Here is a 115,343-nt window from a genome sequence, read left to right as displayed (position 1 = left end):
CAATTTATATTCAATATATGAATCGTTTAACAGGAAAGGCGGTAGTGAAAAGTATTGAAAAAAATACAGTTGTAGTAAAGGGAATTACTGTTTTATATGGGTATAGATATGTATCACCACGTTGAAAATATTTTAATCTTTAAACAGAATATGTAAAAAATGTCGTGAAATAACGGGTAACTATTTCTGATTAGTTATTTAAAATGTTTAATACATTAAATGAAACAGGCCAGTAAGATTTTGAAATGTTAGTCGAAGTAAACTTGAAAACAAATAAACAAAACAGCAAATGTAAGAGTTTAACTGAGATGAACTACAATTTGGAGAGTTGTTTATGAGTTCACAACAAAGAGAACGCTATAATAACATCTTAAAATAAGGGAGGGGTAAAATATCCCATTTTTCATAGGTAGTGCAAAAGCAGGTTTCACGAAAGTAAGCGGTACAGGAGAAGAAATCGGAGTATCTGCGTGGTATAAGTATATGTGGTACAGAGAAAACAATAGAGACGTCTTGCAACGTCATGAAGCATTTGTTGACAGGACTCATGTAGAATTGATAGAGAAATACGGTAAGGTGTATTGGAACGTGATTGACAATAGATTAACATCTGCAGAAAAGGAAGCAGCTAGAGATGCATTACTGAGAGCAGATAGATGTCTGAGAGACTACGGTTTAAAATAAACTACAAGGGGTAGAAAAAATGAGGAAATATGTGAAAGGCCAAAAGGTAGTTGCCTATACATTACTAGGATTAGCACCATGTACAGTAGTAAGAGTTGGTTGGTTCTTTATTATGGTAGAGGTAGAGGAAGAGGAAACGAAACATTTATATTCTGTTACAAAGAAGAAGCTAACTCCTATAGAGGAAGAAGCACACTACTTAGTAGAAGAGAGTATTGATGAAGACGGTGTATTCGATATAGGTAGATTGTTTGCTAAAATAGAAGCAGAAGACATGGACCTTGCAAAGAAATCATTTGAAGAAAATGAAGACTTCAAGAAATATGAAGATTTTCATAATCCATCAGAAGGGAAACTGTATGGTGGTGAGTACTATACAACAATCAAAACAGGTAAAGAGCTACTAGAACAATACTTTAATCGTGAAGAGCTAGAGTGTAATGGTACTAATTAAATTAGATGAGAAAACGTTAAAGGTAAAATCTCATTTATGATAGACATATAGACTGAAAAATTTTATATTTCATTATTGGGAGGACAACATTATGGATTTGGTAAACAAATTTTTAAACGGTTTGAAAGAAGCCTTATCAACAGCTGATCTCGAAGCACTAAATAAAGCATACGGTGCTACAAAAGAGGCTATTGATATATTAAGGACGAAATATCCAAATTGTCCAGAATCATTAATCTCTTTACTTGAAAATATCGATGGTACATATTGGCGGAAATATGGAGAAAACGAAGTTTCGGTATGTATTTTAGGTTCAGACGTTGAAGAGTATCCATATTATTTGCTTTCTACACAGGAGATGATCGAAAGTTCTAAAGAAGGAGAAGACGTCTCCTATCTTTTAGAATACCAAGATGACGAGGATGCTGTTGACCCTAAGATAAATCCAGAAGGACTTCTCCCTGGCACGTATATTCACTTTTCAGATTGTATGAACAACGGTGGAACATCAAAGCTGTATATTGATTTTAATCCTTCTGAAGAAGGGGTATGTGGTCAAATAATTCGTTTTTTACACGACCCTGATGAATATGAAGTGATTGCAAACAGTTTTGATGAGTATTTACAGGATCTTATTGATGGTAATTTTAATTTTCTAGGCGAGGAAGAATAATCTCAATAATTGGTGAAGAATTATACTTAAACTAACAGGTTCTTTATTTGAACTAGATTTAAATAACTTTATTACTGAATTTTGTCTACAAACACATTTAAAAGGTTAAAAATTAAAGAATTTTAAAGAGCCTTACTACAAAATAATTTGTAACGAGGCTCTTATTTTGAGTGTGGGATGCGAGATATTTCTAGAGATAATAATTTAGAGGAATTACAAGAGGCAAATCTAAATCATATACGCGAATTAAACAATTATTGGACAAACAGGTTAAGAGATAAGTTGGTTAAATATACTTCTTTTGAATTAGCAAAGTAGGTTTTAGTTTGATAATAATGTGATCAAGGAATAGACGAATAATAAAGGTTTTGGCACAAAACAAAGTTATTTGCAACCGCTTTTTATTGGAATCACAAGTTTTTATAGTTTAGACACCCTGCTAACATAAGAGCCTATTTGCATGTGTTACCTTTTTTTATGTACAATAGTAATAAGATATGATATAGACAGGGAGAGGAAATCCATGTCCACTAAATTAGTGAATTTACGCATTGATTTTGCTTTTAAACAGTTATTTGGAACAAAAGGAAATGAGGAAATTTTAACGGGTTTCCTAAATGCAATTTTAGAGGAATCTTTAGATGCGCCTATTACTTCGCTACAATTAGATGATCCACATCTCCATAAATCTTATGAAGATGATAAGTTATCGATTTTAGACCTATTAGCAACGCTAGATAATGGGACGCAAGTAAATATTGAAATTCAGCTTCGAAATACACATGATATGGTAAAACGATCTTTATATTACTGGAGTAAACTTTATACATCCCAAATGCAAGAAGGAATGCCATATCGTTCACTTTGGAAAACTATTACCATTAACTTACTAGACTTTATTTTATTTTCTCAGGATGATGCATTTCATACCATCGGACAATTATGGAATACTAAAATGCAGCAACTCTTAAGTGACGATATTGAAATCCATTTTGTAGAGATACCGAAATTGGTAAAACAATGGCGTGAAGAAAAAGTAAACCCATGGGAAAATACATTTGTTCGTTGGATGTTATTATTACCAGCACATGAAGATGAACATTTAACTCAAACATTGGAGGAGATTGCGATGAATCAAGATCCAATTTTACAAAAGGCAATAAATAAATGGGAAAATATGAGCCATGATTCTTCTTTTAGAACAGCGTACGAAGCTCGAGAGAAATTGCTTTTAGATGAACAAGCTAAGTTAGCACATGCAGAACAAGAGGGCATGGAAAAAGGGATTGAGCAAGGCAAGATGCAGATGATCCGAGGAATGCATGAAATTGGTGTGCCACTTGAAACTATTGCAAAAGCAAGTAAGTTGAGTGTGAAGGAAATAGAACGTATCTTAAATCTAAAATAAATATATGTGATTATACAGAACTCATGAGTAGAAAAATTAGACGTTCATTATCATATACGGTTAATGGGAAAGCATTGCTGAAGATTTCAGCAGTGCTTTTTCTATATTATTTAAGGCAATTGACCTTTTGTAAAAAAAATCAATTGCCTTTTTACGATTTAAAAATATTTTAACTTTGTAATAAAGGAACCTAAATCATAACCTGTTTTTATTATAGCTATAGCTGAAATCACAGTTAATAGATATTTAATAAATGGATTGTTGAGGCGTTCCATTATGTTTTTCATGTTATAAACCTCCATGGTATTATTTATATCATTTAATTTATTATACCTAATATAAAGATTAATAGTAAATAAAATGTAAAGAAAGACACTTAATTGAAGGAGAACTAAACAAAATAATGAATAACAAAACCTTCATTTCTATCATTCCTTCTACAAGTAATTAGGATTCAGTGTAGCGTATAGAAACAGTTCTTAGGAAGAAACTATTAGGCAATTGAAATAAACCTCTACTTTCACCATCCATATTTAGTTTAAGTATTAGATTGTCCGATTTTGTTGAAACATAATTATAATAATTCAATTGTAATATCATAAGCGACCCAATTATTATTTAGAAATACAAATTCAATGACTTGAATTCAATGTTTTGTTACGCTATAAATAGCTTGATTTGTTTTTAACTTAAACATATTAAGAGTACTTAATAATTTTTAGGAGGCTTTTTTGAATGAAGTTATGTAAGGCGAAAACCTGGTTACCATTATCTGCTGCAATGATTACAGTAGTATCAAATCCAGTAGGGACTGCGGCTTCAACGGTTTATACGGTTCAAAAGAATGATACCCTAGAAGCAATAAGTAAACAATATGAGGTGTCCGTACAATCACTAAAACAAGAAAACAATAAAGCAAATGATCAAATTAATATTGGAGAACGTTTAACAATTCCGATATCGACAACTGCAAACAAATATGTTCAAAAAAATAATTCACCAGTTTCAACTAATACATATCAAGCAATTTACCAAGTAAAAAGTGGGGATACATTAAGTTCTATATCACAACAATATAAGGTTTCAATACAGTCCCTAAAACAAAACAATAACGTAGATGAAAACCATATTTTTGTCGGTCAGCACTTAAAGATTGATACTGGTATTTCATTACAAGAAGTGGACTTAATGGCTCGATTAGTAAATGCAGAAGCAGGAGGAGAACCGCATGCAGGAAAGGTTGCAGTTGCAAAGGTAGTATTAAATCGTGCTAACGCAAATGGTTTTCCAAATACAATTACAGACGTAATTTATGAACCCATTAAAAATGGTTACGCATTTACTCCTGTTACAGACGGTAGAATTAATCAGCCTGCTACACAGGAAGCAAAAATGGCAGTAGAAGAGGCTCTCACTTCAAAAGGAACAAATTCTGATTGGCTTTATTTCTACAATCCCAAAACCTCGACTGATAAATGGATTACAACACGTCAAACCATTGCACAAATTGGAAACCATCTGTTTGCTAAATAAAATAATCATACATTAATAGGTTTTCAATGAGATAAGGAGAGGTTATTTTTGCGTGTAGTTCATTCACTATTAGGAATATTAGCAGTTATATTTTTAATTTGTGGTGTTATTATTCACGAGTATGTATTGGTGTTTTTGGTAGGGATTTGTTGCATGGTGATAGTAAGTTTTATAATTTCCAGTATACGTAATTGGAAAGAGAATAGAAAGCGTATTTCTATCGTGTATTTTACTTGTGTACTAATACTATTGCTATTAACAATATATCTTTTGTTTGTCACTTTTTATACACGTTCTGTTGAATTTTAGTACTATTATATAAGCTAACGCGGCCCAAAAATCAAAAAATGATGAATTCCTCAAAAAATAACCAGCTCGATTTATCGAGCTGGTTATTACATCCAGAAATCCTCAAAGTCTACGCTGTAACCTTTTCTTTTTAAGGCCCTAATTAGTTTTTGGCCATTTCCTAATGAAGGCTTAAATGTATTTGAACGAGAAATACGACTAATTGTATTTTGATTTACTCCACTCCATTCCTTTAATTCGGTTTGAGTAATATTATTTCTCCTTAAAAACTTACCAAACTTTGATAATGGTTTCCCCAAGCCAAACATTGTGAACACTCCTATTCTTAAATCCTCTATTAATCACATCTTTACCAAAGCCTGATTTTTTTAAACAAAAGTGTTAATAATGTACAAGCCCCACGTAATATGATGTATCAAGGTAGCCACTATGGTATATAGCAAACTTATTACCAGAGTAGATACCAAATTAACTAGCCTTTGTACTAGAAAAGTATCTACCAAGTTAACAGGCAAGATAATGCTATCAAGGTAATAGGCGTATAATCCCTATATTTTATCTAGTTTGTTCATTTTGTTTATAGGAGGGGGCATTTAAATGCTTGGTAGGAAGGAAACAATTTCTTTTCGTGAATGTATGAAGAGACACTACGAAGAGAAAGAAAAAAAAATACGTAAATACAATTCATTAAGTCCTTTCGCATTCCTTCATATGTCGGATCAGGTATTACATACTTACATTGCATTAGGAGTTATGGGAACGATTTTAATCGGAGCAGTCATATTAGAAAAATACTTGGTGCGACATGACTATATATCAGCAGCTAAATTTGTAAGTGAAGGTATTTATCATGGAACCCGAATTGGTGGAGTTTGCTTGATTGGATATGTATTTGTTCGTATCGTAATCATGTATTAAGGAGGGAAGGGAGTAATGGGGATTATAAAGGAGTGGCTTCGTATGCAAAGGTTAAGGAATCAGCTTATGGAGGTGTTCGGAAAAGCAGGTTTATATACGGAACATCAAACACGCGGGGGTAAAGTATCTATTTATCCAAAGGTACATACTGTTTCTTCCTCAGCAGAAAGTGTGAGATATGTGTTTACCATACCAAACGGTTTAGATCCACAGAAGATTGAAAAGAAGTGGTTTTGTTTCCAGCAAATATTAGGACGAAATATTACGATTGAAGGTGATGTGAAAAAATTTGTCCTACATGTATTTCGTTCAAATGCTGGACTAAAGTCGTACAATTATTGTTATAAAGAATGGAAGCCACTATTAAAAGATTACCGTTTACCTGTTGTGGTCGGCAGGGACCAATTCGGAAAAATGATTGCGTACGATATGATTGATTCCAATTCACCACACTTATTAATTGCAGGAGAAACTGGAAGCGGGAAAAGTAGTATGGTACGTGTTGTATTATCCACACTTATTCAATATATGTCTCCTGAAAAGTTACATTTGTACCTTGGTGACTTAAAAAACTCTGAATTTCATTTCTTGCGTAGAGTGAAGCATGTAAAAAAAGTTTGTATGGAAGAAATCGAAATGAAAATAATGCTTCAAAAGTTATGGAAGGAAATCAGGGAACGAAGAAAACTTATGGAAAAATATGAAGTTGATCATATTGATGCGTACAACAAATTAAATCCAAATCATCCAAAGCCATATATTTTGCTTGCTATTGATGAAGTGGCTATGCTTAAAGATGAAAAAGAGTGCATGACTACGATTGAAAAGATTTCAGCAGTCGGCCGGGCACTTGGGGTCTTTCTTATGCTTAGCATGCAGAGGCCAGATGCCAAGGTGTTAGATGGTAAATTAAAACTTAATATGACAGTAAGAATCGGCTTTAAATGTGATAGTGCAATTAATAGTAATATCATAGGTACACCTGGGTCAGAGCACTTAGGACAATCTGGACAAATGATTTTTAAACGAAATGGATTAAAGAAAGTGCAAGCTCCTTATTTGGAATTAAGTAAGGCGAAACAAATTGTTGAACCATATTGCATGTCTAAAGAGGAGAAGATACCCAAGCATTCATCGCAAGTAGAAATTCCGTTATTTGGGGTGTTAGATGATGAAGAGTAGAGATAAAGGAATTCTTAATGATTTGAAGCAATTTAGATGTATGTCCCGAGACGATATTATTGACTTGCATTTTCAAGGCTTAAAGAATGCGATAACCTGCTGTAATACCGTTATGAAAAGATTAAGAAGAGACGGCCATGTTAATGCTAACGTATTGCAACACCCATACATTTATTTTCCGCAACCCAGTTCTATCAGAAAGACGAGTCAAAAAATTCCTCATTTCCTTGGTATTGTGGACGTATACAAACAACTTGTTCATTATGAAAACCCAAAGTTATTCAAAGTGGAACCAAAGTATGGGAAGGAATATATGGAGCCGGATGCTTTTACTATATGGCGTAGGTCGCCATTCTTTGTTGAAGTTCAAAAGTCAGTGTACAGTAAAAAGCTAATGCAAGATAAGATAAATAGATATGAGTTATACTTCCATAGCCAAGAATGGCATAATGAATATTGGCAACCGAAAACTTCTAAATTCTTTCCTTCAATTCTTATCATTACTGATAAACATTATGACGTTCAATCTCATCATTTACGTATATTTCAGGCGAATTCTATAGAGAAATTTATGAATAATTTAGCGGTAAAACCATAAAACAAGATACTGCTTTCTCAATTCACATAATTTTCAAAATTAAAACCTTTGGATGTTAATATTTGTTATATAATATACTTGTCAAAGCATTACCCCTGTAGTATTTATGATAAATTTTCAAGAAAGTTTGTTTATCTCGTATATTCACCTTAAACTGAAAAGAACTTGTAGAGATTCCTACAAGTTCTTTTTGTTGCTCTTATAAACACGAAAATCCTCTTCTTTACTCCCAGTAATTTTACTTTATGAAGATTATCTCCTTGTTGAATTACTCCCACAGTTACTTTGTATAGAAGAAGGAAATTAATAAGTAAGGAGCTCAATCGAGTCCTAATTTATTAGTAGGCTATCAACATAGTCCTTGTGGTTAGAAGCATTATCACTTCATTCTTTCAATTGATACTTGCGTTAATATCCTGATTATGGTGTGTACAACAAGAAGGGTAGTCCCATTTCCGTAGGTTTAGATTAGTAACGTCTTGGTTTTGATATCCATAACAAGAACATAATTGATTTGAAACAAATGTTTCTGATACGACAATGGTTTGTTTGCCATACCATTTCGCTATCAAGTTAACAAAGAGACTAAAAATATTAAAGAGGAATTTTTTAAATAGAGGCGCTTTATCAGTAAGAGAAATATGTAATTATACATATCCCTTTTTTTTAATGTTTTTATATGCAAAATCCTTTACATATGCATTATCGATTATATTCAAAATGTCACAGGCCTTGATATCTCTGTAAAAACGTATCAAAATTTTACTTTAAGACACACGGTATATAAATTTTTGATTGGGCAAATTCCTCTTTTTTAGGAAGAGTAAAAACACCTACTATAAAAATTTTCACAACAGAGCCAGATAACGTGATAAAGTATTTATTGCTGTTCATGTAAATATAAAAAAAGAGCCTTACAAAATGATGTTTGTAATGGTTTAGCTTATACGATTTTAGGAAATTAATAGCATTTTATGCCGTTATTATTAACCTAGTTACCAAGAAATAGAGGTGAATATAGGATGACTAAACCTTTTAAAAAAAATAGTCGTTATATGGTTGGGTTGGACAGTCTAAGAGGGCTAGCTATACTAGGTGTTATTTTGTATCATATTAATTTTAATTGGTTACCTGGAGGGTTTTTAGGGGTTACAGTATTTTTTGTACTTTCAGGTTATTTAATTACAGATATTCTAGCCATGGAGTGGAAGAGAAATAAGAGAATTGATTTGAAAAAATTCTGGCTTAGTAGAGCAAGAAGATTGCTTCCAGGAATGCTTGTTATGCTCGTTATAACATTGGCATGGATTACGATTTTTCATAGCTCTTTACTTGAAAAAATGCGCGGAGATTCATTAGCGGCATTATTTTATGTTAGTAACTGGTGGTATATTTATCATAAATTATCTTACTTTGATAATTTTAATCAGATTTCTCCATTAAATCATTTTTGGTCGTTAGCAGTCGAGGAACAATTCTATGTTGTCTGGCCGTTTATTATTAGTTTAGGACTTTACTACATAAAAAAACAATCTCGTATGATTTTATTGATTTGTCTAGGAGCGTTTGCTTCAGCTTTAGCAATGGCAAATTTATATGAACCTGGAGTTGATCCGAGTAGAATATATTATGGTACAGATACGAGGGCCTTTTCCTTACTTATCGGAGCGGTACTTGCCTTAGTTTGGCCAAGCAATAGGCTTGCTAATAAAATTATCCCGAAGGCGCGTTTCATTCTTGATGTAGTGGGGGGCATAGCTCTTATTATAATTTTGGTTATGTTTTGGAAGACCAATCAATATGATCCATTTCTATACAAGGGAGGAATGGTTCTCTTATCAATTGCAACAGCATTGTTAGTGGCAAATCTAGCTCATCCAGCTAGTCGCATTGCTCAATTTTTGCGATTTAGGCCTTTACGTTGGGTAGGGGTAAGATCGTATGGCATATACCTCTGGCATTATCCAATTCTTACATTAACGACTCCAAAAGTAAATGTAGGGGATTTTTCAATAATAAGAGCAATCTTTCAATTTCTTTTAATCATATTGATTGCGCAAATTTCATGGAAGTTTATCGAAAAACCAATCCGACAAGGTGCGCTTCGGAACATTCAGTTTAAGAACTTAAGACTTCAAAATGTCACTTTAGGTGTTAAATTAGCTTTAGTTTGTTCATTATTCTTTTCGTCAATAGCAGTTTTAGGGTTATCAAATGCTAGTAAGGCTAAGGAGAATTCTCAACAAGATAAGGTGGAAACAGTACAAACAAAACCGGCGCCACATCCAGTTGCTGTTTGGGAAAATGCAGATCAAGAAACGCCACTAAATCAAGGGGAATCAAAAGAAGTAAATCCTGCAAAACCTAAAAATCCACTCACAGTTACTGCGATAGGCGATTCCGTTATGATTGATATTACTCCATATTTAAAAAATACTTTTCCTAATATTAGGATTGATGCGCAAATTGGTCGTCAGCTGTCAAAAGCGATTCCGGTAGTTGAACAGTTAAAAAATGAAGGGAATTTAGGAAACTATGTCATTATTGGATTAGGTACAAATGGAGCCTTTACTACTGAGCAACTTGTTTCATTAATAAAATTAATTGGAAACGAACGTAAAATAATATTTATTAATACGAGAGTGCCACGTCCGTGGGAATCAATTGTGAACGAGAGACTGAAAGTAACGGCATCTAAATATTCTAATGTAACTCTAATTGATTGGTATGTAGCAAGTGCTGGAAAGAAAGACTACTTTGCACCTGATGGTGTGCATTTAACCACTGTAGGTGCAGAAGCATACGCAGTACTTGTAGCTAAAGCGGTTAATCAATAATTAATTATATTTGATCAAATTCTTTTGCAAAGTTAGCTGAAATAAAAAAGATTTATATTTGGAGAAATACACTTTTGGCATTTAGCAATAATTCCTGTAATTCATAATACATTGAAAAGCGAAGTTTAGTTAAAGACTTCGCTTTTTTGTACGGGACATGAATGGTATCGATGCCTTTTACTATACATACGGTATAACGAAAATGTTGAATTTCTGTAGTTTTGAAAAATAGGTTGTCAATTTACATGTTAATAAACCTGTTCTGTAGGGTTCTTTAACGGGCTACCTATATTTTTTCTTGAAATATAATGATACCGTCAGTTATTAACAATAATAGCTAAGAAAAAACTACTTTTTTAATTCACATAATTTTCAAAAATAAATCCCGTGGATGTTAATATTTGTTATATAATATATTTGTCAAAGCATTACCCCTAAAGTTTCTACAGTCAATCTGTAAGATAGTTTGTTTGGCCCGTATATTCACCTTAAACTAAAAAGAACTTGTAGAGAGTCCTACAAGTTCTTTTTGTTTTAAGGGTTGAATGTGGATTTAAAATATAGTTGCAATTCTTTGAGGGGGAAAAGTAATGTTTATAGAAACAGAAAGATTATTAATACGAAAATTTGAGTTCAAAGATTGGCAAGCTGTTCATGAGTATACATCAGATATTAATGTAATGAAATACATACCTAAAGGGGTTTTTACTGAAAAAGGTGCAAGAAACTTTGTGAATGAAAATATTGGTGAAAACGCTAAGAACTTTCCTGTAGTATTAATTGATAAAGATATTCTGATTGGTCATATAGTTTTTCATAAATACTTTGGTGAGCATACTTATGAGATTGGTTGGGTGTTCAATCAAAAATATTTCAATAAAGGATATGCTTCTGAAGCAGCACAAGCTACATTAAAATATGGCTTTAAGGAAATGAAATTACATAGGATAATAGCTACATGTCAGCCACAAAATATCCCATCATATCGGGTGATGGAGAAGATTGGAATGAGAAGAGAAGGCTATTTCAGGAAGTGTATACCACATGGGAATGAATGGTGGGATGAATATTATTACGCTATTTTAGAAGAAGAGTAGTGTCTCAGAACGCATTATTTAAATTGAAGCTCCTATCTCTAAAGAGGCAAGTTGACTAACGTTAGTAGGATTCTTACTACCAAAGGCGGAGTCTATTTCTACTATGGCTGACGTGCAAGACCAGGGTGTCCCATTACCACTCTTGATTGCCTCTATGGATTCTTAAAATATAGAATATTATAAATATATTATAGTGAAATGTGTATAACTATAAATCATTAAATAGATTGGAGAATACTAGAATGAAAGTACAATTACTAAGAATAGGGATATTGGCTTGCTTCATGATATTCTGTTGGTCCTATGAAGATGTCTCTGCTGCATCTACGTGTGAGCCATATGGTGAAATTAAGCCGAACCAAAATCCCTCTCATCAGCACATAAATTGCCTACTAACGAACGCAGCATTAAAAGAAAATGTTCCTCCTGAAGTTGTAAAAGCTGTAGCTACACAAGAAAGTGGATGGAAACAATTTGATGGAAACGGCCAGCCAATCATAGCACAAGATGGTGGAATTGGGATTATGCAAATTACCAATCAATCTCAGTTCGATCAACAAAAGTTAAAATATGATATTAATTATAATATTGAAGCAGGTGTTAAAATTCTTCGTAGTATGTATCAGCGAACAGATCTACCTAAAGTAAAAGTTGCTGGACCAGAAATAATCGAAAACTGGTACTTCTCTGTTATGGCTTATAATGGAACAAAACCTGCAAACAGTCCTTTGTATAAAGCTACCGGTCAAAAAAATTTAAACGCTTACCAGGAAAAAGTGTTTTCTATTCTAGAACAATACAGTTTTTTAAATGATACAAAATTGGGGCAGTTTCCTTTCAGTACAGCTGATTTCGAATATGATCCTAACACGAGCACAAACATTATATTTAAAAAGAAGGAGTACACACTAACTAATCTACATCCTTCTATCTATCACCTAAAAACAGGTGATCAAGTACTTGTAACAAGAGATGGAGTAAATTTAAGATCTAAACCTACTTCCGCTTCAAATGGGAAACCATTAAGTAAAAATACGAACTTGATTATTCAAGGAAACGCAGCATATGATGAATCTGTAGATAGTAGCAATCAGTTTGTATGGTATCCAGTTAAAACTGCAGATCAAAAACTAGTAGGTTATATTTCTTCTACATATATTATGAAAAAATTATAATTTAAAATCAAACGGTGAAGATAATCACTGATAAAGATATGGTAGTGATAGGAACGGTTGAACCAAATATAGTTGTGGGTTCTGGTACAAAAAAATATTAAACTTGAACATACCGATACTGCTACTCTACAAAGGACTGTAACAGTTATGGAACAAAATGGTTGTTCAAGTGGAAGCATTTCGTTCCTAACTGTATTTTGTAAACAGTGAAATGATACAAGCGGTACAACTTGAATCTTCGTAAAGAAGCACCCCTGCGTGATATTACTTAGGAAAGTTTGGGAGGAAGTGAAGAGAGACGAGCTCCCAACGAAAGTAAAAGAAAGAATAGATATGAAATAATTAGTTACTTGTGATGGCGGATTCTCTTACATGGAGGAATCGCCGTTCTTTTTATTTACAATGAGAAACGCATGTTAGGGTGAATATTGAGGTTAATTGGAATGCCAGACTGATCGATACATTGAACGTATCAATTATTGATTTATATAAGTACCTATACATACCAGGTTAACGAAATTTTGTTCATTTGTTTTCATTAGAGGTGCATCTCGGGGAAAGAAGAAAGTGTGCAAAAGAAGTGCTAGAAAGCCGTAGCGTGTTTGAGAGAATTAAACTCGTAAGATATCTCGTAATAGATAGCATAATAGAGAATTAAATCGTTGTATATTTTAATATATTGTTATAATATTACGAAAGGGAATAAGGTAATATAAGGTAAATACGCTAATGTTATTGTATAAATATAGCGCAAACAGGGAGAATGAACATGAAAAAGTATCTAGTAGCAGGATTATTGTTGTCAAGTTTATTAGTGGGGTGTGGTCAGGAGAACGCCTCTACCAAGAAAGAAACGCCTAAGAGTGAGCAGGAAGTGAAGAAGGACCCGCAAGCCAATAAGAAGGTAGACGAAACAAAGCGTGATGAATTAAAGGACACGGAAAAGTTGGATGATAATGTGCCAAAGGATAATGAAAACAAAGCGCTTGATACGAAAAATAGTGAAGATAAAGTTGATATTGTGCAGTATCAGCTTCCATCAGATGAAAGTAGTTCTACGATGCCTGTGGATTACTTTGAAGCACTTGAACATGGTATGCCATATGAAGAAGTAGCTAAGGCGTTACACCGTAATGCGACAAGTGCAATTAAAACTAAGAAATTTGATACTGAATTAATTGAATATACTTATGAGGCGCCAGAAGCGGTGATACAAGTTCAATTTAAGGATGGTAATTTATTTGGTGCGGAATATGTTGGTCAAGATAAGGAAATGTATTCAGTTATTCCTGTTGGATGGGATGTAAAAAATAATCGTTGGGATGAAGAGAGAAACGTAGGCTTGCAATCTAGTGAGAGTAAGTCAAACAATCACAAGTCTGAAGGTAAGAATGTTGAAGCAAATGATAAGCCCGCATCTAGTACAGCAGGTGTAAAGGCAAATAAAAAGCCCGGAGAATTTACTACGAATCATAAACCTAATAATAACGAAGTTGAACAACATCATAATAAGGAACAGCAACGTGAGGAAATAGAAGAATTTAAGCCGAGTGATGCAGACATGGAACGCATTAAACGACAAGAAGACCGTTGGAATACGCCATCAGGTGGGTTTGGTGCTACATGGCAGCAAGAAATGGAAGAGATGAAAAAACAGAAATAAAACAACATAAACACCTATTATACGGATTAAGTGAATTTAAAGTAAGAAATTTATAGTTTTTATCATCACTCTGTCTATTACAAAATATTAATATTGTTGTTGATATTGTCTTATAAGAAGGAATTCATTTAAGATATTAATTGAAAATATTAATTGGGAGGATGTTAGAAATGGAATTAAATAATGGGGATGGAATTAGTATAGAAAAAAGTACAAGTATTAACATGGAAGAAATGGAGTTATTATTGCTAGCTGATCCCTCAACAGAAGTAGTTAATGGATATCTTAAAAAGGGAGATTGTTTTGTTTTAAAAAAAGGTGCTGTTACTGTAGGTATTATGATTTTAATTCCTAACCGAACTGAAACAATTGAGATTATAAATATAGCAGTTTCCGAAAAAGAGCAAGGAAAAGGATATGGGAAATACCTACTTAGATTTGCTATAGATTATGCTAAAAAAGAAAAATATAAAACTATAGAAATAGGCACAGGAAATTCTAGTTTAATGCAACTAGGCCTTTATCAAAAATGTGGTTTTAGAATAACCAGTGTGGATAAGGACTTTTTCTTACAAAACTATAATGAAGAAATATATGAAAATGGTATTCAATGTATGGATATGATTAGGTTAACGCAAAATTTATAAAAATTATTTGTACATAAAAATCGCAACCCCCATTAAATGTAGAGGGTTGCGATTTTTTTTGATGTAAAGCGTCATTATGATTTGTGGGTAGTATTAAGGAGTTTATGTATTTGAGAATTATTACAAAATCAACAAGTGTTAATAAATTGATCTGTTATGTCAACAATTTGAATATATTTCAAATTGTTTTTTATAATTCAGATAGATCTTTTTCCATTAATTTTAATAAAAAGTAAAAAATATGAAACTCATGCATTTTAGTTATGGTTAAATGTTCATTTAAATCACTAAACGATGGGATTTATTGGATAATTATAAGCGTAATTTTTTCTTTATTCAAGGATGAAAATCGTACTAAATGTAGACATAACAACTATTATATTGTTTTAATGATATAAAAATATTTAGTTTTTTTAAAAATAAATTTTCTGAATTATAAATATTATTATATATTGAGAAAGTAAAAAAATAGAAAAATATCAATTGAATCCCAAAAAATAACGTGTGAATATTATAGATATAAATTACACCTTGATATTTCGCATGAATTTCTACAAATTTAGATGTTTATTAAATTAGGAGGATTGATAGTGCCAAAAATGTAGTTTGTTGCTAATTCAGTATTTTATATGCATCCATGGGATTTTAGAACGCACAGTTATTATTTGCTAGTAAGCATTTTAATATCAAATCTTTTGGGGAAGTGATAAGTAATGGTCACAGTATTAAATAATGAAACTAAAAGTTTATTAGTTGAAAAAATTGCAAATAAAAATGCGTGTATTGGATATGTAGGCCTAGGTTATGTTGGACTACCATCAGCTCTTAAATGTTTAGAAGTAGGTTATGCGGTAAGAGGTTTTGATAAAAACTCAGCAAAAATAAGAAAACTAGAACGTGGAATAAGTTATATCAGCGATATTCAAGATACTGAAATCCAAGATGCTTTACATACAAATAGATTTTTTGTTAGTACAGAAATGAATGATATAAACGAATGTGATGTTGTAGTTATATGTGTTCCTACACCATTAGAAAGAACTAGTAAACAACCAGATTTAACATATATTCATTCAGCAGTTGATGAAATAGTTAAATACATTAAAAAAGGTACATTAATTATCTTAGAAAGTACTACTTATCCAGGTACTACAAGGGAAGAAGTTTTATACAAATTAGAACAGAAAACTAATTTTAAAATTGGTGTAGATATATTTGTAGTATACTCTCCAGAGCGAATCGATCCTGCAAATCAATCGTTTTCAATTCAAGATATTATAAAAATCGTAGGTGGAGTTACATCTAATTGTACCGATTGTGCAGCAGCCTTCTATAGTAATTTAATTAAGGATATTCATAAGGTAAGCAGTCCAGAAGTAGCAGAGACAGCTAAGTTATTAGAAAATACGTATCGTTTTATAAATATTGCTTTTATTAATGAAATGACACAAATTTGTAATGAGTTAAACATAAATATCTGGGAAGTAATTGATGCCTCAGGAACTAAGCCATTTGGATTTCAAAAATTCTATCCTGGTCCTGGCGTAGGAGGACACTGTATTCCGATTGATCCTATTTATTTTAAGTGGATTGCAAATAATAAGGATTTAGCGACAAAAATGATTGATGTGGCAAGAGAAATTAATGAAAACATGCCTAAGTATGTTCTTAATAGAGCACTACAGTTACTAGATGATAAAGATGGTAAGGATATTCTTATGGTTGGTGTTGCATATAAAAAGAATGTTAATGATGCTAGGGAATCGCCAGCTTTGGATATTATGAATGATTTAATGATAGAAGACTATAACGTGGATTATTACGATCCGTTTATAGAGGAACTCATTGTGGGCGATAACACATTGAAAAAATCTATAGATTTAAACATAAGTCAATTAGACAAATACACTTTAATTATTGTTCATACAGATCATGATTGCATTAATTTTAAATTGCTTAATGAGGTAAATTGTTTAATTTTAGACACAAGAAACATATTTAAAGATGAATCAGTATATAAAAAAAATATTATAAGTTTGTAGGTGATTACATGGTAGGGTTTATTCCTTTTTATCGACCAGAAATCAATGATGAAGATATAGATAGGGTAGTTTCTGCCCTTAAATCTGGATGGCTTTCAAAGGGGCCAAAAGTAATAGAGTTTGAAGAGAATTTAAAAGAATATCTGAATACTGAACATGTAGTAAGTTGTAATTCAGGGACTGCCGCATTACATTTAGCATTACTGTCTCTGGGAGTTGGATTAGAAGACGAAGTAATAGTTCCAAGTTTTACTTTTTGTTCAAGTGTAAACGTTATTATGCATGTAGGTGCAAAACCTGTATTTGTAGACATAGATGAAGAGGATTTATGTCTTGATCTTCAAGATGTTAAAAGAAAAATCACTAAAAAAACGAAAGCAATTATTGCAGTTCACTTTGCTGGATACCCGGCTAAATTAAAAGAACTTCAAAAATTATGTAAAGAATACGGATTGTTTTTGATAGAGGATGCAGCGCATGCATTAGGAACAAAATATGATAATACTTTAATTGGTACACATGGAGATGTCATTTGTTTTAGTTTTTATGCAACAAAAAATATAACAACAGGTGAAGGCGGAGCGTTAGTCACTAAAAATGAATCGATTGCTGAAAAAGCTAGATTATATGGTTGGCATGGTATCACGAAAAATGCATGGAATCGTTATGGTGAAGAAGGAAGCTGGCGTTATGATGTTCTATTACCTGGGTTTAAATATAACATGATGGATCTACAAGCTAGTTTGGGTATTAGTCAGTTAAAAAGAGCTGATGAAATGATTGAAAAACGCAAGAGAATAGCTGAAAGGTACCAAGAGGAATTAAAAGAGGTTCAAGAATATATAACGTTACCTAATTATACTAACGATCCAAGTGTAAAACACGCATGGCATTTATTTGTTATAAAAATTAATTCTAATTCTCCTGTTAGTAGAGATCAGGTAATTCAAGAAATGAAAAAGAGAAATATTGGGCTTAGTGTTCACTTTATTCCTGTTCATATGCACCCGTATTATGAAGAGAGATTTAACGTATATTTACCTAAAACGGAAGAGATATTTAATCAAATTATTTCATTACCACTGTATAGTGCTCTTACAGACAATGAAGTTGAACATATAATAACGTCTTTAAAAAGTCTATATCAATTAAAAATAGGGAGGTAAATATTTATGAAAATTGGAGTTATTGGTGGCAGCGGATTTATTGGTAAGCATGTTACAAAGGAGTTACTAGCAAGGGGTTATGAAGTAGTTATATTTGATAAATTTAATCCAAGTATTGATGTTCCTTTTAAGGAAATTGATATTTTAGATATTGCAACATTAAGAGAAAATCTTATTAATATCAATGGGGTAATTCATTTAGCTGCATTAGTGGGTGTTGATAATTGCCGTTTAAATGAAGAAGAGGTAGTGAGGGTGAACTTTGAAGGTACGAAAAATATTGTACAGGTTTGTAGCGAAAATGGTATAGAGAAATTATTGTTTTCTTCCAGTTCAGAGGTATATGGGGATGGCGTGAGTGTTCCGTTTAAAGAAAATGATATTAAAATGCCAAAATCAGCTTATGGAAAAGCTAAATTAATGTCCGAAGATTATTTGAAAGAATATGCTAGTGATAGTTTGAAAATCAGAGTGGTACGTTATTTTAATGTATACGGTTCACAACAAAATGATAACTTTGTAATTTCTAAGTTTTTAAAACAAGCTCATAGTGGTGAAGATATTACTATTTATGGAGATGGACAGCAAATTAGATGTTTTAGTTATATAAGTGATATTGTTAACGGAACTATACTAGCCTTTGAATATGAAGGAGAGAAATTTGCAGATTTTAATGTTGGCAATAACAAACCTATATCTATGGAAGAACTAGCAATAAAAATTAATGAATTAATGGGCAATAAAAGTAAAATTAAATTTCTTGATTTAGGTGAAGAGGGAGTCAGAAATTCTAGCATTGAAATCTTTAGAAGAATCCCTTCAATAGAGAAAGCTAAATTATTTTTAAACTATCAACCAATTATTTCATTAGATAAAGGACTAGAGATAATAATAGGGGAGAAGTATGGAAACACAGTATCTATATCCTAAGAATCCAAAGAAAATTAAGTATCCCATATATTCTTCTCTTTGGAGTATATCTGATCATGTATTTTTTTTGAAAAGTGTATATAGACCTACTGATTCTAACCTTAAAAAAAGTCTTCAAGCTTTTTATCCGGATGCAGAAATTGTATTAACTAATAGCGGTACATCTGCATTAGTAGTTGGTTTAAAGTACCTAAAAGTAGCAAAGGGAGATGAAGTGATTCTATCAAACTTTAATTGTCCTAATGTGATAGAAGCATTATTAACGGTGGGAGCAAAACCTGTATTAATTGATTTAAACACTAATCATTCAATTTCTCTTAATAAAATAAAAAAACATTTGAATGCTAATACAAAGGCAATTATTCTTACGCACTTGTATGGATGTCATGATGATTTAGAAATTATTGACTGGGCTAGAGAAAATAATATTTATATCATCGATGATGCTGCACAAGCAATGTTTTCTTATCAAAATGGAAAGCCAGTTGGTAGTTTAGGTGACATTGGTATTTTAAGTTTTGGGGGAACTAAACCAATCCCAAGTATAGGGGGAGGAGCGTTACTTCTTAATTGTACAATAAGTGAATTGTGTGACATGGATGAAGAAAAGAAGGAAGAAGTGATTTTAGATTATAAGAATCATTTAAAAACACAATTAGGTATAAGAATAAAAAAGAGTAGAGTACTGAGCTTATTTACTAATTATTGGAGGAAATTAGAGATTCTGCCCTCCTATAATAATAGTAAATTAGATTCTTTACCGGAGAAAACGGAAGTTATAAATCCAAAAAGAATGTCTATAGTACGTTCATTGTTAATTGATAAACACCTACAGAAAACAAAGAAGATTTTAGAAATAAATATATGCAACGCTAGTCTGTGTTATACAATGCTGCAGGAAATTGAAGAAAAGTATGGCGTTCAGATTATATTTTCAGCTCAGAATGTTTATTTAAACTATTTTACCATTATATTCAAAGAATCATCTGATAGGTATGAGTGTTCTGTACATTTAGCGAAAAAAGGTATACAAACTTGTTGGAACTATTTACCTCTGAGTGAAATCCCTATTTTTTCGAAGTACGCAACCGAGACAGAAAATATAGATTTTTTATGGCCAAGGGTATTATCAATACCTTTTAAATATCCTTTAGTAGACAAGGACCTTAAGTATATATGTAGTCAAATTCTAAAATATTTAGAGAATAAGAATTAAAAGGTGATTATATGGAAATCGAAATATGTACTGACGCCCAATATTGGGATGCCTGTATGGAAGAATACAATGGTTCTGTATTTCATAGTTACGAATGGGGAAAGTTAATGGAATTATTACCTGGTGTTCAATTTTTCCCAGTACTAATAGAAACACGAGATACAGTAGTTTTAACTCCTATGTATGTACAGAATGGTAGGCTTTTGGGAAGTTTAATTGGTTATGGAGGCCCAATAATAATTGGCCAAGATAAAATAGATTTTTCAGTTTATGAATCCATAATAAATAAGAAATTTGAAAATAAAATTCAAAAGCTTTTATTACCTATAACGATAAATCCTTTTCAAAGTTATAGTAAGGAAAAGTGGGATTATAAAGAAACTTATATGTTAGATCTACCAAATAAGTTTGAGGATTTATGGACATCGTGTTCTGGGAAAGCTAGGACAAGTGTTAGGTATGCACGTAAACAGAATGTTGAAATTCGACCTATAACTGTAGCGGAATTAGATGAGTTTTACCAATTATATCAAGAACATAATAACAGTATAGGAGCGAGTTATTCATTTAGTAGAGAGTTTTTTTATCATTTAGTTCTTAATTTACAAGAAAAAATCCTTTTTTTAGGGGCATTCTTAGAAGAAGAACTAATTAGTTCCAGCCTTTTTATAATGGATAAACAGGTTTTATATTACTGGATTAATATTAATAATACCAAAGGGAAAAATTCGCAATCCTCATATTTACTACTAAATGATGCGTTTGAATTAGCAATTCATAATAAATTAAAGTATGCGGATTTAGGATATTCACATAATAAAGAGATTGCTAGACCTAAGATATACTGGGGGGCAGCTTTGAAAAAATGTTTTTGTTTAAAAGAGAGGATTTAAACTATGATTATTAGTGGCCACCAACCAAGTTATTTACCTTGGTATGGTTTTTTTGAAAAAATTCATAAATCAGATGTGTTTGTATTTCATGATATAGCACAATTTGAAAAAAAAGGTTTTTTAAATAGGAACCGCATTAAAACTTCACAAGGAGCATCTTGGCTAACGGTTCCAATACAAATGAAGAATTATAAAGAAATTCCATTTAATAAGTTAAAGATAGACAATACTCAAGACTGGGAACGGAAGCATTGGAAAACGATAAGAATTAATTATTCTAATGCACCTTATTTTAATGTATATAAGGATTATTTAGAAAGTTTTTATTCAGAAGATTGGATTAATTTAAATGATATGAACATGAGTTTTATTCATTTTATTATCCGTGAATTAAACATTGATACGGAACTATATTATGTATCAGACCTAGAAGGAATTACAGGTAAGAAAAGTGATTTTGTATTAGAGTTGTGTCAGAAATTTAATGCCAGTACTTATTATTCTGGAAGTTTAGGGCAAGATTATTTAAACGAAAATGACTTTGAGAATGAGAATATAGAAATTATCTACCAAAGAATAAGAGATTATTCCTACAAGCAATTATTTGGGGAATTTATACCACATTTATCTATTTTAGATATTTTACTAAATTGTGGGCCAAAGGAAACAGAAAAATTAATTAAAGGAGTCTAAAATTATATGAATGTACTTGTATTTGCCGCTCATCCGGATGATGAAATAATTGGTGTTGGTGGAACAATAGCGAAACACGTGAAACAAGGTGATGATGTACATGTTGTAATACTTGCAGAGGGAAAATCTTCTAGAGCTAAAGAATATAAAGAGCTAGATTTAGAGGTTAAGAACTTATCTTATAAAGAAACAGAGGGGGCATGTACTACACTTGGTGTAAAGAGTTTTGCAAGACTAGATTTCCCTGATAATCGTCTTGATACATTACCCTTACTTGATGTAGTGAAAGAGATTGAACATCACATTGAAAAAATAAATCCTACAATTATTTATACTCAATATGGTGGAGATATAAATATTGATCATACTGTTGTTTACAGAGCAGTAATGACAGCGACACGCCCTCTGCCAGATACTAATATCAAATGGGTATTTGCATATGAAACTTTATCTTCTACAGAGTGGAATTATAATGAAAAAGATAAGTTCCTTCCTAATTATTTTGTGAATATTGAAGATCATTTGGAGGAGAAATTAAGTGCGATGAGACATTATGAATCTGAGTTAAGGGAATTTCCTCATCCACGCTCTATAGAAGCAATGAGACATAACGCATTTGTATGGGGTGCCAAATCTGGATACCAAGCGGCTGAGGCATTTATGTTAGTAAGGGGGACATGGTAGGTGAAGAGAATATGTTAATACCACAGGTCCCGTTCTTTGGTTTAGATAGTAAACAGATTGACTTAAAATGGGTTGAAAAAGGCTATGGATTAGAAGCAAATATTTTTGATGGGAAATCTTTATTTGATAACTCATATACAAAAAGGTTTTCTGAGGTCCTTTCTTTTGTTCAAACCCTTAATCCATCCTTGTTAACGCTGCATTTTCCTACTGATAATGCAGACTATCTCAATGATGAATTTATTAAAAAGCAACTATATGAATTTATTGACCTTGCTATAAAGTATAATGCATCAGGTATAACAGTGCATGCTAATCAATTTATGAATGTCGCGGAATTTCAAAACTATAATCTTCTTAATAATAGAAAAAGGATTATAGAGTTCTTTAATATGCTAGATGAAGAAATAAAAGGAACTGATATATGGATTGGCGTTGAAAACCTACCCATTATTGGAAACTTGGGCGATGATTTTGATCCTATATTTATATATCCCGAAGATTTTACGGATTTGGTTAATTTGGAGTTATCTAACGTTGGAATAACATGGGATATATGTCATTGGTCTATAACCTATCTTACACGTTTAGGTATTTCTAAATTATTAAGGCAAGAGGAAATTGAATATAAGGATTTTCATAAGTATTTAAGCTTAATGGAACATATTAAACATTTTCATTTTAGTTCTTTTAAACATTTAACGATTCCTTATAGTGAGGTACGTTGCTTTGAGGGAGAGAATCCGGTTGATGGATCTATTGATGAGAGTATATTACATGAAACTTTATTAAAATTGAAGAACAATACTTTGGATAAAAACATAGGTATTGTATTTGAGGTTCAGGAAACGGATTATACGAATAGAAAGAGGTCATGGGAGACTCTTAATTGGTTTCAAAAGAATATTGCTGGTATGCAAACAAAAATGAATTTTTTGGAGATATAAAAAGCAATATCAGTTTATTTATTTTTACATGCAATTTGAGTTAGAGATTATTTTAATGAACCTTTTCTTCTAAGTAAGTGTGTTAGGAGGGAAGGTTTTACTATTAATCTTTTTTAATTATAGGGAGGACAAATGAAGAAACTAATTCTGACAAAGAAGTCTATTGTAACTTTTGGGGTTTTATTGCTTTTCCTTTTTAGTAATTTATCTGGAAAAGTAATACCAGTACATGCTATGACTAAGAACGACCAAAGTTCTCTCATGGCAGATAAAGTTCGTGCTAGTCGAGCTATTGAACATACACGTTTTCTGTCTGAGAAAATTGGTCCACGTCCAAGTGGGACTAGGGAAGAACATAAAGCAGCTACATACATTGGAGATACATTGAAAAAATTAGGGTATGAAGTGGAGTATCAGGCATTTCCTGTACCAGATCAATATATTGGGAGTATCTCTTTTAGTATGTATGGGGAAAAAGAATGGCAAGTTGGAGCAGCATCTAATGCATCTATACCTAAAGATCCTGTCGTGGGGCAGGTAGTTTCTATAGGAAAAGAGAATGATATTAAAAATTCACCTGAACCAATTCATGGGAAAATAGTATTATTGGAACAAGCTGATACGTATGAGAAATATAATGAACAAGTTGAGTATGCAGCAGAAAAGGGAGCAAAAGCTGTATTGTTATATAGTACGATTGGGGATAGAGGCAACTATGGAGAAGCCTTTAACCCAGTTCTAAAAAAGAAACAAGAAATACCTGTATTTGGGCTTGCTTATAATCAGGGAATAAGAATGAAAGATAAGATAGTGCATAATAAAAATATAGTTAGTTTAAAGGCAAAACACGAAATGAATTTGAGTTCATTAAATGTTATTGCGAAAAAAAAGCCCAAATACAAGCCAGATAATGAGGATGTAGCAATAATGAGTGCTCATTATGATAGTGTTATCGGAGCACCTGGAGCAAATGACAATGCTTCCGGCGTAGGACTTTTATTAGAGTTAGCATACAATTTTAAAGATATAGAGACTAATAAAGAAATTCAATTCATAGCCTTTGGAGCAGAAGAAAATGAATCTTTAGGTGCTTACCATTATGTTAATCAGTTATCTACAACAGATAAGAAACATATTCTAGGGGTTTTTAATGCAGATATGATAGCGACTAGTTATCACCAGGCTAAGGATTTATATGCAATGACACTAGATGGTTCTCAAAATGAAGTAACAAATACTGCGGTAGCTACTAGTAAAGCATTAGGGAAATCGGTTGTATTAACTGGAAAGTTTGATTCTAGTGATCATGTACCATTTAACGAAGCTGGAATTTCCTCGGCACTATTTATTTGGATGGATGTAGAGAGCTGGAATCCTCTAATTTATCATGTTGAAAAGGTATTCCATACACCTCAAGATACCGTTTTAGAAAATATTTCTCCTCAACGTATGCAGGAGGCATTAGAAATTATAGGGACAAGTTTGTATTACTTTATCAAAAGATAGGTTTTTCGGAGGTTTCAGCATAGCCGACTAAATTTAGATTTTAATAATAATATAGTAAAACTTTTGTTGGGATAAAAATATACTTTGAGCATAGGCGAGGTAACTATATGAGGAGTACATGGAAAGAATTAAGGGGGATGGACCTTAATGTCTGGATCCGCTTTATCGGAGAAGCTTTAAATGGTATTGCAATGATGATGTTAATGCCATTTTTTGCATTATATTTGAAGGACAAAGTGGATTCTCTACTTGAGGTAGGTATAATTATAGCCTTATCTCCAATTGCAGCAAGTATTGGTTCATTAATTGGAGGGCATATAGCAGATACTTATGGTCGGAAACCAACTATGGTGCTCTCTATGGCAAGTAATGGGCTACTAATGCTTGTTTTTTTGTTTATTGATGGTTTTATAGCATATGCCATTTTATCTATTGGTTTAGGGCTATGTAATTCTTTCTTTGAACCAGCGGCATCTGCAATGGTTACCGATGTAACAGAACCCGAAAAAAGAACTGAGGCATATGGACTACTTAGAATGGCTCATAATATAGGAGCTGCGATAGGCCCTATCATTGGTGCAGCAGTTGTGGTTGTATCAAAAGATGTCATATTTTTGATTACTTCTGGAACCATGCTGTTTTATACAATATTAATGTTATTGTTTCTAAAGGAAACAAAACCTAAAAATATCATAATACATGAGGAAACACATAAACAGTCAATAAGATTTACGTTAAGAGTTGTTATAAGAGATAGAATATTTCTATTCTATATAGTGACGGGAATCATTATATTTATGGGATTCTCACAATCGGAAGGTATGTTACCACTTCATTTTAGTAATGAGGATACAATGATTTTTGGAAATAGTAATCCATTTCCATATTTAATGACTTTAAATGGCTTATTGGTTGTATGTTTTCAATTTCCTATTTCAAAGTGGTTAACTCACAAATCAATTGGTAAATCAATGCTATATGGTGCCATTCTTTTTGGCGTGGGCCTTTTAGCAATAGGATGGTTACCAAAGTGGTTTCAAGTAATAGACGCAAATGATTTAGTTATTCTAGGCTCATTATTAATAGCTTATACAGTTTATACAGTAGGGGAAATGATTATGTCACCTGTTCAAATGACATTTGTTGCTAATATAGCTCCAGAACATTTGAGGGGGACTTATATGGGAGCGGCTAATCTGCAATGGATTACAGGTAATGTATTTGGACCTCTTCTAGGTGGTGTATTACTGGATCAGCTTTTAGGGCATATGTTATTTACAATCTTAGGTGTAGGTTGTATTATTTCTGGATTTGTTTACTTACTTTTAGATAGACTTATTGAGAATAGAAGTAAAGAATTACCTATAAAACAAACATCTTAATTTTAATATTGTTAATGAGTTGAAAATTAAATTTTATGTTTTAAGAATTAAATAAAGTACACGTTTATTATTAGTAAACGTGTACTTTATTTATTAGTATTTAAATTAACTCATATATAAATTTTTTAGGTTACGACCTAAGTATATAAAAGTAATTTACTGTTTCTTTTAATCAATTATAACTAAACTTCTTGACCTATCAATATGATTAAGTAACATACGATACTCTTCTTCGTACATAGTTACACTTTGTAGAAGGGACTGGTTTTCTGCTTCTAAGTTTTTTACTTGGTTTTGTAAGTTTGTAAATTCATTTGTTTTTTTATAATTTTGTAGAAAGAGAATAATATCATCTAATGTCATAGATAAAGAGTTTGTTTCTTTTTTTGGTTGAGAGGGAGAAATATTGTTTCCCCCTTTTCGATTTTGTTTTGCTTGTTGTATTTCCTCTTGGTATTGTTTTCTCACGTATGAATTCCAACGAAATCCACAAGCTGCAGGTGTCCTATTTAGTAGTTTTGCTACTTCTTTGAATGCAGCTAACTGTGTTCCTCCGTTACGAATATTCTGGAGTACTGTTGATGCGAGAAGTGAATCGTTATCGTTAGTCCAGGAATCTTGCCTTGAGATTACCACGTTTTGACCTCCTTTACATGCTTTATATTACATATATGCAATTACCTATAATGATAGAAGCCTAACTTCTATTAAAATATTTAAGACTAATTGGATGTAATTAGACATTCTTTCTTTAAAATGCGAAATTTCATAAAAAATTAGATTGACTATTCGTTATAGTTGTAACTATAATGGTTACAGTTATGTAGCTAAATTAATAGGTTTGATGGTATGAAGTAGTTGTATTAATGATGGTTAAGCAAATATTAAAAAATGAACGGAGTTGGAAATATAAGAAGCTTATATAAATAAAGAATTAAGGCCATATAAAGCATTTTATAATCATATATAAATTAAAAGAGGTGCACATTTTGAAAATTTTTAAGGGAATTATAGTTTCTTCAATTGCATTAACAGCATTTAATGGGGTGGGTGGACTACTTCCAAGTGATAAATCAGAAGTTGCCTATGCAGCTAGTTACAATTATTCAAATAAGCAATTGAATTCTACTGTACATAAGCAAGTTACGAAACAATTAATTTTGAAATTTAGAAATGAGGCAAATTTGCCATATCAGGATGGAATAGAAAAATTCATTAAAGAAGAAAAACAAGATCCTGAATTAATTGGAATTTTAAACGAATACCCAAATGTAACTATAAATCGACTTTTTAGTTCTTTAAATCCTAAAGAAATTAAAAATTTAGGTAGAGAAATAAACGACTCCGAACATATTTCTTCCAATTTGCTAAACTATTATATTGTAGAAAACCAAGGTGATATTGATGTACAAGCCTTACTTGTAAAGTTTGAGAAATCATCTCTTATTGAAACGGCGTATTTACAGGAAGAAGAAACGCCACCTCAAGAGCGTTTACCAAATTTATCTGTTAATCCATATGATGAGCCTAGACTTACAAGACAAGGTTACCTTGAACCAGCACCATTAGGAATTAATGCACCTTATGCTTGGAGTATAAATGGTGGGGATGGAAAAGGAACTACTTTCGTAGATATGGAGTATGGTTGGTTACTAAGTCATGAAGATTTAGTGAATCAAAAGATTGAATTGATGTCCGGACAGAATAAGAGTGAACACCATGATCATGGTACCTCAGTATTGGGAATTGTTTCTGCAGAGGATAATAACATAGGTGGAATTGGGATTGCACCAAAGGCTAAGGTAAAGGCTGTATCCCAGATTAGGGATAACGGAACTTATAATACAGCTGATGCTATTTTAAGTGCGGTTAACAATATGCAAGCTGGAGATATTCTTTTACTAGAGGCACAAGCAACTTACGATGGATATGGAGATAAGAACTATTTTCCAGTGGAAGTAAAACCAGACATATTTGATGCAATTCGTATGGGAACAAATAAGGGAATTATTATTATTGAAGCAGGTGCAAATGGTGGAAATGACTTGGATCAATTTAGAGACCGTAATGGTAAACAAGTTTTAAATCGTAATAGTCCTGATTTTAAAGATTCAGGGGCAATTATGGTTGGGGCAGCTTCTGCAAGGGTTCCTCATAAACGTTCATATTTCTCTAATTACGGTAGTAGAGTGGATGTGTATGGATGGGGGAATGCAGTAGATACTACAGATGCTAAACCAAGTGAATTTATAACAAATCTATATACATCTAGTTTTGCTGGAACATCTAGTGCATCACCTATTATTGCTGGTGCTGCAGCATCAATTCAAGGAATTGCAAAAAATAATCAGGGGAGAGTATATACACCAAGACAGCTTAGGGATATTTTAAGTGATTCTAGCACCGGAACGAAATCTAATGATCCAACTTCTGATAAAATTGGTGTTTTACCTGACTTAAAAGCCATTTTGTCTAAACTTGGTTTTTCACCAAACTTAAGTAATGATTCTTCCATTGTATTTCCTGAGGAACAAGAAATAAATAAAGGAAATAAGGGAAATGAAGGATCTACTATTACATTCCCGAAAGAAGATACTGTTAATGAAGAGGACTCTAGCTTTATTTTCCCAGAATAATAGAAATACCTCCTATTAAGCATGGGGCAAAATAGTTTACTCAATAAGAATAAAGGATATGAATTCAATAGAAATATGAATTTATATCCTTTTTATTTTAAGCTGTTTTTACTACCTTACAAAAACGTAATGTTAGCGTAATGGAAATGAATTTTGGCAGCCAATAGATTAGGATATAATTTTTGTGAGAAAAGATATGAGGTGAATAATATGAAACAAATAGTGCTTATGTGTAGCGTTTTTGTGATGTTTACTGTGGTGTTATCCGGGTGTAATTTAAATCGTCTTGGTACAGATACATATTATGTGCAAATTACCAAGGATGGTGAAAAATTAAAAGAGAAAAATGTAAATGGGGATACGACTTACGAATATAAATTACCTGGATTTGATAAGGATGGTAATGAGAAAGAAATGGAGTTTACAGCGTTAAAAAATCTTCGTAAAGAAGCGTTTTTACGTATATATTACTCTGAGAAAAAAGGTGTGAAATCTTGGGAAGAAGTTAAAAAAGATGAACTCCCTACAAAGGTAAAAGAAAAAGTAAAGGTGGATTAATATATAATGCTTTGTTAGAGCAATATATCCTCAAACTATTAGAATGTATATTGTGAAATAGGCTAAAGTTCTTTAGAGTTGTTAAAGTAAGAGGCTGACAGTTATTGTCAGTCTTTTGCTTTTGCAGGAAGAAAATATAAAAGGTATTTAACAGGCAAGTGTTGGATTATTAACAATTATTTAAGATCCAAAGCTACAATATATCTACCCCTGAACTATAATAATTTTAGGTCAGAAATAAGCTTCTGATTTTGTGAGGAGTTAAGTACTAAAAAAGCTTAATTTTGTTTACGTATTTATAGTCGTTTAAAGGATTTATGATTGGTTATGATATAATAAAATTCAAGTACAATAAGGGGGATTAATTAAATGATTTTTCAAAGCATGATAACAGCTATTATAGAAAAATTACAAGAGACGGTGAATCCCTATTGGATAATTGTGTTTGGATCAACGGCTGAGAACAGAGAACGAGAAGATAGTGATATTGATATAGCTTATGTAAGTGACACAACATTAGGGAACTATGAACGTTTTTTATTAGCACAGGAGTTAGCTAACATTGTTCATAGAGATGTTGATTTAGTTGATTTATCCGAAGCTTCTACAGTTTTTCAAGCTCAGATTATACATACAGGTAAGACAATATTTTGTTCGGATGAAAAACGTAAGGTTATTTTTGAAATGAAAACCTTAAAAATGTATTCAAAATTGAATGAAGAACGACAGGTAGTATTTGATGATATAAAGAAAAGAGGTTCTATATATGAAGAATGAGGTTATTTTAAATAAAATTTCTACAATAGAGCGTTGTATAAAAAGAATCCAAGATGTGTATGGAAATGACCCTGAAAATTTAGAGGACTTTACAAAACAAGATTCAATAATATTGAATATACAAAGAGCTTGTGAAGCGAGTATTGATTTAGCAATGCATATTGTTGCAGGGAAAAAATTAGGATTACCCCAATCTAGTCGAGAGGCCTTTGATTTATTGGTTACAGCAGGATTACTTAGCGCTGATCTAGCAAATAAGTTAAAGGCGATGGTTGGATTTCGTAATATTGCTGTTCATGATTATCAAAGTGTAAATTTAGATATTGTTCGTCAAATTATTGAAAAACATTTAACTGATTTCAAACTATTTACGAAGGAAGTAATGGGGATATTGGAATTTTAGGCGAAAGAACAGAATAATAAAGCTGAGAGAGAAAGTAATTCTATGACTAAAAAACCAGCTATTGAAACAATTACTTAATTTCGTAAGAAGAAACGCGGTCATAAGATGAGTTTGTTTTTGATTTTAGTGAATAAAAACAACATAAAATAATAGAGTTTCAAAAAAATAGCCCTCCACCAGACCTTTTTTGGTCAGATGGAGGGCTATTTTTTTCATGTTTTGATAAGTTGCGGTGAGATAAGCCTGCATTTTGACAGACTTCAGCCCCCGAAATCGAGCATATCGATAGCCATGTAGTTCTTTGGCGTCCGCAAAGCTTCGCTCTATAGTTGAACAGCGTACTTTGAAAAACATACCTCACGTAGCGGACAAACAGCGTAGTCTTCTGGGTTGGATTTATATTGATGATATCCTTTATGATCCGTTGTCGCATACTCTAAAATACATCCCATGGGACAAGCAAATGCATTTATTTAATTGGCTTTTTGACCCTTTACGCTCCTTGAGGAAGGAGTCTTCTTGGCTAAAATGATAAATTTGAAGCTATAAAAGCAACAGAATTATGTAATAAGTGAATCAAAAAAACAACCCAAAAAGCAGACATGGTAACCTGATATTTTTCATTCTTTTTTTTATATACCCAATAAGCATAGTTATATAAAAGACCAATTATCGTTGTACCAACTATATAAGTGATTCCGTATTGATGATTTAATCCAAATATAATTGAAGCTATTAAAATGATAAGGTAATCGCGATTTTTAATGTAAGGAATCCAACTTAATAGCCAAAATAAAAATACTTGAAAAACTACTGTTTCATATATAGGTGCCGCTAATACCCCTAATAAAACTTGAAGAATAAGAGGTGCTTCTGTTATTGGGTTTTTTTGTATTTCAGGTAAGAATAGATCTAATGGTATTACAAATAAAAATGATCCTAATAAAATAAGAAAAACAAAAGAAATGGTAGGCAAAGCAAACATAAATTTATTTATTTTTTTGAGCATATATATTTCTCCTATAATCTTTTATTACATCTATACGAAAAGTAATAAATAATTGAGTCTCTTTTTGTTTGACATGTTTTTGTCTACTATTGATGAAAACCGTTCTGTAATTGAATTCTTGGCTTATATGTAGGTGTAGCGATAAAGTAGGGATATATTAACACTATATTGTTAATATTAAAATATTAAAGAGTTAAGTGAGATATTAAGGTCACACCAATTTTATGATGAATATAGTATCAAGCCCGTTAAGGAAATATGCTGTATAGGACACGCTTGTACTGTTTATTTTACTATATGAATATTTAAGTGCATATAGTTTTGGAGGAGTATGTATTTTTGCATTTTTTAATACAAAAGTTTTTTATTAAAAATTTACTTTCTGCGCTACCTCATATGAATTTAAGACAATTGAAGGGTAAAGGCCAAAAGAGTCCGCGTTCAGATTGTACAGGTAAATATTATAATGTTATAGAAAAATAAGGAAAAAAGTTATAAAATAGGAGATTGAATTAAACTTTCAGATTTTATTGTTCTGCAAGATAAAAATAACTAAAGATGGGGCTCTTAAAAATTCTTATCTTTATTTAAAACTAACGATATTATAAAAAATCCTCGCTGAAGGTACTGCAACAAATCTAATTTGAAAATCTTTAGGAGATAAATATGGAATTTTAAATATTCTTAGTCGTCTATTAAACATTATAGCAATTATTATAGGAAAATCCTTTAATATCATCGATTTAGAAGAAATCAGTACAAATAGAAAAGATGAAGTGGTAGAAGTATTACGTCTTCCTTTTAATAGATTTCCAGGAGCAGCTGGACATATAAAAGATGCAATTGTAAATGAAAAAAATTGGAACGTTTGGTTGAACGATTAGTATGCTATTTTAAAGTTTAAATTAATAACAGAAAGAGAACCTCTTAATATGTTACTACTTTGTTTTTGTATTGTTGAAAATAAGAAAGGAGAAATCAATGAAAAAATATTGGCATAAGCTATCGTTGCTTCAAAAAAATGTATTACTAACGGTATTAGTAATTCTGACCCTTGTTGGAAGTATAGGAGCGTTAAGTTTTAATATGTTTCAAAGTAGTATCATGTCTATATTTGAGAGGCAGTCTTTTGAAACAGGTGATGCAGTATTAAATCAATTAGATCTAGAAATAGTAAAAGATGTAGCAAAAGACCCCACAGCACAAAGAGAGAAGAAAGAAAAATTGACAGAGCAATTAGATAAAGCTATAAAAGATATGAAAAGTGTTGGGCAAACATATGTTACAGGAGCCAAGCTAAATAATAAAGCTGAATTACAAATAGTAGCTTTGGATACAAAATTAGCAAATACTGTTTCTGTAAAACCAGGTGAATATTATGAGCAGCCTACTTATTGGATGAAAACATATGATAAAGTAATACAAACAAAACAGGCACAAATGACAGAAGTGTATGAAGATGAATTAGGGTTCTGGGTAACAATTTTAGAGCCAGTTACAGATGAAAATAAAAATATAATTGCAATTGTTGCAGCGGATTTGGATGCTTCTATTATTCCTCTTACAAAGAAACAATTTATGATACAAGGTTTACTATTTATTATAATTTCATTAACAATCGCAATTACAATTCAAATATTTATCTCACGAAACTCTCTATCGCCTTTAAAGGATTTACAAGAAGGGTTACGTAAAGTTGGTGAAGGGGATTTAAGTATTAAATTGAATGAAAGATCTGATGATATAGGAATAACTAATATCTATTTTAATAATACTATTAAAAAGTTTAATAGTATTATAGATAAAGTAAGGCAGACTGCTGAACAGGTGTCGACATCTTCACAGGAATTGTCGGTAAGTACAAAAGAGAATAGCATAGCCTTTAAAGAAATTGCAAGTGCTATTACAGGATTAAATTTAGGAGCACATTCTCATGAATATGTAGTGCAAAAATGTTTAGGGATTGTTCAAGAAATGGAAAGTAAGATGAAAGAAATTAAAGGAGCTGCAAAACAAGTTGGCAATGCTTTGGAAGACATGGACCAGCATTCTGCAAAGGGAAAAGATTTGATTAAGCAAATCGTGAATCAAATGAAAAGAATCAAAGATACAGTTCAGGATGTATCTTCTAGTATTTATGCATTAGAAGTACGATCTAAGGAAATTCATGAAATTCTTACTGTAATTACAACCATTTCAAATCAAACAAATTCATTAGCTTTAAATGCTTCTACTGAATCCTCATGTGCTGGAGAGATGGGAGAAGAATTTTCAGGTGTCGCGGACGAGGTACGTATATTAGCGGAAAGAACCGAGGCATCTGCAAGGGATATAGCTAAATTAATTGGTGAAACCCAGGCTGAAGCAGAGAGAGCTGTAAAATCCATACAGAAGAGTTCAAAGGAAGTTGAATCAGGAATAACACTTGTTCAAAGTAGTGGTGCTTTCTTTGAAAAGATTTCAGAATCTGCACAATCTGTTACAAATCAAATTAAAGCGAATTCGAATAATTCAAGTGACATTTTAAAAGATAATCAAACAATTGTTCAGTTTGTAAATGAATTATCACACATTGCAAATACATATGTGAATAGCAGTAGTAATGTGGAGACAAGTATGAAAGAGCAAGAACTATATGTACAAGGTATTGCAGAGTTAGCAAATTCTTTAAATTGGCTCTCGCAAGAGTTACAGGGGTTAATAGGGGAATTCAAAAGTAAGTAGGATAGGAGAAGGTGTAGGTATAGAGTATGACCTATACCTTTATTTATTCTTACATAAGAGATGAAAGATTAGGTATATATGTAAAATAGCTAAACGAATAATTTTTTTGTATATTTTGTTGGAAATAGAGCATGATATTACCAAATTCAACGGAGGTGTTTAAAAAATGCAAATTCGCGAAAATAATAATTCAAACGAAATCTTAATAGCAGCGGCAGCAAGTGCAATTGAGCAAATGAAGTATGAAATTGCTCAGGAGTTTGGCGTTACACTTGGACCAGATTCAACATCACGAGCAAATGGTTCAGTAGGTGGAGAGATTACGAAACGTTTAGTTCGTATGGCGCAAGAGCAATTATCTGGTCAATATAAAATTCACTAAAGTTAAAGGTATATCCCATTGAAGGGATATACCTTTTTAATTTGCTTTTAAAGAGGATCGTTACATTTTTTATTGTTGGTTAAGTTTAGAAACCGCAAATTTAGCTGTGAAATTCATTTTCTTCATGTAAGAAGAATTTACTCCTGCTTGAAATTGAACAGAAATATTACCGTCTTTTTGTGCTTTGAATACGCGACCATATGGTGAATTAGCATTGTATGTGCCAATTACTTGATTATCTGCATCAAAGACTGTATAAGAAATTGGGAACCCGGAATTTTGTACAAAGACTGTAAGTTCTTCCCCTTTACTAAGATTAAATGATTCTTTTTGAGAAACTTCATAGGAATTCATAGAGTAATATTTTGTAACTTCTTGAATTTCTAAATTCGTAGTTGCCGCACTCGCTTTTGGTGCCTCTACTCCTGGTAAATTCATACCTGATAGTACTGCAATCCCTAGTGCCCCTGCTAAAATAACTTTTTTCATAATGCTAGTTCCTCCTTTAATATATTTTGAGATTTGAAAAGGAAGTGAAAATATCACTTCTTGAAACCATTATAGTTACAGTGAGAATGATTTTCAATATAGTTTGATATGTAATTCTGCATACATAAGGTGGCGCTATAAGATAATCTATCTGAGATTTAGAATATTCTTAGAAGAAGAGGAGGACAAATTTTTAAAACTATGAATGGAATTGTAGCTGTTTTTTTACATACGTTGGTTTTTTAAGTGAATATTTCGTTGAGTTTATTTTTGTATGGAGGGAGTATTACAGATGATTGATTATTATCAAATTTTTTAATTACAATGACAGGTAGTGCTTTATTTTTTTATATACAACATGCTGGAAACCAACAAAAAGAAACAAATGGACATTCTTTGTTGTAGTATTTTTCTTTTTAAATTATTTATTTCTTAATTTTGTATAAGTGAATGTAGGTAGGGATACGTTTTTTATAATGGATATTTTTTAAAACTATAATAAGGATTCAAATAAATAATACGATGAATAATTCCTAAGATGAAAATTGTATTAGCTAGTGAGAAAGAGGCATGTTATTAAATATTAGGGGTATGAGAAGGTAAGGAATCTAGGGAAAGGTAAAAAAAGAATATAAAAAGGAGTCGCTATTTGACTCCTTTTTATATGGGATAGCTAAATTATTGGAAATATTACCTACTGAAATACTTTTTCAATTGTAGGCATAACAGCTATTGGTGGTAGGGATTTAGTCCATGCAGCTGCATATACATTTAATTTCTCACCTAATGTGTAGTTTTCATCATCTGAAACAGGAACTCTTAAAATCTTATTTTGAGAAACTAGATCCCACCAATCATGTTGATAAGCAAGAGCTTCATCTTTTGTAGGCGTAGCTGCAACTACTAAATAATTGTTCTCTACTGAAATGACATATCCAGTAAAAGGTTCTTGTTCTTGGTTCTGAATAGAATGAACAGGAATATTGTTGGCGGAAATTTTGTTAGAATCTGCAAAGGCCGGTGTTAATCCGAATGTAAATCCACATCCTAGTGTTAAAGCTGTTACCGTTGTTACGAATGTTTGTTTTTTGTTAAACATGATATATCCCCCTTATATTTTATCCTTACACTATCCATTTTCAATTTACATACATATAAAGCCTTTTAATATTAAGATACTTAACAATTTTGTAACAATTATTCCATAAATGTTAATATTATCTATTAATGGAATTGGGTTCATGTTATAATTCACTAGGTGAACTATTATTGTTCATTTCATCTCTTGATGAATGTATGCCCTTCCTTAAGTGTAAAGATGTTCGATTTTATTGGTGAAGAGAGGATATATCCCTCTTCTTTTTTTATTAATATGGGACTTTAGGGAATGAACAGAAAAAGAACCCTATAGGGTTCTTTTTCTAGGCATATTAACAGTAAGGAGAGTAATGAAATGCTATTTTCAAATCTTTACAAGGAGAAAAATTTAAAAAAGCTTATCATGTCATTATTTTTACATACATGTAATATAAAGTGAATTGATAATATTTAGACTTACTATTACTAATATTCAATTAAGATAGTTAGTACTACATTGATAGTGTTAATTATCCTGATTGGTGTGGAATGTGATAGGAAGCATAAGTTTGCCGCAAACTTATGCTTTCAGGATCTGAAGATATTCTTAATATGGATTTTAAAGAAAATACAAATTTTTTATTAGATGTGAGAAAAAGGAATTGAAAATATCCATTAAAACAAGATATATTCTGGTCAAAAAATTAGAGGGCATCAATTCATTAAAGCAGTAAAAAACGTTTTTATGAATTGGTGTCCTTTTTGTTTTAAAAAGAGAATATATTTTCTCAACAGGACAAATGGTAATCAGCTATAAGTATTAATTATAAGGATAAAAGGAAAATAGAAATTAATAATAAAGGAGAATGTGAAATGACAACATTAATAACTGAAAGAAATCTAGCTGAAATCCATGAAGACGATGTAGATGTATTAAAAGTAATGGCACATCCTGTTCGATTACAAATTGTAAATGAATTAATGCAACATAAAATATGCAATGTTACACAGTTAACGGAGATATTGAGACTTCCACAATCCACTGTTTCACAACATTTATCAAAATTGAGGGGAACCATACTCCGCTCAGAAAGAAGAGGGTTAGAGATGCATTATTATATAGATAATGCTAAGGCCCGTCAGATTGTTGAAATTTTAGGTTTGTAGGTTAATAACATGTAAAAGGTTTCCTGTTATATGGCAGAAAACCTTTTTTTATGTATAACTAATTGTGTGATAATATCATACCGTAGAAACTACCTAACAATAATTAAATTTAACAGCTTGTTTTATCTTGCCACACACAATTTAACACGATATATAGGTATAAACTTACAAAGAAGAGTTTTAAATAGAAATTAGATATAACAATGGATAATGGTAAGTGTATTAAAGAAATTATAGAATTAATAAAATGAAAAATAATAAATAGTTGTTGTAAAGGCTTATTCTGATAATAAAAGGAATTAGATACATTAAATTCAACTATGAGTTTTTTTACTAAAAATATGTAGGTGAAGAGTATAAGCAACATAATCCTTTTGTTGCTGATGGACGAAAAGCCTTTATGAATTTCTTTAAGGAGAATTTTGTTAAAAACCCTAATTCCTCTGCAGAGATTAAACGTGTAGTAGCTGAAGGGGATACAGTTGCTCTTCATGTATATTCTCGTACTAATTCTCAAGATAAGGGAGTTGCTATAGTCGATATATTTCGTAACAAGGATGGAAAGATTGTCGAACACTGGAATGTAATTCAAGAGATTCCAAGTGAAGCAGCTAATGACAATACGATGTTTTAGGTAGAATAAATATTTATTTATTAGAGATGTATAGAATCTTGATATTATAAAATGAAGGGGATGTCCTAGGTATACTACTAAGACATCTCTTTTTGTTTTACCAAGATTCAATTTGTTATAATTTGTAAGGGAGGTATTTTGTATTGAGCAAGAAAAAGCATTCAAGTATAGATTTTGAAGAAGTACCAAGTATGATTGAACGTTTAAGAGGCGAAAGCGGACAGTATATGTCCCTATAATAAGTGTTTCAAACCCTTGACACAAAACGTGCTGAGTTTTTTTATGTTGTAGGTAAAACACTTTTATTTGAAAGAAGAGTAATTCACCCACAAAACACACAAGAAAAATCAAAATTTCCTGAAACTAGACAAGATAAATTCCTGCTATAAAAAAGAAGGGGAGAAATCCCCTTTACTTTAAAATTTATTAAAAAATAACTTAATTCATTGATGAAATATTATTGAATTGGTGCACAACTCCAAATGTATTTTCCAACTACTTTTATTTCTGGACAATTTTCTATATCTGTACAATCAAACATTAATGGATGTATACTAGGATTAAAAGAATCTGGTTCTAGGATAATTCTATTATTGGTTTTGTAAATTCTTTTTAAAGTGGCGTCATATCCGTTGATGAGTACAGCGGCAATGTCGCCATTATTTATATTTGTTGTCCTCTCAAGTACAGCTATATGTCCATCATGTACAATTCTATTCATACTGTCTCCGTTTATACGAAGTGCTAATAGTTTTTCAAATCCATATTTATCTAAAATGATATCAGGTACCTGTATATCCCCAATTACATTTTCTATAGCCTCAATTGGTTTACCAGCTGCGATTGTACCATAAATGGGAATATTCCGTTTGGTAATTGCGTGATCTTCAGGACAATAGGATTCATTTTCATCAATAAAGTAGGTTGCAGAGACATTTAATATCTTAGCAATTTGAGATATTTTTGACATTTTAGGGCTTCTTTCACCATTTCTCCACCGCAAAACAGTAGTTCTACTAACAGATAATAATTCAGCTAATTGCTCGTCTGTCATATTATTTTTCTTCATCAATTGAGATAATTTTAAACCGAATGATTTCATGACTTTTTGTCACCTCCGTCTTGATTGATTATATAATTGGTGTGACAAAAATGCAACTTTCTTCGTGATTTGGTAAAAAAATTCTTGACTGTTTTGTCACGTAGTACTATATTTGAATTTGAAAAGAGGTGACAAAAATGCACAAGATGATATTTTTAGAAAGAAAATTAAAGAGAAAAACTATTGAAGAAGTTGCTGATTTTCTTAATGTTTCTCCACGTACATATTGGGCAAAAGAACATAATAAAAGTGAATTCACTCTGAAAGAGGCACATATGCTATCGTGCTATTTAGAGAAATCTATAGAAGAATTATTCCCTGATCTTTTTTTAAATAATTTGTGACAAAAATGCACGTATTTATATCTGGATTATAGGATGTTTATTGGGGTATTTTAAACCAAATATCTAATAATTCTACTATTAAAGGTACTTCATATATAGTTTTTTACTTGGAAAATAAGGAAAGAGATTCAAAAAATGAAACGCTAAAGTGTATTTGGTATATAAAAATTGAGATGAAATATAGAATGCTAAATATTCAAGTAGATGAAAGAGCAATCAGAAGATTATATTTAGAAAAATTAGAAGAAAAGCTTAAAGAAGTGGATGCAGAATTTGTATTTTGGGATACAAGGGAATTTTTAAAAAGAACGTGCATGTCGTGGAGTACTATTTAAAAAGAATTCTTTTTTGATCAGCGTGTTCAAAAATTTAAAGTGGGCGGGACATGGTATTTTCCGGCTAAAGAAACGAAAGCATTTTTATTGAATTGGCTAACAGAGAATGTGGTGTAAGAAAAGAAAGACTATCGTCTTAAAAAACAAATCTTATAGGAAATCCTATTGTAAGGAGGATTAATCATGGTTTTTAGAGTGACAAAAAAACAAGGATATGTCAGCAAGAGTACTAATGAGAATGAAGAATTTAGAAATCCTAGTTGTTTTGAATCGGAAAAGCTTTCGCATAAACAGTTAAAAATGATTTATGCCAAAATGCATATAATAGCATTGAAATATGATGGAGTAATTTCAAAAGAGGAAATCAAAAATAAATTAAAAGTAAAACTTAAAATTCAATCACTGAGTGATCTTACAAGGAAGCAAGCTAATCAAGCTATAAAAGTATTAATAGGTTGGGAAATTTAAAGGTTTTGGATAATAAAACCTTTAATATTTAAGAAGCTTAATATATTGATTTTAAGAAAAAATCTGGAGGAAGATAAAATGAGCAGTTTGCTAATACAGGATGAGCCATTATTAGTATTACCTCGATTAGCAAGTAAGATTGGATTGAACGAGGCAATTTTTCTTCAACAAATACATTATTGGCTTAAGCGCTCGAAACATTATTATGATGATCGTTATTGGGTCTATAATAGCATTACAAATTGGCATAAACAATTCCCGTTTTGGAATGAAAGAACGTTGAAACGTATTGTTAAAAATCTAGAAGAGTTTAATTTATTGATAAGTGGTAACTATAACAAATTAAAGTTTGATAAAACAAAATGGTATTCAATAAATTATGACAGACTAGTTGAATTAGAAATAGATAACGATTGTGACAAATTGTCTCAACGAAAAGAACATATTGTCATGATGGAAAATGATAATATGTCTCAACCAATACCAGAGACTACACAAAAGATTAACTCAGAGAATACCACTCAAAAAGATATAGTAGAGATAATTAATTATCTCAACAGTGTATGTAATACAAGTTATCGTATTTCAACTAAAAAGACACAAATGTTAATTAAATCTAGACTACAAGAGGGATTTAATATAAATGAATTTAAAGAAGTTATTGAGACGAAGGCGAAAGAATGGCTTTATACAGAACAGGCAAAATATTTAAGACCAGAAACCTTGTTTGGAACTAAATTTGAGGGATATTTGCAGCAGAGAAAGATGGTGAAATCAAATGGCTTTAACAAAGGTAACAGATATAGTACAAAGTCTTTCGAAGAAAATGAAATTCCTTTCTGAAACATGTGTGATATGTAATCAGGAGAGGAAGCGAATGGTAAGATTGATGGAGATTCAGGGTGAAACGATTTGTCCAGTATGTCGTTTAGAAGAAGAAAATAGAAGGTTAGAAAAAGAAATGAATGTTTTTCGTTATGAGAAAGAGGAAAGAAAACGTAAAAGTATATTTTACGATCAGAGTCTTATTAAAGATGAAACTATTAAATTAGCTAGATTTTCGACATTTATATCAGAGTGTGAAGAGGATGAAAAGAATTTAATTTTAGCTAAAAAGGCTCTTACAGACTATTTAAATGATATTCGATTTAATTTGATTCTTGTGGGGAAAGTTGGAGCCGGAAAAAGTCATATTGCATACTCTATAGCGCATGAAATGAATGAACAAAGTTCGGATAAAGTTATGTATGTTACAAGTTCAGAACTCTTTGATTACATACGTTCGACATTTAATACGCAATCTTGTGAAACAGAGCATAGTATAACAAATATGCTAATTTCTATGGATTTATTAGTCATTGATGATCTAGGAGCAGAGCTAGGGGATATGGATATTAATGATTTAAAAGCAACAGCATTTGTAAATCGTGTGTTATTTAAACTCTTTGATGGACGACAAGGGAAAAAAACAATTGTTACAACGAATTTAACAGGTGAGGCAATTATAAAAGCGTACGATGAAAGAGTTACATCTCGTATGTTTAATACATATCGACACATAGAATTTAAAAAAACAAGGGATAAGCGTAAGAGAAAATTACCTTTTTAAGAAAAGAATATATATGTAGATAAAAAACATATTATTCAAGAAATTTGTACTGTATGAATTGGTTCGGAAGTTAAGAAAGAATATGAGGAATGGAAAGAGTATTTAATCAGAAATTACACGTATGTACATTGAAAGTAGTTTTTAAGTTTATTTAATATGTTTTAAATAATTAAATGGAGGCATCTTAAAAATGAGAACATATAAAGGATTTGAAGCAATTAAACGAATGAAAACAAATTGGATTACAACAGTACAAGAGACACCGATGAGTTGGAAAATAGAAGGTGAAAGAGTGATTGCTGATTATTTAGGTAAAAAAGAAAGCTATCAACAAATTAATTTCTTTTTTGAGAATGAATTTATAGATTGTAGAGAAACAATTCGAAAAGGAGAACTATTGTATATTGAAAATGAAAAAAGTGAAAAATTCATCGCTGAATATTGTAAAGAAAATGAAAAAGAAATAAAGCATGGTAGTTGGTTTTGGATTAATGGAGAGGAGTTCTCTAATAATTATGGTCATTTTGAAAAGAGTACGAAATTAAAAATTAGGAAAGCTGAAAAAAGTGAAAAATTATTATTTGAACAGGCAAAATTATTCGCTATCAAAGGGCGTAAAATAAATGAGTTTAGACTTGGTGATGTAGTTGAAAGAGATAATAAATTGTATAAAGTGGCTATTGTAAAAAGTGGAAGTGAATCTCAAATTGTAGTAGGATGTGTTCCGATTAATGGGGGCGCAATTTGTTATTATAATTCAAAAGATATAGAGATTCAATTTTTCGTTGAAGATATGGTGGTGTAGCAAGATGAAGTTATTTTTAATTAATCAACTTATTGAAAATGGAATTTACAAATATAAGGATAAACAATTATACGAATTAAATAGTGATGAGTTAATAAAATTAATCAAAAATCATAAGGATAAGAAAATAAATGTTAGTAATACAATGTATGAAATAATACATGAAGGATATAAGCCTTAATAGCAAATCATTGTAATGATTTAGAGATATGAAATTCAAATTATGATTAAGGATAAATGATAAGAAAGGGGCTTAACATGTTAAATATAGAATTACCAGTATTAAATAAAGAAGCTACAAAAGAAAATGTATTGAAAGCTATAAAGAAATACAGATTATTTATGAAGTGTAATTATCTTAACGAAACGATACTCTCGAAAGAAAATATATTCAAAGAAAATGCGAAAGAAGAGCGGATCAATTATATTATTGCGATGAACAAAGGGTTAGAAAAGTTAGATATTGAAAGTGATAGAATAATTATTCAAAAATATTTATTAAAGAATCGAGTTAATAGATATGAGGTCATGAAAGAGTTGAATTTATCCGAGGGAGATTATTATAGAAAAAGAAATATTGCTTTTTACAACTATGCATATGCATTAGGGATTGAGGTTGAGGAGTGTTAAGATTACTACTAATAATGAATAAGTTTTTAATATGGATTATAACCACCTGTGTAAACAAGCAGGTGGTTATTTTTATGTAAAAAAATGATGAAAAAGAGATAAAAACGAATCGTTATATACATATATCATATAAGTACAAAGTAGCAATGATAAATAGTATTAAGCAAGATATTTTTTATAATTTTAGTTTTTTGGTGAGAAAAAATAAATGGAAATTAAATGTAGATTTAGATGGTCTCTATTTTTAACAATTTTGCTTTGTTATAAGGGTGGGAATGGTATATGCGAGATTTAATTATCCAATATAAAGAAACGTTATGTAAGCTAGAGAGTGCAAAAATAAGTGCAAAAGAAGAAGAGATTAAAATATTAACAAGTATGATTAGTGATGTCACATATGCTTTGGAGTGGATGAAGAATGCAAAGATGCCAGGTAATCGCAGGGGAATAGAACGTAGAGCTGCTTATCAACGAGAGAAATCATATGATTCCTTGTTAATGCAAAGGTATTTTCGTAGTACTGATACAACATATGAATGGGATGATGAAAACAAAGAAAGTGTCATTTCAGAATGGGAGAGAATAAAACTAGAAGATGCGCTCTCTACTTTGACAAAATATGAAAGAGAAATATATATCATGTCAAGAGGAAGAGGCATTACACAAGAGAAAATTGCTAAATATTTGAATGTTTCAAGAAGCACAATTAAAACGATTCTATATAGATCTGAAATAAAAATTGCTAAACAAGTAAGAAAAAGTCTTTTCTGCGAAAGTAGTTAAGGCTTTTTTAATTACAAATACATTCTTGTCACCATAGTGCCACCTATAAATAGAGAGTAATAAAATAAGTTTAAATGAAATATAAAAAATGAAGAATGGATACTAGCAAAAAGAAAGAGTAATCCAAAAGATATCTATAAATTAAATGAGAGATTTTAAAAGTGACGGCATCTTTTTATTTACTACAAAATAGGCAGTAGTACATGAAAAACTACAGAAGGATGCGATTAGATGTTAGAACAAGATATAGATACTATGCCAATATGTTCAATTTGCCTTGAAAAATGTTTGTGGGTTTTGAAATTTCCAATCACAATTCAGTATTGTGAACAAATGTTAATTCGTGAGGTAGTTGACGACAATATAACAACAATATGTATTGAGTGTTTAGAAAAAGAAATACAATTGATGAGTTAAAACGGGAGGGAATGCTAGTGGCGCGACCAATGAAATTGAATGATGAGCTGATAAATAGGTTGACCCAATATATTAAAGTAGGGAATTATATTGAAACCGCATGTGCGTTAGTTGGAATAAGTAGAAGTATAGTTTATGTTTGGTTAAAACAAGGGCGTAGGGCAATTGAAACGAGTGAAAAGACAGGTGAAGTAGTACCGAGAAAAGATAAGATTTATGTGAAGTTAGTCATGGAAATTGATCAGGCATTAGCATTTAGTGAAGCTAGAGACGTTGAGACAATTGGGGAGCATGCAAAATCTAATTGGAAAGCCGCAGCATGGAGATTAGAAAGAAAATTCCCAACTAAATGGGGAAGAAAAGATCAATTGCAAGCAAATATAAATCATTCAGGAGAAATGAAAGTAGAGCATAATAAAATGGCTATGAAAATTGGGTGTGATGAGGAAATGCTTGATTTAGCTATGAAATTATTTGAGAAAGTTCAAGGAGGAGAATTACAATCATGACACGGATGAATGTGCATAAGTTAATAGATGAAAATACATTTAAGGAATTGGCAAAAGTGAACTACCCCTTTCTATGTTCAGTATACACATAAGGGATTCTATAAACATGCAAAGCACACAAAATTAATAACAAAGATTTGCCAAGATTTAATTGAAGAGAAATTATCGACTAATAGATTAATGGTGTTTATGCCACCTAGGCATTCAAAATCACAGTCTATAACAGAAACATTGCCAAGTTGGTATTTAGGAAAGTATCCAAATAAGAGAGTTATAGAGGTATCTTATGCATCAAGTTTAGCTGAAAAGTTTGGTAGAAGAAATCGTGCTAAGATTGAAGAGTTTGGTAAAGAGATATTTAACATTAGAATTGATGAGCGACAAGGTTCCGTAACAGATTGGGCACTACATAACCACTCTGGTGGAATGTTGTCTGTAGGAGTTGGTGGTTCGATTACAGGGGAAGGAGCAGATTTATTAATTATTGATGACCCTATTAAAAATCGCCAAGAGGCCGAATCAATTACATACCGAAATAGACTATGGGATGAATGGGAAGACACTTTATCTACACGTTTACAAAAAGGTGCAAAGGTAATTCTAATTTTGACGCGATGGCATGAGGATGATTTAGCTGGTAGATTGTTAGAGAAAGAACAGGAGAAATGGACTGTGTTATCAATTCCTGCTATAGCAGAGTCAAGGAACGATCCATTAAACAGAGAAATAGGAAGAGGCTTATGGGTGGAACACTATGGCCAAAATTATTATGAAGATAAAAAGAAGTTTTCCTCTGCACGCTCATGGTTATCTTTATGGCAACAAAAACCATCAAGTGATATAGGGAATATTTTTAAAAGGAACTGGTTTCAATATTACGATGTATTACCAAATTGGGAACAATTTGATCAAATTATTACTTCCTGGGATATGGCTTTTGATAACACTACAAATAAAAGTTCATTTGTGGTTGGACAGATCTGGGGAAAAATAGATGGAGACAAATATTTAATTGATCAAGTGAGGGCGCAAATGAATTTTCTAGAAACAAAGAAAGCATTTGTTGTTTTTCACCATAAATATGAGTCAATCCTTCGGAATTCTGGGTTTAAAAAGTCCATTCCGAAATTAGTTGAAAAAAAAGCAAATGGCCCTGCCATTATTAGTTCATTGAAGAATGAAATAAGTGGAATTATTCCTATAAATCCACAGGGTTCAAAAGAAACACGCGCTGAGGCGATATCCCCTGAATTTCAATCTGGAAATGTATATATACCTAATCCTAAAATACAATCTTGGGTATATGATTATATAGATGAATTAGCTTCTTTCCCATCTGGTAAGCATAATGATCAAGTAGATACAACGTCACAAGCCTTAGAATACTTTTTTACTAAGCAAAAAAAAATAATGGGTGGAAAAATAAAAAGAGTTTAGCTGAACATGTAATGTTCAGTTTTTTTATATTGGTAAAGTTTTTATGAAAAACATTGAATAAATGATTTGTATATGAAAGGAGGCATAAATCTTATGGTTGAGAAAAAAGCAATTAAAAATGTGAAGGTACTTAAATTACAAAGTCGTGAGATGGCTTTACGTGATGAGGAACTTCAAAGTAAACAAATGGCAATAGATCCATTTGCACAAGTGTACGGTGATAAAGAACTAGTGAAGCCTCCATATGATATGCAAGTATTATTAAATTTGAGAGAAAGTAACCCTATTCACTCGGCATGTATTAGTGCAAAAGTAAATGATATTGCTGGTATGGGATTTGATTTTGCACCGCTAGATGAAGTGACAGAGGCAAATCAGGAACAATATAAAGAATTAAAGCGTTTTATGAGGTATTGCAATAATGAAATGACAAGTAGCGAAATACTTAGGGCAGTTTGGGAGGATTATGAAACTGTAGGTTGGGGAATTATAGAGGTTGTTCGTAATTTGAAAGGGGAACCAGCGCAGCTTCACCATATCCCAGCACATACGGTACGTGCGCATAAAGATAAGATTCGATTTGCACAGATTGTAAATAATGAGGAGAGATGGTTTAAGAGATTTAGTTATCCATCAGATTTTAGGTTAGTAGATGGGAAAATGATTAGTGATAGCTTAGATGAAAACTCGTTATTAGACACTGAAGAAAAAGCTGGTGAAGTTATTGTAATTCGTAAATTTGGTTCTAGATCATCATACTATGGTATTCCGGATTATGTGAGTTCAATTGGTTCCATTGTAGGATCACAAGCTGTAAGAGATTACAATATTAATTATTTTACTGGTAAAACAATTCCAGATGCTGTTTTGTTTGTTGAGGGTGTTGATGAAATAGATGATTCAGTTGAAAGAGAATTAAAAACATTTTTCTCTGTCGAAACAAAAGGAGAACATCATAAGTTAGCAGTTGTTCCTGTCCCTGAAGGAGCCAAAGCTCGCTTAGAGAAATTAGGGCCTGATGTCAAAGAAGCGAGTTTTCGTTTATATCGCCAAGATAATGCTATGGAAATTTGTGTAGCTCATCGAGTTCCACCATATAGAATTGGTTGGGCTATGACAGGATCACTTGGACAGACGACAGCAAAAGAAATGAATGAAATGTATAAAAGATCAATTATTGAACCAGGTCAACAAATTTTAGAACATCGATTAAATACACAATTATTTAAAGAGTTTACAGAAACGTTGGGGGAATTGGACTGGCAGTTTCAATTAAATGAAATTGATACAGATGATCGAGCAAGTGATATGCAATATGCAATAGATGGATACGAAAAGAGTATATTAACAAGAAATGAATGCCGAAAAGTTATTGGATACGAACCAGTTCTAGAAGGAGATAAATTTTTAAATGAAGATTCAAATTCGATTTAGTAGTCTTGCTAGAAAGTAGGAATATATTATGCCAAATGAATTGAAAAATGTAGAAATTAGTTATGTTTCATTAGTAACAAAGGGGGCTAATGGTAGGCCATTTGCAATTATGAAGGGTATGAACATGAATGGCTCTAACGTTTTGAAAAATGTCCCTATTTTAAAGAGGGAAGATGAAAAACAACTTGTAACAGGGGTTGTTTATGAACCAAATATAGAAGATGCACATGGTGATATCATGACGGCTGAAGAAATTGAAAGAGCGGCTTATAATTTTTTAGAGAAATATAGATACATAGATAAAAACCATGACGAGTTGGCAGGAAAAGGAACAGTAGTAGAAAGCTGGATTTCTAAAAATAATACGGTTGTTGGGAAACAAAATATTAAAAAAGGAACATGGCTTATGACTGTTCGAGTAGACGATAGTGAAACATGGAAAGAGATCAAAAAAGGGAAAATCACAGGCTTTTCGATGGGAGGGGTTGGAGAAAGAATGGAGATGCCACAAATGGATGAGTTTACACAAGATGAGAAAGGTGTAATTCGTAAGATGTTTAATTTTTTTAAGTCACATTATGACGAGGAACAAACTCAGGAGATGGATAATCAGTCAGTAAATAGTAAACAAAACTCTAAGATGCAAAAGGTATTTAATTTGTTTGAAGATGTATTTTATGTTGGGATTTGGGAGGGAAATGTAGATATTAAGCAGATGGTTTCCACCTTAGATGAAATGAAGGACATTTTAAATACAATGAAGGGTGGTGATACAGATTTCTCGCCGGAAGATATTACTATTAATTCCATAAATGAAGTAGGCAAAATCTTATATAAGAAAAATGATAAAAAATTTGATGAAATGATTTCTTTGATGAACCAAATTAAAGAAAATAAGTTACAAAAAAACGCAGATCAAAATTCAGATGAGATTGCAGACATTGTAAAGAGAGAAATGGGTCCTTTTCTTGAGAGATTACAGGAGTTGGAAGAACAGTTAAATAAAGAACTTGAATCAACTCATGATACTAATGAATTAGAAAATGACAGAGAATCTAAAAAGACAAGTGAATTTATTCAGAAGGTAATAGACCCCATTTCAAAGAGACTTGAAGTAATTGAGCGATCAGCACAAGTTCGTAAAAGTCTTGGGGCTGATGCCAAACCAACAAACGAGATGAGAAAACCAGTAAATAAATGGGTAGGATTAGATCTATAAAGATAAGGAGAAATGAATCTATGAATAATAAAGAATTATTAGCACGTATTGAACGAATTGAAAAGAGTACAATGACAACAGGAGGAATGAAAGCGGGGCTATTATATCCGGAACAAAGTAAAGAATTTTTCCGAATGGTATTTGATGCAACTCCATTTTCTCAATTGCATCGCAAAGAGATTCGTAAAGCGAAAAAAGGTGAATTAGATAAAATTGCAATCGGTGGTCGAATTTTACGTAGGAAAATGGAAAATAGTGATGATGGCTATCGAGCGGGTGTAGAAACGTCGAAAGTTGAATATGATACAGTTTCTATTCGTTTACCATGGGAGATTACGGAGGAGCTACTTCGAGAAAATATCGAAGGTGAAGGATATGAAGATACTGTTATGACATTAATGTCAACTCAGTTAGGTATTGACCTTGAAGATCTTCATTGGAATGGGGATGTAACTTCAGAAGATCCATTTCTTCAAATTAATGATGGCTGGTTAAAACAAATTAAACAATCAAGTAAATCTCATATTGTCGATCATTTTAAATTAGTGACGGGAACGGGAGATGCTGAAGCTAGCGCCGGGTTTAGTAAAGACTCAATCTTTAATTTATCTAAGGCGATGCCTAATAAATATAAAAATGAAGGTTTAAAGTGGATTATGTCACCTGCTCGTAGAGAGAAGTGGATTGAATATTTAACAACTCGTTCAACTGGCTTAGGTGATGCTGCGTTATTAGGTACAGGGGATCAAGTTAATAAGCCGTTAGGGTATGAAATTGTCACAGTTCCTTCTCTTCAAGATGATGTAATTATTTTTGCAGATCCTAAAAACTTTATTGCGGTAAATACGTATGACACGCGAGTTCGTAAGACTGTAGAAGGTAAATCTGCTGTTATGGAAGATAAGCGATTTTATGTTATTCATTTGGATGATGATGCAGTTATTCAAGAAATGGACGCAGTAGCAATTCTTACTAATATACCTGATAAATTTGGGAATTAAGTAAGGTAATTTGTATATGAAGATTATAGAATTAAAATTAGGCGGTACATATACTGCATATGGCTATACTTTTTTCAACGGAGTAAAGGAAAAGGTTGCAAATGAGAAAGCAAACTATTTACTGAGTACAGGACATTTTAAGTTAATAGATAGTATAGAGGTTAAAAAGAAAGAGAAGTAAAAGAGGTGGAAGAATGGAAATTACTGTACAGGACATAAAGAACAGGGTAAATGTTCATCGAATGCCCGATACGGTAATCCAGGAACTCATTAGTCAATATGAATTGATTACTAAAAACTATTTGAGAAGTAAGCCAAGTAACCCAATGAAAGAGAAAGTTAGAACTAGTAAATTGGCTTGGCTTTCTTTTCGAGCAGAAAATTTGATCAAGGTAATCCATATTGGTTCTGGAGAAGAAGTTACCAGTTCAGTTTTTTCTGATGGTTGCACTGTATATGGTTTAAGTGAGAATCAATTATATGAATTTGAGTATACCATACAAGATTATGATGGGCTTTTGACTTTAATGAAAAAATGCATCATCGATATGACGTGTTATGCGGTAATTCGAACAAATCTACAATATGAAAATATGAAAAAATCAGCAAATATCGGAGATTATTCATATGAAATAAATATTGAATCGCTAGATGAGGAAACTGTTAATAAAAAGATTTTAAAAGTATTAAAAAAATACCGAAGTAGAAACCCTTTAATAGCATTATGAATGAAAGAATAGGCTGTGAACATTAGATATGGAAGAATTATATATACATGAAGTAACTGTGAAAAGGAATCAAAAGGTAAAACAGCCGGCAGGAAATTTTAAAGAAGAGCCTGTCATTATTTATGAAAGAATGAAGTGTCGTGTAACAACACACACAGCGGTAGATAATGAAAGGTTAAAAAGAAATAAACAAAATTTTGAGCCGAATTATAAAATTTATACTTCTGCAGAACATAACATCCATACAAATGATGTAATCTATTTTCATGATTATGTATTTGAGGTAAGAGGAGAACCAAGAAATCCATCATTTTTAAATCACCATATTGAATTGTATTGTGAGCTGTTGGAATAAAATGACGAATACATCGGAGTTCATGGTTACACGTAATGTAGAACAGGTTAAAGAACAACTTAATAAAATGATGGTAGAAAGAATTATAAGTGCTTGCAATCAACTGCAACGAGAAATGAAACAAACAGTATCAGGTAATCACAATGGTGTGAAGTATAAAATTCCACGATCGAGTCGCACATATATTGCTTCAAAACCAGGAGAGACATTTGCTTCTAGAACGGGAGAATTACAAGATTCCATTAAATATGGCTTACATATTACAGATAACGAAGTAGTAGGAACGATTGGAAGCCAATTAAAAAGAGCGGTGTATGTCGAAAATGGTACAAGTACTGTAGAAGCCCGACCTTTTTTCTTAAAAACGTTTGAAAAAGAGCGTGGGGAATTAAAAAGGACATTGGGAGGAGAACAATGACGACAAAAGCGATTGCAACAATTAGAAATATTATTGAGAAAGATACAATTGTGCAAAGTAATCTATCGAAATATGAAGGAGAGCCCGCTCTAACATTTCAAACTGCACAAAATGATATGAAAATGCCTTATGTGGTAATGAGAATTGAATCTAATAATCCGGATGATATAGAGGTAATTGATCGTATGATCCTCACTTTTGATATATATTGTGGCCAAGGTGATTATGAAAAAGCGGATGTAATTTCAAGGCGAATAGAACATTTGTTAGACAGAGAAGCGGGATTGTTAAGAGATTCTGGTATTATTACAATTCATCGAGCAGGCAGTATTACAGTTCCAGATGAAGATCCATCAATTATTCATATTAGTATTAAGTTTCTTGTACGGGTAGGAAGAATGGAATTATATTAAGGAGGGAAAAAAATGAGTTGGAAGCTTATTAATGGTGTACGTGAGGGTACAACTGATAATTTTGTTATTGGACCGGGTGTAATGTATAAAGGTTTTAAAAGTGTTAAAGACCTAGGTGAGATGTTAGGAGCTACTACAGGTGGCTGTAAAGTGGGGTTTACTAGAGAATACTATGATGCTGATATTGATGGTGTTTTAGGAAAACTAGTTCGCGGAAAATGGCTATTAAAAGATGAACCACATATGGAGGTTACACTAGTAGAATTTACGAAAGAAAATTTAGAGTTAGCTCTACCAGGCGTAGATGTAGATAGTACGACTGATAACGATTATAACATTGTAAAACCAACCAATGAAATTAAAGACGCAAGTTATAGTGATATTGCAATAGTAGGTGTAGTTTCAGGAAGTGATATTCCGGTTATTTTTGTTATCCGAAATGCAATGGTAGTTTCTTCTGTAGAAATTGATTTAAAAGATGGTAAAGGAACTGTAGGACTTAAATGCAAATTTATTGGTCATTATAGTGAAAGTTCGCCTAATACACCCCCTTATGAAATTTATTTACCAAAGAAAAAAGCACCTAAATTACCTACAACAAGTAAATAAGTTGTAGGTTTTATTTTTAGGTTATAAAAGGAGATATTGAATATGACAACAATGCTAGAAAAAATGATGCATAATAGTACAGAAATTACAATTTCAGGTCAGAAGATGAAGATGAGACGTTTAAATGTAAAAGATGTTTGGCGTTTTACTAAGATTATTTCTAAAGTTGGTCGTCATGCAATGACTGATTTTATGGAGTTTGGGAAAGAAAAGAATGAAATTGATGAAAAAATTAAATTGGCCCAAATGAATGAAGAGCAACAAGAACAGTTAAATGAAATTGAAAAACAAAAAAAAGAAAAGGGTTTAGAGTTTGTCTTTCAATTATTGTCTATGATTCCGGAATGTGAAGATGAGTTTTCGGAATTTTTTTCTAGTCTATTACAGATTAAGCGTGAAGAATTCGATCAGTTACCACCAGAAGCTATGGTAGCAGTTATTGAAGGATTATTAGAAAGTGAAGATTTAATGTCTTTTTTCAATCAGGTCAAGGGTCTAATCAAATCTCAAAGTCTCAAGTGGAACAAACAAGAAATGTAGAAAATGACTCTAATAAATACATAGAAGAAACAGAGCAAAATATGCTAAGGGCTTTTGATAAAGTCCAAAAACGGTATGGATGGACAGATGATTATGTCTTATCCATACCGTATTCTCGTTTAATGGACTTATTTTCTTTTATTAGTCAGGAAGAGCAGCAAGAAGAATTAAATGAATGGAAAAAGATGGCCTTTATCGGATTTCAAACAAGGCAATTAGAAGAAGGAACAACTTTTCAGGACTATTTGCAAGCTTTTGGACTTACGGAATCTACGTCGGATGGGGAAGAAAATGAGACTATGGAAGTTTGGTCCAAAGAGGAATGTATCGACCATGCAAATAAGCTGATTGCAGAGTTTCAGTTTGAAGACGATCAGGAATAAAAAACTTCCTAGTTAGAAAGGGGGGAGTGAATGTTTACAGAAGTATTCCAGTTGTTTGGTACAATTGGAATTAAAGCAGATGAAGCTTATAAGGATTTAGCAAAGTTTGAGGAAAGTTTACAAAAGGCTTCTAAGAACATACAAGAAAAATTTCAGAAACCAGCAGAAGTACTTAATCAAATAAATGGACAAATTCAAAAATTTGGTAACGGGGCGACCAATGTTTTTGGGAAGATTGGTAACAAAGCGGATCAGGCATATAAAGGTGTAGAAAAGTTTGAAGAGAGAGTGCAAAAAGCCTCTAATACAATGCAAGAAAAAATCCAAAAATCAGCAGATTCTCTTGGGAATATTAGTAAGCAAATGCAAACGTTTGGTGACACTATTTCAAATAAAGTTACAAAACCTATAGAACAAGTCAATAGCAAAGCTTTACAATTTGCTACCGATGTGGAAGGTTCTCAAAAAAAACTACAGGATATGCTTGGGTTAACTGAAAAAGATGCAAAGAGTTTAGCTGGAACTATTCAACCTATCGCTCAACAAGTCGTGAAGATTTCCAATATAGTAATACCATCGTTGAAGCAAACGGTTGAGTTAATCAAATCTGTTTCTAGTCTTATATCTAAGGCGAGTGAAATCATTGGTGGCCTTGTAAATATAGTTAAAACATTAATGCAAATACCGGGTGCAATTACGGCGATTATTAAAGATGCCTTAAAACTAATTAAAGTTTTTAGTGAGTTCGCACAGATATTGACTGGTCTTGGAAAATCAATGTTTTCATTAGTATTAAGTCCATGGGGCATTGCAATACTTTTAATGGTTGGTTTAGTATATGTGCTGTATAAAAATTGGGATTCAATTGTGAAATATACAAAGCAGGCAGTGCAATGGATCAGTGATATTTGTTCTAAAGCCTGGGATGCTATCGTTAAAGTTGCGAAGTCAGTATGGGATAGTTTGTCAAAGTTTTTCTCAAGTTTTTGGGAAGGAACAAAAAAAGTATTCCAATCTGCGGTAGCGTTTATAGATAAAATACTTAGCGGGGCATGGAAAATAATTACTACTGTAATTACAATGTATATCAACATATGGAAAAAGACATTTGAAATTGGTTGGAATTTAATAAAAACGATATTTAATACAGTGCTAAACGTAATAAAAAGTGTTGTTAAGTTTGCTTTAGAATTTATTAAAAGCTATATTTCTACTGCTATTAAAACATGGCAAAATATTTTTAAAACTGGCTGGGATATTATAAAAACAGTTTTTACGACGGTGCTAAACTTTTTGAAAACATTTATAAGTGGTGCATTTCAAGCAATTCGCAGCATAATTACGACTGTGATGAATGGGATAAAAACCGTCATTTCTACAGTGTGGAATGGAATAAAGGCAATTTTTACGACTGTATTAAACTTCTTAAAATCAGTTGTAAGTAGTGTGTTTCAAGCAATTCATAGCATAATTACAACTGTAATGAATGGAATAAAGACGGTTATTTCTACGATTTGGAATGTAATTAAAACAGTTTTTATAACTGTATTAGAGACTATAAAGAATTTTGTGGTTACAGCATTTCATTTTATAAAAAACACAATTACGACTGTAATGGATATCGTAAAGTCTATTATTGTAACCGCATGGAATTTTATTAAAGAAACAATAATAGTTGCTGTTCGGACATTTGTTAACTTTGTGGTGGATAACTTTAATAAGATAAAAAACACAATATTTAGTGTTGTTGGTGCTATTAGAGATTTCATAGTAAGTAACTTTGCAGCAATTAAAAAAGCTATCGTCGGAGCGTTTGACGGCATTGTTGATACAGTAAGGGATGTATTCGGTAAAGTTGGTTCTATAGTTAAGGGGATAGCAAACGACGCTGTAAGCTGGGGGAAAGATATTATTGCTGGTATTGGTAAAGGTATGACATCTATGGCTGGCTGGGTTGTTGATAAAGCTAAAGGCGTTGTAGACGGAATACCAAAAGCAGTTAAAAGTTTCTTTGGTATAAAATCTCCTTCTCGTCTAATGATGGAGTACGGCGGATATATTACAGAAGGTCTTGGTGTAGGGATGGAAAAAATGATCCCGGCTGTGGACAAGGCTTCTGGATTGTTAAATAAAGCGGTTGTTCCACCGAAACCGATGCAACTAGTAACGGATGTATCTACCCGAATTGGACAAATGGGAGCACATTCTGCTGATATGATTGGAAAATCTGCACATCCATTTGCTGGGCACTCTTCTGTTGAAAAGAAAACAGATAAAGGTGTTACAATTCAAAATGCTACATTCAAAGTTGCTGTTGAAAAATTGCAAACTGCAGAGGATTTTGTGAAAATGAGAAAATTACTACAAAACGTAGTTGCTGACGATCTAATGGGAATGGCGGTGCGTAATGTATGAGTATATTAAAAACATTGCATAGAAGAGCTGGTTCATATCATCTCTTATGGGATGTTACAGAATTAAAAAGTACAATTAAATATACTATTAATTTTTCATGGCCTGGGACATATAATTTTTCTTTTATGTCCCAAGTTCCTATTGGTTCTGATGGTATGTTACCAGATAAATACTTTATTGTTCGAGTAAATGGTATTGAAAAATTTAGAGCAAGAGGTGCTTATGCCTGGGAAGCAAGAGAAATTTTTGTTGGTGCAGGGCCACAAACAATTGAATTTACAACAATCGGTTACGGTTCTTCTGACGTAGCCTATTTGCGTGATGTTTATTATCATGCATATGGGCCTATACCTACAATTGCAATGATTGAACAAACGAAAATGCCTAAATCCTTAAACGGATTAAAAAATTACAATGTTATGCATGGATATCCTCGTTACCAAAGTACTGGTAATAAAGGATGTGAAGTAGAATTTACTGCTTTATTCAATGATATCAGTCATTGGCGTGAGTTCATGAGTGAAATATATCGCCCTCATATTATTACAGGTGATTATGGTACCTATGGTGGTATTATTCCACCTAATGAAGTTGATGCAATACGTAAAGGAACACTAGTAATAGCAAAGTGTAAATTAATATCTATGTCACAAGCAGGTATTGGAGTTGATGGAATGTGAGAGAAGGATCAATTTCTTTAATCAGAATGTTGGGGAGCTATTTCCAAGTGGGGAATAATGCTCCTAATTTAATTGTTTATATGAAAAAAAGAGAATCTTCTTCTTATGTACAAATACAACATCGTGTAGTGAGCCTGGAAGTGCAGGAGAACGCAGATCAGTTCGCAAGTACATTTTCTATTACCTTTGCTAATGAATATGGGCAAATGGCACCTGATAACTGGTATGGTAAGTTTTCTTCCATTCAAGAATGGTTTTACAACAGTGAAGTAACAAACACAAACCAACTATATCCGCAGACTGAATTTAAGGTTTCTATCGGTTATGGCGAAGAAGCTTTACCGTATATACATGGTTTTGTATCTGACGTAAAGGTGAATGCCGAAAGCGGCACAATATCAGTTACCTGCACAACATCTTATAAAAAGGTTCTACAAAAATCAGTAATTCCAACGCCGGGATCAGATGAAATTGTTGCACCAACTGGAAATGTGTATGATGTAGTGAAATTCTTCCTTGAAAAAGCAGGAGTTACATTACACGGAAGTAGGGTAAACATTCCTGGGACCAATCAAAGCTGGATTGTTGAAGGGGCAACTGGAAAGAGGTTTCAAAAGTGGGATGAAATTGTACGCGATATTATAGATACAACATTCCACTACATTAAACATGAACCAGATGGAAGTTGTACATTTATGAAAATGCCAGACTACGAAATTAACGAACTTGCCAAATTTAGTTTTAGAGAAGGGGAAAACCTAATCTCTTTAGATATGCAATTAACAGATCAGGACATTAGTAATAGTATTGTTATTAAATGCGGAGATTATGCTAATGGTTTTGTTAATTCATTCTTACTTAAAAACGTCTCTTTAGGGGATTTGCGAGAGGAAATGATAGAGGTACCTTGGGCAACAACATTCTTTGCAAGAAGGGCAGTTGCTGCAGCTTATCATTTAAAAGCGATTCAAAAATTCAGAACACTAACAGTTGCTGTGATAGGGAATCCGCGAATTCAATTGTTCGATGTGGTTTCCATTTACAATAGGGATTCTGGGCAACAGTGGAACTACTTTGTTAAAGGAATTAACACAATGATTTCTGCTGATGATGGATTCTATCAAACTTTAGATTTATCCGTTAACTATGGATATGAACCTACTCCGTATACCGATATAACAGGAATCACAGTAAATGTAGATACATTACGATTAAAGCTGTGGGATTGGGATTATGAGGATGGAGATTTATTAAATATTTATTGTAATAATAAATTAATAGTGGAAAACTACTTTATCCGAAACAATCCTACGTATGTTGATATACCACTAGAATATGGCGTGAATATTATTATTTTTGAAGCGGTGCGCACTCCTTTAGGAATACTTACCGGGCGATTACAAGTATTAGATACACAAAATAATATCTTATTTGATTATGGTTCTTTACCAGATTTAACGTTTGATGAAACAGATTTAAATGCAGATAGATATTATATTAAACGCCCAGCTAAAACATGGCCTGTAACAAGGGTAAATTAGGGGTGATTCTATGATAATGCAAAAGAATTTATATGATCCTATTATGTATTTAATGAAAGGATTAATTGATAGGGAATTTTACAGCGGTGGAAAACCGATGCCTGGTAACGATCCAAATGATGTTTTTAAAGAGGGTATGACCGAGGGGTATACACTGGTTCGTGATGGTGCTCGGTTATCGGCAGTTGTTGGAGATAAATATTTGCACTACGATTTGGTTTTTAATGGACAAGCACTGCTTGAAAAGGTCCTTATATCCCATAAAATAACGGGTAAAAAGATGGAGATGCAACTAATTTATAACGCAAACAAACAATTAGATCGAGTACAGCCAAGGCTTATTAATAAAGGTAGCGGTATGTTATCTAATTTACCAATTCCCGATGTGTCGTAATGATGCATGGGGATTTTTTAATACAATAAAAAGGGTGATTACCTTTGTTTGAAACAACTTATATAGCTGGTGGTCGATTAGATGCGCCATTTTATCCAACAAAAACCTTTCCGTATATGAAAGGTTTTATAATGGATTCTAAAGCATGGACAGAAGATAAGATGGAATACGTATTACCAATTGACATGGAGTTTTATGCCATTAGTGTGAGTAGTTCTATGTATGAAATCGATGATAAATGGTCGCTTATTGTAAATGACGGTATTGTCTGTGAGGATATTTATACAAAAAAAATACCAGAAGGTATAAGTCTTATGTCCTATATGCAATTAAAGGCTGGAGATAAAATTATTTTTAAATTTCATAACCAAGGAATTAATAATAAGCAAGTATGGATTGCTTTACAGTTTTTGAAGTAATGGGAGGGAGATTATGAGTTTTGCTGTAAATTATATGGCAGGTGGCCGATTAGATGCTCCATACTTTCCAACCAAAACGATTCCTTTTATAAAAGGAAGAAGAATAGGTGTTTATGAAAATATTCATCATAATGAATTTATAGCACCAGTTGATATGGAGATGATTGCATTTTCTATTGGTGCATCAAAATATAACGATAATGATTATTGGAATTTATATATTAATAATGAAAAAATAGCAGATGAAATTTATATGAAAGATGTTCCTGAAGGATTTAATTTTTCTGTTGTTAAACAAATTCCTGCGAAAGCGATTATCCGTTTTGAATATATAAATAAATCTTTAGAGAAAAAAGCTATTTGGCTTAATTATCAATTTTTAAAAGATTAGGAGTGAAGTAAAGTGGCGTTTATTGAAAAGGTATTTCAAGAAGGAAGTTTCTTAGATGATCTTATAAATGTAGCAACTAGTAACGGATGGACAAAGGTTAAAAGGTTTCAAAAAGCAGGTTATCCATTAGCAATTTTAAAGAATTCTGGTATGGATGAAACATTATACCGGTTTGGAATTGCGGAACATACGATTATTAAAAATGCAGAAGGGGCTATGTATGGATTAGTCCAAATCGCATCTTGGGATATTGCTAAAAAGGATCTTTCGTATAAATTTAATACGGAAGAGGATAAAGCGGAGTTTATTAAGGATGCAAAATTAAGATATAGTAAAAATCTTGATCGTTCCTGTTTTTATGTTTATATGATTGAAAAAGATCCTGCATTTAAAGATGGGACAGCGACAGCAGTAGCTTATGATTCTTTCACAAAAATTTTAATAGATGTAGAAGTGAGTAAAACGGATATTCTTATGAAGAATGGCAATCCAAGTATAGATTATACCAGTGCTAATACGGATGTTATGATGTCACCGTTTGTAAAAATTACATTACGTAACCCGAATTTAGAAGGGGTTGATGTAAAAACAAATTGGTGGCCTGATTCATTAGTTAGAGTGACTGGCCAAGTAGATAAGGATCGTGTAGTTTTATTAATTCAAGCAGATAATACACCTGCATTTGAAAATAATGTAGTTCCGGTTACACCTTTATACATGGGCAAAATTGAAAGCTATGCGAAAGATGATCAAATTGGTGACGCACTTTGGGCTGGGACAGCATTTGATACAGGTGCAGAAAATAGCTCACATGCATTTGATTTTAATGATAAGAAACCATATAGAAATGTGAATGATAGCTTACCAATTTTAAAAACATATCCTAAATCACCAGGTAATGGTATTGATAACGTTATTATTAAGCGCTCGCGATTAGGGGCTAGATATCAAGCTCATTATATTGCTTGGAATGTTGCTCCGAATGAGATGCCACCTGATAGAAAAGGAGTAAATGGTGGTCAATATCCACTAGCTTGGCAGTCTCATGATAATGATGAATATAAGTATCAATTTAATCCTTCGGTATATAGTGGTCGAGTTCATACATCTCGTGCTTATGTTGTTCATCCAGATGAAGGTGTGCGAGGTTTCTTACCTCACATGGTTTTACTATCTCCTTTAGGATTATTGAATGGGGATAAGTTAAAAGTGCGAAAGAATACTTGTCCAGATACATTTGATATTTATCGTTTTTATAATGTTGATGCCATTTCGCCAATTACAAAAAGACCAGCGACACCATATCGTCCAGCTGGATTAGGAATTTATGAGAAGTCAATGTAAAGGAGAGAGAAAACATGTGGTTTGATAAAGTAGCATATTTACAAACATTACCAGTTGAATTAGAGAAAATGATTACAGAGCGAGGATGGAGTCGAAAGCTATACTTTAAAATTAGAAGTGGTATCAATAAGTTTATTGATGTTCGATTATTTGAATCGTTAGGTAGTGATGGAGAATGGCGCAGATTTGGAGTGGCAAATGCTTATGATACGAGCGATTCTGATTTTACAGATGGTAGATTTATTCCTGTGGATTCTCCATTAGGAAAACTAGGCATGGGAGATGGAGTGAAAAAGGAATTTCAAATTCCGACATTTCCTGTAGTTGAAAGTTCTTTATTAGTGTATGTAAATAGCATTTTACTAGAAAAGGATAAATATAAAGTTGATGCTAAAGCGGGGAAAGTTATTTTTAATCAAGCGATTGCAAAAGGAGATAAAATCACCTGTGAGTATCGATTAACAAATGATGCATACGAACCAAATAATGATATGATTTTCTTTACGTTTAACCAATATTTTATTGAGAAGGAAGTAAAGTTATCAGATGCTGAAAGTGATTTAGGAAACGGTACCGGTTCAAAAAAATCATTTAATTTGCCATTTTCAAATTTTGATGAAAGTCGTTTTATGGTTTATAGAAATAATCAGATGGTCGATCCGGGGGAATATACAATTTCAGATACAGCAATTGAATTTCAAACTGCCCCAAAAAGTTCCGAGAACATTAAATTTTCTGGAGTGTATTTTCTAGCACCAAAGGCAGACGGAACGTTAGATACTTTAGTAGCGAAGACATCATTTGACGTACAAAAAATGGAAAGTATTATGGCTGAAGTATATTCTACAGTTAATTTTGTAAATCCTTCGCCTTATACACCGATTAGTTTTACACCAGAAGCCCGTTTTACAAAAGATTGGAAACGTGATTCTGTCGTTTATATGTATGGTAATGGAAATAAAGATCGTATTGTTATGTTTATGCGTGTAGATCCAACACCAAGTCCTGTTCGAGCATTATTTGTACCATTATATATTGGAAGAATGTACACATTTGATAATGCACCGCGTAAAAACACTGTAATTATTGGTGGTTGTCGTAACGGAGATCAATATAATTATGCGCCTAATAAAAAAATTGGAAATGCAAATTTAGACTACGGAGAAAATACAGGTAATGGAAATGATTCTGTATTATTAGCTCAATCATATACAGGTGCAATGTATCAAAAACATTATTTATCATTTATTACTCACGATATGGATATTGATAGTGGACAAGGTCGATTTAATCCATCTGTCTATAGTGGGAAATATCATTTGTCACAGATTTATATCGTTCATCCTAATGATGGATATGTTGGAAAATTAGATGATGTCTATGCTGTTCACCCAAAAAATATTCAACAGGCCGATGAATTGGAAATTGAAAAGGAAGTTACAAGTGAATCTTTAGGAAAAGGAAATGGAATGAGAAAAGTTTTCCATTTAGAGCATAAACCAAAAGCAGGAACACTTAAGTTGTTCAATGCATGTACTCTAGTTCCTAATACTGACTTTATTTTAAATGAAGATGATAAAACAGTGACGTTTAAAGAAATCCCAATTAACGGGGTAGAGATTACAGCAAGTTATGAATTTGCACAATTATATCGTTATACGTTGCCGACTACCGCAGTCTCTCCGATGACACAAGCGAAAGCAACGCCATTTAATCCGATTGGTCTAGCTATTTATAAAGAAGATATTTAATCATTAATCATATAAGGGGGAATGCAGAGAGTGAGTGAGAAAATTTATTCTATTGCTTCCCCTTCTTTATGTACGAAAAAGAAGAGTCATGTTGTTTCGATTCCTTTGGGATCAACAATGAAGAAAACATATAGTCTCTCGCTTTCTGTTTTAAATCCTTTTGTAAAAAATGCGAATAATTTTCCAGTCAGTTTGCCTCCATATTCAAGATTCAAAGCTGTTAAGGAAGAAGATGCTGGGGTATTTGCAACCAAAATAGTAAAGGGAAAAGGTATATTAACAGACCTTGTTGTAGAGGCAATAAGGCAAGTTGAGGTGACTGCTAATATTGCTAAAGTGGATATTGCAAGCCTAATGCGGAGTATCAACATGGAACTGTTAAGCATACAGGATTCTAAACCGCTTAAAGAAATTCTTGCAGATGTTCATTACTATCAGAAAGCAATGCAACATGACCGAACTTTTGATATGGAACATATGGAAGGGAACAATGGAAGCAGATTAGATACAAAGTATGCAGATGTAACAGAAATGTCTAGTACAGATCGTAAGATATATAAAGCAGGTAATATGCTCCCAATTGAGCAAGAGAGAGTAAAACAGAAATTACGAGAATTTGCAACCAATGTAGATGAAATACCGCGATGGGTACAGGTTGCACGTATTTTATATGGCGAAGGATTTTATGAGACAATATTGACTGAAAGAAGAGAAAAAGAAATAGGTAGTACTGTAGTTAGAAATGTGGATCATGTAGAGATTAGCCAAAAAGAATTACCTGTACAAGAGATAAGTGATTTTGAGCTTTATAATAACTTGCCAAGAGAAGTAACTACTTCTTATGAGGAATTTGATTTATTTACTGATACAGGGATTCCGGTTTATATGCCAGATTATGATTTGTTTGCTCGTAAACAAAGAGAAATACAGGCTTGTAATATAAATTACAATACAGCGAATAGAGATGCCATTCAGCGAAATGGTGAAATAAATTATTTTGAATTTGTAAATAGAAAAGCACTGAAGATAGATGGAAGATTTATTAATATAGAAGATTTAGAACGTAAAAAGCTAGAACTTCAAACTAATGAATATGATGTGTCATTTGCGGACCGCATAATGGAAGACATATATACATATGGTGGCCATGTATATAATAACGCTCAAAAACTATTAATAGAATATGATTCATCTCACATAGAAATGAATGACATGAATCATATAACGCATGAATATGAAAGTAAATTCATAAGTGAATATGAGTTATTAGAAAGACAGTACCATTCTAATGAGGTAAATTTAGTAGAGTCATTGATGGTATCAAGTCAGAATCATTTGTACATGGATTATAATCTTCCAGAAATGATACAGAGTGATGTGCTCACAAAAGAAGTAGAAGTAAAATTAGCTGAAGACGAACAAGTTAATAAGAAAACGAAACATGTATGGACTGACTATATACACCATGAGGAAATGGACCTAATACATAAACAATTATTGGGGACTATTCAAGATAACTATGAATTTGCTAGTAGACAAATCAAAAAATTGACTGGATTTTATGAGGAATTTGATCTTTTTAATAGTTTAGGAATCCCAGTTTATATGCCAGACTATGATTTATTTGCTCGTGTACAGAGAGAACTACAAGCGAAACAAATAACAGTTAATTCAGCTAAAAGAGACATACGTTCAGTATATGGTAATGTTCGTGATACGGATCTAGCAGATAGAACCATGCAAGAGAAAGAGGGAGTCTTTTTCGATGTAGCTGCTATAGATAGAAAAGTATTACAAATGGAAGTGAATGTACCTTCTTATGAACTTTCTAATCGAGTTATAGGTGAGCAAGAAGATATGGGAATATATGGATATGAACATTTCAATCGAGTAAATGGACAGTATCATACTGCTCAAGCAGATATATCTTCCATGAATCGGATTCTATGTGAAATAGAAACTCCATTTACAAATGCGTATGAATTAGCAAAGCGTGACCTTCATGAGTTGTTAGTGGAGGATGATAAAGTAGCGGATTCTGTATTGTATGATCGATTGTTTATAAGTGAAGAAAGTAATGAACCAATAACAAGTGAAAGAGTTAAAGTCGATAATGAATCAGAATGTATTAGCCCTGTAGAGTTTACAAAGCAAGAACAATTGATAGCGCATAATGATGAAGGATATGAACTTGTTAATAGACGCGTAAAAGAACAGGATTCTCGTTATGAAGAATTTGATCTTTTTGATTTAATAGGAACTCCAGTTTACTTACCGGAGTATGATTTATTCGCAAGGATTCAAAGGGAATTACTAACGAATATTGAGACAGCTGAAATAGCAAATAGAGAAAATAATATAGAAGCAGAAATTAATACGGTTGATTCGATTGGTCATCTAGTGAAAGAAGTAGCAACTAATATAATTGATAGTAATGATATAGGACATATTGAGAAAGAGTTACAAACTAGTATTGAACAATATGAAACTGCAACGAATGATAGGAATTGGTATGCAGAAAGTACTATATCTGATCCGATGACAAAGCGAGTGCCAGAAATAGATACGCATATAATCGCTACTGATCAATTAGAGAGAATAATAAAAGAACGTAATACAAATGTAATTAAGGATAAAGAATTAGAACGACTTACGAAACAACTCATAATGAAAATTAAGCATTTTGATGATATGCGACAAATTAATAATGAGTACGAGTCAAATATTTTTGAAACAGACCAATGGCAAAGAAAATTAGATAATAAAGCATCAATACATGAATACCATGTAAGTGAGTCTGAAAGAGAACTAGCTAGTGAAGAAATCCGTACAACTTTAACGAATAAGTACAATACTTTTAATACTACTATTGGTGAGATAGAACAATCCAGCCGAACAGTAGACAGCGAAAGTATACTTGTTGAAAGTGATACTTTTGTATTAGAAAAAGAACTAGAAGCATCGTATGAAGAGTTTGATCTATTCGAAGGATTAGGAATTACAGTTTACTTACCAGATTATGATTTGTTTGCAAGAACCCAAAGAGAATTACAAACAAATATAGATACGTATGAAATAATGAATAAAGAAAATGAAACAAGAGCAGAAATTAGTTCATTCTATCAGTTTGGTAATGTCTTGCAAGAAGTTGATGCGACTGTTGCAACGATAGATAATGTAAAAGTCGTAAAAGAATTAGCTGCAAAAATGATCGATAAAGAGAATTTTAAGATTATTGACAGAGAGTTACAGATTAGTATTGAACAATATGAAACCGCAATAAATGATCGAAACTGGTATGTAAAGAATATTACATCTGCCCCAATGGAAAAGCTTATGAAAGAGGCAGAGGCAAATATAGTAGTCACGGATCAATTGCATAAAGGTGTAAGAGAATTTAATACAGATGTAGTGAAGAATGAAGAATTAGATCGTACAGTACGAAATATAATGATGAATATCTTTGAATTGAAGGATATGCATCGGAAGTCAATTGAAGAGGCTTCAAATATACATGAGCTATATGAATGGGAAAGAAAATCAACTCATAAAGCATCCATAAATACATACGGTATGTTTGAAAATGTAAGAGAATTATCTAGTATAGAGATCCAATCAACTCCAGTGAATAGAAGAAATCTCGTTCATACGAATATAGATGAAATAGAACAATTTAATCGCATTTTAGACAACGAAAGTATACTTGTTGAAAACGATACGTTTAAATTAGAAAATATCTATCAGGCAGAAGAACCGGTTGAATTTGAGGAAAGCGATATATTAATCGAAGAAGAACCAAAAATATGGTTAAAACATAGCCGGGAATCTTGGTGGAATAATTGGAATTGGAAGAAAACGAGATAATAAAGTAGAGTGCTAGATTAGCTTTTACTTAAGTATATGATATCGAATATTCGTATTTTCATGACATTATGTAATTTTTAAAATTGAACTGCTAGAGCTGTTGTAAAAGTAAAAGCTTAAGCAGTTCAATTGTATTTTAAATGTCTTTTAGTAAGTAAATTAGTTCCTTTCTGTTATGCATGAAATATTTAAATTTATTGATCCATCAAGCTGTTAATACAAATAGTTAGGGCATAGTAATTGCTACTGATGGAGCAATTGAAATTATTTTAAGATAAAAATGGAGAGGTGATATGATGGTGAGAGTATTAACTCAGCCCGAACCAGGGTGGCAGCGTATTGATGATAGCGATAGGAATATTATCTTTGAAGGAGAAAATTGGTTTAGTGGATACTCTAAATACTCTGATAATTATTTGAAAACATTCCACTATAAAAGTTCTAGTCAACCATCAAACTCAGTACAGATTAAATTTTCTTTCGTAGGTACTAAACTTCGGCTTATTGGACTTGTTAATAATGGTGGTTATGATAGATATGCAACAATCGTTATTGATGGCAATACAGAGAGATTAGATTACGATGCATGGGAGGGAACAAGGCAAGCTGTTATATATGAGAAAACAAATCTTAATAAAGGGCCGCATACAGTAACGATTCTAGGTACATACTTAAATCTTGATGCAATTGATATCGATTCTGATGGTTATGTATTTACACCCAAAAAAGTAGGGGAGATATTAGATAAACCTGATCCTGGTTGGAATCGTTTCGATGATGCTGATTCATTAATTAAGTATGGTGATGGTGCTTGGAATAGATTTACTGATGATAGGTACTATAATAGTACAGCAGTATATTCCCTTACCAAATCAGTTGTAGAATTTTCATTTAAAGGTACAGGTGTCAGACTTGTTTCTAAAAGTGTTAATTTAGGTTATGGTCCTGTAGATATAACGATCGACGGTGTCAAAGAATCATACAATCCAGTACTAGGTTCAGATAACTGGAAAGTTCTACTTTACAATAAAGAAGGTCTAAAAAATGAATTTCATTCAGTTAAACTTGAGGGTCCTGAAGGAATTATAATGGATGCTATTGACATTCTTGATGGAGAATTAGTAAAAACTGCTAAAGTAGGTGACGTTCTGCTTCAACCTGAAACTGGTTGGAAACGAATTGATGATACTGATGTTAATATTAAGTATTCAGGTAATTGGACGTTAATAGACAATCTTCCTGAATACCACAATTCTACCGCTCGATTTAAGCATGCAAAGCAAAGTTCAGTTGACAATAGTGCTATGTCTGCAACATTCAAGTTTAAAGGAACTAAACTTCGAGTTATCGGTGTTTCTAATAACACTTACGATAGAGATGCTAAAATAATAATTGATGGTAAACCTGAAACAATTAGCTTTTATGCTGATAGAGATGTTTCACCGACTAGAGTACTATTATTTGATAAGCAAGGTTTAACTGATGAAATTCATACTGTTGAGTTAAAGGGTGTATTCATGCACCTAGATGCTATTGATATTGATGAAACTGGGTCAATGGTACCACCTACTAAAGTAGGTGATGTGTTACTTCAACCTGAAAGTGGTTGGAAACGATATAAACACCAAGATGAAAACTTTGCATATGCGGGTGTTTGGGGACTATCCGCTGGTTCTGCAGAAGAGCTATTCCATTATGCAAATCCCAATAAACCTGAATATTCGGTTGAATTTATGTTTGTAGGAAAATCATTAAGAATTATATGTCCTAACAGACTCATCCATAACGATTCTATGGTTATCTCAATTGATGGTAATGAGGAAACGTATTCATTAAGAGGAACAGATCGAAATTTCGTATTGGTTTATGAGAAGCAAAACTTAGAGGTTAAAACTCATACCGTCGTTATTAAATCAGCTAAACCTGATATTGTTTCATTCTGGGGTATTGATATTGACAGTGAAGGATACTTAGTGAAAACTGCTAAAGTAGGTGACCAATTACTCCAACCAGAATTTGGATGGAAGCGTATGGATGACGCAGATTCAAATATTCAATATGATGGAAAATGGAATTTCATAACTACTCAGAAAGGTGCATACAATGAAACTATTCATTATTATTCTGCACCATCGGGGAGTACAGAAGAAGCGTCTGCTAGCTTTAAATTTAAAGGGACTAAGTTAAGACTTGTAGCATTAAGCAGTTACTTCCAGAAAAAAGCTATTTTAAAGATCGACGGAATATCTTACGACTTAACTAAGGTTGAAGCAAGATCACCAATTAACGGAGTTCAGCAAACTTTAATGTTCGAAGCAACTGAACTTGAAGATAAAGAGCATTTAGTTGAGTTATCTGGTATAGACATAACGCTAGATGCAATCGATATTGACAAAACGGGGTCTTTAGTAAAACCAAACCCACCTGCTAAAGTAGGAGACATTTTATTACAACCTGAACCAGGATGGACTCGTGTAGATGATACAAATCCGCTAATTCATTACAGAGGCGATTACTGGACTTTAGCTAAGGATGGAGGGTATGAAGGCGGATACAATAAAACAGCAACTTATAGAGTTCCTGACTACTCGAACAGGACATTAGGGATAGTAGAGTTCTCTTTCAAAGGTACAGGCCTTCGTGTCATTTCAGCAACCTACTCCACGAGTTCTTGGGAGGATGTTTCCATTACAATTGATGGTGTGACTGAGAAATATAAGGTTAACACTACAACTGACCCAGCCAAGAATCATTATCAGGTTATACTATACGAGAAACACTTACCCGACGGCGTTCATAAAGTAAAACTTTCAGGTACTCAATGTACATTCGATGCTTTTGATATAAAAGGAGGAGAATTAGTAGGAACTCCTACAAACCTTCGTGATGTATTATTTGAGCCTGAACCAGGTTGGCAACGAATTGACGATACGGATAGTAATATTCAATATACTGGTGTATGGGCAACAAGCGATGCTGATGGTAGATGCTACAAGAACACTATTCATTATAAACATGCAACTTCAAACACACCAGCTGATGCTAACCCGGTTTCGATAAAGTTTAACTTTACAGGAACAAAACTTAGAATTATCGGAATTGGAGTATACGGGTATGACCCTGACGCTAAGATTTCAATCGATGGAGTAGAAGAAACTATCAACTTCTTTAGACCTTCAGGCTTAGCTGCTGTCTACAAGTCGTTAATATACGAGAAGTTAGGTTTATCAAATAAATTGCATACTGTTGAAATAAAAGGTAAATATATAAATCTTGATGCTATCGACATTGATGAATCTGGTTCAATTGGAGGTAAGTCATCAGTTAAGATCGGGGATCAACTTTTACAACCTGAAGTTGGTTGGAAACGAGTTGATGATACTGACTCGTTACTTAAATACCAAGGTACTTGGGAAAAAGGTTCACATTCTTCTTGGTATAATGGTACTTGCCATTATGTAGCAGATAAGGACTCTACCGGTGCAGTTGAATTCGATTTTTATGGAACTCAGCTTAGAATTATTACTTGCTTCGATGTTGCATCATATCGTACAGATGACATATCAATTACAATTGATGGCGTGACAGAAAAGTATAGCGAGATAGCATCTGCTAAGGTATATCAAGGTCTTGCATATGAGAAGTTAGGCTTAACTAAAGGGAAGCATAGAGTTAAAATTCAGTGTGGAACTAAAGGCACTTATCGACTTAATATTGATGCAATTGACATTGATGCAGATGGTTATATTGAAAAACCACCTATAACAGTTGGAGATTTCTTAGCTACACCAGAAGACGGTTGGAAACGTTTCACGAAGGAGAATATGTATTTCGATTATACCGGTGGCATGGATTACCAAAATCAAACACCACCAATCAAGTACTCGTTCGATAAAATTCAGTTTAGATTCTTCGGTACAAAATTTAGATTAATTTATTCGTCTAACTTAGGCTCAAATGAAGACCAACTTGGTCACGTATTAATTGATGGAGTAAAGTATCCTGTTAATATGTTCCCTGTATCCGGACCAGCTAAAATTGCTTGTGAAGTACTTAATCTAGATGAAGGATATCACGTGGTAACAGTCAACGGTGGAACTCATGAAGGTTGGGACCCTCAATTTATTGGTGTTGATATCGACGCTACTGGACACATTGATAGACTACCTGTAAGTATTGGTGATGTTTCTACTTATCCAAACTATGGATGGCAACGTTATGATGACAACGCCACATACATTCAATATGATGCTAACTGGAGTAAAAACGTAGCCTATAATGGTGCTTATGGCGGAAAAAGTACTTGTGCTAAAAAGGGTAAAAATGCAAGTATGGTATTCAAATTTAAAGGTACTAAGTTACGACTCATTGTTGGTTGTGCTACTAATCAATATTATTCAGATAGAATCAGAGTAAAAATTGATGACTTACCGGAAGAGTATTTTGACGCTATTGCACCACAAGATACAAACCAAGTCTTGAAATATGAGAAACTCGGTTTAGAAGATATTGAGCACGATGTAACGGTAACAGTTATCACAACTCAACCCGGTGCTTTAGAATATGACTTCCGAATGGATGCTATTGATATTGATGACACTGGTACTCTTGTTTCACGACCTGGTGTAGGTACTGTTCTTACAGAGCCTGAAAAAGGTTGGAAACGGATTGATGATACCGATCCATTAATTCGTTATATCGGTAACTGGAAACTAACCACGGGTAATGATAAGCACTACAACAAGACAACTCATTACAATCTCGACAAGAAACTTGACACGAGTTTCGAATTTGAGTTCGTAGGTACTAAACTTAGACTTCTAGCTTATGGCGACAGTGGTTACGATGCAACTTCTAAAGTACTTATTGATGGTAAAGAAGAAACTATGGTTTACAATAGTCCTTCAGGTAACCAAGTCATACGTTACGAGAAAATAGGTTTAGACCGTGGCAAGCATACTGTAAAAGTGATTGGTAAAGCTATGTCGTTAGATTCCATTGACATTGACGCTGACGGATACTTACTTGCTAGATTAGGTGACCAGTTAGTTGAGCCGGAACCTGGTTGGGTACGTTTTGACGATACTCACAAGAATATTGAATACAACGGTTTCTGGAAAACAACTGAAGCTGATGTTAGTTGCTACAATAATACTCATCATTGGAAGAGTAAGGAAGACAATAACGATAGCACCATATCGGCTAGATTTTTATTCAAGGGTACTAAGTTCCGATTAATTAGTATGACAAGTCCATCTTATCCAGAAGACATTGAATTGAAAATTGATGGCCAAAAGGACATCCTTAAACTTTCAGGAGAAGGTATGCAATACCAAACACTTGCATATGAAAAGAAAAATCTTGAAGATATGATTCACGTTATTGAGTTGTCAGGGAAATACATCAGTATCGATGCTATTGACTTAGAAGAAGGTGCAACACTATTAAAACTACCTGATGAGAAATTAAAACCATATCAAATAAGAAGTGGTTTAATCTTTAAGGATGATTTTGATACGTTCGATTCCAGATGGATTGCATCTCCTGTCGGTAGCTATTCTTTAATTGATCGAAAAGGATATTTTAGAATGCTACACAATGTTTCGCGTGACACATTATTACTTGCAGATCTTCCAAATGAGAAAGAATTCGCATTTGAAGTATCTGCTGATTATACGCCAACCCATGAAGATGACAAAGGCGGTATTATCGTTTGGAAAAACGGTGAGGAGAATATCGAGTTCTTAGAAACAGAAGATGGTACTCGAGAAACAACTGAATTGAAGTGGATGGCGTGCAAAGATAATGAAGATTGGACGTTTTTTTCTGATTATGGCGAAGGTTTTAATTTTTATGACTCAGATAGAATGAACTGTAGTAAGTTTGGTGTTGTATTAAAAAAAGGATCGAATTCAAAATTTGTAAATCTTGATATTGATTCCATTATTGCTACAAAAGGAAGAAAGTTAACTATTGCTAATATAGCGCCGAATATAAGTGTGCAGATGGAAGATGAATTTGGGGGAATTATATTCAATGGAAATACAGGGTATAACACTGGTATTCAAATTACTCTCCCGTCACTAGAATTTACAGGTAAAGTTATTTTGACAAATGTAGAAGGTAAAGAATTAGGTGTTATTAAGACTACATTTTATGGTGGGGATATATATGGATTCGGATCTAATTTAGAAATTAAATTTTCAGGTGAGGAGCTTTCAACATTAGCACAAACTCGATTGCCAGATATGATATCAGGGAAATCAGAAATTATGCTAGAACTTGTGAATCCTTCAGTTGCACGAGCGAATAATGTGAATTTAAGTATTGCTCAATATGAAGATAAATTTGGATGGTCATGGGCGGATCTTGCGTTAGACAGTAATGGTAAACCAGGTCAATATCAAGATAGTATCAATATTCCTTATGTAAATCCAGAAAAAACAATAAAGTTTTGGTTAAAAGTAACAAAGGGAACAGATTATGTTGGGCTTGCTCCATTACAATTTCAAATACATCTTGAACATGAGTAGCTGGAGGTGAAGAGTTGGGAACATCAATGGTCGTAAATCGATATTATAAGCAAGAAGAACAAACAGAAAATATTCTTCCAAAGCTTATCGAAAAAAAAGTAAAGGTTGAGATTAATAGTAATGAAAAGAAGTATATACCTATTGAACTAGGTATAAACAAGTATGAACTTAGGACAATCTTTATTGAAAATACAGCAAATAATGATTATGAGTGTACAATTTTTGATAAACAAAAAGATGGGCAAATTCAGTACAGCAGTATTAAAGAAAAAAGAACATACGATATAATCAATATTCCTTGTGACGATAAAGATCAAACAAAGTCTTGTCACCTATTTATTGAAAATTTTAGTAATGTTCCTTCGCTGTATACTGTGGTATTAAAAGTAACAACATTAATTTAGAGGTGAAATTAAATGACTAAGGCTATTTTTACAAAGGGAACATGCAAAAAATATGAGTTATTTGATACATTTGTTCAGGTAGCATTGAATGGGGGATGGAAACTCCGTGAAGGAACTAACCTAACTGATACTACTATTGATCTATATACTAATGGTTACAATGAAGACAAACATTTGGCGATTCGAATAAATTGTTTTGATGGTAACTATTCTGGTTATAATATAAGAACAACAAATCACTCTGATGGCTCAATCGCGATGGGTGCAATACAACAAGCTGGAAACTTTACCACTCAAGATGCTTTTAATACTCTTTGCTTCTTTCCAGGTCGTCAATACAATGATTTTAGCTCAAGTGGAGCTCGTCAATATGATAGGCTATTTGATATGGAATACTATTATTATGTGGATAAAGAAGTTATTGTTTTTTTAGTAACACCATTTAGATATACGAATCTAGGTAATACTTTAATATTTATAGGTTTTCCAGAAGAGTCATTTGTTGAAGAAAGTCGAAAAGAAGAAAAAAAACCTTATTCAGGTGCTATATATGCCAACAGTGGCCATTCTGGTACAGATATTGGCCAATATTCTGCAAGGATAACGGAAACACCTAAAAATTTACTAGCGTTACCTAGTAGAACAACTATGGCGCAACGAACTTTAAGTCTTGTCTCCCCCCTTTCTCCTAATGTGGACAACAAGTTTGTATTGAGCGAGATATTTTATGGAGATAGTACTACAGGTTTAAGAGGACGTTTTGGTAGAATCTATTTATTGTCACCTGGTGGAATGCTAGATGGTGATATAATCGAAATTAAGGTTGAAAATAAGATTCAAAAATATCGCTATACTGCTTTGGGCGGTGCGAGTAATAACTATACGTCATTTATAACTAACGCGGTAGCAATAAGAGTAGAGTGAGGGGATTACAATGGAAGTAATTTATAAAAAGGGCTCGTGTAAACGGGGGGAATTGTTTGATGTATTAGTTAGTAAGTTTGTTGAAGGTGGTTGGAAAATACTTGAGGATGAAAGCAATCATAAAAATTATAGAGTTGTGTTACACTCAAAAGGAAGTTTAGGAAATACTCCAATGTACATAGGTTTATATCCTTACGCAGGGACGAATGTTCAAGGGAATGATTCGTATAACATTAAAACTTCAAGATACTGTAATGGGTATTTTAACCTATTTAAGGATTGGGATTTTAATCAAAAAAATAACGTATCTACAGTTAGTGGTGAGTATAGATTGAACTTTATTAATGCACATTCTTCTTTGTCTTCTAGTAATAATGTGACATTAAATGTAGAAATCCCTATAGAGTACTATTATTATTGTGATTTAGATCGGGTTATTTTTATTACAATTCCTGACGTGGTAAAGTGTAAACAAGATAACAGTAGTGTGGATTCATTACCCACCGTTCATTTTTTTGGTATACCTGAAGAAACTTATTTAAAAGAAAAAAATGCCCCGTCTTATTCTTGTGTAATACACGCAGGAAGTAGTACGGGTTACAGTAGCAATAAATATCTAATATGTAACAAGCCAGCTGCATTGCTAGATACCGTGGCATATGAAATGTCATTTTCGTATTTTGATGGCTGGCCGGGGCCTGCTGATGGAGGTGTTGGGGCAGGACCTATGATGTTGACGGATTACTACCTCGATGATTCACAAACAGGTCTAAGAGCAAAACTTGGTTTTATATATTCATTTGTACCAAACGGTAAGATTACTAGGGATGATACTATTGAGCTCGATACTGAAATTGGTAAACAAGTGTATAAACCGTTATTTACTAGTTCTAGCTATTATTCATCGTTTCCTAGAACAACTTTAGCTATTAGAATAGAGTGAGTTAAAAGGAGGGGAAGAATGTGACTGCATTTAAAGGTACTATATTGAATTTAAATAGATCGACAGGTATCCGAAGAATGAATAAAGGTATAGTTAATAAATTGCCTGTTAAATTAGTTAAAAGAGATTATGGTAGACGTGTCGATGTAGTTGAAAAAGCGAAAAGCTCAATAAAGCCAATAGGTCCGATGAGTGGAGAACGAACTTTAGTTATTGGAAAGGCAAAAACTTCAATAAAGCCAATAGGTCCGATGAGTGGAGAGCGAACTTTAGTTATTGGAAAAGCAAAAAGCCCAATAAAGCCAATAGGTCCGATGAGTGGAGAGCGAACTTTAGTTATTGGAAAAGCAAAAAGTCCATTAAAGTTGATGGGGATTATGGGTGGAGAGCGAATTTTAGTTGCTGGGAAATCAAGGTTAATGCCTAGTTTATTTTTAACAGGTGGTGTACGTATTCCAAATGCAAGAAGAGAAGGGATTTTTCTTCAAAATCCATATGAAGTAGAAGGACACAATGGAGAACGAATATTACCAAGAAAAGAACCATTAGAAGCGCCGTGGAAGCACTCAATTAGTAAGTAGAAAAAATAATTATTTAGAGATTTTTAGTAGAGTAAAAGCTATTTTCATATCTGAAGGGAATTTAATGTCTATGAAAATGGTGTAGCTAAGTATTTTTTTACTTAAAATATAATACTTTGAGAACATGTTCATGTAAAACAATAGCGTGCAAAAGCAGGCTTTTTTATTTTGCTTTGAAATGTAAAAAGGGGGGTGAAAGTTTGGAACGGATGCATGAGCTTGTAAAAACATTAAATGTACTGGATGTTATTAATACCACCCAATTTAAAGTTGCTTCTGTAATTAGTGGGGGATTGGGCACTATATTTAATTTTTTATATGGTAAATCTAATTTAATTTGGATTATCATTTTGGTATGGGTAGTTGTATTAGATTGGATAACTGGTAGTAAGGCTTCAAAATTAGATGGTACGTATTCATCACAATATGGAATTGAGGGCATTGCACGAACTGTGGTGCTTTTTTTATTACCTTCTTTAGCGCATTTATTTGATATTGCATTTAAACTACCAGAGTTTTTCTATTTTATGGTAACGGGTGGTTTGATTTATCATATTTTTAATAGCTTTACAGCCAATTGTGTACGGATTGGCTGGGATAGATGGATTCCTACTTGGTTGTTAGAAAGTGTATCTTCTGAAATTGAAGCGAAAATTAGAAGATCAAACTCTAGAAAAGAAAAAAATTAAATAAAGACAAATTTAAATTATGATAGCAAAAGGAGCAGTCTCAATTGAGTTGCTCTTTTTGTTTATCGAGATTTTATTTCAGTTATTCAACAGGAAGCATGCGCAGCATTATTTGTGTGGATGCTTTTTATTACACAAAAAAGAATGAACAGCGTGAAGCGCAGTACCAAGCTGTTATTCAAAAGAACCAGGAAGTTATTGAAGAATAGGCAAAAGTTCTTGGGTCTATTTCTAAAGACGTAACAGGAATTAAACAACAACTATTTGGAGGAGATGTTCAGTAATGGGACACATTGTAGATATTTCAAAATGGAATGGAAATATTAATTGGGATGTAGCGGCAGCGCAATTAGATTTAGTAATTGCTAGGGTACAATATGGTTCAAATCTAGTAGATCATTTGTATAATGAGCATGTAGCCAAATCAGAACAATACGGTATTCCACATGCTGCATATGCTTATGGATGTTTCGTATCAGTAGCAGATGCAATTGTAGAAGCTAAGGATTTCTTAGCAAGAGTAAATCCTAATGCTAAATTCCTTGTATTAGATGTGGAAGATGACACAGTAAAGTCAATAAAAAGCAAAGGTAACCTTAGTGATTTAGCTAAAGCATCACAAGCTTTTATTGATACATGTAAAGCTGCAGGTTGGAAAGTAGGATTTTATGTAGCACACCATATGTACGGTGACTATAATTTACAAAGTGTACAAGCTGATTTTATTTGGTTACCACGATACGGAACAAATGACGGCAGTCCACAGAAGAAACCATCCTATACTTGTGACATTTGGCAATATACCGATAATGGTTATATTGATGGTATTGGAAAAGTGGATATTAATTTATTGCAAGGTGACAAAACGCTAGATTGGTTTACCGGAGAGAAACAATCAAAACAATCTGTTGCTAATGGCGGTTATCAATATGTTAAATCTGGTGGTTTTGGTATTTCATTGGTTCAAGAAGCTCTAAATGCTATGAATGAGCGTGGAACTAAAGGGCAAGTTATTTCTGATCCATTAACTGGTTTAGCATACTTGCAAACCGAAGTGTTACCAAATGGTGAGCTTGATAAGATTACAGCTTGGATGGATGAAAGAAACTGGTGGTACGAGTATTTGAAATAAAACATAAGCCGTCCTGTTTGATGTGCACCCCAATTGTTAGACACGAACAACAATTGGAGGTGTACTTTTTTATGGCTATGTAATTAAAATTCACTTTTAGATAATGCTTTTGATATTGGTTTTACAATTAACCCTATTAAACGTAGACTATTAAATATAGAACGAACAACTTTTATAGAGATGCCTCCCGTTTATATCACGCATTCATAAGTAATTTTTTTAGTTCTTTTGTGGATTATTCCATTTCTGTATACTTCTTGTTGTGGATATCAAAACAAGGACGTTAAAAATCTAAACCTACGTAAATGGTTTTGCCCTTTATGTCAAACACATCATGATAGGGATATTAACGTAAGTATCAATCTAAAGCATGAAGCGATAAGGCTTCTAACCGCAAGGACTGCGGGGTTAGCCTAATCAATTAGAGTTCGATAGAACTCTTTACTTAGGAATCCCTCACTTCTAAACGAAGTGAAGGTGGGGGTAGTTCAAAATAGCTTTATTTGCTTATCTCCTTTCAACAGGAGAAGAAAAGCAACAAGCAAAAGAGGATTTAAAGGAGCTTTCTAAAACTGCTCTCATCCCATTTGTAGTGTTTGTAATCGTAATATTATTTTTTGTTGTTAAGGTGATTGATCATGACAATAAAGTTGAACAAGAACAACAAAGGCTACATGAAGAGAACTACCAAGGTTACCATAATGATAGTAATTCTAATCTTGATAAAAATCTGGAAAAAGATAATAAATAATATAGATAAGAACTTCGCCATTTCCATAAGATGTCGAGGTTCTTACGCATAAAGAAAAGACACCCTAAGGTGTCTTTTCTAATAGTTTTTTAGCAGAAGCAACTGCATCCGATAATGATTAATAATATAAAGAGTACAACGAGTAAAGCAAAGCCTCCAGCAAAACCGCAGCCTTCGCCGCAACTACCACCATATCCCATAATAATAGTTCCTCCTTTAGATAAGAGAAAAAGACTAGGAGTCATTCCATGTGTTTTAATGGGTTCACTTTACCTTATGTTTTTACGTATGAATTGAGGAGGTCCTTTTGAAAATAAGGGAGAGATCATTTAATGTGCTTCCCCGGAATATTGATTACCTATTTTCTGGAAAACAAACTATTTAATTATATAAATAATCAGATTATTAAATATAATGTATTAATCCTAACAGAAGGGAGGATTAGCCATGCAATTAGTTTGTTTTAAATTAGTAAATGGTCAATACTTTTTAGTTGTAGAAGGTATCGAGATTCCTGCGCCAATTCCAGCGTTTGCTGCAGCTTTATTAATTGGTTTAGGAGTAATCCCGCTTTGTTCTTAATTTAAGGAATTCCAAACAGCTCTATCTTTCAATCGATAAACCCTTAAGTATATGAATGCTTGAGGGTTTTCTTATAATAAAAAAAGAAAAGACGCCATAAGGCGTCCCCACAATTAGGTAGATAAGACTTTAGTTTTCCAATCTAAAGAAATTTTGTATCAGCTCTTGGAAAGTATATCATAATATCTTATTGATTTATTATGCATTATTACATACTTCGCTCAAATCCTCTATTTTCTATTTGATAAAATAGAATCCCAAGATTACCAAAAATCAAATAAATATTTCTAAAAACCCTAAATATTTAAAAGGATAACAAAAGTGATACATTTAAGGTGCAAATAATAAAAAATATTAAAGGGGGAATAAAGCAGTATTTAAAAAGAACTATTATAAACGGTTAGCAGTTATATAGGTTATATGAACCTGTATCTTGTTAAAAAAGGGTACTCATTTGAGTGTACTTTCTTTGACTTGAACCACCTTGATTTTTATAAGATGAATGTTGGAGGCAGATCCCAATAGGGGCATAATGAAACGAAATACCAACATCGCTTTAGGGATCCTATCATGCAGTAAAATCTTATTATTCAAATGAATTGTTTTACTGGATTCAAAAGATTGAAAAGCGTATTTAAAATTGTAATACCTTTGCAGAGATAATAAGGTTATCTAATTAAGGTACCTGTTCGTTAAAGTGAGTTTTTCAACAGATTACTATTTTAGGGTGAATTCTGTAATGAAATGATACTGGCATTTGTCTATTGGGTTTTTAGAAGGATGTAAAATCGTATATCTAAAAAATATAAACATATATATTTTAAGGGAACTGAGTTTGAAAGTATAACGATAAATGTGCTGGGTTTACTGATACATGTATAACCGAAAAAACAAACTATTCAAGACCAGTGCTATCAGATACTACAATTCTACTGGTCGCGTTAATTATTTCTCAATTGTAATAGGGGATTGTAGTGTTTTGAAATGTATCTGTTTTTGTTCCCTTATATGAACGATTATATCAACGGGCTCCTTACTGAAATAATGAAGAATCATCATTTGTTTATTCTGATTTCTGGAAAAGTTTTAATAGATTTATGCTTAAAAAACATACTTTTTAGAAAGAGGAGAGATTATTAATGGATAATCAATTATTATATCAACAGCAAAAAAGAGGAAAGGCACTTGTGATTGGAGCTGGTATTGCAGGCCTACTTACTGCACGCGTGCTTTCCAGTTATTTTGAGACAGTGATAGTTGTTGAAAAAGATGAGTTAACTCAAAAACCATCCGAACGTCCAGGTACACCACAAGACTTTCATCCTCATCGTGTATTACCACGTGGAGAAATAATTATGAACCGTTTCTTTCCTGGATATGTTGATGATTTATTAAATCTAGGGGCCCATAATGTCAAGAATGATAAAATGATTCGATTTTCTCCTTATGGGGCACTTGAACTAGTTATAGAACGAAAAGGTGCAGCGAGCAGTCGAGCATTGTTAGAATGGACAATCCGCCAACGTGTACAAGAAATTTCTAATGTACATTTTCATTCAAAGCAAGCGGTGACAGGCCTTTTAGCTTCGTCTGATAACAAGCGTGTTATTGGGATTAATATTCAAGAACGAGACGAATTAAAAACAAAGCGAACTGTGTTAACCGATTTGGTAGTTGACACATGTGGTCGTCAATCTAAACTCAATAAATGGCTTACATCTATGGGATATGATGTTCCAGAACCAGAACGTTTAAAGGTGAATTTTGGATATAGCACAAGATATTATAAAGTACCCCCGCATATCAAAGAGAAATTGAGTGCAATTTCTGAAGGAGATCCTGCTAAAAACGTTGGTGCTGTAGGGTTATTGTATATTGAAGATAACATAGCTCAAGCGCTACTATTTGTTGCTGGAGGTACGCACTATCCACCAACCAATTCAAAAGAATATGAAAAAGAACTGGATTCTTTAGTTACCCCTATGATGAGGGAGTTAATTAAACAGTTAGAACCAATTAGTGTCCCAAGAGGATTTAGAGCGCAGGAGTCAACTCGTCAACATTTTGAACAAATGGAAAATTGGCCATCTGGATTATTAGTGTTAGGTGATGCTTTTTGTAACTTTGATCCCATTTACGGACAAGGGATGACCGTAGCTGCCATTGAAGCTGAAATGTTAGATACTTGTTTAAAAGAACATTCTACTCATAAACCTGGATTCGAACGCAAAGTGCTACAACGTATGCAACAAGCTATTGAGCCAGCATGGTGGCTGAGTTCAATTGCGGATTTACGTTGGAAAGGTGTTGAACATGTAGGAGCCGTTCCACTAAAAGGTGTGAAATTTGCACAAAAATATTTTGATTTATATCTTAAACAAGCTTTAAAGCAAGCAAATGAGGGTAATTCATCCATGCTCCAAAAATATATAATGATGAATGGGCTAGTTCATTCGCCTCATGAAATCATTAATTCAGATATATTAAGTATGTTAATCACTGGGGATGAGACTTCGGAGGGAAATGAACTTTTGAACGAACTTGGAGAAGTAGGTAAGAGGTCGCTACAAGGGAGAATACATGAACTCATTCCTTCCTTTACATTAGCTTTTGAGAATAACATTCCAAATCTATTCGCTTCCATTTCAATTTCTAATGCCAAATGAGGAAAAGGTAGTACAAATCAATGACTATTTGTACTAGATATACTCTAATTTTGTATATCTTACACACTATATCAAAGAAGAAACATAACCTCTCATTTTTCTGTAGGTATATGTTTCTTTTTTACGAGACAATTTTGTGCGTATTCTCATGTAATTTTATTTATACTGGCTGATGTAATCTAATAAATTAAATTTAAAAATCATCAAATGCCTTTAGGGTCAATATTAATTAATCACTATTGATAATTTATAATTGGCATGCTGGTTTAGTTTGGTTAAAAATTGATCTAGTACTTCATTAGAAGAAAACTTACACTCAAGAAGATAACAACCTTCACCACTAATTTTAAAGTTATTTATAATATATTCATGGTGTGTTTTTATAAAAGATAAAAAGGGCTGATGTTGAACGTCTTTTGTATATATATTTATAAATGTATGTACTGGGTAGCCGGATTTCTGTTTATTTAATTGAATCGTATAACCTTCTATGACACCGTTCTCTTCTAACTTTATTACTCTAGATGACGTTGCTTGCCCCGTCAAATGAACTTTTTCTCCTAATTCTTTCATCGACATACGACCATTCTTCGATAATTCTCTTAATATTTTTTTATCTGTATCATCTAACATCATTTCAAATCCTTTCATATTTCAAGTCAAACCATCTAAATACTTGATTTTGACCATGTAAGATTATTTACTTCTTATTTTATACTATTAGTATATCTTGCAAAAGGAGGATTACTTCATGGATATCAGGCTCATACGAAATGCAACGCTAGTTTTACATTATGGTGATAAGAAGTTTCTAATCGATCCTTTTTTAGCTGAAAAAGGGTCGATTCCACCGTTTCCTAATACACCAAATCAACATATGCTAAACCCTTTGGTTAGCTTACCAACTTCTATAGAAGAAATCATTCAGGTTGATGCTGTTATCATTACACACTTACATCCTGATCATTTTGACCAGATTGCAAAAGAGGTTTTACCTGAAGATATACAAATCTATGCACAAAATGAAAAAGACGTGGAAGCAATTAAAAAAGAAGGTTTTCAGAACGTTGAAGCATTAACTAATGCCATTAATATGGGGAGCATTACCCTAACTAAAACCGATGGAAAACACGGTACAGGAGACATAGGACATCTTATGGGGGAAGTATCAGGTGTTGTCTTTAAGCACCCAAATGAAAAAACACTCTATATAGCAGGAGATACAATATGGTGTAACGATGTTCAAAAGGTGCTTAAAACGCATAATCCGGAAGTAATCGTTGTAAATGGAGGAGGGGCACAATTTCTTCAAGGAAATCCTGTAATTATGACTAAAGAAGATATTTATCAAACATACATGGAAGCACAAAATTCAACTATTATCGTTGCTCATATGGAAGCTGTTAACCATTGCTTACTAACTAGAAAAGAATTAAGAGATTTCATCAGTGAAAAAGGACTTTCCAATAATATTTTAGTACCATCTGATGGTGAAGTATCTCACTTTCCAAGATAAATATTTATACACTTTCTTTGATTATAAGCGTTGGTTTTCAAAATAGGGGACCTACCACACATGCCTATCAAGTTAAGGTAATATAATACTCCCAGGAAGAAAATCTTGTGCGTGTTTTTCGTATTTATTGTTTTGGGATAAATCGTTCATGTTAGCTTGATAGCGATGGAGTATAGCCAGCAATGTAGGTTTAAAATAAAATTATGCTGTTTATAAAAAAGCTGTAGGAATGGTGTGTAAAACCATACCGTTAGTTAAAGAGAATATATATACGGTGGACCTTTTAATAGCTAAAATGGATAGCTATCAAGATATGGAGCAGTATGTTCAAGTAGCAATAAAAGGTTTTGAAGGGGAAACAGATCTACCATTTGTTGTTGTAGATCAAAAAATGAATGAAATTGTAGGTAGTACACGTTTGTACAGTATTTCAAAAGATAACAAAACGGTTGAACTTGGGCAAACGTGGTATTATCTAAGTGTACATCGTACAAGTATAAATACTGAGTGTAAGTATATGTTATTGCAATATGCTTTTGAAGAATTACACATGTTACGTATGCAAATAAAAATGGATTTACGAAATGAAAAAGCACAGCGCACAATTGAAAGGCTTAGTGCTGTAAAAGAAGGTGTATTGCGAAACGAGAGACAATTGCCAAATGGTTATGTACGGGATACAGTTGTATATAGTATTATTGCAAGCGACTGGCCGGTTATAAAAGAATAATTAATAAAAAAACTAGCTGTATATAAATATTACATTTTTAAATAAGGAGGTATCATCTAATATATATTGGATGATACCTTTTTGTTTTATGAACAAAAAGGATATTGAAAGGGCCTTGATATGAATATCAAACCCTTTTCAATATGTATAATTATTTTACTGCCTCTTTTAATTCTTTTCCAGCCTTAAAAGCAGGTGCTTTTGAAGCCGGGATTTGCATTTCTTCACCTGTTTGTGGGTTACGTCCTGTACGTGCAGATCTTTCACGTACTTCAAATGTACCAAACCCAATAATCTGTACTTTCTCTCCATTTGCTAGTGCATTTGTTATTGTATCTAATAAAGCTTGTGTTGCTGCTGCTGCATCTTTTTGTGTAAGTTCAGCTTTTTCTGCTACTACTTTTGTTAATTCTGTTTTATTCATTTTCTGCACCTCTTCATATGTAATTAGGTGACTATTATAACGTGTGTGTATTCATGACGCAATTATACTGTACTTAGAAAAAGACATAGCAAGAGCAAGAGGATAATGTTTGTGTAAAAGGCATAAGAAGGATATTAATTATCGCTTTAAACTCTGTTCATATTTCTTTACATCTTCCATGGTTTTAAATATTAACACATCAAAAATTCCTTTTTCATCCCCACACACGACAACAAAACCATCTGTTGCTTCCAGAACTCTACCGACGCCACCATCTGTAAGTGAAATATTGGTGAGATGTTTTACGTTCAGTTTTTCTTCTTTTTGAATGTAAGTAGTTATAGGTGTTCCTACAGGAAATGCGTCTGTGATCTCTTTTGTTGTATATGTGCCATCATCTATTGATTGAGTTTTAGCTGTAATAGAATTAGTTTGAGTGGCACATCCTGTTGAACATATTAAAAGAATTCCAGTAATAATACTTACACAAGCTGTTTTTACCATTCACAAAATCCTCCTATAACTGTTCGTATCGTCAACCTATTTAGGGTAACAAATTATATATACGAAGTTTGTTGGTTTATGTGAGTCGTAAATCAACAAAGATACAGGTATTTTGCCAGAATGTGTTTCAAACAAAAGAAAAGACACCCAAAGGTGCCTTCCTGCGACTGGAACCATCGTAATATGGTATTGGGTGCCAACCTGATTATTTTTTACCACATTAAGTAATTTTGGTTGTTGAGAAATATAATTCAAATTTATATGTTGTTTATTTTTGCTTCGTTAGCTTTTTTGTAATGGATTCTTCAACCTGTTCAGATTTACTTTTAATTTCATCGGTAATTGCTATTTTGCTACCCGGGTGCACACAATAACAGCATTTCTTGCACCAGAACCAACAAAAATAATTAAATATAAAAAATAGTTAAAGGTCAAAATGTATATTATTATACTAAGAATTATAAATTTAAGGTGGCATCTGGAAGGGAATAGTTATGAATGAAAACAATAAAGGGGAAGTTATTTCTTAGCATTGATATTATAGGTTGTATCCTTTGCATTATAATGCTTATTATAAGTCTTGTTAATTTTAGAACATGGGTACACCCTTTTTTATTTTCATTTGACAATATATAACGATATATAAATTAACAATTTGTTATTATATATACGGATTTATTTACATTAGGAGGAATGAACAACTATGTTTAAAAGATTAGCAGTATTACTTATTGGTGCCCTATTATTATTCGGTTTAGCTGCTTGTGACAGCGTTAAATCAATGACAGGTAATGTCACGGTTGATAAGGTAATTGAAGAATTTAAAGCTGCAGGATTAGAAGCTGAAAATCCTAGTGACCTACCAGAAAAAGAATTTGGAAATACTAGAAAAGAAGCAAAGCGCATTCTTGTTCCAGCATTAGGTGAAGATAGTGGCGGTCGAATATTTGAGTTTAAAAACAAAGAAGATCTTGAAAAAGCTAAGAAATACTATGATGATTTAGGCAATGGTAATCAAATGCTATTTTCTCATACTTACGCAAAAGGTAACTTTCTTATACAAATGAACGGTGATATGGAAGATGCCCAATTTAACAAATATAAAGAGGTTATGGACAAAGTAATTAAGTAAGTTGAAGAATCCGCTTTCATTTTTCTGAAAACATGTTAGAATTATCTTTGGATGAAAGTCCAATACATATTATTAAAATTAAAGTGGTTATCAAGTCGGAGGAAGGCACCTTAGGGTGTCTTTTCTTTGTGGAAAGATACTTATTATAGGGGGCCGCCATATCACTATCAACCTAAGATTTTAAGACGCCCCATAATAAAAATTTTATTTTTTCATAGTTATTCATAAGATTTCGGCTCATTATTTCTTTTTTGAGACTTTATTTTTTAAGTTGATGGTAATGAGGTGCTACCCAAGAATTGCTTAAAAATTATTATTTTGAGTTCATCTTACTTGATTGTACCCATTCCACCAATTTTAACATGTACATTAACTTTAACATCAGCCTTCGATAATGCTTTTCCCCATTGCTTTTGGACCCTTTTCCAATCCTTATATGTATACGCTCGTGCATACACTCCAAATCCTATAGGGTCAATTTCTGCTTTTTGTATTTTCTTTATGAAATGTTCTAAATCACTTTCCAACTCCTTTTCAATGCTTTTTTCTAATCTCTCCGCATTATCCCTAACATTAAAAGGGAACAGTCGTTCTGAAATTAGAATTCTCATATGTACATTTATATTAAACAAAAAATTTTCTTTATATTGTACGCTTGTTTTTACTTTGGTACCTTGAGCATTAAAACTTAACCAATGTTTTTCTTTGCTTTCAGATTGTAGTGGTACGGCAATAGTAAATGGAAATTCTCCCTGTATCTTATTTTGTAAAATGCTTAATAATAAATTTTCTTTTGGTGTAATAGTTAGCTTATATCTATTCTGTTCATCAAGTAATGTAGAACCTGTCAACTTTAAATTACTATCCTTTTTAAGTGCACTTACACTCACTGTCATTCCTTTTTCTTTTGTTTGGTTATGAAAATCTTGAAGAGTCGTTTTTACAGTAATATTTCTTCTATGTCCAGTCTCAATTAGTTTTGTCAAAAATATAGGAAGACGAGGTTTATTTTTAGGAGCATAATAAATTATGTCTGAAACAGATCCATCCACAGCAACAATTTTTGAAGTAACCGTGTTCTTGGGATCTCGATAAAAAGGATCTAAATAATCAGCCCACTTCTTTTGTTTTAAAAGTCGTTTACCAATCAAAATAAGTTGTGTCTTGCTCCCTGATGTCAAGGCCATAACCATGGTATCAAATTTTTCACGAGAGTTTCGCACAGTAACAGATTTTACACCATATTGTTCCTCTTTAATCTTAGCCTCTTTATTGAAAACAGGACTGGATAAGTATACTTTCAAATTATCATTTTCATCCAAATCTAAACCCAGTATAAGCGTGAGTGTAACATCTTCTACATTCATTTGGTCTGAATCTGAACACCCTGTGAGTAACAGTAGCTGAATTAAAACACAGCATAATATTTTTTGCTTCAATGTGCTTCCCTCCGAAAGTATTTTTTGTAGATTAAGTTATATATCCATAAAAATACAGGGAATAAGAAAGCTAATACAATTCCACCTTTCGATGTGAGATTTTGAAATAATTCAGATTCATTCCATGAGGGATGAATCCAAAACGTTACTATAATTACTGCCAATAATAAAATAAATACCTGAAGAGAATGATCTTGTTTTCCAATTAGTCGACTAGAACAAAACGCAGCTCCGTATACACAAGGAATCCATGCAGTAGAGACGACAAGTAAGTAAATAGATAATAAAATCATATCAAACCGTTCTAAAAAACGAAATTCAATAACTTTAAGTAAGTTTAGTACGGGTTGATTAAACTCTAAAATTGCATCTGGACTGAAGTATAAAAAGCAAATAACTATAGTAAATAGATAAAATACAAATGTTAAGGTATTTGCTATAATAATGCCTTGCGTTGCATATTGCTTTTTTTGTAAAAAAGGATACAGAAAAAATGCCATTTCAAATCCTATAAAGGAAAAGATAGTAGATGGAACAGCCGAAAATATAGGTTTCCAGCCCTCCTTTAATAATGGAAGAAAGTGTAACCAATTGCTATCTTTTAATGGTATGAAGAAAAAAATGGAATCCACATTGTCATATAAAAACATAATTCACAGTATCGACCTATTACCCGAACACCATTGCGTGCAACCAGAAAGGTTGGAATAGAGAACAAAAACAAAATAATATAGTCGGCTGTTTTTGGAAGAAGCCAGGCCTTAATATAAAGCATGCCATTAATTAGAACTGTCCATGCGTAAAAAGCAAAATATATCATATAAAGAATAATTACCATGCTACCAATGATTTTCCCGAAAAATCGAATAAGAATTTCATATAAGGTATCATTTGGATAGTGTTTCGCTGTTTGAATTAGTAAAATGCTGGCGGTCATAGCGCAAAACCATCCGATAAATAGTGCTATCCAGCTATCTGTGCCAGCTTTTTCTGCAAGTACCCTTGGAAGGGATAGGACTCCAGTTCCCACTTGTGAGGCATTAATAATAAAAATATATTGCATGACAGTGATGTCATTATGGGCATATTTTTTCATATTTTCACCCTTTATCAGGATTAGTTTCTTTGTGATTCTTTGTAATATTTTTGGATCTTCTCTTCATTGACCACAAAGGAAAGCGAACAAACGTGTCCTTCATACCTGAAATGTGAAAAGGGGACAAAGGACTACCATAAGGAGTACCTAAGGATTCTAAACTTACAAGATGTGCAATTATAGTCATCCAGCCGATAATAATTCCTACAATTCCAAATAAAGCAGCTAATAACATCATAGGAAAACGTAATAATCTTATTGCCAAACCCATTTCATAATTAGGAACAATAGAAGAAGCTATAGTTGTAACAGCAACAATAATAATCATAATATTACTCACAATCCCTGCTTGAACAGCAGCTTGTCCAATCACAATACCTCCAACAATCCCTACGGTCTGGCTAATGGGAGTGGGTTAACGAAGGGCAGCCTCTCTCATCATTTCTAAGGTAATCTCCATAAGTAAAGCTTCTATCACTGGAAGAAACGGAACACGTTCTCTTGATTCTGCAATTGATAAATAGAGCTGTACAGGGATAACTTCATAATTAAATGAAATAAACGCTACATATGTTGCAGGTAATAATAAAGCTATAAAAAAACCTATAAAACGTAGTAATCTAACAGAGGAAGATACTAACCAACGTGTGTTGTAGTCATCTATCCCTTGAAAGAAAGAAATGAAATTTACGGGAGCAATCAATACATTTGGGCTTCGATCCACAACAATGACGTATCTCCCATGAAGAATGTGAGATACAGTTGAATCAGGCCTTTCGGTCAAGATGAACTGTGGAAATGGTGAATAAGGATTATCCTCAATAAACTCGATTATTTCACCAGTATTAATAATCGAGTCCACCACAATATTTTGAATTCTAGTTTCCAATTCCTTAAGTACATCTTCAGAAGCTACATCTCTTAAATATAAAATAGATACTTTGGTCTTTCCTCTACTACCAATAAAAACCTCTTTTAATACTAATTCTCTGTTAGGAATATACCTTCGTATTAAAGCTATATTTTGACTAGACGTTTCTACAAATCCTTGATCCCCTTTAGAGAGATTTCATTTTTAGGTTCTGTTATATCTCTTTGTGGCCACCCTTTTGTATTTAGTTGATATCCTGCGTCTAGACCGTGAACTAATAATATGCTGTCCCCTTGAAAAATAGCATTTTCGAATTGATTCCAAGTATTAATTATTTGAACTTCTCCTATTGTGACAGGGAGACCATTACTAATTTCAAACGTTGTATGCATCAAAGGGGACAGTATATTATTATGAATAGATTGTGTATCTGTTAATCCTGATAAATATATTAGAGCAGCTTCTGATCTATTTACTAGTTGAAATTGACGAATTACCAGATCTGGAGCTTGTTGAAAATTTTTTTGAAGATTATTTATGTTTTGGAATAAGTCACAGTGGATGTTATGATTCTCTACATTTTCTTTCTGTATATTTGAAGTTCTATTGTCTTGATTATCTACAGAATAACGTCCTTGTTTCAAAAATTTAAAAATAGGAAACACAACATAGACTCCCCTCGAAAAGACTTTTCAATATGTTTATTGTGTATATTTTATTGAGATTTATTCCACTATTTACTGATTTGTAAATTTCCCCTAACGTAGTAAGCCAAATCTATCCCGACTACTGACTGGGATATCCAGGTTTAGATTTTTCACATATACCTTCGTGTTTAATTTCAAACGAGAAAAATAGTATGTACCTCGTTGATCCATTTGATCTAAGTCTACCAATGAAAAATAACCCAAATCATGAATACATAAATCTCCTAATTGTAAAGAAACTTAAAAAAAATGGAGGGAATTACGAAAACTTCCATTAAATCTGAAATTAACATTGTTTAATATAAGTATTCAAAAAAGTTTATCAATTTTTAATATTCAAAAAAATCATTTATATAAACAAGTATGTTATGGTAACATTTAATAAAAGGGGGTAGCGTATATGAATGTTGAAATTATTTCTAAAGAAGAATTCAAAAAATTATTAAACGACTGGTATCAAGCTATAATTTCACAACGTGTATTACAGTCTAATAAAATAAAAGAAGAGATTGCAGATAAAATCAATAATATTAAGGAAGACCAAACAATACTAGTCTACTATGCTTTATTGAATGCGCGGTATAATCTGCTAATTCGTGATATGGGTAGTTCAAAAGATATTTTGGATAAAATTGAGCCATTACAAGAGCCTACAGAAACATTTTTAGAGTACTATCATCATTTATTTAAAGCAATTTATGCTACTAATACAGCAAACCATAGTGAAGCAAGAATGCAATTTGAAGAAGCTGAAAAGTATTTAGAGTACATGCATGATGAAATCGAAAAAGCTGAATTTAATTATTGGCTTGCAGTTCATTACTATCACATATTGAAACCAATCCTAGCAGTTCAATTTGCTACGAAGGCAAATGAAGTATTTTCAATTAGTCCAGGGTATGAATTAAAAACTGCTGCTTGTTTGAATACTTTAGGGATGGCACACACTCGCTTAAGTGATTTCGAAAGTGCAGAAGAATATTTACTTTCAGCATTGGGTACTTTTCAAAAATCTAATGATGAAAGTCTTACTAAACGTGTAAAACACAATTTAGGACTTTTATATGCAAGTCAAAACATGTCAGAGTTAGCAATTAAGCATTTAGAGGAATCACTAGAAAACAACGCTAAAACGATGTTTCTTTTAGCAAGAGAACATTTTAAGTTAGGTCACAATCATAATGCTAATGAATATATTGAGAATGGCTATAAGATTAGTGACTTATGTTATCGTCATCATTTTCAAATTTTAAAAGCATTACATAACTATGCACCACAAGAAGAATTAGAAAAGGTGGTCATGGAAGGTATTTTGTATTTTGAAAGAGAAGAATTATATGATTGGGTAAAAGAATATGCTTATCTTTTAGGTAATATATTCTATGGTTCAGAAAATCACGAAAAAGCCAGCAAGTATTTACACATCGCTTTAGATGCAGACAAAAAGAGTATAGAAAGAAGGGCGCTAAAATGAAAAAAGCAATCTTATTAATGATGATGTTATCCGCTGTTTTTACTTTTGGTCTGATTAATGTAAAAGACGTATCACAAAATGAAACTATTGAAGTGTTTATGGATCATGGAGAGCATATTTAATTGTGACCATATTAATTTAGAAATAACATAAGTAGCAGTAGGAATGAAAAATATAAGAGATAATGTTCCATATTAGATGTCATAAAAAAACGCCTCCTATGTCGTTATTGAAAACAAGACAAAAGACGTATAACTACCCGTTGTAGCTGACCGCCACCCTGTGTCAAGTCACCGTTAAGTCAACGGAAAATAAAAAACCGCATCAAACGTTAATTTGACACGGTTTCTATCAGTATGACCCCGGAGAGGCTCGAACTCACGACCTCCACCCTGTCAAGGTGGAGGCCTTTTAGCTAATTTAGTCTTCCTTTTGTATTAAAAACTTCCAAAACTTCTTTAATTCCTCCTGCTTTTGAGGAGAGGCACTTTTAATAGCTTTAAACCACTGTTCTAATTCTGTATCAGTTACCTCAATATTATCTCTTGTAATGAATCCTATTTCTTCTAATAAGGATTTTGTGCTTATATTCATGGCATTTGATATCTTTTCTATTACTAAAAGTGTGGGTTCTACAGGTTTTCCAGTTCTTGAATCTACACCTTTTTCAAGTTTGTCTATATAAGTATGACTAACATCACATTTTTGAGCAAACTCGCGTAAGGATAGTTTATTTGTTAAACGATAATTTTTTATAATTTCACCAAGAGTTTTCTTCATATGTAATCCTCCTATTACAATTGTAAACAATAATTTACAAAAAGAAACTAAAATAGAGAAAAAACATGTAAACCATTGTTTACGATTAAGTAAACTATGGTTTACAATTGATTTGTAATCATATGAATACATAAGCGGAGAGGAGTAGAGCAGTGAATAAGATAGCTGAATTACGAAAAGAAAAACTAATATCACAAGAAAAATTAGCGGAACAAGTTGGTTTATCGCGCACTTATATTTCTGAGATAGAGAATAATAAAAAACAACCAAACGTTAAGTTAGCTATAAAGATAGCAAAGGTTTTGGGAAAAAGCGTTGAATCTATTTTTGGGTCCAATTGTAAATTATAGTTTACAATTGGAGTGAGTGAGAATTCAATTACCGTACATAGCAGCTACATCATAATCTAAACATTTAATTATCAGTAAAAAATACGGAGAAGGAAGTGGTTAAATATGAACATGAAAACATTTGAAATGCGTGAAAAACGTTTAGCAGAATTACTAGGTGCAAAAGTACTATGGGAATTTATCAGTGCCGTCACAGAGGAAATTGAAAAGCAGGAATTAGAGTCTACACCAGGTTTATTAGAGGATCTATTCATACATGTGAAAGAAACCATTCAAATTCAAAATATGAATCAATACATAACAAAAGCCCCTGTAAAAACAGAGGCTAATGGTATAGATAAAGATACATTATTTATGGAAGCGTATGTAGAATTAATTAATCATAAGTTTGTTATTTCTGAATTAGCTGTAGAGCTTTCATCTGTTCTAAAAGAAGTAAATTGTTTTGTTCAATCATCTTTGCCACAGCCTCAAAGTGAGCTTGATTCTCAAGAACCTCAATCTGCTTCTCTTTAGGGAGTGATTGAAGTATTTCTTTTATTTCTTTACACTCGTATATGTTATTCTCCGAGTCTTCGATTAATTTATTGCGACGATTGGTGTATTCAAGTGCACCTAAAGTCGCTAATGCGCGAGGATCTAATCCTAGAATTTCCATGTATTCCTCTCCTTTCCTCTACAATAATTCGATAGGGGGAAGGAGATTCCTTTAATAATTTGGTAGAGTTTTTATAGTTATATAACATATTTTTTATTAGTGAGAATTTTATTTAGCAGGAATACTCTAGAATTAGACTTAAAATGTTTACCTTCGTCTAAATACAAGTTATACACACATATATTGATCTTATAAAGGTATATATTACACATAATATTATGTTAAAGGTGGCGAATTGTATCATGAAAGATTTTGTTCTCGAAAAAGAAAACATTATTCGTAAATATGGTGAATGGACTGCTTATGATATTAAATTAACGGATACTCTATATACAAGAGATATTCGACAACCAAATCCTGCGTTAAAAAAAATTGTGACAATGATTCAAGATATCACACAATGTGATTTTAAAAATCTTCGAATCTTAGATTTAGCTTGTTTAGAGGGGCATTACTCTATTGAGTTTGCTATGCAAGGAGCAACTGTTGTAGGGATAGAAGGAAGAGAATCAAACGTACAAAAAGCTATATTCGCTAAAGATTTATTAAGATTGGAAAACTTAACCTTTTATCAAGATGATGTAAGAAATTTAAGTGCTGAAAAATATGGTCAATTTGATATTGTTTTATGCTCTGGTATTTTATATCATTTAGATTGCTCAGATGTATTCCCTTTTTTAGAAAAAGTGTATGAAGTATGCAAAAGGTTTGTAATAATTGATACTCATATTACTTCTACTCCTAATGTATCAGTACTTTATAAAAATTATGAATATAAGGGACACACAATGCTAGAACACTCTGCTAATTCATCAATAGAAGAACGTTTAAAAGCAAAATGGGCATCATTAGATAACGTTACTAGTTTTTGGATGACAAAATCCTCTTTATACAATTTTTTAACGCGAACAGGTTTCTCTTCTATAAATGAATCCAGAAGTTTAGTTCAAGAAGATAGGGTTACTGTTGCAGCTTTTAAGAAATATCCTATAGAAATTAAAAGTTCTCCTGAAACAGAAAAATACATTGAACCCGATTATTTAGAATGCTAAAAATAACACGTTTAAGTTTAATATCCTAATCACTCTGTATGAGGTTGTACTATATGCCTCTCAAGCTAAAATCTTAAAGTATCCCTAAACAAAATTATCAATTTTTAAAAGCTATTTATATAAATGCAACTTGTTGTTTCCGTTTTGAGGGCACTATAAAGTTTTAGCTTTATAGTGATGGGATAGCACCGCATTGCTATCAACTTAAAGAAATACTTCCGAAAACAAAAAATGAAAAGAATAATAAAAAAGCTTATCATTACGTGTTAAAGGATAAGCTTTTTTATTTAGCGTTCGATAGAACTCTTTACTTAGGAATTCCCCACTTCTAAACGAAGTGAAAGTGAGGGTAGTTCAATTGTAATTACAACAAATTAGTTAAGAAAGACTTAAATACAAGTGGCTACTAAAATAGTGTCTTTCTTAAACTGTTCTCATTTAATGTTCCTCATGTAACAGTCTTCTTATCTCATTTTTTCTAAGAGTCAACCCAGCTTCAGAAACTGTGTAACGGAAACCAAAGAAACATGAAGCCAAATTAATACAGTAAAAGAACAATTTAAAAATATGTTGTGATTATAAAATGGTGCCAAGAAAGGATTGCTCATTTTATGCTTCTACAGTTCATACAATAAATTGATGAATTTCTAAAAGCGGAACCATATTCGGAAATTTAGGCTGATGGTAAGTGAAGTAAAGATGCTTGGTGTTGTGAAAAATTAGGTAGTTTAAAAGGGGATTTTTTATGAAGAATGAACGAGTAGTAACTTGTAATAAAAAAGGAAGTATTGCTGTCGTTACAATTAAAAATCCACCAGTCAACACTTTAAGTTTAGAAGTAGTTCAACAATTAGTAGATGTATTAGAGGAAATAGAAATTGATAATGATATTTCAGTCGTAATTATAACTGGAAGTGGAGAAAAGGCCTTTGTAGCAGGAGGGAATATAAAAGAATTTCCAGATTGGATGGGCAAAGGTGAAAAATATGCCGAGATGAAATCATTAGAATTGCACCAACCTCTTAATCAACTAGAGAATCTGTCTAAACCGACTATAGCTGCTGTTAATGGGTTAGCACTAGGTGGTGGATGCGAATTAGCACTTGCTTGTGACTTAAGGATAATAGAAGAACAATCTTTAATTGGATTACCGGAAATTACGTTAGGTTTATTTCCTGGGGCTGGAGGAACCCAACGCTTACCTAGATTAATTGGAGAAGGGAAAGCAAAAGAGATGATGTTCACAGGGAAATCGATTACAGCTAAAGAAGCAAAAGAAATAGGCTTGGTTAACTACATTACCCCTCGAGGAGAGGCGTTAAATAAAGCAAAAGAAATTGCAAGGGATATAAGTAAATTTTCTCTTCCAGCTCTCGCCTATATGAAGTTGGCAATTCGCGAAGGGACAGCAGTACCTTTACAAGAAGGGCTTGAGATTGAAGCGCGTTACTTTGGAAAAGTATTTCAAACAGAAGATGTGAAGGAGGGGGTAAAGGCATTTATTGAAAAAAGAATGCCGCATTTTACAAATAAATAGAATGGGACGAAAAAAGTTATCCAGGTTTATTCTACACTATGTCAACATAGCTGCTGTTTTTAAAGCTATTTATTTGTTTTTCGCAACACCTTTCAGATCTAGTTCGTCTAATAAATAGATTTGTAGTAGCATGTCTATTTCAAAAGTGAAAATAAATAAAAAGGCGGAGGAATAGAATGGAAAATGGTACAAATGAAAAGGAAATAAATAAAACGCCTTTAGTAAGTGTATTAATTCCTACGTATAATCGTCCACACTACTTTGAAAAAGCTTTATGTAGTGTATTAGAACAAACGTATCCTAATATAGAAATTATAATAGGGGATGATAGTACAAACGACGAAACAGAGAAAGTGTTACAAAAGTACTTGTATGATCATTCAAATATTATTTATATAAAAAATAAGTCAACTCTTGGACAATTTGAGAACTCACGTATGTTATTTCATGAAGCGAAAGGTGAGTATGTAAACTTCTTAATGGATGATGATTTATTTCATGTAAATAAAATTAAAAAAATGATGAAATACTTTTTAAAAGACCTAGATAATGAAATTAAGCTTGTAACATCTCATCGCCAAGTAATGGATGCAGAAGGAAACCTATTGCCAGATGTTTATTCAACGATGCGTTTATTTTATACAGATACGATTATAGATGGGTCACAATTAGGAAAAATGGTGATTATGAATCAAAAGAATTATATAGGAGAACCGACAACGGTTTTATTTCGTAAAAGTGATTTAACAGAACCGTATGGTGTATTTGATAAAAGGCGGTATCTTTGCAACGTAGATGTAGCTTCATGGTTATCCTTACTGAGTAAAGGGAAAGCAGTATATATAGCGGAGACACTCAGTTACTTTCGATTACATTCAAATCAGCAGTTAAATGAATCTAATAAAATGATGGATGGGTTAGAAGATTTTTCTCATAGTATTATTATAGCTGGAGAAAAATATGGTTTCTTATCCTCCGAAGAGGAGTTAGACAGAGCTATTACAAATTTTCTAGACTATGCAAGAAGAATTGTTCCATCATCCATATTATATTCATTGGATTACTATCAACAAATCAAGCTAAAGAAAATAAATATTGAAAAGAAAAAACAGCGTATGAATATCAACTCGCACCTCCCAAAAGTCAGTATACTAATTCCTGCCTACAATAGACCTCATTACTTAGAATTAGCCCTCAAAAGTGCTTTGAATCAAACCTATGAAAATATAGAAATTATAATTTCTGACGATAGTACAAATGATGAAGTAAAAACAATGATCCAGCCATACTTAAAAGAACATGAATGTATAACATATGTTAAAAATGAAAATCCATTGGTGGCTGAAAATTTTAATCAATGTATAGAGCTTGCTACTGGTGAATATATAAATTTTTTATTAGATGATGATTTATTTCACCTTGAAAAGATTGAGAGAATGATGAAATACTTTTTTGAATTAGAAAACATTGCATTTGTGACGTCGTACCGTGAACTGATTGATGAGAATGGAGAGGTATTACCCCCCTCAACATTAAATGTGAAAATTGCCACAGAAACTACAATTTTTGAAGGGGAAACACTAGGGAATTATATGTTGAAAAACTTGAAAAACGTAGTTGGAGAACCGACAACAGTTTTGTTTAATCGCAATTTTTTTGGAGGGAAATTTGGTTATTTTAAGGGGAAAGCGTATTCTTCTATTAATGACATTGCAACTTGGTTAGATATGATGAGGAAAGGAAAAGCAGTTTATATACAGGAACCTCTTAGCTACTTTAGACAACATAGTGGACAAAATCAAAAACAAATGCACTTTATATTAATGACAATTGAAGAATGGATTGAATTAATTACAGATGCACATAATAGTGGGTTTTTAAATACTGAACAAGATTATAAAGAGAGCTTATCTTATTGTTTGGAGAATGCGGGCTTTATACTTAAGGATGCAGTAAGAAGTGGAGAACTAGATCAAATTTATAATGAAAAGATAAAAAGCGGGTTAATTAAACTAGTTACTCATATATTTGAGAAAAATATTTGTTATTGCCAATATTGCAATCAAGAATTTGAAAAATTTTCTCCTTGGCCAGCACATTATGATTTTCAAAAATATGAATTTGAGATGTGGAATAAAGATACAGGTATCTGTCCAGTTTGCTATTCCATGGATCGTGACAGGTTGTATCGTGCGTACATTGAAACAGAAACGGATTTGTTAAGTAGGAATTATACTATGCTTCATATTGCACCTGAAGTGAAGGTAAGAGGATGGCTTAACCAGTTTAAAAACATTACTTATATATGTGGGGATTTAGAACCAAAGGATTCTTTAATGGAGGAAATTGATATTACGAGAATTGCATACGAAAATAATACCTTTGATGTTATTTTATGTAGTCATGTATTAGAACACGTGCCTGACGATGAAAAAGCAATGCGAGAATTATATAGGGTACTAAAGCCAAATGGATGGGGAATTATTCAAGTGCCAATTGTAATGAATGTAGATTTTATTATAGAGGATAAATCTATTGTAACGCCATTATTGAGAAAAATAGCCTTTGGTCAAGAAGATCATGTTAGGATTTATAATCGATCGGGATTTATTCAACGATTAACAGATGCGGGCTTTAAGGTGGAATTGTATAACATAGCTCAGAAACAAGGGATAGAAATTGCTAGGAAATTCGGATTATCTGAAACGGATATGCTCTATATTGTCCGAAAATGATAGAAAGGAATAGATGCATATGGAGAATATTCCTTTTTTACGTGCGTCAATTGTACCTGCAAAAGAGTACTTAGATGAATTAGAGCGAATTGATATATCCCACATATATACAAATTATGGACCTATAAATCAACGTTTTGAAGAAACAATTATGTCGGAATTTTTTCAGAACAGGGGAGCAGTTACAACAGTAGCAAACGCAACGTTAGGGTTAATGGCGGCAATTCAATGTAAGAAAAGAAAAAAAGGAAAGTATGCGCTTATGCCTAGTTTTACATTCCCTGCTACTCCATTGGCAGCTATTTGGTGTGGCTTGGAGCCTTATTTTATTGATATTTCATTAGATGATTGGTGTATGGATAAAACGGTACTTTTGGATAAGATTGATGAATTAAAAGAAGAGGTTGCAGTTGTTGTTCCATATGCAACATTCGGATCATGGATGGACTTGAAAGACTATGAAGAATTAGAGAAAAAGGGCGTTCCGGTTGTTGTAGATGCGGCACCAGGGTTTGGATTAATGCATGAGGGTGTACATTACGGTCAGAATTTTAGTGGTATGATTGTATATAGCTTTCATGCAACAAAGCCTTTCGGAATTGGTGAAGGTGGTATGATATATAGCCATAATGAGGAAGAGATAAATCAAATTAAAAGAATGGGTAATTTTGGATTTGATCATAATCGTGAATGTACGATGATGGGGTTTAACTGTAAAATGACTGAATATGCAGCAGCTATTGGGATCACAACGATAAATAAATGGAATCAAAAAATGCAAGAACGAACTCGTATCTCTGAATGGTATAAACAGTTATTACAAAGTACGGGATTAATAAAAAAAGGCTGGCAAGTTCAAAAGACAAAAGCAGTTATTCATCAATTTATGCCTATCCTCTGTTCGGAAAAAATTAACAATATGCAGATAATAGAAGAGTTGAAAAAGCAAAAGATAGAAGCTAGATCATATTTTTCACCATCTTGTCATCAACAAGATTTCTTTAAAAAATATAAGTCTACAGATTTAACAAATACAAATAAAATAGAAAAACGAATCATTAGTCTACCTTTATGGGAAGGAATGACAAAAGAAATCGTAGAGAAAATTATAATGTGTTTAATGCAGAAGGGGGTTTCCACAGATGAATAGTTTTTATAGTCAAGAAGAGTTGAGCGAAATTGGCTTTCTATCTGTCGGGGAAAATGTATTAATAAGTAAAAAAACCAGCATATATAATCCAGGTGCTATATCTGTTGGAAATAATGTAAGAATCGATGACTTTTGCATTTTAAGTGGCAAAATTACAATTGGAAGTTATTCGCATATAGCGGCATATACAGCGTTATTTGGAGGAGAAATGGGGATTGAAATGCATGATTTTGCAAATATTTCATCAAAAACAATTGTATATGCAGCAATTGATGATTTTAGCGGAAATACATTAATGGGACCGACTATTCCACATCAATATAAAAATGTGAAAGCTGGAAAAGTTATTTTAAAAAAGCATGCCATTGTTGGTGCGCATTCTATTATCTTTCCAAATGTAGTAATAGGAGAAGGAGCGGCTGTTGGTGCGATGAGTATGGTAAAAGAAAGTTTAGATGATTGGTATATGTATGCTGGGGTGCCTGTGAGAAAAATAAAAGCTCGTAAAAAAAAGATAGTAGAATTAGAAAATGAATTTTTAAAAAGCATTAATTCCTGAGTGTTTAAAAGATTTTGTTGCAGCATTTCTCAAAAAAATAAAAATAGAAGAAATGAGAAATGTATCAAAAGCTACTCTTTACAGAGCAATTAGAAAAAGAAAAAAGGATATTATTTAAGTACTCACTTAATACGTGAGTACTTTTTGGGTTTAAATAAAGCATTTAAAAAATATCTGAAACAAAAATGTAAAAGTAGATGATTTAGAAATATATATTAAACTGGTGATAGTTATGATGAAAAAATGTACTTAATCTATCGGTTATAGGTTAGTTGAAGAGTGGTTTTTATTTGTTGGGGGTCTGGAGAAGTCAAAAACGCTAATGGTGGATATCGAGTGTTATTTAAAAAAGAGGTTGGGTATCTAAAAGTTCCAACCCTTTTTGTGAATGAGTAAATTCAGATAGAAAAATGTTCTATATTATAATTAATGCTGTGAATATAAAAAGTAATAATTTTTTTATAAAAAACCATGATATGAATATTCTTTTTTCTTATCCTATCTTGGTGGTTGTATTATAGATTTATAATCTCCTTGCTCCGCTGATGTTAAGCATATCAGTTGGCATTCTAAGAGATTTAATTGTACACATCCCATTATCTTTAAAAGAGAATATTGCTGTAACCATCTCATGACCTGCTTCAAGGTCAATTCTGTGTACAAATAAACGTGTTCCAGCAGGAATTACAAATAGAAAAGATGTTTGACCAGTAGGGGTCATTTCTATTTTTAAATCTTTTTGTGTGTCATAAAAATGTCCAACCTCAAATGCATGAAATTCATTTGATTTATTATAATAGTTATATGGATATAGATTCTAATACATAAATCTAACCTTTTTCTTTTTGTAAATTTATTTAATACATTAACCTATTAAAGCAAATATAAGAGTGATCTCGATAGGTTAGGCTTAGAAAGTGACTATTGAATTCGAAGAAGTTAAAATGTGAAAAGTTTCACTTATGTTAACCTGAATATCTATTACTTATTTACTCTATATAAAAAAGCAGCTGCACAAAAGTACAGCTAGTCTTCTTCACAAATTTATATGGCTTTAACGACGAATTGAGATTGAGGTATAAATAGTAATTGTGCTGCTAAGGAAGTTGTTGTGTTAGCAAATGGGTATGCTTCCTTATAAAGAAAATTACTATACACTATTTCATTCATTTCATAGGTCGTACACAGTTTTTTTAGGATTTTTTGAGAAATTTTATTTGTACAAGCAGCAATAAAATCATAATCTCTTTTACTTATTTCTTGAATGGCATGTGAAAGAAGGGTAGTGACTATACCACTTCCCATCCAATCTGGATGACAAGCGCCCATATCTAGATAGACCAATTTTTCTTTATCTAAATGAGAAAATTCAATAGATTCTGTCTCTAATGTATCTAAAAGTTGAAAAATAGGTTCCATTTGCGGGCATAGTTCAATCGCTTTCTCTGTATCTATTAGTGGCTGAGTTACTTTTTTTGTTAAAAGAACTCCAACAATTTGAAAATTTTCTATTGCTACAAATGACATAGCTTGAGATACAGCTTGTTTCATCATTTCTTCGCACATTTTGTGAAAATGAGCAAAAGGAATTTGTAAGCTGCTTACAAGAGGTTCATTATTAACAAAAGAATGTGCAAGTAAATGTGCTGCATCTTTCACGTGGTGTGTATCAAGTAGCTCTATATTCATATGTTTTTCCTCTTTCCTGATATAGTTAATAGTAATTAAAAGGATTAATAATTTTATTTAATTTAGTTAAGTTTAACTATTAAAGCGCTAACAAAGATGGTTATTAAACATATGAATAAATCTGTTTAGTAGCAATCGAAATATGTTCATAAAGAAATGCTACAACCTCATCTAAACATTCAACAGTTGTATATGGGGAGATAGAAAAGAATTTTAATGTAGAAATTGGATTTCTATCATAACTGTTTATTACATCTACTACACAAGAACGAGTTGTATCACCAAAAAATACTTGATCACGATTTTTTCCTAGGTAATTAAATAGTTCTATATTTAATCGGTTTGTATCCTCAATCTCTTCTTTTGTTGCAAGGCCTATTCGTTCCTTTTCCCAATTTTCTTGGCCATCTCCATTCATATAGAAACGGAAAGTTGTAATTGGTCCAAATGTAAAATCATTTGTGATTGCGACTTGAGGCAGGGCTTTGCGCAATTTTTCTCTAAATAATAGATTTACACGAATATAATTTGCTAATAATTTTTGATATCCTTCAATTCCAAAGGCTACTAGATTGATATACATGGGAATAGCGCTACCAGCTCGTGAACATTCTAAAGTATAGCCTGTATGATAACTCCCATATGATCTATTACCAAGATAAGGTGTATCATCTTGTTCAATGTCCATCAGTTGTAAATCAGTATGGTTTTTTACGATTAAAATACTTGAGGCATAAGGTGTTTGTCCTAATTTATGAAAATCAAAACATACACTATCTGCAAGAGACATATATTGCATTTTATCTTGTACGTATTGTAAGGCATTTTTCACATCAGGTTCAAATGCGAGTGGATTTTCTTCGAAACTATAATTATTAAAGAAACTATAGAATCCGCCCATTGCAGAATCAGCATGGATATAAATAGGTTTTAATTTATATTTTTTCTGTATTGTTTCGGTACTCTCTTTAATTTTTTTTATATCATCAATGGTAAAAGTATCTGTTGACCCCATAGTAGCTAGAATATAAAGGGGGATACCGCCATTTTTAATAACTTGTATCATTTTATTCTCTAAATCTTCTATATCCATAGAGTTTGTATAAGGATCAGTTTTCACTTTTATTAAGTGATTTGACCCAATGCCAGTTGCTTCAGCTGACTTTAATAAACTATAATGTGCATTTTCAGAAGCAAAGCAATATACATTTTGTGGAGTACCATGTTCCTTTGCTGATGGGAATTGTTTAGAAATTGCTAAGCGCAAGCTCGAAAACACGCATCCTTGTCCACCCCATGTTGTATAGCCACCGCTATTATGCGGATTATAACCAATCAGTTTTGAAAGCATGGATACAACTTTTACTTCTGCTTCAGCTGCCCCTGGACCATATACATCCCAAACACCATTACCATTTAAAAGGGCCATGGTTATTACACCTAATAGTGAAGGTATACTTGGTAGTGGTACAGCGTTAGACAAGTAATATTTATTTGGACAAGGATGACCATTCATAAATTGGTTTAGCTCTTCTATAACCTCAGACATAGTAATTCCAGCTAGTGGAATATGACTTTGGTGAATTAAGCCATTGTAGTATCCCTCGGATTTTTCCTCACATTTACCTAAAGTAGCTCGCTCTTCATTTTTTAATCGGTCAAGATTTTTAATTATTTTCTGCATAGATTCTAATAAAAGTTGTTGTTTTTCTTCATTTCCGTCAACGCTCGGAAATAATTTTAAAATATCTTGCATGCAGTCACTTCTCCTTGTAAAAAACTGGATTTTTATTTTGCTTGGTTAAACATAAGGGTATAATAATTTGTAATTGCCCTTTTGAATACTTAGAAATCAGGAGCTATTTAGAAAAAAATGTAATTCCATAGAAGATTATATGAACTATGGAATTTAAAGTAAAGAAAAATTTTTTGATTTATTTTAAAAAAAGTAATTGTGAGATAATGAAGTTTCTAAAAATATTTCTGAATTAATTGTTTATTTGGTTTGCATGATGTCCTATCATGTATTCAACTAATGTAGTAGATAATTTAATATAATGTAGAACTATTATAAGGTAGTTGAATATAAGGGCTCAACTACCTTATAAACTGTGGATATTGTTGGAAAAAGAGAAGAATAGGGTGGAAGTGTTAAAGATATGTTCTAGTGGAGAAGAAGTAGTAGTATGGATTTAATAGAAGAGTCAACATGATTTTTGTAGGTGAATAATGATCTGATCAAAGCTTTTTAATGAATTCAATTTCATTATCTAATAATAATGGGCGAGTTAGGTGTGAAGAATTTTCTTCAACCTGAATGGAATTTTTTGCACCAGGAATAGCAACTGAAACGGCTGGGTGACTTAAAACATAACGTAAAGCAACTTGCGCTAAACTTCGATTTGAACGTACAAGTGAACGTAATTTCTCTACTGTGTTTAAGCTATCTTTAAACCACTTTTCTTTTGGCCAATCTTTTCTTAAATCATCGTCTGGAAATTGAGTTTCATGATTAAATTTCCCAGTTAAAATTCCCATCTTAAGTGGACCTCTTATCACAGCACCTAAATTATGTTTTTCAATATAAGGAAGGATGTCTTTTTCAGGTTCTTTATTCAAAATACTATAATCGAATTGTACGACATCTAAATCATTATTCTGATTAAAATGTTTTATATAATCTAAATCATTAGTAGAAACGCCAACAGCTCTCACTTTGCCAGATTTTTTTAAGGTTTGGAAAGCTTGTAGAAAGGCTTCTGTTTCTTCAGGTTTATCCCACCAAATATGACAAAAGTACACATCTATATAATCCGTTTTAAGCCGCAGTAAACTAGCCTCAAACGCATCAATGATCTTTTGAGGATCTCCATAAACGGCTGGTTGATTTGGGTCATAATGATGACCAATTAAACCACCTTTTGTAGAAAGGATTATATCTTGCCTGCGATTATTTATAGCTTTTGCAACTAGCGTTTCACTATGACCTAGTCCATAAACATCAGCAGTATCAATAAAATTGACCCCTAGATCAATTGCTTTTTCCATTGCATCAAGTGATTCATTATCTTTTACTGCTCCCCATTCATCTCCACCAATTGCCCAAGAACCGAATCCTATCTCTGAAACTATTAATCCGGTGTTACCTAATAATTTATATTCCATTATGTACGGACTCCTCCTTTACAGTTTATGTTATTAGAAGTATATATAGTGCCCAGTTGGAATATTCTTGAATTTATTTACGGGGTATAAATTAGGCTATTTCCTTTAATGAAATATGTAAGATTACTGTATAAAAAGAAATTAGAATTATTAGTGAAATGGTTTTTTATGCTTAAATTGAATAAAAGTATGAACTGTTACAGTATAAATATGAATTTTATTCATCATTTTAATAACTATGCAATAAGCGAAATAAATGTTGAATTTAGTCGGAAAATATACATTTACAAATCGCAGAATGTGTACATATAGTTGTAATTGTAAATATTATCCGTTTTGAAATATTTATAAAAGGAGAAATTCATATGAAGGAAATACAAAAGCAATATGAAATTGTAGAAGAATTGGATACAACAGTAGGGCAAGAAGCATTATGGATAGCTCATCAAATGGAATTAGAAAATGGAATGAACAATGAAGCTAACATAATAAAGCTAAAAGGAAATCTTCAAATAGATACCCTTAAGAGAGCGCTTACTTTAATAGTGCAATCTCACCCGGCGCTACGTACACTATTTATTAAGAGGGACGAAAAAATTAAACAATTCATTCAAAAGAGTATAGACTTTGATATACCAATTAAGGATTTAACTGCTTTTAAAAACACAGAACAAAAATTTATTTTAAAAAAATTCTTAGGCTCTATAGTGAATGAGAAATTTAATTTAGAAGAAGGGCCTTTGTTTAAATTCCACATCATTAAATTTTGTGAAGATGAATTTATTTTACATATGATTTTTCATCACATTATTTATGATGGATGTAGTTTAGGAGTTTTTATCCAACAATTGTCTCATACGTATTGTGAATTACTTCAAGAAAATACGGGTTTAGTATTAGAATCTCCTTATAAGAGCCTTGTAGAATTTGAGGAAGGTTTTATTGATAGTGCAATATATAGAGAAGGATCATCCTATTGGAAAGATTATTTACAAGGTGAATTACCTCCTACAGAGTTTCCTGCTACTATTAATAAAATGAATGAACCGAAATATACGAACAAAAATATAAGCAAGAATATTGATGCCGATCTATTTTATCAAATACAATGTTTTGCTAAAAGAAATAACATAAGTGTCTATCGGGTTATGTTAAGTACTTATTGTGCCTTGCTTCATCAAATGACAAATGCTGAAGAAATTATTGTAGGTATTCCAATTAATACTAGACCACAAACGGAAGAAGGGAATGCTTTTGGTTATTTTGTTAATACATTACCTATACGTATAACAATAGAAAAAGGTGATACATTTAAGGGAATACTTAACAAGGTGAATAAATCTGTTTATTTGGCTATTAAGTATAAACATAATCCATATTCACATATAGTAAGAGATTTAAATCTAAATAATAATACACATCATAATATGATTTATTCAACAGCATTTAATACGGTAAGGATACCTCAATTGAAAATTCCTGATATTGAGTCCACAGTTTTAACAGATTGTAAAAGAGTAAATCCTTTTAACATGACCTGGAGAATAATGAGATATGAAGGGGAAACAGAGAATAAAATTGAGGTTGACTATAATTCAGCATTATATAAACCAGATAGTATGAATGATTTAGTTGAAAGATATATATATTTGTTACAAAAACTAATGAAGAATGTGAACGAACCTATCCATTCATTGGATTTACTTTTAAAAAAAGATCATCGTTTATACAAAGATATAAACTCAAATACTCTTGCATATCCTAATTTAAAAACATTAGATCAATTAATTGATCTACAAGCATTAAAATCGCCAAATCAAATAGCGATTTCAATGGGGGATAAATCAATTACCTATTATGACTTGCAGCAAAGGTCAAATCAAATTGCGAATTATTTACGTGAAAATGATATAAAAAAGGGACAGCGTGTAAGTATTACTATGGTGAGAGAGATCGATACAATTGTATGCATTCTAGGTATACTAAAATCAGGTGGAGTTTATGTACCAATCGATCCAAAGTTTCCTGAAAAAAGAATAGAATACATCTTAAAAGATAGCGAAAGTCAAATGATTATTACGAAGAAAGAATACAGGAGATTGGTTGAAAGTTTTGCGATTCATACAATTTATCTAGAAGATTTTCATTACGCTAATTCTATAGAAAATATTGCGCCTACACATACCATAGAAGATGCTGCGTATATTATCTATACGTCAGGTTCAACAGGTTTACCAAAAGGAGTAGTTGTACCACATAGAGGAGTAATTAATTTATCATATTCATTAATGAATCAATTTAATTTAGACAAAAATGATGTATTTTTACAATTTGCAACAATGATTTTTGATGCCTCCATTATGGAAATGTTTCCGATTTTGTTATGCGGAGGAAGAATGCATGTAATTTCTGAAATGGAAAAACGTTCTGCAGAAGAATTTATAAATGTAATTAACAAGAATGGTATTACATTTGTTCTTTTACCAACTGCATTTTTTAAATTAATAGCTGATATGCCTAAAGAAATGTTACTGAAATTAAATTCCTTAAAATGTGTATTTGTGGGAGGGGAAACCATACCTGCTGAATCAGTTCGTAAATGGCAAAGTAAAGTAGGGTTAAAGATTCCAATTCTTAACGCATATGGTCCTACTGAAGCTACTGTATGTACAACCATTTATGAAGTAAATCATGAGATAAAAGAAGAAACTTCTAATATACCAATAGGTAAACCAATTGCTAATAGTAAAGTTTTCGTGGTCAGTTCGTTCAACACGTTATGTCCGTCAGGAGTAGTAGGTGAGTTATTCATTGGTGGTGATGGGGTTGCTAAAGGATATATAAATCAAAAGAAAAAAACAGAAGAGGCATTTATTTCTTTCGAAAAATCATATAATCGAAATAAAAAAATATATAGTACTGGGGACTTAGTACGTCTTTTACCAAATGGTAACTTAGAATTTATCGGAAGGAAAGATAATCAAGTAAAACTACGTGGGTATCGAATTGAGCTTGATGAAATAGAAAGAGCATTATTTAAACACCCAGAGGTAAAAGATGCAGTAGTAGTAACTTATCAAAATGACAAAATTGCTAGCTTTTTTGTATCAAAAGACAATACAGAGATAAAACAAGAGAACTTAAAAACATTCTTAAGTGAAAGCTTACCAGATTTTATGATACCAAATTATGTATTTCACCTTAAAAGTTTTCCTTTATCACCAAGCGGGAAACTAGATAGAAAAAAATTAGAATTACAAATCCCATCTTTACTTGAAAACATGCAGAAGAAATATGTACCACCGATAAGTGAAACAGAAAAAAGGTTGGCAAAAACATGGGTAGAGATTTTAAATTTAGGGAAATATAGAATCAGTAGAGATGATGACTTTTTTAAACTTGGGGGACATTCATTAATTGCTGTGCAAGTATTAAATCAAATTCAAAAAGAGTTTCATTTGAAAATAGAAATTAGAGATATTTTTGAGCATACAACAATTGCTAGTCTAGCTGCTTATATCGATAAATTAATGGAAGTAAATCATGATAGGGAAGAACAGAAGATGCAAATATTAAAAGTTGCAGATAAGGAAAGTTACCAGTTATCAAGTGCTCAAAAAAGAATCTGGTTTTTAAATAAATCAAACGCTATTAATAGAGTATACGATACACCACTACACATATATATTGAGCCGAGTTTGAAAAAAGATATTTTACAGGACGCCATAAGGTTTTTAGTTGAACGACACGAGATGCTCCGAACAGTGTTTATTGAAAAAAATGGGGAGCCTAGACAAGTCATATTAAAATCAATAGCGATTGACCTGACACACCATGAGATTGAACACATGGCTAAAAAGGAACAACAAGAATATATACGTAGAACAATAAATCAAACGGATCATACACCATTTGATTTGGAAAATGGACCGCTTTTCCGGATTAGAATTTTTAATCTTGATAAGAAAAAATCCTATCTATATATCAATTTACATCACATTATTACTGACGAGTGGAGTGTCAGGAATTTATTAGATGAATTGATGAAGGTATATAGTGCCTTTGCTAAACGAAGAAATCCTGAGTTGCCAACTATTTCTAATCGATATGTAGATTATGTTGAGTGGGAACAAGAGCAGTTAAAATTAGGTCGGTGGGATACGGAAAAATCTTATTGGATGGCCGAACTTGCAGCGCCTCTTCCTATACTAAATCTTCCTTTAGATTTTAGTAAGAATCGTCAAAGTACAAATAGAGGTACAGTATTTGAAATGAAGTTAGATAATAAAATGAAAGAGTCTTTGAAACAAGTATGTGAACAAGAGAATGTTTCGATGTATATGCTATTTTTGGCAGCATATATTCAATTGTTACATTATCTCACGGATCAAAAAGACATTATTGTAGGTACACCGGTTGTTGGAAGGAATTATCAAGAATTTGAACAAATACAAGGATTTTTTGTAAATACTTTAGCGATTAGAACACAATTAAATGATGTAAAAAATTTAAAACAGCTATTAAAAGTAGTGAGAGAAAAATGTTTGAATTCTTTCCAAAACCAATCATACCCATTTGATAAAGTAATTGAGCAAATAAATCCTGATAGAAGCTTTGGAAATAACCCGATCTTTTCTACTATGTTTAGTTACCAGAAAGATATTTTGCAACAACATGATGCTTACAAGCTTCAATTGTTACCTAATAAACAAGATGTTAGTAAGTTTGACATTTCTTTAGCTGTTGAAGAAGGATCGGATTATGTAGAGATTTCATTTGAGTATAATATTAATCTTTTCAAGGAAGAGTCAATTAATAGGTTTACTCAAAATTTACTTAATATACTGGACGCATTTATTCATCAAAGAACAGTGGCATATGAGAATCTTTCATTCCTATCACTGGAAGAGGAATCTCTATATAGAAAGGTAAATCATACAGAAAGACCGTATCCTTATTTTCAAAATATACAGGAGCAATTTTATAAGCAAGTAGAAAGACAATCAAATCGGATTGCTATAGCGACTGAAACAGAGTCTTTAACATATAGGCAATTAAATAGGAGTTCTAATCAAGTAGCTCAACATTTGCTTGATAAAGGTATAAAAAAAGGTGACAAGGTAGCCATATTTTTAGATAGAAGTATGAATAGTATCGTTTCTATGATTGGAATATTAAAAGCCGGTGCTGCCTATATACCAATCGATGTAAAATACCCTGAGGATAGAATAAATTATATAGTTAGTGATAGCGAGGCATGTAGAATTATAACGAGTAACAAATACAAAAGTCATTTGAACGTAAGCAATTATAACGTTTCAATAATAGAGGATATATATCGTACGACTATAAATAGTGATGTGAAAATTTTAAATAAACCAGATGACTTGGCCTATGTCATTTATACTTCAGGATCAACAGGCAAACCAAAAGGTACATTATTAACTCATAAAGGAGTATTAAATTTAGTTGAATGGAGAAATGAAGTATTTCATATTTCACCAAATGATAAAATAACACAGTTTTATTCCCATAGTTTTGATTCTTCTGTATCGGAAATTTTTTCTACTTTGTTAAATGGGGCGGAACTATATGTATTAAGTAATGAACAGCGCTATTCAACTGTCGAATATGCCCAAGCAGTCCAAGAAATACAAGCAACTATTTCTGATTTACCAACAGTATTTTTTAATGAATTATCGACCTCATTAACTAAACCGGATAGGGAGAAGATACGTTCTTTAAGATTTATGATAATGGGAGGGGAAGCTGCATCAACAAATGCTATTAGGAGTTGGCAAAATACTTTTAAAAACCAAGTGCAACTGGTAAATGAGTATGGTCCTACTGAAGCAACTGTTTCAGCGATGTACTATTTCATACCAGAATTAGAATGCGAAAATAACATTTTAGGAAGCATACCGATTGGTATTCCAATTTCTAACACAAAGGTTCATATATTGAATTCATATATGCAACATTGTCCGGTAGGTTGCATGGGTGAATTATACATTGAGAGCTTAGGATTAGCCAAAGGGTATTGGAAGCAGGAAGAGAAAACAAAACAGGCATTTATTTCGAATCTATTTTCAGCGGATAATAGTAAAAGGTTATATCGAACCGGTGATTTAGCAAGGTGGTTACCAAATGGAAATATAGAATTTATGGGAAGAAAAGATAAGCAGGTTAAAATTAGAGGGCACAGAATTGAATTAGGGGAAATAGAAGATGCAATGTTACAACTTAAGGGGATAAATCAAGCCGTGGTAACACAAACGAAAGATGGGATGTTACTGCAAGCTTATTATAAAACAGTGGACGCTATAGGGATAGAAAAAAATAAGCTAGCTTTACATTTATCAAATGTATTGCCAGAATATATGATCCCTAAATATTACTCTCACGTGTTAGAAATACCACTAACGGCGAATGGGAAAATTGATTTTGAAAAACTGCCTGCAATAGAGCTTGACCATGAGCAAAAGGATGAGGGTATACTTAAGCCTCAAACTAAAGTGCAAAAAAACATTGCAAAGGTATGGTCTGAAGTTCTAAACATAAAATCTATAGGTTTAAAAGATGATTTCTTTAATTTGGGTGGACATTCTTTAAAAGTTATGCCGGCATTAGTCAAATTAAAACCGTTATATCCTAACTTGAAAATTCAAGATTTCTTTAAGTATAGAACAATAGAAAACTTAGCCTCTCATATTGAAGAAATGGAAAAGATGTCGTTAAAGAAAGAGAAAAATATGAATGTAGCATGTATGGAAAATGAAACGATAATGCCTCCTGCTTGTAAAAGAAATAAAATAGAAGAATGTGAGATAGGTAGGGTGAATTATCCAAAAGCAGTGTTCCTTACAGGGGCTACAGGATATTTAGGAGCACACATTTTAGAACGCTTATTACAGTTGCCATCTACGACTATTTACTGTCTAGTAAGAAATAATGAGGATCAAGTAATTGGTGCAAAGTTAAAAGAAAGAATGATGTTTTATTTCGGTAAAGAAATTCTCCAAAAGTTGGAGGAGAGAGTAGAGTTAATTGAAGGAGATTTATCTTTGATAAATTTAGGTCTAGATTCAAAGCAATTGGACCATTTAAATAATAAGGTAGAATCAATCATACATTGTGGTGGAGAAGTTAGACACTATGGAGAACGTGAGCATTTTCAAAAGGTAAATGTTCAGTCTACAAAATATTTATTGGAATTAGCTAAGAATACAAATGCACGTTTTCATTATATATCGACTTTAAGTGTAGCTGGACAGGCTGAAAGCGATCCAAAAGAATTTGAATTCCTTGAGTCTAATTTTGATAGAGGTCAAAATTTAGATAATGTCTACTTAGAAAGTAAGTTTCAAGGCGAGAAAATGGTCAGAGAAGCAATGGAAAAAGGAGTTCGTGCTACGATATACCGTGTGGGGAATTTAGTGGGTAACTCTAAAACGGGTAAATTTCAATTCAATATTAATGAAAACGCTTTTTATAGATTGTTGAAAGGGATATGCTTATCTAACGTAGCACCTGAAATCAATACGTATGTAGATTTAACGCCTGTAGACTATGGAAGTTTAGCTATTACTGAATTATCCTATAAGGCCAATACAGTAAATAAAACTATGCATATTTGTAATCCCAATCAACTTAAATGGGATCAATTTATAAATAATTTACAAGATTTTGGATATGGTATTATGTTAATGAAACAAGAAAAGTATATAGAGAAGTTTTTTGATACGAATCTAACTACTGATGAACAGAAAGCTTTAGAGCTCATAATGCCTTTATTAGAATCTGTAGAAGAGCTATCAGTAGCTATACCATCTTGTTTATACACGCAAGGATACTTAAAGAATGTACATTGTTTAGAACCAAATCAAGAGTATATCAATTTGTTATTACATTACGCTATGAGTATCGAGTTTTTACCAACCATTAAAGAACCAATATTGCTATAGAATATACCATCGATTTTGAACAGATTGGTTTATAAATATGAAGTTTTGAATATTTGTTTACTTTCTCTTATTATTTGGAAAAGTAAAAAGAACTTGTAGTTTTGTCTACAAGTTCTTTTCGATTAAAAGGTTTATACATTTAGTTGGTTGGATAATATTTCAATTCTTCATATTACTAACAGAAGAAATTAACCATGACAAATAATTCTTTTCAATAAGAGAAAAAATACAATTTTATATTAAGACCAAATCCATCGATCATCAGTTAATGCTTGAGAATCATTAACTTTTTCAATCTCATCTGTTATCGACCACTCATTACTTCTTTCAGCGTTCGCCATATGAACTTTAACCTTTTCACCTACATTAAATTTCTGCCCGTGTGTTAAATAAACTGTAACATTACGTTTACTTCCGTCATTTCCAGTATATTGAACAATTACATAACTATATTCTTCTATTCCAGATTTAAACTTATCTACTTTTGTAACATGTCCTATTTCATATTCGTATGCAAAAACATGTTTTAAATAACTTCCCTGGTGTAATGTATCAGTATCTTGAACCTTTTCAATTGACTCTGCAATCATATAGTCCGTAAAATTACGCATCATTGCACCAGTAGCTTTTATTTGATCACCAACTTTTACATTTGGTGTAGAGTTTAAATAGATACTAATAGGTTCTGAATACTTTGTTGACTCAACAGAGATAACATTATCAGTAACCTCAACTACACGCCCTTCAATTGTTGATAAATTTGACTCGATAGAAGCTGCACTTGCTTTTGTTACTTCTAATCCTGGTAGATTTGTGCCTGCAAGAGCTGCAATTCCTAATGCACCAGCTAAAATGATTTTTTTCATACCTTATAACATCTCCATTCCGATTGTATTTAAATGTGTAGTTAGGTTTAATTCGTAAATAACTTTCTTATATCACCCAACATGTAATCATTATAGTTACATTAAGAATGATTATCAACTACAATTGAAATGTAATTTTGCATAATAATAAATCTTGATATAATAATTTACCATTCAAATGGAAAGGAAGATGTGTATGTATGAAATTGTTACCGTAGAGCAAAAAGGAACCTTCGTGCGAAATGGGGAAAGAAAAATCCTAGGCGTAAATGGTCAACATATGAATTTCCTAATTAAACAGTGGAAAATTATAACTGTGATAAAATTATACAAGGTTAGATTATCTCTTCGAGAGGATATTAAGGAGAAGTGTAAGGAAATCGAAGGATTAAGAGAGAAATACAAGCCATTTAATACATCTAAAAAAGAAGAAATAGGCTACCATGACTGACTATTTCTATTTTTTATTGCAAATTAATCCGCTGAATCCACCTGTTTTTGTAGAGCTCTAAAAGATGGGGAAACAGATTTTAACGAATTTCCCGAAAGAATTCTCCTTCCTCAAGCGTGTGAAGGGCGTAGCCCAACGGTAAGTGGGAGATGAATTTCGGTTTGGCGTAGCCAAAAGGTTTTCCTTTTTATTTTGCCTCTGATATAATCAGTCTTATAAATTATAAAGGCTGGTATATAAATGAAATTAGATAGTAATAACCATTCAGTATTCTTGTTGTATTATCACCTTGTGTTGGTCGTGAAATACAGAAGAAATGTGTTTGATGATGATATGTCAGACTATGCAAAAGATATGTTTGTTCGACTATCTGAAAACTATAACATCACATTAGTTGAATGGAATCATGATGTAGACCATGTTCATATTTTGTTCAAGGCACACCCTAATACAGAAAT

General features: G+C 32.3%; 105 protein-coding genes, 1 tRNA gene and 10 pseudogenes (1 of these 116 running past the window's edge). 91 read left to right on the top strand and 25 right to left on the bottom strand.

From position 1 onward, the window contains the following. The 5 genes from AC22L0_RS27570 to AC22L0_RS27550 form a co-directional block, all read left to right on the top strand. A protein-coding gene (locus AC22L0_RS27570; RefSeq protein ID WP_487272552.1) for a transposase crosses the window boundary here: on the top strand, window positions 1–125 show its final stretch. Its footprint begins 202 nt before the window's first position; 125 of the gene's 327 nt are visible here — the last part of the coding sequence; the start codon falls outside the window, past its left edge; its stop codon occupies window positions 123–125. A 268-nt stretch (window positions 126–393) separates the two neighbouring features. Further along, window positions 394–684, top strand: coding sequence for a hypothetical protein (locus tag AC22L0_RS27565; RefSeq protein WP_087966397.1), 291 nt, complete (start codon window positions 394–396; stop codon window positions 682–684). Between the two features lie 19 nt (window positions 685–703). Next, a complete protein-coding gene (locus AC22L0_RS27560) occupies window positions 704–1,138 on the top strand; it encodes a hypothetical protein (protein WP_087966395.1) in 435 nt (144 codons plus the stop codon). A 91-nt stretch (window positions 1,139–1,229) separates the two neighbouring features. Then, window positions 1,230–1,811, top strand: a complete 582-nt coding sequence (locus AC22L0_RS27555) for an SMI1/KNR4 family protein (RefSeq protein WP_087966393.1) — start codon at window positions 1,230–1,232, stop codon at window positions 1,809–1,811. 523 nt (window positions 1,812–2,334) lie between these two features. Beyond that, a complete protein-coding gene (locus AC22L0_RS27550; protein ID WP_087966391.1) occupies window positions 2,335–3,219 on the top strand; it encodes an Rpn family recombination-promoting nuclease/putative transposase in 885 nt (294 codons plus the stop codon). A gap of 158 nt (window positions 3,220–3,377) precedes the next feature. On the opposite strand, the gene AC22L0_RS27545 is transcribed toward AC22L0_RS27550, so the two are convergent. Then, window positions 3,378–3,506 (bottom strand): hypothetical protein, encoded by a 129-nt coding sequence (locus AC22L0_RS27545; protein WP_258054730.1) that lies wholly within the window; start codon window positions 3,504–3,506, stop codon window positions 3,378–3,380. A 448-nt stretch (window positions 3,507–3,954) separates the two neighbouring features. On the opposite strand from AC22L0_RS27545, the gene AC22L0_RS27540 reads away from it, so the two are divergent. After that, window positions 3,955–4,752: a LysM peptidoglycan-binding domain-containing protein gene (locus AC22L0_RS27540; protein WP_087966389.1), complete on the top strand. Its 798-nt coding sequence runs from the start codon at window positions 3,955–3,957 to the stop codon at window positions 4,750–4,752. Between the two features lie 395 nt (window positions 4,753–5,147). On the opposite strand, the gene AC22L0_RS27535 is transcribed toward AC22L0_RS27540, so the two are convergent. Then, entirely contained in the window at window positions 5,148–5,369 is a 222-nt protein-coding gene (locus AC22L0_RS27535) for a helix-turn-helix domain-containing protein (RefSeq protein WP_075312952.1), read from the bottom strand. 289 nt (window positions 5,370–5,658) lie between these two features. Between AC22L0_RS27535 and AC22L0_RS27530 the strand changes: the two genes are divergently transcribed. The 3 genes from AC22L0_RS27530 to AC22L0_RS27520 are packed head-to-tail and all read left to right on the top strand — an operon-like array spanning window position 5,659 to window position 7,759. Beyond that, window positions 5,659–5,979, top strand: a complete 321-nt coding sequence (locus AC22L0_RS27530) for a hypothetical protein (RefSeq protein ID WP_087966385.1) — start codon at window positions 5,659–5,661, stop codon at window positions 5,977–5,979. Window positions 5,980–5,994: 15 nt separating this feature from the next. Then, entirely contained in the window at window positions 5,995–7,161 is a 1,167-nt protein-coding gene (locus tag AC22L0_RS27525; RefSeq protein WP_087966383.1) for an FtsK/SpoIIIE domain-containing protein, read from the top strand. A gap of 22 nt (window positions 7,162–7,183) precedes the next feature. Then, a complete protein-coding gene (locus AC22L0_RS27520) occupies window positions 7,184–7,759 on the top strand; it encodes a replication-relaxation family protein (RefSeq protein WP_087966402.1) in 576 nt (191 codons plus the stop codon). Between the two features lie 392 nt (window positions 7,760–8,151). On the opposite strand, the gene AC22L0_RS27515 is transcribed toward AC22L0_RS27520, so the two are convergent. Further along, the gene (locus AC22L0_RS27515; protein ID WP_392387726.1) at window positions 8,152–8,400 is read right to left on the bottom strand and encodes a zinc ribbon domain-containing protein; all 249 of its coding nucleotides are present in this window, start codon (window positions 8,398–8,400) and stop codon (window positions 8,152–8,154) included. A gap of 381 nt (window positions 8,401–8,781) precedes the next feature. On the opposite strand from AC22L0_RS27515, the gene AC22L0_RS27510 reads away from it, so the two are divergent. The 15 genes from AC22L0_RS27510 to AC22L0_RS27440 all read left to right on the top strand — a co-directional run bounded on the left by AC22L0_RS27510 (window position 8,782) and on the right by AC22L0_RS27440 (window position 26,637). Further along, window positions 8,782–10,596, top strand: a complete 1,815-nt coding sequence (locus tag AC22L0_RS27510) for an acyltransferase family protein (protein WP_087966381.1) — start codon at window positions 8,782–8,784, stop codon at window positions 10,594–10,596. A gap of 590 nt (window positions 10,597–11,186) precedes the next feature. Continuing rightward, a complete protein-coding gene (locus tag AC22L0_RS27505; RefSeq protein ID WP_087966378.1) occupies window positions 11,187–11,693 on the top strand; it encodes a GNAT family N-acetyltransferase in 507 nt (168 codons plus the stop codon). Between the two features lie 242 nt (window positions 11,694–11,935). Then, window positions 11,936–12,868: a transglycosylase SLT domain-containing protein gene (locus tag AC22L0_RS27500; protein ID WP_139894856.1), complete on the top strand. Its 933-nt coding sequence runs from the start codon at window positions 11,936–11,938 to the stop codon at window positions 12,866–12,868. Window positions 12,869–13,637: 769 nt separating this feature from the next. Then, complete coding sequence (locus AC22L0_RS27495; RefSeq protein WP_087965305.1) at window positions 13,638–14,531, top strand: hypothetical protein; 894 nt, start codon at window positions 13,638–13,640, stop codon at window positions 14,529–14,531. Between the two features lie 170 nt (window positions 14,532–14,701). Beyond that, window positions 14,702–15,178, top strand: a complete 477-nt coding sequence (locus AC22L0_RS27490) for a GNAT family N-acetyltransferase (RefSeq protein WP_080495052.1) — start codon at window positions 14,702–14,704, stop codon at window positions 15,176–15,178. Window positions 15,179–15,891: 713 nt separating this feature from the next. Beyond that, complete coding sequence (locus AC22L0_RS27485) at window positions 15,892–17,220, top strand: nucleotide sugar dehydrogenase (protein WP_087965304.1); 1,329 nt, start codon at window positions 15,892–15,894, stop codon at window positions 17,218–17,220. 8 nt (window positions 17,221–17,228) lie between these two features. After that, window positions 17,229–18,386, top strand: a complete 1,158-nt coding sequence (locus AC22L0_RS27480) for a DegT/DnrJ/EryC1/StrS family aminotransferase (protein ID WP_087965302.1) — start codon at window positions 17,229–17,231, stop codon at window positions 18,384–18,386. Between the two features lie 6 nt (window positions 18,387–18,392). Then, window positions 18,393–19,316, top strand: a complete 924-nt coding sequence (locus AC22L0_RS27475; protein ID WP_087965300.1) for an NAD-dependent epimerase/dehydratase family protein — start codon at window positions 18,393–18,395, stop codon at window positions 19,314–19,316. Then, complete coding sequence (locus AC22L0_RS27470) at window positions 19,291–20,532, top strand: aminotransferase class V-fold PLP-dependent enzyme (RefSeq protein WP_087965298.1); 1,242 nt, start codon at window positions 19,291–19,293, stop codon at window positions 20,530–20,532. The genes AC22L0_RS27475 and AC22L0_RS27470 overlap by 26 nt, the downstream gene beginning before the upstream one ends. Window positions 20,533–20,543: 11 nt before the next feature. Further along, the gene (locus AC22L0_RS27465; RefSeq protein WP_087965296.1) at window positions 20,544–21,425 is read left to right on the top strand and encodes a peptidoglycan bridge formation glycyltransferase FemA/FemB family protein; all 882 of its coding nucleotides are present in this window, start codon (window positions 20,544–20,546) and stop codon (window positions 21,423–21,425) included. A gap of 3 nt (window positions 21,426–21,428) precedes the next feature. Continuing rightward, a complete protein-coding gene (locus AC22L0_RS27460; RefSeq protein ID WP_074593164.1) occupies window positions 21,429–22,118 on the top strand; it encodes a WbqC family protein in 690 nt (229 codons plus the stop codon). Window positions 22,119–22,124: 6 nt separating this feature from the next. Further along, entirely contained in the window at window positions 22,125–22,802 is a 678-nt protein-coding gene (locus AC22L0_RS27455) for a PIG-L deacetylase family protein (RefSeq protein ID WP_071732404.1), read from the top strand. A gap of 11 nt (window positions 22,803–22,813) precedes the next feature. Next, window positions 22,814–23,749 (top strand): TIM barrel protein, encoded by a 936-nt coding sequence (locus AC22L0_RS27450; RefSeq protein WP_087965311.1) that lies wholly within the window; start codon window positions 22,814–22,816, stop codon window positions 23,747–23,749. Window positions 23,750–23,881: 132 nt separating this feature from the next. After that, window positions 23,882–25,255 carry a M28 family metallopeptidase gene (locus AC22L0_RS27445; RefSeq protein WP_087965294.1) on the top strand — a complete coding sequence of 458 codons (1,374 nt, stop codon included), beginning with the start codon at window positions 23,882–23,884 and terminating at the stop codon, window positions 25,253–25,255. A 107-nt stretch (window positions 25,256–25,362) separates the two neighbouring features. Next, window positions 25,363–26,637: an MDR family MFS transporter gene (locus AC22L0_RS27440; protein WP_087965292.1), complete on the top strand. Its 1,275-nt coding sequence runs from the start codon at window positions 25,363–25,365 to the stop codon at window positions 26,635–26,637. A 168-nt stretch (window positions 26,638–26,805) separates the two neighbouring features. On the opposite strand, the gene AC22L0_RS27435 is transcribed toward AC22L0_RS27440, so the two are convergent. Next, complete coding sequence (locus AC22L0_RS27435) at window positions 26,806–27,273, bottom strand: RsfA family transcriptional regulator (RefSeq protein ID WP_087965290.1); 468 nt, start codon at window positions 27,271–27,273, stop codon at window positions 26,806–26,808. A 353-nt stretch (window positions 27,274–27,626) separates the two neighbouring features. On the opposite strand from AC22L0_RS27435, the gene AC22L0_RS27430 reads away from it, so the two are divergent. The 4 genes from AC22L0_RS27430 (at window position 27,627) to hepT (ending at window position 31,011) form a co-directional block, all read left to right on the top strand. Then, on the top strand, window positions 27,627–29,273 hold the full coding sequence (locus tag AC22L0_RS27430; RefSeq protein WP_087965288.1) for a S8 family peptidase: 1,647 nt from the start codon (window positions 27,627–27,629) through the stop codon (window positions 29,271–29,273). Between the two features lie 210 nt (window positions 29,274–29,483). Then, entirely contained in the window at window positions 29,484–29,831 is a 348-nt protein-coding gene (locus AC22L0_RS27425) for a YxeA family protein (RefSeq protein WP_087965286.1), read from the top strand. 369 nt (window positions 29,832–30,200) lie between these two features. Continuing rightward, a complete protein-coding gene (gene mntA / locus AC22L0_RS27420) occupies window positions 30,201–30,608 on the top strand; it encodes a type VII toxin-antitoxin system MntA family adenylyltransferase antitoxin (RefSeq protein WP_000577226.1) in 408 nt (135 codons plus the stop codon). Continuing rightward, a complete protein-coding gene (gene hepT, locus AC22L0_RS27415; protein WP_000787540.1) occupies window positions 30,598–31,011 on the top strand; it encodes a type VII toxin-antitoxin system HepT family RNase toxin in 414 nt (137 codons plus the stop codon). The genes mntA and hepT overlap by 11 nt, the downstream gene beginning before the upstream one ends. A gap of 123 nt (window positions 31,012–31,134) precedes the next feature. Here hepT and AC22L0_RS27410 read toward each other — a convergent pair. Further along, window positions 31,135–31,484 (bottom strand): annotated as a pseudogene (locus tag AC22L0_RS27410) (transposase); the annotation flags it as partial. 50 nt (window positions 31,485–31,534) lie between these two features. Beyond that, a complete protein-coding gene (locus tag AC22L0_RS27405) occupies window positions 31,535–32,020 on the bottom strand; it encodes a CPBP family intramembrane glutamic endopeptidase (protein ID WP_087965284.1) in 486 nt (161 codons plus the stop codon). Window positions 32,021–33,001: 981 nt separating this feature from the next. Between AC22L0_RS27405 and AC22L0_RS27400 the strand changes: the two genes are divergently transcribed. Then, on the top strand, window positions 33,002–34,744 hold the full coding sequence (locus AC22L0_RS27400) for a methyl-accepting chemotaxis protein (protein WP_087965282.1): 1,743 nt from the start codon (window positions 33,002–33,004) through the stop codon (window positions 34,742–34,744). A 166-nt stretch (window positions 34,745–34,910) separates the two neighbouring features. Next, a complete protein-coding gene (locus AC22L0_RS27395; RefSeq protein WP_001167049.1) occupies window positions 34,911–35,126 on the top strand; it encodes an alpha/beta-type small acid-soluble spore protein in 216 nt (71 codons plus the stop codon). A gap of 69 nt (window positions 35,127–35,195) precedes the next feature. On the opposite strand, the gene AC22L0_RS27390 is transcribed toward AC22L0_RS27395, so the two are convergent. Together AC22L0_RS27390 and AC22L0_RS27385 are read right to left on the bottom strand one after the other, a co-directional pair. Continuing rightward, window positions 35,196–35,615 (bottom strand): hypothetical protein, encoded by a 420-nt coding sequence (locus AC22L0_RS27390; protein WP_084065910.1) that lies wholly within the window; start codon window positions 35,613–35,615, stop codon window positions 35,196–35,198. Between the two features lie 694 nt (window positions 35,616–36,309). Continuing rightward, window positions 36,310–36,714 (bottom strand): DUF3221 domain-containing protein, encoded by a 405-nt coding sequence (locus AC22L0_RS27385; RefSeq protein ID WP_000482313.1) that lies wholly within the window; start codon window positions 36,712–36,714, stop codon window positions 36,310–36,312. Between the two features lie 851 nt (window positions 36,715–37,565). Between AC22L0_RS27385 and AC22L0_RS27380 the strand changes: the two genes are divergently transcribed. Both AC22L0_RS27380 and AC22L0_RS27375 read left to right on the top strand, forming a co-directional pair. After that, the gene (locus AC22L0_RS27380; protein ID WP_087965280.1) at window positions 37,566–37,859 is read left to right on the top strand and encodes an ArsR/SmtB family transcription factor; all 294 of its coding nucleotides are present in this window, start codon (window positions 37,566–37,568) and stop codon (window positions 37,857–37,859) included. A 337-nt stretch (window positions 37,860–38,196) separates the two neighbouring features. Continuing rightward, a pseudogene (locus tag AC22L0_RS27375) lies at window positions 38,197–38,493 on the top strand (nuclear transport factor 2 family protein); the annotation flags it as partial. Between the two features lie 457 nt (window positions 38,494–38,950). Here the strand turns inward: AC22L0_RS27375 and AC22L0_RS27370 are convergent. After that, the gene (locus AC22L0_RS27370; protein WP_000834513.1) at window positions 38,951–39,595 is read right to left on the bottom strand and encodes a LexA family protein; all 645 of its coding nucleotides are present in this window, start codon (window positions 39,593–39,595) and stop codon (window positions 38,951–38,953) included. 137 nt (window positions 39,596–39,732) lie between these two features. On the opposite strand from AC22L0_RS27370, the gene AC22L0_RS27365 reads away from it, so the two are divergent. The 32 genes and pseudogenes from AC22L0_RS27365 (at window position 39,733) to AC22L0_RS27210 (ending at window position 66,831) form a co-directional block, all read left to right on the top strand. Continuing rightward, window positions 39,733–39,939, top strand: a complete 207-nt coding sequence (locus AC22L0_RS27365; RefSeq protein ID WP_000549412.1) for a helix-turn-helix transcriptional regulator — start codon at window positions 39,733–39,735, stop codon at window positions 39,937–39,939. A 185-nt stretch (window positions 39,940–40,124) separates the two neighbouring features. Beyond that, window positions 40,125–40,391, top strand: a pseudogene (locus AC22L0_RS27360) (group-specific protein). Between the two features lie 66 nt (window positions 40,392–40,457). Next, window positions 40,458–40,742, top strand: a complete 285-nt coding sequence (locus tag AC22L0_RS27355) for a hypothetical protein (protein WP_000231991.1) — start codon at window positions 40,458–40,460, stop codon at window positions 40,740–40,742. A 78-nt stretch (window positions 40,743–40,820) separates the two neighbouring features. Then, on the top strand, window positions 40,821–41,585 hold the full coding sequence (locus tag AC22L0_RS27350; protein WP_000096618.1) for a conserved phage C-terminal domain-containing protein: 765 nt from the start codon (window positions 40,821–40,823) through the stop codon (window positions 41,583–41,585). Continuing rightward, window positions 41,521–42,351 carry an ATP-binding protein gene (locus AC22L0_RS27345; protein ID WP_050428218.1) on the top strand — a complete coding sequence of 277 codons (831 nt, stop codon included), beginning with the start codon at window positions 41,521–41,523 and terminating at the stop codon, window positions 42,349–42,351. Before AC22L0_RS27350 ends, AC22L0_RS27345 begins: the two co-directional genes overlap by 65 nt. Before the next feature lie 190 nt (window positions 42,352–42,541). Beyond that, on the top strand, window positions 42,542–43,156 hold the full coding sequence (locus tag AC22L0_RS27340) for a hypothetical protein (protein WP_098842613.1): 615 nt from the start codon (window positions 42,542–42,544) through the stop codon (window positions 43,154–43,156). 4 nt (window positions 43,157–43,160) lie between these two features. Next, on the top strand, window positions 43,161–43,337 hold the full coding sequence (locus AC22L0_RS27335) for a Fur-regulated basic protein FbpA (protein ID WP_000765291.1): 177 nt from the start codon (window positions 43,161–43,163) through the stop codon (window positions 43,335–43,337). A 77-nt stretch (window positions 43,338–43,414) separates the two neighbouring features. Beyond that, window positions 43,415–43,786, top strand: coding sequence for an ArpU family phage packaging/lysis transcriptional regulator (locus AC22L0_RS27330; protein WP_000931946.1), 372 nt, complete (start codon window positions 43,415–43,417; stop codon window positions 43,784–43,786). A 282-nt stretch (window positions 43,787–44,068) separates the two neighbouring features. Continuing rightward, window positions 44,069–44,569 carry a sigma-70 family RNA polymerase sigma factor gene (locus tag AC22L0_RS27325; RefSeq protein ID WP_001205173.1) on the top strand — a complete coding sequence of 167 codons (501 nt, stop codon included), beginning with the start codon at window positions 44,069–44,071 and terminating at the stop codon, window positions 44,567–44,569. Window positions 44,570–44,800: 231 nt separating this feature from the next. Then, window positions 44,801–44,986 (top strand): hypothetical protein, encoded by a 186-nt coding sequence (locus AC22L0_RS27320; RefSeq protein WP_087965276.1) that lies wholly within the window; start codon window positions 44,801–44,803, stop codon window positions 44,984–44,986. Between the two features lie 11 nt (window positions 44,987–44,997). Next, window positions 44,998–45,495 (top strand): hypothetical protein, encoded by a 498-nt coding sequence (locus tag AC22L0_RS27315; RefSeq protein WP_249268308.1) that lies wholly within the window; start codon window positions 44,998–45,000, stop codon window positions 45,493–45,495. Between the two features lie 189 nt (window positions 45,496–45,684). Further along, complete coding sequence (gene terL / locus AC22L0_RS27310) at window positions 45,685–46,932, top strand: phage terminase large subunit (RefSeq protein WP_249268307.1); 1,248 nt, start codon at window positions 45,685–45,687, stop codon at window positions 46,930–46,932. 93 nt (window positions 46,933–47,025) lie between these two features. Beyond that, window positions 47,026–48,366: a phage portal protein gene (locus tag AC22L0_RS27305; RefSeq protein WP_000229504.1), complete on the top strand. Its 1,341-nt coding sequence runs from the start codon at window positions 47,026–47,028 to the stop codon at window positions 48,364–48,366. A gap of 28 nt (window positions 48,367–48,394) precedes the next feature. Beyond that, the gene (locus AC22L0_RS27300) at window positions 48,395–49,585 is read left to right on the top strand and encodes an XkdF-like putative serine protease domain-containing protein (RefSeq protein WP_086391823.1); all 1,191 of its coding nucleotides are present in this window, start codon (window positions 48,395–48,397) and stop codon (window positions 49,583–49,585) included. Between the two features lie 20 nt (window positions 49,586–49,605). Further along, complete coding sequence (locus AC22L0_RS27295; RefSeq protein WP_001060157.1) at window positions 49,606–50,586, top strand: phage major capsid family protein; 981 nt, start codon at window positions 49,606–49,608, stop codon at window positions 50,584–50,586. 16 nt (window positions 50,587–50,602) lie between these two features. Then, window positions 50,603–50,767: a YqbF domain-containing protein gene (locus AC22L0_RS27290; protein ID WP_000691127.1), complete on the top strand. Its 165-nt coding sequence runs from the start codon at window positions 50,603–50,605 to the stop codon at window positions 50,765–50,767. A gap of 13 nt (window positions 50,768–50,780) precedes the next feature. Next, a complete protein-coding gene (locus AC22L0_RS27285) occupies window positions 50,781–51,314 on the top strand; it encodes a hypothetical protein (protein WP_087965267.1) in 534 nt (177 codons plus the stop codon). Window positions 51,315–51,342: 28 nt separating this feature from the next. After that, window positions 51,343–51,669 (top strand): hypothetical protein, encoded by a 327-nt coding sequence (locus AC22L0_RS27280; protein ID WP_000392020.1) that lies wholly within the window; start codon window positions 51,343–51,345, stop codon window positions 51,667–51,669. Between the two features lies 1 nt (window position 51,670). Continuing rightward, complete coding sequence (locus AC22L0_RS27275; protein WP_033668458.1) at window positions 51,671–52,087, top strand: HK97-gp10 family putative phage morphogenesis protein; 417 nt, start codon at window positions 51,671–51,673, stop codon at window positions 52,085–52,087. Further along, window positions 52,084–52,500, top strand: a complete 417-nt coding sequence (locus tag AC22L0_RS27270; RefSeq protein WP_000208342.1) for a hypothetical protein — start codon at window positions 52,084–52,086, stop codon at window positions 52,498–52,500. Before AC22L0_RS27275 ends, AC22L0_RS27270 begins: the two co-directional genes overlap by 4 nt. Before the next feature lie 12 nt (window positions 52,501–52,512). Further along, window positions 52,513–53,109, top strand: coding sequence for a hypothetical protein (locus AC22L0_RS27265; protein ID WP_000118565.1), 597 nt, complete (start codon window positions 52,513–52,515; stop codon window positions 53,107–53,109). Between the two features lie 42 nt (window positions 53,110–53,151). Beyond that, window positions 53,152–53,649, top strand: a complete 498-nt coding sequence (locus AC22L0_RS27260; RefSeq protein ID WP_139894860.1) for a hypothetical protein — start codon at window positions 53,152–53,154, stop codon at window positions 53,647–53,649. Next, complete coding sequence (locus tag AC22L0_RS27255) at window positions 53,628–54,032, top strand: hypothetical protein (RefSeq protein ID WP_000438521.1); 405 nt, start codon at window positions 53,628–53,630, stop codon at window positions 54,030–54,032. The genes AC22L0_RS27260 and AC22L0_RS27255 overlap by 22 nt, the downstream gene beginning before the upstream one ends. Before the next feature lie 30 nt (window positions 54,033–54,062). After that, window positions 54,063–56,447, top strand: coding sequence for a phage tail protein (locus tag AC22L0_RS27250; RefSeq protein ID WP_135238673.1), 2,385 nt, complete (start codon window positions 54,063–54,065; stop codon window positions 56,445–56,447). Continuing rightward, the gene (locus tag AC22L0_RS27245; RefSeq protein WP_000025596.1) at window positions 56,444–57,127 is read left to right on the top strand and encodes a hypothetical protein; all 684 of its coding nucleotides are present in this window, start codon (window positions 56,444–56,446) and stop codon (window positions 57,125–57,127) included. Before AC22L0_RS27250 ends, AC22L0_RS27245 begins: the two co-directional genes overlap by 4 nt. Next, window positions 57,124–58,668 (top strand): hypothetical protein, encoded by a 1,545-nt coding sequence (locus tag AC22L0_RS27240; protein WP_086391825.1) that lies wholly within the window; start codon window positions 57,124–57,126, stop codon window positions 58,666–58,668. The genes AC22L0_RS27245 and AC22L0_RS27240 overlap by 4 nt, the downstream gene beginning before the upstream one ends. Window positions 58,669–58,678: 10 nt before the next feature. Continuing rightward, entirely contained in the window at window positions 58,679–59,062 is a 384-nt protein-coding gene (locus AC22L0_RS27235) for a hypothetical protein (protein WP_025117880.1), read from the top strand. 44 nt (window positions 59,063–59,106) lie between these two features. Then, window positions 59,107–59,481, top strand: a complete 375-nt coding sequence (locus AC22L0_RS27230; RefSeq protein ID WP_000464270.1) for a hypothetical protein — start codon at window positions 59,107–59,109, stop codon at window positions 59,479–59,481. Between the two features lie 13 nt (window positions 59,482–59,494). Then, a complete protein-coding gene (locus tag AC22L0_RS27225) occupies window positions 59,495–59,872 on the top strand; it encodes a hypothetical protein (RefSeq protein WP_000006644.1) in 378 nt (125 codons plus the stop codon). A 12-nt stretch (window positions 59,873–59,884) separates the two neighbouring features. Beyond that, entirely contained in the window at window positions 59,885–61,216 is a 1,332-nt protein-coding gene (locus AC22L0_RS27220; RefSeq protein ID WP_097862638.1) for a hypothetical protein, read from the top strand. 14 nt (window positions 61,217–61,230) lie between these two features. Further along, on the top strand, window positions 61,231–62,967 hold the full coding sequence (locus AC22L0_RS27215) for a hypothetical protein (protein WP_085311994.1): 1,737 nt from the start codon (window positions 61,231–61,233) through the stop codon (window positions 62,965–62,967). Between the two features lie 21 nt (window positions 62,968–62,988). Next, on the top strand, window positions 62,989–66,831 hold the full coding sequence (locus AC22L0_RS27210; RefSeq protein ID WP_487272550.1) for a hypothetical protein: 3,843 nt from the start codon (window positions 62,989–62,991) through the stop codon (window positions 66,829–66,831). Window positions 66,832–67,984: 1,153 nt separating this feature from the next. Here AC22L0_RS27210 and AC22L0_RS27205 read toward each other — a convergent pair. After that, complete coding sequence (locus tag AC22L0_RS27205) at window positions 67,985–68,152, bottom strand: hypothetical protein (RefSeq protein WP_487272548.1); 168 nt, start codon at window positions 68,150–68,152, stop codon at window positions 67,985–67,987. On the opposite strand from AC22L0_RS27205, the gene AC22L0_RS27200 reads away from it, so the two are divergent. The 10 genes and pseudogenes from AC22L0_RS27200 (at window position 68,136) to AC22L0_RS27155 (ending at window position 78,788) form a co-directional block, all read left to right on the top strand. Continuing rightward, window positions 68,136–73,364, top strand: a complete 5,229-nt coding sequence (locus tag AC22L0_RS27200) for a hypothetical protein (protein WP_487272547.1) — start codon at window positions 68,136–68,138, stop codon at window positions 73,362–73,364. The two genes, AC22L0_RS27205 and AC22L0_RS27200, sit on opposite strands and share 17 nt — an antisense overlap. Window positions 73,365–73,378: 14 nt before the next feature. Further along, on the top strand, window positions 73,379–73,768 hold the full coding sequence (locus tag AC22L0_RS27195; RefSeq protein WP_000537306.1) for a hypothetical protein: 390 nt from the start codon (window positions 73,379–73,381) through the stop codon (window positions 73,766–73,768). A gap of 12 nt (window positions 73,769–73,780) precedes the next feature. Further along, complete coding sequence (locus AC22L0_RS27190) at window positions 73,781–74,692, top strand: hypothetical protein (protein WP_098255222.1); 912 nt, start codon at window positions 73,781–73,783, stop codon at window positions 74,690–74,692. Window positions 74,693–74,702: 10 nt separating this feature from the next. After that, on the top strand, window positions 74,703–75,635 hold the full coding sequence (locus tag AC22L0_RS27185; protein ID WP_139894870.1) for a hypothetical protein: 933 nt from the start codon (window positions 74,703–74,705) through the stop codon (window positions 75,633–75,635). A gap of 20 nt (window positions 75,636–75,655) precedes the next feature. After that, window positions 75,656–76,216 carry a hypothetical protein gene (locus AC22L0_RS27180; RefSeq protein WP_240527537.1) on the top strand — a complete coding sequence of 187 codons (561 nt, stop codon included), beginning with the start codon at window positions 75,656–75,658 and terminating at the stop codon, window positions 76,214–76,216. Between the two features lie 200 nt (window positions 76,217–76,416). Next, on the top strand, window positions 76,417–76,905 hold the full coding sequence (locus AC22L0_RS27175; protein WP_048538572.1) for a phage holin family protein: 489 nt from the start codon (window positions 76,417–76,419) through the stop codon (window positions 76,903–76,905). Window positions 76,906–76,989: 84 nt separating this feature from the next. Further along, window positions 76,990–77,189, top strand: a pseudogene (locus tag AC22L0_RS27170) (BhlA/UviB family holin-like peptide). Next, the gene (locus tag AC22L0_RS27165; protein WP_087965366.1) at window positions 77,189–78,037 is read left to right on the top strand and encodes a GH25 family lysozyme; all 849 of its coding nucleotides are present in this window, start codon (window positions 77,189–77,191) and stop codon (window positions 78,035–78,037) included. Before AC22L0_RS27170 ends, AC22L0_RS27165 begins: the two are co-directional and overlap by 1 nt. Before the next feature lie 255 nt (window positions 78,038–78,292). Next, window positions 78,293–78,454, top strand: a pseudogene (locus tag AC22L0_RS27160) (zinc ribbon domain-containing protein); the annotation flags it as partial. A gap of 175 nt (window positions 78,455–78,629) precedes the next feature. Next, window positions 78,630–78,788: a hypothetical protein gene (locus AC22L0_RS27155; protein WP_249268311.1), complete on the top strand. Its 159-nt coding sequence runs from the start codon at window positions 78,630–78,632 to the stop codon at window positions 78,786–78,788. 89 nt (window positions 78,789–78,877) lie between these two features. On the opposite strand, the gene AC22L0_RS27150 is transcribed toward AC22L0_RS27155, so the two are convergent. Further along, window positions 78,878–78,988: a YjcZ family sporulation protein gene (locus AC22L0_RS27150; RefSeq protein WP_000540371.1), complete on the bottom strand. Its 111-nt coding sequence runs from the start codon at window positions 78,986–78,988 to the stop codon at window positions 78,878–78,880. A gap of 247 nt (window positions 78,989–79,235) precedes the next feature. On the opposite strand from AC22L0_RS27150, the gene AC22L0_RS27145 reads away from it, so the two are divergent. Both AC22L0_RS27145 and AC22L0_RS27140 read left to right on the top strand, forming a co-directional pair. After that, window positions 79,236–79,370 carry a hypothetical protein gene (locus AC22L0_RS27145; RefSeq protein ID WP_001177694.1) on the top strand — a complete coding sequence of 45 codons (135 nt, stop codon included), beginning with the start codon at window positions 79,236–79,238 and terminating at the stop codon, window positions 79,368–79,370. A gap of 1,139 nt (window positions 79,371–80,509) precedes the next feature. After that, on the top strand, window positions 80,510–82,036 hold the full coding sequence (locus AC22L0_RS27140; RefSeq protein ID WP_087965362.1) for an FAD-dependent oxidoreductase: 1,527 nt from the start codon (window positions 80,510–80,512) through the stop codon (window positions 82,034–82,036). 225 nt (window positions 82,037–82,261) lie between these two features. Here AC22L0_RS27140 and AC22L0_RS27135 read toward each other — a convergent pair whose 3' ends face one another. Further along, on the bottom strand, window positions 82,262–82,669 hold the full coding sequence (locus AC22L0_RS27135) for an Lrp/AsnC family transcriptional regulator (protein ID WP_087965372.1): 408 nt from the start codon (window positions 82,667–82,669) through the stop codon (window positions 82,262–82,264). Between the two features lie 118 nt (window positions 82,670–82,787). On the opposite strand from AC22L0_RS27135, the gene AC22L0_RS27130 reads away from it, so the two are divergent. Together AC22L0_RS27130 and AC22L0_RS27125 are read left to right on the top strand one after the other, a co-directional pair. Then, window positions 82,788–83,552, top strand: coding sequence for an MBL fold metallo-hydrolase (locus AC22L0_RS27130; RefSeq protein WP_087965360.1), 765 nt, complete (start codon window positions 82,788–82,790; stop codon window positions 83,550–83,552). A gap of 283 nt (window positions 83,553–83,835) precedes the next feature. Then, window positions 83,836–84,282, top strand: a pseudogene (locus AC22L0_RS27125) (GNAT family N-acetyltransferase); the annotation flags it as partial. A gap of 151 nt (window positions 84,283–84,433) precedes the next feature. On the opposite strand, the gene AC22L0_RS27120 reads toward AC22L0_RS27125, so the two are convergent. Further along, a complete protein-coding gene (locus tag AC22L0_RS27120; RefSeq protein ID WP_087965357.1) occupies window positions 84,434–84,706 on the bottom strand; it encodes an HU family DNA-binding protein in 273 nt (90 codons plus the stop codon). A 138-nt stretch (window positions 84,707–84,844) separates the two neighbouring features. Further along, entirely contained in the window at window positions 84,845–85,210 is a 366-nt protein-coding gene (locus tag AC22L0_RS27115) for a hypothetical protein (RefSeq protein ID WP_087965355.1), read from the bottom strand. A 703-nt stretch (window positions 85,211–85,913) separates the two neighbouring features. Between AC22L0_RS27115 and AC22L0_RS27110 the strand changes: the two genes are divergently transcribed. After that, complete coding sequence (locus AC22L0_RS27110; protein WP_087965353.1) at window positions 85,914–86,342, top strand: stress protein; 429 nt, start codon at window positions 85,914–85,916, stop codon at window positions 86,340–86,342. A 329-nt stretch (window positions 86,343–86,671) separates the two neighbouring features. Here AC22L0_RS27110 and AC22L0_RS27105 read toward each other — a convergent pair whose 3' ends face one another. From AC22L0_RS27105 to AC22L0_RS27090, 4 genes and pseudogenes are all read right to left on the bottom strand, one after another. Beyond that, a complete protein-coding gene (locus AC22L0_RS27105) occupies window positions 86,672–87,781 on the bottom strand; it encodes a Ger(x)C family spore germination protein (RefSeq protein WP_139894872.1) in 1,110 nt (369 codons plus the stop codon). After that, window positions 87,778–88,877: pseudogene (locus tag AC22L0_RS27100) on the bottom strand (GerAB/ArcD/ProY family transporter). Before AC22L0_RS27100 ends, AC22L0_RS27105 begins: the two are co-directional and overlap by 4 nt. Before the next feature lie 4 nt (window positions 88,878–88,881). Next, window positions 88,882–90,413, bottom strand: a pseudogene (locus AC22L0_RS27095) (spore germination protein). Between the two features lie 141 nt (window positions 90,414–90,554). After that, window positions 90,555–90,692 (bottom strand): annotated as a pseudogene (locus tag AC22L0_RS27090) (hypothetical protein); the annotation flags it as partial. A gap of 163 nt (window positions 90,693–90,855) precedes the next feature. Between AC22L0_RS27090 and AC22L0_RS27085 the strand changes: the two are divergent. Together AC22L0_RS27085 and AC22L0_RS27080 are read left to right on the top strand one after the other, a co-directional pair. After that, on the top strand, window positions 90,856–91,929 hold the full coding sequence (locus tag AC22L0_RS27085; RefSeq protein ID WP_087965347.1) for a response regulator aspartate phosphatase: 1,074 nt from the start codon (window positions 90,856–90,858) through the stop codon (window positions 91,927–91,929). Next, window positions 91,926–92,051, top strand: coding sequence for an aspartate phosphatase (locus AC22L0_RS27080; RefSeq protein ID WP_087965345.1), 126 nt, complete (start codon window positions 91,926–91,928; stop codon window positions 92,049–92,051). The genes AC22L0_RS27085 and AC22L0_RS27080 overlap by 4 nt, the downstream gene beginning before the upstream one ends. Window positions 92,052–92,286: 235 nt before the next feature. Here the strand turns inward: AC22L0_RS27080 and AC22L0_RS27075 are convergent. Together AC22L0_RS27075 and AC22L0_RS27070 are read right to left on the bottom strand one after the other, a co-directional pair. Then, window positions 92,287–92,358, bottom strand: a tRNA-Val gene (locus tag AC22L0_RS27075). Further along, entirely contained in the window at window positions 92,350–92,709 is a 360-nt protein-coding gene (locus tag AC22L0_RS27070) for a helix-turn-helix domain-containing protein (RefSeq protein WP_087965343.1), read from the bottom strand. The genes AC22L0_RS27075 and AC22L0_RS27070 overlap by 9 nt, the downstream gene beginning before the upstream one ends. A gap of 152 nt (window positions 92,710–92,861) precedes the next feature. Between AC22L0_RS27070 and AC22L0_RS27065 the strand changes: the two genes are divergently transcribed. The 7 genes from AC22L0_RS27065 (at window position 92,862) to AC22L0_RS27035 (ending at window position 100,750) form a co-directional block, all read left to right on the top strand. After that, window positions 92,862–93,059 carry a helix-turn-helix transcriptional regulator gene (locus AC22L0_RS27065; protein ID WP_087965341.1) on the top strand — a complete coding sequence of 66 codons (198 nt, stop codon included), beginning with the start codon at window positions 92,862–92,864 and terminating at the stop codon, window positions 93,057–93,059. 105 nt (window positions 93,060–93,164) lie between these two features. Then, window positions 93,165–93,575, top strand: a complete 411-nt coding sequence (locus AC22L0_RS27060; protein ID WP_087965339.1) for a hypothetical protein — start codon at window positions 93,165–93,167, stop codon at window positions 93,573–93,575. A gap of 384 nt (window positions 93,576–93,959) precedes the next feature. Then, a complete protein-coding gene (locus AC22L0_RS27055) occupies window positions 93,960–94,769 on the top strand; it encodes a class I SAM-dependent methyltransferase (RefSeq protein WP_140160696.1) in 810 nt (269 codons plus the stop codon). Between the two features lie 745 nt (window positions 94,770–95,514). Then, window positions 95,515–96,306 (top strand): enoyl-CoA hydratase, encoded by a 792-nt coding sequence (locus tag AC22L0_RS27050; RefSeq protein WP_097862625.1) that lies wholly within the window; start codon window positions 95,515–95,517, stop codon window positions 96,304–96,306. Window positions 96,307–96,482: 176 nt separating this feature from the next. Further along, window positions 96,483–99,041 (top strand): glycosyltransferase, encoded by a 2,559-nt coding sequence (locus AC22L0_RS27045; protein WP_097862624.1) that lies wholly within the window; start codon window positions 96,483–96,485, stop codon window positions 99,039–99,041. A gap of 19 nt (window positions 99,042–99,060) precedes the next feature. Continuing rightward, window positions 99,061–100,191, top strand: coding sequence for an aminotransferase class I/II-fold pyridoxal phosphate-dependent enzyme (locus tag AC22L0_RS27040; protein WP_087965331.1), 1,131 nt, complete (start codon window positions 99,061–99,063; stop codon window positions 100,189–100,191). Beyond that, the gene (locus tag AC22L0_RS27035) at window positions 100,184–100,750 is read left to right on the top strand and encodes an acyltransferase (RefSeq protein ID WP_048538700.1); all 567 of its coding nucleotides are present in this window, start codon (window positions 100,184–100,186) and stop codon (window positions 100,748–100,750) included. The genes AC22L0_RS27040 and AC22L0_RS27035 overlap by 8 nt, the downstream gene beginning before the upstream one ends. A gap of 523 nt (window positions 100,751–101,273) precedes the next feature. Here the strand turns inward: AC22L0_RS27035 and AC22L0_RS27030 are convergent. From AC22L0_RS27030 to AC22L0_RS27015, 4 genes are all read right to left on the bottom strand, one after another. After that, window positions 101,274–101,471, bottom strand: coding sequence for a hypothetical protein (locus AC22L0_RS27030; RefSeq protein ID WP_017658159.1), 198 nt, complete (start codon window positions 101,469–101,471; stop codon window positions 101,274–101,276). Window positions 101,472–101,794: 323 nt separating this feature from the next. Beyond that, on the bottom strand, window positions 101,795–102,439 hold the full coding sequence (locus AC22L0_RS27025) for a GNAT family N-acetyltransferase (protein WP_087965329.1): 645 nt from the start codon (window positions 102,437–102,439) through the stop codon (window positions 101,795–101,797). A 103-nt stretch (window positions 102,440–102,542) separates the two neighbouring features. Continuing rightward, on the bottom strand, window positions 102,543–104,195 hold the full coding sequence (locus AC22L0_RS27020) for a pyridoxal phosphate-dependent decarboxylase family protein (RefSeq protein ID WP_087965327.1): 1,653 nt from the start codon (window positions 104,193–104,195) through the stop codon (window positions 102,543–102,545). 482 nt (window positions 104,196–104,677) lie between these two features. Next, window positions 104,678–105,604: an aldo/keto reductase gene (locus AC22L0_RS27015; RefSeq protein WP_087965325.1), complete on the bottom strand. Its 927-nt coding sequence runs from the start codon at window positions 105,602–105,604 to the stop codon at window positions 104,678–104,680. 365 nt (window positions 105,605–105,969) lie between these two features. Between AC22L0_RS27015 and AC22L0_RS27010 the strand changes: the two genes are divergently transcribed. Then, a complete protein-coding gene (locus tag AC22L0_RS27010) occupies window positions 105,970–113,568 on the top strand; it encodes a non-ribosomal peptide synthetase (RefSeq protein WP_087965321.1) in 7,599 nt (2,532 codons plus the stop codon). 239 nt (window positions 113,569–113,807) lie between these two features. Here AC22L0_RS27010 and AC22L0_RS27005 read toward each other — a convergent pair whose 3' ends face one another. Then, entirely contained in the window at window positions 113,808–114,434 is a 627-nt protein-coding gene (locus AC22L0_RS27005; RefSeq protein ID WP_087965319.1) for an ATP F0F1 synthase subunit alpha, read from the bottom strand. A 196-nt stretch (window positions 114,435–114,630) separates the two neighbouring features. Here AC22L0_RS27005 and AC22L0_RS27000 point away from each other — a divergent pair, with 196 nt between their 5' ends. Beyond that, on the top strand, window positions 114,631–114,885 hold the full coding sequence (locus tag AC22L0_RS27000; RefSeq protein ID WP_071714975.1) for a hypothetical protein: 255 nt from the start codon (window positions 114,631–114,633) through the stop codon (window positions 114,883–114,885). A 240-nt stretch (window positions 114,886–115,125) separates the two neighbouring features. Continuing rightward, window positions 115,126–115,343: pseudogene (tnpA, locus tag AC22L0_RS26995) on the top strand (IS200/IS605-like element ISBth16 family transposase); the annotation flags it as partial.

The organism is Bacillus sp. LQ01 (assembly GCF_057624735.1).
The sequence above is the reverse complement of the archived record's forward strand: the minus strand, read 5'-3'. Positions and strand labels throughout refer to the sequence as shown.

Coding starts and splice junctions, on each gene's coding strand:
- AC22L0_RS27345 (WP_050428218.1), top strand. CDS start 41,521: ATGGCTTTAACAAAGGTAACAGATATAGTACAAAGTCTTTCGAAGAAA.
- AC22L0_RS27475 (WP_087965300.1), top strand. CDS start 18,393: ATGAAAATTGGAGTTATTGGTGGCAGCGGATTTATTGGTAAGCATGTT.
- AC22L0_RS27130 (WP_087965360.1), top strand. CDS start 82,788: ATGGATATCAGGCTCATACGAAATGCAACGCTAGTTTTACATTATGGT.
- AC22L0_RS27000 (WP_071714975.1), top strand. CDS start 114,631: ATGTATGAAATTGTTACCGTAGAGCAAAAAGGAACCTTCGTGCGAAAT.
- AC22L0_RS27380 (WP_087965280.1), top strand. CDS start 37,566: ATGACAACATTAATAACTGAAAGAAATCTAGCTGAAATCCATGAAGAC.
- AC22L0_RS27490 (WP_080495052.1), top strand. CDS start 14,702: ATGGAATTAAATAATGGGGATGGAATTAGTATAGAAAAAAGTACAAGT.
- AC22L0_RS27385 (WP_000482313.1), bottom strand. CDS start 36,714: ATGTTTAACAAAAAACAAACATTCGTAACAACGGTAACAGCTTTAACA.
- AC22L0_RS27260 (WP_139894860.1), top strand. CDS start 53,152: ATGACAACAATGCTAGAAAAAATGATGCATAATAGTACAGAAATTACA.
- AC22L0_RS27020 (WP_087965327.1), bottom strand. CDS start 104,195: ATGCAAGATATTTTAAAATTATTTCCGAGCGTTGACGGAAATGAAGAA.
- AC22L0_RS27085 (WP_087965347.1), top strand. CDS start 90,856: ATGAATGTTGAAATTATTTCTAAAGAAGAATTCAAAAAATTATTAAAC.
- AC22L0_RS27120 (WP_087965357.1), bottom strand. CDS start 84,706: ATGAATAAAACAGAATTAACAAAAGTAGTAGCAGAAAAAGCTGAACTT.
- AC22L0_RS27325 (WP_001205173.1), top strand. CDS start 44,069: ATGCGAGATTTAATTATCCAATATAAAGAAACGTTATGTAAGCTAGAG.
- AC22L0_RS27215 (WP_085311994.1), top strand. CDS start 61,231: ATGTGGTTTGATAAAGTAGCATATTTACAAACATTACCAGTTGAATTA.
- AC22L0_RS27295 (WP_001060157.1), top strand. CDS start 49,606: ATGAATAATAAAGAATTATTAGCACGTATTGAACGAATTGAAAAGAGT.
- AC22L0_RS27265 (WP_000118565.1), top strand. CDS start 52,513: ATGAGTTGGAAGCTTATTAATGGTGTACGTGAGGGTACAACTGATAAT.
- AC22L0_RS27150 (WP_000540371.1), bottom strand. CDS start 78,988: ATGGGATATGGTGGTAGTTGCGGCGAAGGCTGCGGTTTTGCTGGAGGC.
- AC22L0_RS27500 (WP_139894856.1), top strand. CDS start 11,936: ATGAAAGTACAATTACTAAGAATAGGGATATTGGCTTGCTTCATGATA.
- AC22L0_RS27535 (WP_075312952.1), bottom strand. CDS start 5,369: ATGTTTGGCTTGGGGAAACCATTATCAAAGTTTGGTAAGTTTTTAAGG.
- AC22L0_RS27465 (WP_087965296.1), top strand. CDS start 20,544: ATGGAAATCGAAATATGTACTGACGCCCAATATTGGGATGCCTGTATG.
- AC22L0_RS27355 (WP_000231991.1), top strand. CDS start 40,458: ATGGTTTTTAGAGTGACAAAAAAACAAGGATATGTCAGCAAGAGTACT.
- AC22L0_RS27250 (WP_135238673.1), top strand. CDS start 54,063: ATGTTTACAGAAGTATTCCAGTTGTTTGGTACAATTGGAATTAAAGCA.
- AC22L0_RS27505 (WP_087966378.1), top strand. CDS start 11,187: ATGTTTATAGAAACAGAAAGATTATTAATACGAAAATTTGAGTTCAAA.
- AC22L0_RS27540 (WP_087966389.1), top strand. CDS start 3,955: ATGAAGTTATGTAAGGCGAAAACCTGGTTACCATTATCTGCTGCAATG.
- AC22L0_RS27470 (WP_087965298.1), top strand. CDS start 19,291: ATGGAAACACAGTATCTATATCCTAAGAATCCAAAGAAAATTAAGTAT.
- AC22L0_RS27555 (WP_087966393.1), top strand. CDS start 1,230: ATGGATTTGGTAAACAAATTTTTAAACGGTTTGAAAGAAGCCTTATCA.
- AC22L0_RS27445 (WP_087965294.1), top strand. CDS start 23,882: ATGAAGAAACTAATTCTGACAAAGAAGTCTATTGTAACTTTTGGGGTT.
- AC22L0_RS27235 (WP_025117880.1), top strand. CDS start 58,679: ATGATAATGCAAAAGAATTTATATGATCCTATTATGTATTTAATGAAA.
- hepT (WP_000787540.1), top strand. CDS start 30,598: ATGAAGAATGAGGTTATTTTAAATAAAATTTCTACAATAGAGCGTTGT.
- AC22L0_RS27080 (WP_087965345.1), top strand. CDS start 91,926: ATGAAAAAAGCAATCTTATTAATGATGATGTTATCCGCTGTTTTTACT.
- AC22L0_RS27335 (WP_000765291.1), top strand. CDS start 43,161: ATGAAGTTATTTTTAATTAATCAACTTATTGAAAATGGAATTTACAAA.
- AC22L0_RS27210 (WP_487272550.1), top strand. CDS start 62,989: ATGCAGAGAGTGAGTGAGAAAATTTATTCTATTGCTTCCCCTTCTTTA.
- AC22L0_RS27270 (WP_000208342.1), top strand. CDS start 52,084: ATGACGACAAAAGCGATTGCAACAATTAGAAATATTATTGAGAAAGAT.
- AC22L0_RS27330 (WP_000931946.1), top strand. CDS start 43,415: ATGTTAAATATAGAATTACCAGTATTAAATAAAGAAGCTACAAAAGAA.
- AC22L0_RS27285 (WP_087965267.1), top strand. CDS start 50,781: ATGGAAATTACTGTACAGGACATAAAGAACAGGGTAAATGTTCATCGA.
- AC22L0_RS27115 (WP_087965355.1), bottom strand. CDS start 85,210: ATGGTAAAAACAGCTTGTGTAAGTATTATTACTGGAATTCTTTTAATA.
- AC22L0_RS27425 (WP_087965286.1), top strand. CDS start 29,484: ATGAAACAAATAGTGCTTATGTGTAGCGTTTTTGTGATGTTTACTGTG.
- AC22L0_RS27280 (WP_000392020.1), top strand. CDS start 51,343: ATGGAAGAATTATATATACATGAAGTAACTGTGAAAAGGAATCAAAAG.
- AC22L0_RS27315 (WP_249268308.1), top strand. CDS start 44,998: ATGCTAGTGGCGCGACCAATGAAATTGAATGATGAGCTGATAAATAGG.
- AC22L0_RS27140 (WP_087965362.1), top strand. CDS start 80,510: ATGGATAATCAATTATTATATCAACAGCAAAAAAGAGGAAAGGCACTT.
- AC22L0_RS27200 (WP_487272547.1), top strand. CDS start 68,136: ATGTCTGCAACATTCAAGTTTAAAGGAACTAAACTTCGAGTTATCGGT.
- AC22L0_RS27305 (WP_000229504.1), top strand. CDS start 47,026: ATGGTTGAGAAAAAAGCAATTAAAAATGTGAAGGTACTTAAATTACAA.
- AC22L0_RS27055 (WP_140160696.1), top strand. CDS start 93,960: ATGAAAGATTTTGTTCTCGAAAAAGAAAACATTATTCGTAAATATGGT.
- AC22L0_RS27455 (WP_071732404.1), top strand. CDS start 22,125: ATGAATGTACTTGTATTTGCCGCTCATCCGGATGATGAAATAATTGGT.
- AC22L0_RS27015 (WP_087965325.1), bottom strand. CDS start 105,604: ATGGAATATAAATTATTAGGTAACACCGGATTAATAGTTTCAGAGATA.
- AC22L0_RS27225 (WP_000006644.1), top strand. CDS start 59,495: ATGAGTTTTGCTGTAAATTATATGGCAGGTGGCCGATTAGATGCTCCA.
- AC22L0_RS27400 (WP_087965282.1), top strand. CDS start 33,002: ATGAAAAAATATTGGCATAAGCTATCGTTGCTTCAAAAAAATGTATTA.
- mntA (WP_000577226.1), top strand. CDS start 30,201: ATGATTTTTCAAAGCATGATAACAGCTATTATAGAAAAATTACAAGAG.
- AC22L0_RS27110 (WP_087965353.1), top strand. CDS start 85,914: ATGTTTAAAAGATTAGCAGTATTACTTATTGGTGCCCTATTATTATTC.
- terL (WP_249268307.1), top strand. CDS start 45,685: ATGCCACCTAGGCATTCAAAATCACAGTCTATAACAGAAACATTGCCA.
- AC22L0_RS27440 (WP_087965292.1), top strand. CDS start 25,363: ATGAGGAGTACATGGAAAGAATTAAGGGGGATGGACCTTAATGTCTGG.
- AC22L0_RS27460 (WP_074593164.1), top strand. CDS start 21,429: ATGATTATTAGTGGCCACCAACCAAGTTATTTACCTTGGTATGGTTTT.
- AC22L0_RS27530 (WP_087966385.1), top strand. CDS start 5,659: ATGCTTGGTAGGAAGGAAACAATTTCTTTTCGTGAATGTATGAAGAGA.
- AC22L0_RS27365 (WP_000549412.1), top strand. CDS start 39,733: ATGCACAAGATGATATTTTTAGAAAGAAAATTAAAGAGAAAAACTATT.
- AC22L0_RS27040 (WP_087965331.1), top strand. CDS start 99,061: ATGGAGAATATTCCTTTTTTACGTGCGTCAATTGTACCTGCAAAAGAG.
- AC22L0_RS27450 (WP_087965311.1), top strand. CDS start 22,814: ATGTTAATACCACAGGTCCCGTTCTTTGGTTTAGATAGTAAACAGATT.
- AC22L0_RS27545 (WP_258054730.1), bottom strand. CDS start 3,506: ATGAAAAACATAATGGAACGCCTCAACAATCCATTTATTAAATATCTA.
- AC22L0_RS27320 (WP_087965276.1), top strand. CDS start 44,801: ATGTTAGAACAAGATATAGATACTATGCCAATATGTTCAATTTGCCTT.
- AC22L0_RS27135 (WP_087965372.1), bottom strand. CDS start 82,669: ATGTTAGATGATACAGATAAAAAAATATTAAGAGAATTATCGAAGAAT.
- AC22L0_RS27010 (WP_087965321.1), top strand. CDS start 105,970: ATGAAGGAAATACAAAAGCAATATGAAATTGTAGAAGAATTGGATACA.
- AC22L0_RS27480 (WP_087965302.1), top strand. CDS start 17,229: ATGGTAGGGTTTATTCCTTTTTATCGACCAGAAATCAATGATGAAGAT.
- AC22L0_RS27495 (WP_087965305.1), top strand. CDS start 13,638: ATGAAAAAGTATCTAGTAGCAGGATTATTGTTGTCAAGTTTATTAGTG.
- AC22L0_RS27510 (WP_087966381.1), top strand. CDS start 8,782: ATGACTAAACCTTTTAAAAAAAATAGTCGTTATATGGTTGGGTTGGAC.
- AC22L0_RS27300 (WP_086391823.1), top strand. CDS start 48,395: ATGCCAAATGAATTGAAAAATGTAGAAATTAGTTATGTTTCATTAGTA.
- AC22L0_RS27025 (WP_087965329.1), bottom strand. CDS start 102,439: ATGAATATAGAGCTACTTGATACACACCACGTGAAAGATGCAGCACAT.
- AC22L0_RS27035 (WP_048538700.1), top strand. CDS start 100,184: ATGAATAGTTTTTATAGTCAAGAAGAGTTGAGCGAAATTGGCTTTCTA.
- AC22L0_RS27550 (WP_087966391.1), top strand. CDS start 2,335: ATGTCCACTAAATTAGTGAATTTACGCATTGATTTTGCTTTTAAACAG.
- AC22L0_RS27390 (WP_084065910.1), bottom strand. CDS start 35,615: ATGAAAAAAGTTATTTTAGCAGGGGCACTAGGGATTGCAGTACTATCA.
- AC22L0_RS27005 (WP_087965319.1), bottom strand. CDS start 114,434: ATGAAAAAAATCATTTTAGCTGGTGCATTAGGAATTGCAGCTCTTGCA.
- AC22L0_RS27560 (WP_087966395.1), top strand. CDS start 704: ATGAGGAAATATGTGAAAGGCCAAAAGGTAGTTGCCTATACATTACTA.
- AC22L0_RS27290 (WP_000691127.1), top strand. CDS start 50,603: ATGAAGATTATAGAATTAAAATTAGGCGGTACATATACTGCATATGGC.
- AC22L0_RS27350 (WP_000096618.1), top strand. CDS start 40,821: ATGAGCAGTTTGCTAATACAGGATGAGCCATTATTAGTATTACCTCGA.
- AC22L0_RS27185 (WP_139894870.1), top strand. CDS start 74,703: ATGGAAGTAATTTATAAAAAGGGCTCGTGTAAACGGGGGGAATTGTTT.
- AC22L0_RS27485 (WP_087965304.1), top strand. CDS start 15,892: ATGGTCACAGTATTAAATAATGAAACTAAAAGTTTATTAGTTGAAAAA.
- AC22L0_RS27190 (WP_098255222.1), top strand. CDS start 73,781: ATGACTAAGGCTATTTTTACAAAGGGAACATGCAAAAAATATGAGTTA.
- AC22L0_RS27050 (WP_097862625.1), top strand. CDS start 95,515: ATGAAGAATGAACGAGTAGTAACTTGTAATAAAAAAGGAAGTATTGCT.
- AC22L0_RS27030 (WP_017658159.1), bottom strand. CDS start 101,471: ATGACCCCTACTGGTCAAACATCTTTTCTATTTGTAATTCCTGCTGGA.
- AC22L0_RS27395 (WP_001167049.1), top strand. CDS start 34,911: ATGCAAATTCGCGAAAATAATAATTCAAACGAAATCTTAATAGCAGCG.
- AC22L0_RS27340 (WP_098842613.1), top strand. CDS start 42,542: ATGAGAACATATAAAGGATTTGAAGCAATTAAACGAATGAAAACAAAT.
- AC22L0_RS27070 (WP_087965343.1), bottom strand. CDS start 92,709: ATGAAGAAAACTCTTGGTGAAATTATAAAAAATTATCGTTTAACAAAT.
- AC22L0_RS27060 (WP_087965339.1), top strand. CDS start 93,165: ATGAACATGAAAACATTTGAAATGCGTGAAAAACGTTTAGCAGAATTA.
- AC22L0_RS27525 (WP_087966383.1), top strand. CDS start 5,995: ATGGGGATTATAAAGGAGTGGCTTCGTATGCAAAGGTTAAGGAATCAG.
- AC22L0_RS27275 (WP_033668458.1), top strand. CDS start 51,671: ATGACGAATACATCGGAGTTCATGGTTACACGTAATGTAGAACAGGTT.
- AC22L0_RS27405 (WP_087965284.1), bottom strand. CDS start 32,020: ATGCTCAAAAAAATAAATAAATTTATGTTTGCTTTGCCTACCATTTCT.
- AC22L0_RS27045 (WP_097862624.1), top strand. CDS start 96,483: ATGGAAAATGGTACAAATGAAAAGGAAATAAATAAAACGCCTTTAGTA.
- AC22L0_RS27145 (WP_001177694.1), top strand. CDS start 79,236: ATGCAATTAGTTTGTTTTAAATTAGTAAATGGTCAATACTTTTTAGTT.
- AC22L0_RS27165 (WP_087965366.1), top strand. CDS start 77,189: ATGGGACACATTGTAGATATTTCAAAATGGAATGGAAATATTAATTGG.
- AC22L0_RS27245 (WP_000025596.1), top strand. CDS start 56,444: ATGAGTATATTAAAAACATTGCATAGAAGAGCTGGTTCATATCATCTC.
- AC22L0_RS27370 (WP_000834513.1), bottom strand. CDS start 39,595: ATGAAATCATTCGGTTTAAAATTATCTCAATTGATGAAGAAAAATAAT.